The sequence below is a fragment of the Variovorax sp. OV329 genome (assembly GCF_900114785.1).
Taxonomy (GTDB): Bacteria; Pseudomonadota; Gammaproteobacteria; order Burkholderiales; family Burkholderiaceae_C; genus Variovorax.
In genome coordinates this window covers 336,986-429,175 of sequence record NZ_FOUG01000005.1, presented here as the reverse complement: position 1 = coordinate 429,175, position 92,190 = coordinate 336,986, and the positions used below count along the sequence as shown (strand labels likewise).

The 92,190-nt window shown below is 68.1% G+C and carries 83 protein-coding genes, 4 tRNA genes and 1 riboswitch (1 of these 88 running past the window's edge); of the genes, 54 read left to right on the top strand and 33 right to left on the bottom strand.

The features are described from left to right. Positions 1 to 313: 313 nt before the first annotated feature. From BM345_RS11540 to BM345_RS11525, 4 genes are all read right to left on the bottom strand, one after another. Positions 314 to 1,087 carry a hypothetical protein gene (locus BM345_RS11540; RefSeq protein WP_139237502.1) on the bottom strand — a complete coding sequence of 258 codons (774 nt, stop codon included), beginning with the start codon at positions 1,085 to 1,087 and terminating at the stop codon, positions 314 to 316. Between the two features lie 91 nt (positions 1,088 to 1,178). Then, positions 1,179 to 1,679, bottom strand: coding sequence for a hypothetical protein (locus tag BM345_RS11535; RefSeq protein ID WP_093379399.1), 501 nt, complete (start codon positions 1,677 to 1,679; stop codon positions 1,179 to 1,181). A 246-nt stretch (positions 1,680 to 1,925) separates the two neighbouring features. Next, positions 1,926 to 3,506 (bottom strand): DUF3037 domain-containing protein, encoded by a 1,581-nt coding sequence (locus BM345_RS11530; RefSeq protein ID WP_139237501.1) that lies wholly within the window; start codon positions 3,504 to 3,506, stop codon positions 1,926 to 1,928. A gap of 359 nt (positions 3,507 to 3,865) precedes the next feature. Continuing rightward, positions 3,866 to 4,114: a helix-turn-helix domain-containing protein gene (locus tag BM345_RS11525; protein WP_302847526.1), complete on the bottom strand. Its 249-nt coding sequence runs from the start codon at positions 4,112 to 4,114 to the stop codon at positions 3,866 to 3,868. A gap of 80 nt (positions 4,115 to 4,194) precedes the next feature. On the opposite strand from BM345_RS11525, the gene BM345_RS11520 reads away from it, so the two are divergent. Then, on the top strand, positions 4,195 to 4,602 hold the full coding sequence (locus BM345_RS11520) for a hypothetical protein (protein WP_093379391.1): 408 nt from the start codon (positions 4,195 to 4,197) through the stop codon (positions 4,600 to 4,602). 40 nt (positions 4,603 to 4,642) lie between these two features. On the opposite strand, the gene BM345_RS11515 is transcribed toward BM345_RS11520, so the two are convergent. From BM345_RS11515 to BM345_RS11505, 3 genes are read right to left on the bottom strand one after another with little or no spacing between them, the layout of a single operon-like run. After that, a complete protein-coding gene (locus tag BM345_RS11515) occupies positions 4,643 to 7,759 on the bottom strand; it encodes an efflux RND transporter permease subunit (RefSeq protein WP_093379389.1) in 3,117 nt (1,038 codons plus the stop codon). A 22-nt stretch (positions 7,760 to 7,781) separates the two neighbouring features. Further along, positions 7,782 to 8,954, bottom strand: a complete 1,173-nt coding sequence (locus tag BM345_RS11510; protein WP_093379386.1) for an efflux RND transporter periplasmic adaptor subunit — start codon at positions 8,952 to 8,954, stop codon at positions 7,782 to 7,784. Further along, positions 8,951 to 10,405 (bottom strand): efflux transporter outer membrane subunit, encoded by a 1,455-nt coding sequence (locus tag BM345_RS11505; RefSeq protein WP_093379514.1) that lies wholly within the window; start codon positions 10,403 to 10,405, stop codon positions 8,951 to 8,953. Before BM345_RS11505 ends, BM345_RS11510 begins: the two co-directional genes overlap by 4 nt. 232 nt (positions 10,406 to 10,637) lie before the next feature. Here BM345_RS11505 and BM345_RS11500 point away from each other — a divergent pair, with 232 nt between their 5' ends. The 10 genes from BM345_RS11500 to BM345_RS11455 all read left to right on the top strand — a co-directional run bounded on the left by BM345_RS11500 (position 10,638) and on the right by BM345_RS11455 (position 21,530). Beyond that, positions 10,638 to 12,170 (top strand): sigma-54 interaction domain-containing protein, encoded by a 1,533-nt coding sequence (locus BM345_RS11500; protein WP_093379384.1) that lies wholly within the window; start codon positions 10,638 to 10,640, stop codon positions 12,168 to 12,170. Between the two features lie 153 nt (positions 12,171 to 12,323). Then, positions 12,324 to 13,511 carry a substrate-binding domain-containing protein gene (locus BM345_RS11495; RefSeq protein WP_093379381.1) on the top strand — a complete coding sequence of 396 codons (1,188 nt, stop codon included), beginning with the start codon at positions 12,324 to 12,326 and terminating at the stop codon, positions 13,509 to 13,511. A gap of 256 nt (positions 13,512 to 13,767) precedes the next feature. Further along, positions 13,768 to 15,291: an extracellular catalytic domain type 2 short-chain-length polyhydroxyalkanoate depolymerase gene (locus BM345_RS11490; protein WP_093379379.1), complete on the top strand. Its 1,524-nt coding sequence runs from the start codon at positions 13,768 to 13,770 to the stop codon at positions 15,289 to 15,291. 25 nt (positions 15,292 to 15,316) lie between these two features. After that, positions 15,317 to 16,081, top strand: a complete 765-nt coding sequence (locus BM345_RS11485) for an ABC transporter ATP-binding protein (protein ID WP_093379376.1) — start codon at positions 15,317 to 15,319, stop codon at positions 16,079 to 16,081. Next, positions 16,078 to 16,803, top strand: a complete 726-nt coding sequence (locus BM345_RS11480; RefSeq protein ID WP_093379374.1) for an ABC transporter ATP-binding protein — start codon at positions 16,078 to 16,080, stop codon at positions 16,801 to 16,803. The genes BM345_RS11485 and BM345_RS11480 overlap by 4 nt, the downstream gene beginning before the upstream one ends. Then, positions 16,800 to 17,780 carry a branched-chain amino acid ABC transporter permease gene (locus BM345_RS11475; protein WP_093379372.1) on the top strand — a complete coding sequence of 327 codons (981 nt, stop codon included), beginning with the start codon at positions 16,800 to 16,802 and terminating at the stop codon, positions 17,778 to 17,780. The genes BM345_RS11480 and BM345_RS11475 overlap by 4 nt, the downstream gene beginning before the upstream one ends. Positions 17,781 to 17,792: 12 nt before the next feature. Next, positions 17,793 to 18,869, top strand: a complete 1,077-nt coding sequence (locus BM345_RS11470) for a branched-chain amino acid ABC transporter permease (RefSeq protein WP_093379369.1) — start codon at positions 17,793 to 17,795, stop codon at positions 18,867 to 18,869. Between the two features lie 107 nt (positions 18,870 to 18,976). Further along, on the top strand, positions 18,977 to 20,083 hold the full coding sequence (locus tag BM345_RS11465) for an ABC transporter substrate-binding protein (RefSeq protein WP_093379511.1): 1,107 nt from the start codon (positions 18,977 to 18,979) through the stop codon (positions 20,081 to 20,083). A 27-nt stretch (positions 20,084 to 20,110) separates the two neighbouring features. Then, positions 20,111 to 20,995 carry an alpha/beta fold hydrolase gene (locus tag BM345_RS11460; protein WP_093379366.1) on the top strand — a complete coding sequence of 295 codons (885 nt, stop codon included), beginning with the start codon at positions 20,111 to 20,113 and terminating at the stop codon, positions 20,993 to 20,995. Between the two features lie 28 nt (positions 20,996 to 21,023). After that, the gene (locus BM345_RS11455; RefSeq protein WP_093379508.1) at positions 21,024 to 21,530 is read left to right on the top strand and encodes a DUF1993 domain-containing protein; all 507 of its coding nucleotides are present in this window, start codon (positions 21,024 to 21,026) and stop codon (positions 21,528 to 21,530) included. A gap of 134 nt (positions 21,531 to 21,664) precedes the next feature. Here BM345_RS11455 and hemH read toward each other — a convergent pair whose 3' ends face one another. After that, positions 21,665 to 22,711: a ferrochelatase gene (hemH, locus tag BM345_RS11450; RefSeq protein WP_093379363.1), complete on the bottom strand. Its 1,047-nt coding sequence runs from the start codon at positions 22,709 to 22,711 to the stop codon at positions 21,665 to 21,667. 15 nt (positions 22,712 to 22,726) lie between these two features. On the opposite strand from hemH, the gene BM345_RS11445 reads away from it, so the two are divergent. After that, the gene (locus BM345_RS11445) at positions 22,727 to 23,452 is read left to right on the top strand and encodes an HAD family hydrolase (protein ID WP_254789688.1); all 726 of its coding nucleotides are present in this window, start codon (positions 22,727 to 22,729) and stop codon (positions 23,450 to 23,452) included. Positions 23,453 to 23,456: 4 nt separating this feature from the next. Here the strand turns inward: BM345_RS11445 and BM345_RS11440 are convergent, their stop codons facing one another. From BM345_RS11440 to BM345_RS30095, 5 genes are all read right to left on the bottom strand, one after another. After that, positions 23,457 to 24,227: a hypothetical protein gene (locus tag BM345_RS11440; protein ID WP_139237500.1), complete on the bottom strand. Its 771-nt coding sequence runs from the start codon at positions 24,225 to 24,227 to the stop codon at positions 23,457 to 23,459. A 63-nt stretch (positions 24,228 to 24,290) separates the two neighbouring features. Continuing rightward, on the bottom strand, positions 24,291 to 24,803 hold the full coding sequence (locus BM345_RS11435; protein ID WP_093379356.1) for a hypothetical protein: 513 nt from the start codon (positions 24,801 to 24,803) through the stop codon (positions 24,291 to 24,293). After that, positions 24,803 to 25,498, bottom strand: a complete 696-nt coding sequence (locus BM345_RS11430; protein ID WP_254789687.1) for a C39 family peptidase — start codon at positions 25,496 to 25,498, stop codon at positions 24,803 to 24,805. The genes BM345_RS11435 and BM345_RS11430 overlap by 1 nt, the downstream gene beginning before the upstream one ends. Beyond that, positions 25,495 to 25,866 carry a hypothetical protein gene (locus BM345_RS11425; RefSeq protein ID WP_093379351.1) on the bottom strand — a complete coding sequence of 124 codons (372 nt, stop codon included), beginning with the start codon at positions 25,864 to 25,866 and terminating at the stop codon, positions 25,495 to 25,497. The genes BM345_RS11430 and BM345_RS11425 overlap by 4 nt, the downstream gene beginning before the upstream one ends. A gap of 106 nt (positions 25,867 to 25,972) precedes the next feature. Continuing rightward, positions 25,973 to 27,562, bottom strand: a complete 1,590-nt coding sequence (locus BM345_RS30095) for a hypothetical protein (RefSeq protein WP_093379348.1) — start codon at positions 27,560 to 27,562, stop codon at positions 25,973 to 25,975. A gap of 576 nt (positions 27,563 to 28,138) precedes the next feature. Here BM345_RS30095 and BM345_RS11415 point away from each other — a divergent pair. Further along, positions 28,139 to 29,524: a transporter gene (locus tag BM345_RS11415; protein WP_093379346.1), complete on the top strand. Its 1,386-nt coding sequence runs from the start codon at positions 28,139 to 28,141 to the stop codon at positions 29,522 to 29,524. Between the two features lie 12 nt (positions 29,525 to 29,536). Further along, on the top strand, positions 29,537 to 30,973 hold the full coding sequence (locus BM345_RS11410) for a sigma-54 interaction domain-containing protein (RefSeq protein WP_254789686.1): 1,437 nt from the start codon (positions 29,537 to 29,539) through the stop codon (positions 30,971 to 30,973). Here the strand turns inward: BM345_RS11410 and hpnE are convergent. The 3 genes from hpnE to hpnC all read right to left on the bottom strand — a co-directional run bounded on the left by hpnE (position 30,904) and on the right by hpnC (position 34,009). After that, positions 30,904 to 32,157, bottom strand: coding sequence for a hydroxysqualene dehydroxylase HpnE (gene hpnE / locus BM345_RS11405; protein ID WP_093379340.1), 1,254 nt, complete (start codon positions 32,155 to 32,157; stop codon positions 30,904 to 30,906). The genes BM345_RS11410 and hpnE overlap by 70 nt on opposite strands. A gap of 19 nt (positions 32,158 to 32,176) precedes the next feature. After that, positions 32,177 to 33,028 (bottom strand): presqualene diphosphate synthase HpnD, encoded by an 852-nt coding sequence (gene hpnD, locus BM345_RS11400; RefSeq protein WP_093379338.1) that lies wholly within the window; start codon positions 33,026 to 33,028, stop codon positions 32,177 to 32,179. A 72-nt stretch (positions 33,029 to 33,100) separates the two neighbouring features. Next, the gene (hpnC, locus tag BM345_RS11395; protein WP_093379335.1) at positions 33,101 to 34,009 is read right to left on the bottom strand and encodes a squalene synthase HpnC; all 909 of its coding nucleotides are present in this window, start codon (positions 34,007 to 34,009) and stop codon (positions 33,101 to 33,103) included. 117 nt (positions 34,010 to 34,126) lie between these two features. Here hpnC and BM345_RS11390 point away from each other — a divergent pair, with 117 nt between their 5' ends. From BM345_RS11390 to BM345_RS11335, 12 genes are all read left to right on the top strand, one after another. Continuing rightward, positions 34,127 to 35,305, top strand: a complete 1,179-nt coding sequence (locus tag BM345_RS11390; RefSeq protein ID WP_093379333.1) for an efflux RND transporter periplasmic adaptor subunit — start codon at positions 34,127 to 34,129, stop codon at positions 35,303 to 35,305. Between the two features lie 13 nt (positions 35,306 to 35,318). Further along, positions 35,319 to 38,513: an efflux RND transporter permease subunit gene (locus BM345_RS11385; RefSeq protein ID WP_093379330.1), complete on the top strand. Its 3,195-nt coding sequence runs from the start codon at positions 35,319 to 35,321 to the stop codon at positions 38,511 to 38,513. Positions 38,514 to 38,649: 136 nt separating this feature from the next. Further along, a tRNA-Leu gene (locus BM345_RS11380) sits at positions 38,650 to 38,736 on the top strand. A gap of 31 nt (positions 38,737 to 38,767) precedes the next feature. Then, on the top strand, positions 38,768 to 40,081 hold the full coding sequence (gene tig / locus BM345_RS11375) for a trigger factor (protein ID WP_093379328.1): 1,314 nt from the start codon (positions 38,768 to 38,770) through the stop codon (positions 40,079 to 40,081). 100 nt (positions 40,082 to 40,181) lie between these two features. Beyond that, the gene (gene clpP / locus BM345_RS11370; protein ID WP_093379325.1) at positions 40,182 to 40,790 is read left to right on the top strand and encodes an ATP-dependent Clp endopeptidase proteolytic subunit ClpP; all 609 of its coding nucleotides are present in this window, start codon (positions 40,182 to 40,184) and stop codon (positions 40,788 to 40,790) included. 200 nt (positions 40,791 to 40,990) lie between these two features. Continuing rightward, positions 40,991 to 42,256 carry an ATP-dependent Clp protease ATP-binding subunit ClpX gene (clpX, locus tag BM345_RS11365; protein ID WP_093379321.1) on the top strand — a complete coding sequence of 422 codons (1,266 nt, stop codon included), beginning with the start codon at positions 40,991 to 40,993 and terminating at the stop codon, positions 42,254 to 42,256. A gap of 127 nt (positions 42,257 to 42,383) precedes the next feature. Next, positions 42,384 to 44,822 carry an endopeptidase La gene (gene lon, locus BM345_RS11360; RefSeq protein ID WP_093379318.1) on the top strand — a complete coding sequence of 813 codons (2,439 nt, stop codon included), beginning with the start codon at positions 42,384 to 42,386 and terminating at the stop codon, positions 44,820 to 44,822. 75 nt (positions 44,823 to 44,897) lie between these two features. Then, positions 44,898 to 44,973: transfer RNA gene (locus BM345_RS11355), tRNA-Gly, on the top strand. A 60-nt stretch (positions 44,974 to 45,033) separates the two neighbouring features. Continuing rightward, a tRNA-Cys gene (locus BM345_RS11350) sits at positions 45,034 to 45,107 on the top strand. Positions 45,108 to 45,196: 89 nt separating this feature from the next. Beyond that, positions 45,197 to 45,287, top strand: a tRNA-Leu gene (locus tag BM345_RS11345). 23 nt (positions 45,288 to 45,310) lie between these two features. Beyond that, positions 45,311 to 45,943 (top strand): DUF6806 family protein, encoded by a 633-nt coding sequence (locus BM345_RS11340; RefSeq protein WP_093379314.1) that lies wholly within the window; start codon positions 45,311 to 45,313, stop codon positions 45,941 to 45,943. A 123-nt stretch (positions 45,944 to 46,066) separates the two neighbouring features. Further along, the gene (locus tag BM345_RS11335) at positions 46,067 to 47,368 is read left to right on the top strand and encodes an MFS transporter (RefSeq protein ID WP_093379506.1); all 1,302 of its coding nucleotides are present in this window, start codon (positions 46,067 to 46,069) and stop codon (positions 47,366 to 47,368) included. Between the two features lie 10 nt (positions 47,369 to 47,378). On the opposite strand, the gene BM345_RS11330 is transcribed toward BM345_RS11335, so the two are convergent. The 6 genes from BM345_RS11330 to proV all read right to left on the bottom strand — a co-directional run bounded on the left by BM345_RS11330 (position 47,379) and on the right by proV (position 54,152). Continuing rightward, positions 47,379 to 48,119: a PA3715 family protein gene (locus tag BM345_RS11330; protein ID WP_093379311.1), complete on the bottom strand. Its 741-nt coding sequence runs from the start codon at positions 48,117 to 48,119 to the stop codon at positions 47,379 to 47,381. 7 nt (positions 48,120 to 48,126) lie between these two features. Continuing rightward, a complete protein-coding gene (murI, locus tag BM345_RS11325) occupies positions 48,127 to 48,975 on the bottom strand; it encodes a glutamate racemase (protein WP_254789685.1) in 849 nt (282 codons plus the stop codon). Then, positions 48,972 to 50,525, bottom strand: a complete 1,554-nt coding sequence (locus BM345_RS11320) for a fumarate hydratase (protein ID WP_093379308.1) — start codon at positions 50,523 to 50,525, stop codon at positions 48,972 to 48,974. Before BM345_RS11320 ends, murI begins: the two co-directional genes overlap by 4 nt. A gap of 92 nt (positions 50,526 to 50,617) precedes the next feature. Next, a complete protein-coding gene (proX, locus tag BM345_RS11315; protein ID WP_093379305.1) occupies positions 50,618 to 51,658 on the bottom strand; it encodes a glycine betaine/L-proline ABC transporter substrate-binding protein ProX in 1,041 nt (346 codons plus the stop codon). A 22-nt stretch (positions 51,659 to 51,680) separates the two neighbouring features. Beyond that, the gene (gene proW, locus BM345_RS11310) at positions 51,681 to 52,862 is read right to left on the bottom strand and encodes a glycine betaine/L-proline ABC transporter permease ProW (RefSeq protein ID WP_093379302.1); all 1,182 of its coding nucleotides are present in this window, start codon (positions 52,860 to 52,862) and stop codon (positions 51,681 to 51,683) included. 27 nt (positions 52,863 to 52,889) lie between these two features. Next, positions 52,890 to 54,152 carry a glycine betaine/L-proline ABC transporter ATP-binding protein ProV gene (proV, locus tag BM345_RS11305; protein WP_093379299.1) on the bottom strand — a complete coding sequence of 421 codons (1,263 nt, stop codon included), beginning with the start codon at positions 54,150 to 54,152 and terminating at the stop codon, positions 52,890 to 52,892. Positions 54,153 to 54,713: 561 nt separating this feature from the next. Between proV and fumC the strand changes: the two genes are divergently transcribed. Further along, entirely contained in the window at positions 54,714 to 56,111 is a 1,398-nt protein-coding gene (gene fumC, locus BM345_RS11300; protein WP_093379296.1) for a class II fumarate hydratase, read from the top strand. Between the two features lie 59 nt (positions 56,112 to 56,170). Here fumC and BM345_RS11295 read toward each other — a convergent pair whose 3' ends face one another. Continuing rightward, the gene (locus tag BM345_RS11295; RefSeq protein ID WP_093379294.1) at positions 56,171 to 56,791 is read right to left on the bottom strand and encodes a TIGR00645 family protein; all 621 of its coding nucleotides are present in this window, start codon (positions 56,789 to 56,791) and stop codon (positions 56,171 to 56,173) included. A 186-nt stretch (positions 56,792 to 56,977) separates the two neighbouring features. On the opposite strand from BM345_RS11295, the gene acs reads away from it, so the two are divergent. Beyond that, entirely contained in the window at positions 56,978 to 58,984 is a 2,007-nt protein-coding gene (gene acs, locus BM345_RS11290) for an acetate--CoA ligase (RefSeq protein WP_093379291.1), read from the top strand. 91 nt (positions 58,985 to 59,075) lie between these two features. Continuing rightward, positions 59,076 to 59,576, top strand: coding sequence for a Signal transduction histidine kinase (locus BM345_RS11285; protein ID WP_093379288.1), 501 nt, complete (start codon positions 59,076 to 59,078; stop codon positions 59,574 to 59,576). A 21-nt stretch (positions 59,577 to 59,597) separates the two neighbouring features. Here the strand turns inward: BM345_RS11285 and BM345_RS11280 are convergent, their stop codons facing one another. Next, entirely contained in the window at positions 59,598 to 59,903 is a 306-nt protein-coding gene (locus BM345_RS11280; protein ID WP_093379285.1) for a c-type cytochrome, read from the bottom strand. Positions 59,904 to 60,012: 109 nt separating this feature from the next. Here BM345_RS11280 and BM345_RS11275 point away from each other — a divergent pair, with 109 nt between their 5' ends. After that, positions 60,013 to 60,264, top strand: a complete 252-nt coding sequence (locus BM345_RS11275) for a TIGR04438 family Trp-rich protein (RefSeq protein WP_093379283.1) — start codon at positions 60,013 to 60,015, stop codon at positions 60,262 to 60,264. A 9-nt stretch (positions 60,265 to 60,273) separates the two neighbouring features. Here BM345_RS11275 and BM345_RS11270 read toward each other — a convergent pair whose 3' ends face one another. Beyond that, positions 60,274 to 61,275: a LysR family transcriptional regulator gene (locus tag BM345_RS11270; RefSeq protein ID WP_093379280.1), complete on the bottom strand. Its 1,002-nt coding sequence runs from the start codon at positions 61,273 to 61,275 to the stop codon at positions 60,274 to 60,276. Positions 61,276 to 61,368: 93 nt separating this feature from the next. On the opposite strand from BM345_RS11270, the gene BM345_RS11265 reads away from it, so the two are divergent. Both BM345_RS11265 and BM345_RS11260 read left to right on the top strand, forming a co-directional pair. Then, positions 61,369 to 62,583, top strand: a complete 1,215-nt coding sequence (locus tag BM345_RS11265; protein ID WP_093379277.1) for a M20 aminoacylase family protein — start codon at positions 61,369 to 61,371, stop codon at positions 62,581 to 62,583. Positions 62,584 to 62,618: 35 nt separating this feature from the next. Further along, positions 62,619 to 63,605: a Bug family tripartite tricarboxylate transporter substrate binding protein gene (locus BM345_RS11260; protein WP_093379275.1), complete on the top strand. Its 987-nt coding sequence runs from the start codon at positions 62,619 to 62,621 to the stop codon at positions 63,603 to 63,605. Positions 63,606 to 63,632: 27 nt separating this feature from the next. Here the strand turns inward: BM345_RS11260 and ilvD are convergent, their stop codons facing one another. Further along, positions 63,633 to 65,327 (bottom strand): dihydroxy-acid dehydratase, encoded by a 1,695-nt coding sequence (gene ilvD / locus BM345_RS11255; protein ID WP_093379272.1) that lies wholly within the window; start codon positions 65,325 to 65,327, stop codon positions 63,633 to 63,635. A gap of 104 nt (positions 65,328 to 65,431) precedes the next feature. On the opposite strand from ilvD, the gene BM345_RS11250 reads away from it, so the two are divergent. Together BM345_RS11250 and lgt are read left to right on the top strand one after the other, a co-directional pair. Continuing rightward, positions 65,432 to 66,373, top strand: coding sequence for a LysR family transcriptional regulator (locus BM345_RS11250; protein ID WP_093379269.1), 942 nt, complete (start codon positions 65,432 to 65,434; stop codon positions 66,371 to 66,373). A 4-nt stretch (positions 66,374 to 66,377) separates the two neighbouring features. Further along, positions 66,378 to 67,208 carry a prolipoprotein diacylglyceryl transferase gene (gene lgt / locus BM345_RS11245; protein ID WP_093379266.1) on the top strand — a complete coding sequence of 277 codons (831 nt, stop codon included), beginning with the start codon at positions 66,378 to 66,380 and terminating at the stop codon, positions 67,206 to 67,208. Positions 67,209 to 67,211: 3 nt separating this feature from the next. Here lgt and BM345_RS11240 read toward each other — a convergent pair whose 3' ends face one another. Continuing rightward, on the bottom strand, positions 67,212 to 68,186 hold the full coding sequence (locus BM345_RS11240; protein ID WP_093379263.1) for a pseudouridine synthase: 975 nt from the start codon (positions 68,184 to 68,186) through the stop codon (positions 67,212 to 67,214). A gap of 86 nt (positions 68,187 to 68,272) precedes the next feature. Here BM345_RS11240 and BM345_RS11235 point away from each other — a divergent pair, with 86 nt between their 5' ends. The 5 genes from BM345_RS11235 to BM345_RS11215 are packed head-to-tail and all read left to right on the top strand — an operon-like array spanning position 68,273 to position 73,767. After that, positions 68,273 to 68,941 carry a GntR family transcriptional regulator gene (locus BM345_RS11235; RefSeq protein WP_093379260.1) on the top strand — a complete coding sequence of 223 codons (669 nt, stop codon included), beginning with the start codon at positions 68,273 to 68,275 and terminating at the stop codon, positions 68,939 to 68,941. A 23-nt stretch (positions 68,942 to 68,964) separates the two neighbouring features. Next, positions 68,965 to 70,359, top strand: a complete 1,395-nt coding sequence (locus BM345_RS11230; protein ID WP_254789698.1) for a malonyl-CoA decarboxylase — start codon at positions 68,965 to 68,967, stop codon at positions 70,357 to 70,359. Between the two features lie 46 nt (positions 70,360 to 70,405). Further along, positions 70,406 to 71,413, top strand: a complete 1,008-nt coding sequence (locus BM345_RS11225; protein WP_093379255.1) for a Bug family tripartite tricarboxylate transporter substrate binding protein — start codon at positions 70,406 to 70,408, stop codon at positions 71,411 to 71,413. Then, the gene (locus tag BM345_RS11220) at positions 71,410 to 72,186 is read left to right on the top strand and encodes an enoyl-CoA hydratase/isomerase family protein (RefSeq protein ID WP_175544969.1); all 777 of its coding nucleotides are present in this window, start codon (positions 71,410 to 71,412) and stop codon (positions 72,184 to 72,186) included. Before BM345_RS11225 ends, BM345_RS11220 begins: the two co-directional genes overlap by 4 nt. Before the next feature lie 36 nt (positions 72,187 to 72,222). Next, positions 72,223 to 73,767: a malonate--CoA ligase gene (locus BM345_RS11215; protein ID WP_093379252.1), complete on the top strand. Its 1,545-nt coding sequence runs from the start codon at positions 72,223 to 72,225 to the stop codon at positions 73,765 to 73,767. 33 nt (positions 73,768 to 73,800) lie between these two features. Here the strand turns inward: BM345_RS11215 and BM345_RS11210 are convergent, their stop codons facing one another. The 4 genes from BM345_RS11210 to BM345_RS11195 all read right to left on the bottom strand — a co-directional run bounded on the left by BM345_RS11210 (position 73,801) and on the right by BM345_RS11195 (position 76,098). Continuing rightward, positions 73,801 to 74,226: a universal stress protein gene (locus tag BM345_RS11210; protein ID WP_093379249.1), complete on the bottom strand. Its 426-nt coding sequence runs from the start codon at positions 74,224 to 74,226 to the stop codon at positions 73,801 to 73,803. Between the two features lie 58 nt (positions 74,227 to 74,284). Next, positions 74,285 to 75,103 (bottom strand): sulfite exporter TauE/SafE family protein, encoded by an 819-nt coding sequence (locus BM345_RS11205; RefSeq protein WP_175544968.1) that lies wholly within the window; start codon positions 75,101 to 75,103, stop codon positions 74,285 to 74,287. A 432-nt stretch (positions 75,104 to 75,535) separates the two neighbouring features. Continuing rightward, the gene (locus BM345_RS11200) at positions 75,536 to 75,871 is read right to left on the bottom strand and encodes a cell division protein ZapA (protein WP_093379247.1); all 336 of its coding nucleotides are present in this window, start codon (positions 75,869 to 75,871) and stop codon (positions 75,536 to 75,538) included. Continuing rightward, positions 75,868 to 76,098: a DUF904 domain-containing protein gene (locus BM345_RS11195; RefSeq protein ID WP_093379244.1), complete on the bottom strand. Its 231-nt coding sequence runs from the start codon at positions 76,096 to 76,098 to the stop codon at positions 75,868 to 75,870. The genes BM345_RS11200 and BM345_RS11195 overlap by 4 nt, the downstream gene beginning before the upstream one ends. 53 nt (positions 76,099 to 76,151) lie before the next feature. After that, positions 76,152 to 76,411, top strand: a riboswitch (cobalamin riboswitch). A gap of 91 nt (positions 76,412 to 76,502) precedes the next feature. Here BM345_RS11195 and BM345_RS11190 point away from each other — a divergent pair. Genes BM345_RS11190 through BM345_RS11140 form a run of 11 tightly spaced genes read left to right on the top strand, consistent with a single transcriptional unit; the run spans position 76,503 to position 87,489 of the window. Next, the gene (locus tag BM345_RS11190) at positions 76,503 to 78,410 is read left to right on the top strand and encodes a TonB-dependent receptor domain-containing protein (protein WP_093379241.1); all 1,908 of its coding nucleotides are present in this window, start codon (positions 76,503 to 76,505) and stop codon (positions 78,408 to 78,410) included. Then, a complete protein-coding gene (locus BM345_RS11185) occupies positions 78,392 to 79,009 on the top strand; it encodes a bifunctional adenosylcobinamide kinase/adenosylcobinamide-phosphate guanylyltransferase (protein ID WP_254789684.1) in 618 nt (205 codons plus the stop codon). Before BM345_RS11190 ends, BM345_RS11185 begins: the two co-directional genes overlap by 19 nt. Further along, positions 79,006 to 79,893 (top strand): ABC transporter substrate-binding protein, encoded by an 888-nt coding sequence (locus BM345_RS11180; RefSeq protein ID WP_093379239.1) that lies wholly within the window; start codon positions 79,006 to 79,008, stop codon positions 79,891 to 79,893. The genes BM345_RS11185 and BM345_RS11180 overlap by 4 nt, the downstream gene beginning before the upstream one ends. Beyond that, positions 79,890 to 80,879 (top strand): FecCD family ABC transporter permease, encoded by a 990-nt coding sequence (locus BM345_RS11175; protein WP_093379236.1) that lies wholly within the window; start codon positions 79,890 to 79,892, stop codon positions 80,877 to 80,879. The genes BM345_RS11180 and BM345_RS11175 overlap by 4 nt, the downstream gene beginning before the upstream one ends. Then, positions 80,876 to 81,652 (top strand): ABC transporter ATP-binding protein, encoded by a 777-nt coding sequence (locus tag BM345_RS11170; protein WP_139237498.1) that lies wholly within the window; start codon positions 80,876 to 80,878, stop codon positions 81,650 to 81,652. The genes BM345_RS11175 and BM345_RS11170 overlap by 4 nt, the downstream gene beginning before the upstream one ends. Then, positions 81,631 to 82,605, top strand: a complete 975-nt coding sequence (cbiB, locus tag BM345_RS11165; RefSeq protein WP_254789683.1) for an adenosylcobinamide-phosphate synthase CbiB — start codon at positions 81,631 to 81,633, stop codon at positions 82,603 to 82,605. The genes BM345_RS11170 and cbiB overlap by 22 nt, the downstream gene beginning before the upstream one ends. Continuing rightward, a complete protein-coding gene (locus BM345_RS11160; RefSeq protein WP_093379487.1) occupies positions 82,605 to 83,588 on the top strand; it encodes an aminotransferase class I/II-fold pyridoxal phosphate-dependent enzyme in 984 nt (327 codons plus the stop codon). Before cbiB ends, BM345_RS11160 begins: the two co-directional genes overlap by 1 nt. A 34-nt stretch (positions 83,589 to 83,622) precedes the next feature. Next, a complete protein-coding gene (locus tag BM345_RS11155; protein ID WP_093379233.1) occupies positions 83,623 to 85,080 on the top strand; it encodes a cobyric acid synthase in 1,458 nt (485 codons plus the stop codon). Beyond that, positions 85,077 to 86,147 carry a nicotinate-nucleotide--dimethylbenzimidazole phosphoribosyltransferase gene (cobT, locus tag BM345_RS11150; RefSeq protein ID WP_093379230.1) on the top strand — a complete coding sequence of 357 codons (1,071 nt, stop codon included), beginning with the start codon at positions 85,077 to 85,079 and terminating at the stop codon, positions 86,145 to 86,147. The genes BM345_RS11155 and cobT overlap by 4 nt, the downstream gene beginning before the upstream one ends. Continuing rightward, positions 86,144 to 86,938: an adenosylcobinamide-GDP ribazoletransferase gene (locus BM345_RS11145; protein ID WP_093379227.1), complete on the top strand. Its 795-nt coding sequence runs from the start codon at positions 86,144 to 86,146 to the stop codon at positions 86,936 to 86,938. Before cobT ends, BM345_RS11145 begins: the two co-directional genes overlap by 4 nt. Further along, complete coding sequence (locus tag BM345_RS11140) at positions 86,935 to 87,489, top strand: histidine phosphatase family protein (protein ID WP_093379224.1); 555 nt, start codon at positions 86,935 to 86,937, stop codon at positions 87,487 to 87,489. Before BM345_RS11145 ends, BM345_RS11140 begins: the two co-directional genes overlap by 4 nt. Before the next feature lie 13 nt (positions 87,490 to 87,502). Here the strand turns inward: BM345_RS11140 and nth are convergent, their stop codons facing one another. Beyond that, positions 87,503 to 88,168 carry an endonuclease III gene (nth, locus tag BM345_RS11135; RefSeq protein WP_093379222.1) on the bottom strand — a complete coding sequence of 222 codons (666 nt, stop codon included), beginning with the start codon at positions 88,166 to 88,168 and terminating at the stop codon, positions 87,503 to 87,505. Positions 88,169 to 88,387: 219 nt separating this feature from the next. Here nth and BM345_RS11130 point away from each other — a divergent pair, with 219 nt between their 5' ends. Genes BM345_RS11130 through BM345_RS11120 form a run of 3 tightly spaced genes read left to right on the top strand, consistent with a single transcriptional unit; the run spans position 88,388 to position 91,323 of the window. Beyond that, entirely contained in the window at positions 88,388 to 89,323 is a 936-nt protein-coding gene (locus tag BM345_RS11130) for a tripartite tricarboxylate transporter substrate binding protein (protein WP_254789697.1), read from the top strand. Positions 89,324 to 89,330: 7 nt separating this feature from the next. Continuing rightward, positions 89,331 to 89,804, top strand: a complete 474-nt coding sequence (locus tag BM345_RS11125; protein WP_093379216.1) for a tripartite tricarboxylate transporter TctB family protein — start codon at positions 89,331 to 89,333, stop codon at positions 89,802 to 89,804. A 22-nt stretch (positions 89,805 to 89,826) separates the two neighbouring features. Then, positions 89,827 to 91,323 (top strand): tripartite tricarboxylate transporter permease, encoded by a 1,497-nt coding sequence (locus tag BM345_RS11120; protein ID WP_093379213.1) that lies wholly within the window; start codon positions 89,827 to 89,829, stop codon positions 91,321 to 91,323. Positions 91,324 to 91,328: 5 nt separating this feature from the next. On the opposite strand, the gene BM345_RS11115 is transcribed toward BM345_RS11120, so the two are convergent. After that, entirely contained in the window at positions 91,329 to 91,745 is a 417-nt protein-coding gene (locus BM345_RS11115; RefSeq protein WP_093379210.1) for a VOC family protein, read from the bottom strand. A 123-nt stretch (positions 91,746 to 91,868) separates the two neighbouring features. Here BM345_RS11115 and BM345_RS11110 point away from each other — a divergent pair, with 123 nt between their 5' ends. After that, positions 91,869 to 92,190: the beginning of an aminotransferase-like domain-containing protein gene (locus tag BM345_RS11110; protein WP_093379207.1), read on the top strand. Its footprint extends 863 nt past the window's final position; 322 of the gene's 1,185 nt are visible here — the first part of the coding sequence; the start codon lies at positions 91,869 to 91,871; its stop codon lies beyond the right edge, outside the window.

The window sequence follows — 92,190 nt, the reverse complement described above, 5'->3', positions numbered from 1 at the left end:
TCGGATTGACGTCCATAGATGTCCAGCTAACTTAGGTGGACAGCATGGTCTCCGGCTTGGCCTCTGATCTCAAGGTGGGGAGACTGGCCGCTTACGGTGCCGCAGCCATCGGCAGCCGCACGCTGAAGCCTTCATATTGCTTAGGATGACTCTTTGCGGGACGCATTGATTGAACGGCCAAGAAGCGTTGCCAACGTTCGGCTAACACAACTCTGTGACCGCAAGCTCTTCCTCTTCGGCCGATTCCGAGTAGAGGATTTCCGCCATCGTGCTGTTGCGTGCCGCGAGATTGCGCAACGATCACTCCAGAAACTCACCTCGGTGACGAATAGATGGACGAATGCCGGACCTTGTCATCGCCAAAGCCAGCACGGGCGAGGAAGGATCGAATGCGCTGCTCGTCGACCGCTTTCATTGACGGCGCCAGCATCACGTTAGTAATCAACTTCGTTGGCTCGAAGTCAACCAACCGATGATCTTGCTTATTCTCAGGTTCGATAATGGTCGCCCTAATTTCAGACTCGAATCGGAACGCGGTACGCTTCAGCATTAGTGCGTGAGCGACGTTGCGAGAGAGCTGCGCGCCTGCACCCAAGTCCCGAAGTCTCAGCGCCTCCTTCCGAAGCCCTACCGAAGGATGGTAGGCCACCCTTCCAATGTACGCCTTCGCCTTTCTAGGAGCCACATACTCCCTGAGCACTCCCACTAGTCGCCGGACTGTGGTCGTGAAGCGGACGACTGGCACGGTACCCGAGTGGTCATACATGCGCCAATACGGCTCGTCTCCGAACGCTGTCGTGGTACACCATCCGTATGCGTTAACGTCGGCCAGCTTGCTTCCGTCTCTGAACAGTTGTTCACACCACCAGTTTTCATAGGGGTCCGTCCACTTGTAGGGTGCGCAAAAGAAGAGCTTTCTCTGCTCAAGCATCTTTTGACCAAAGGGCTCCCATTGCATATAGCGATAGAGGACCTGAGATTCGACAAGATCTTCATCAACCCATACGCCTGACTTGCTCTTGGGACTTGCGAACACTTGGTCCCATTCCTTCGCTACGATGGGAATTGCCTTGACGGATGCTTTCACTTCTTGTTGTAGCTTTGTACGGTTGCAGACGGAGATGCGCTCAGCTTCCTTCTCGTAGACAGCTAACCGGTCACGATATTTGAACCCCGCCTCAAGTGGAGACGGCCGGCCCAGGCCCCATGGCGTCCCACTCCTTCTGCCGAGCGATCAGCCGAAGCTCATCGCGAGCCTTCCATGCGTCGTAAGCCACGCGGGCGGCCTCTTGGGTCCGACGAGACTCTTCTACCTCCGACCTAACAAGAGCTGTATTGCCTTGGTCGGACCCCAATGTGTCGCGCAGTTCCTTCATGATCTCGATGACCTTTACGGCCATGTCGCCGTACCAGCGCCGACGGTGGGCAAACCATGCGACGTTCCACGGGATAGGATCATCATGATCCCGATACCGCACCAACCGCCGTTCAAGTTCGTCCAGTTCAATCGGCAGGTCCAGAATTCGAGTCATGAGTCCGGGGTCTAGCGAAGTCCAACTAACCTTCCCCAACTCAAGCGGGCTGAATGCCGGCACGACGGTAACCGGCTCGAGAAACCTATCACCGTTGTCATAGCCAGCAGGCTGACCGTATTCATCAGTTCCGTCGTCTGAAGCCACGTTGCGACATTCCTGTGCCAGCCGACGAAGGTGAGAACTAACGAGTACAGCTAAGTACTTTGCCTCGCCTATGCGTGTCGCCTTTGCACTGCGCCACTGCGACAGACCGGTCAAAGCGCTACCGAAGAGGACGCCGATTAGGCCGACCCATCCGTCGCTGAGCTTGCTAAGTGATTCAAGGAGGCTGTTCATTGCTCACGGAGCTGAAAACATCGTTTGCGGCTGAGAGGGGAACCGAGGGCAGTTCTATTGCAGCGCACTTTCACCGGGATAGGCAGCCCGATGCATTGCCTCCACGTATCGGTGCCAGTCCTGCGCGCTCTCTCGAACAATGAAATCATCGGCATGACGTTCCAGGAGGTTCATGCTTGCTTGCACCTGAGCAGAAGCACCGGTGACTACGACGTAGCGCTTTAGATCGTTTGACCCCATGCGCTCCAGAGCTTGCACAAGGAGCAACGTCTTTGCTTGTGCCTCCTGTCGCTTGGATGATGGAGTGCTTAGCCGGAAATCAACGGTCTCCGTAATGTGGAGGCGCCCGTTCCTAAGGGCAAACTCTGCAAAAAGGCCAACGTCCGCATCGATCGGGAAGTTCGGAACGACAAGATGCTTCTCAATGTCACCGGGACTTGATCCCAGTATCTTCGCCTGTCGAAAGACCTGTCGAAGCTCGCTGTGCAAACGGCTTACCCGGGGATCTCTCAATCGCTTTTTGGTCGGGGCGGATACGAGGTCACGAAGAAGTTCGTCGAGCAGCGCTTCACATGCTTGCCCCTGTGCATCAATCATTCCGGCAGGGCTCAATGAAAGCCCCCCCCCTACGCTGAACATCCGAATTTGCTCTTCAATGGGTACCCGGGCCTCGTGAAGCCCCTTCAACGCTTCATTTAGGTTGTGGGCTTGGTCAAAGAGCCGATTGAGTCGGAAGTTCGGATCGAGCGCTAGCAACTTGCCCTGGTTCGAGGCAAACGAAACATGCGACCCATTGGGTGTGAACAGGACGACGCCAACATTCACAACCTCCTGGCGATGCAGATCAGGTTGGTACCTAACCAGCGAGAAGAAGAAGGTGTCGGAGTTCATAGCTGAGTCTTGATCCATGAGATGTGTGTGCCATTGGGGGGACCACCACCAGTTCACCAAGTCAACCACCTCCTGCGGCGACATCCAGCCCTCCGGAACAGAGTAAATGATGCCACGCCATGCGTTCTTAGACAGCATGCGGAGGCATTCCCAGGTATCAATTGCCTCCTGGGTCAGCACGACGCCGTGCCGCTTTGCCATAACGTAGTAGCCGTGGCTCTTGTCGTGGCTTGATTGCAAGTTGCTGCCTGGCCCGAACGATGGAGTTGGCAACGGCCAGCGAAAGAACCAAGCCCGAGAGAAGTCAATCGGTCGCAGAAGTTTTCCACCGCCTGCTTCAGTGAGCAGCCATTGGCCTTTGTGACGGTCCCCGTTGCCGATGAACAGGTCTAATACGAATGTGCCACTCACCACTTCTGGGTTGTCCGCCGATGCGCGCGACGTGGGAATGAACTCGCGCTCCAACACGTCGCCTTCGAGCCGCGAGCCAATCGCGTCCCGCCCGTCGGGCATGATGCAGTGCTCCCAATGGGGTATTGCGAGCTCCAAACATCTGGCTAAGCCGTGGCAGATCCACTCACTGGCCGGCATCAGTTTGTGCCAGCCGATACTGGCCTTCAACACGTAACGCTGCCCGCTCATTGCGATCCCTAGCCCCTGCGCGTCGGCGGTCGTAGGCAAGATTGCGGGATCGATCCGACGGATGCGCACGGGCAATAGACTGTTCTGAATCGTCGCCTCCACGAAATTTCCCCGACCTGTGAGGAGCACGGGTACCCCGGTCGGGTGTTGCAACTTGTATCATGGTACTCGACACGCGACCGGCCGGTTCTTGCCGTTTCGAGAGTGAATCTTGGTCGATCTCTGGGATTACTTCTGGGACCTCACCCAGGGATGGGCATCGAATCCCTCGCGTTGACCCACTAGATCCGGCGTCTGCAAGAACTCCTAAGGTCGCGATCTCTCTGATGCTGGTCCGCTATTCCGAGCGAAGCGGCTCTTAAAGTTGGTGACATCGAAGGACAGCAATCAGTCTAGATCGGTCCTCAGCCTCTGAATCCGCATACGGCCAAGGTCCACGCCCGCCGCCCAGCGCGCGCCTCTCATCCCCGAGAAGCAGCCCGCCCCGACCCCTTCGCCGGTGCCGGCTTCATCCGATCAAACAACTCGTAGATCGTCAGGCCCAGCCCATTGGCAATGACCTCCATGGCGTTGAGCGTCGGGTTGGCGCGCCCGTTCTCGATTCGGCTCAGGTAGGTCTGATAGAAGCCGCACTTCTCGCCAAACGCGGTCTGGCTCATGCCGGCCTCCTCGCGGAGGTTTCGCACGCATTCTCCGAACCGTTTTGTCACGCTTGATGCCACGGCCTCAACTGTCGGTGCTATGCTTTTATTCGCATAAACACTAATTCATATAGTGAAGGGAGGAAGCCATGGGATTGCTGAACATCCTGCGAAGAGAGCGCCTCGTCCGTCGAGCATCTGCACTCATCGAAAACAACCTGCCGATCGAGAACGGCCGGCGCTGGCAAGGGGCTGCGCGGAACGTCGGGCGGGCGACGGTCCTCGACCTATGGCGCAACAAGCCAGAACTGGCGAGGGCATTCGCATTGGCTACCCCTGCGCTGCTCGCGGCCGGGGCCCTCGCCGAGGCCTACCTGAACGCAGAGCGCGACGGCGATCCGCGAGCGGCCAGTGCGCTGCATGGCACGTTGCTGCAGCTCTGGCTTGCACACCGCGATCGCTTTTATCCGCTGCAGTGCCTCTCCGCGATTGACCGCCGCCTTTTCCACCAAGCTCGCTCTGTCTTGCGAGCTAGCTGGATCGTCGATACCGACTAGGCTGCCTGCAGCGATGTTTGTCGCCGTGGCGATGGAGAAATCACCCCGCCGACGGCAGCCGCGATTCCTCTTCATCCACCGCCGCGGGCTCCCCACGGTGCCCGCGCAACTTGCGCGACACGCGCAGCGTCCAGTTCTTCAGGTCGTCGATGTAGGTGAACACGGCCGGCACCACCAGCAGGCTGAGCACCGTGGAAGTGATCAGGCCGCCGATCACCGCCACCGCCATCGGCGAGCGGAAGCTCGAATCCGCCGCGCCCCAGCCCACCGCAATGGGCAGCATGCCCGCGCCCATGGCCAGCGTGGTCATGATGATGGGCCGCGCACGCTTGTGGCAGGCATCGCGCAGGGCTTCCATGCGCGTCATGCCGTGGTCGCGCCGCGCCACGATGGCGTACTCCACCAGCAGGATGGAGTTCTTGGTGGCGATGCCCATGAGCATGATCAGGCCGATCAGCGAAGGCATGGAGAAGGCCTTGTCGGCGATCAGTAAGCCCACGAAGGCACCGCCCAGCGCCAGCGGCAGCGCGGCCAGGATGGTGACGGGGTGCAGGAAGTCCTTGAACAGCAGCACCAGCACGATGTAGATGCACAGCACGCCAGTGAGCATGGCCAGGCCGAAGCTGGCGAACAGCTCGGTCATCATCTCCGCGTCGCCCACCTCGGCCACGCGCACGCCCGGCGGCAGGTTGCGGATGGAGGGCAGGGCGTCCACGGCGGTCTTCGCATCGCCCAGGCCCACGCCCGACAGCTCGATCTCGAAGTTGACGTTGCGCGAGCGGTCGTAGCGGTCGATGACGGCCGGGCCGCCCTCGTTGGTGAGCGTGGCCACCTGGTCGAGCATGACCGGGCCGCGCGCGCCGGGCACGGCGAGGCGGCCCAGCAGCGACAGGTCCTGCCGCGCCGAGTCCTCCAGCTTCACCACGATGGGCACCTGGCGCTGCGCCAGGTTGAGCTTGGGCAGGTTCTGGTCGTAGTCGCCCAGCGTGGCCACGCGCAGCGTCTCGGCGATGGCGGCGCTGGTCACGCCCAGGTCGGCGGCGCGGGCGAAGTCGGGCCGCACCGCGATCTCCGGGCGGATCAGGCTGGCGGTGGAGGTGATGTTGCCCAGGCCGGGAATGGTGCGCAGGTCCTTCTCCACCGCGCGGGCCGCGGTGTAGAGGTTGTGCGGATCGTCGCCGGTGAGCACCAGGATGTACTTCTCGCCCGAGCCGCCCAGGCCCACCGTGCTGCGCACGCCGGGCATGCTCTGCATGGCCGCGCGGATCTCGTTCTCGATCACCTGCTTGCGCGGCCGCTCGCCGCGCGGGTCGATCTGGATGGTGAGCGTGGCCTTGCGCGTCTCGGGCGTGCCGAAGCTGGCGAAGGGGTCGCCGCCGGCGCTGCCGCCGCCGATGGTGGTGTAGACGCTCTTCACGTGCTGCACGGCCATCACGCGCTTGCGGGTCTCCTCGGCCGCGGCCTGCGTCTGCGCCAGCGTGGCGCCCGGTGCGAGCGAGATGTAGACCTGCGTCTGCGAGTTGTCGTCCGGCGGGATGAAGCCGGTCTTGAGCAGCGGGATCATCGCCACCGAGCCGATGAAGAAGAGCGTGGCCATGACCATGGTGAGGAGCCGGTGCCGCACGCACCAGTCGCTCATGCGCATGTAGATGCGCAGCCATCCGGGCTCGTGCTCGGCCGTGACGATGGGCTTGAGCATGTAGGCCGCCATCATCGGCGTGAGCATCCGCGCCACCACAAGCGAGGCGAACACCGCCAGCGAGGCGGTCCAGCCGAACTGCTTGAAGAACTTGCCGGCCACGCCGCTCATGAAGGCGGTGGGCAGGAACACGGCGATGAGCGTGAAGGTGGTGGCGATCACCGCCAGCCCGATCTCGTCGGCCGCTTCCATGGCTGCCTGGTAGGGCGACTTGCCCATGCGCAGGTGGCGCACGATGTTCTCCACCTCCACGATGGCGTCGTCCACCAGGATGCCGATGACCAGCGAGAGCGCCAGCAGCGTCACCACGTTGATGGAGAAGCCCAGCTGGTGCATGCCGATGAAGGCGGGGATCACCGACATGGGCAGCGCCACCGCCGAGACGAAGGTGGCGCGCCAGTCGCGAAGGAAGAGCCACACCACCAGCACGGCGAGGATGGCCCCTTCGTACAGCAGGTGCAGCGAACCCACGTACTCTTCCTCGGCCGGGTCGACGAAGTTGAAGGCTTCGGTCAGCTGGATGTCGGGACGCTGCGCGCGCAGCTCGTCCAGGCGCTTCTGGATGGCGCGGCCCACTTCCACCTCGCTGGCGCCGCGGGCGCGGGCCACCTCGAAGCCCACCACCGGCTTGCCGTCGAGCAGGGCGGCGGCGCGCGGCTCGGCGATGGTGTCGCTGATGCGTGCGACCTGGTCGAGGCGAATGCGGCGGCCGTCCGTCAGCGGCACCTGGATGTTGCGCAGCTCGTCGGCCGAGGCCACGGTGGCCATGGTGCGCACCGGCTGCTCGCTGCCGCCCAGGTCGGTGCGGCCGCCGGCGCTTTCCACCTGCATCAGGCGCAGCTGGCGCGAGATGTCGGCGGCGGTGGCGCCCAGGGCCTGCAGCTTCTCGGGGTCCAGGTCGATGTGCACCTGGCGCGTGACGCCGCCCACGCGGTTGACTGCGCCCACGCCGGGAATGGCCAGCAGCATCTTGCTGATGTCGTTGTCCACGAACCAGGACAGCCCCTCGGCATCCATGCGCGAGGAGGCGATGGTGAAGGCCAGCACCGGCTGCGCCGCGAAGTCCAGCTTGGTGACCACCGGGTCGCGCAGGTCGGCCGGCAGGTCGGCACGCACGCGCTGCACGGCCGAGCGCACGTCGTCCACAGCTTCCTGCACCGGCTTTTCCAGGCGGAACTCGACGATGAGGTTGGCGGCGCCGTCCTGCACCTTGGTCGTGACGTGCTTGAGGCCCTGGATGGTCGCGATCGAGTTCTCGATCTTGCGCGCCACGTCGTTCTCCAGCTGCGAGGGCGCGGCACCGGGCAGCGCCGCCGTCACGGTGACGGTGGGCAGGTCGATGTCCGGGAAGTTCTGCACCTTCATCGCCTTGAACGAGAAGATACCGCCGAAGCTCAGCAGCACGAAGAGCATCAGCGCGGGAATCGGGTTGCGTATGGACCAGGCCGAGACGTTCATGGCGCGCTTTCTGGCTGGGTGTTCACTTGGCGGCCGTGGCCGTCGTGTTGGCGGCGGCCGCGGGCGCTTCGACCACGCGAACCAGGTCGCCGTCGTTCAGGAAGCCCGCGCCCTGCACGACCACCTTGGCGTCGGCCGGCAGCTCGGTCCGGATCTCCACGCGGTCGCCCACGCGGCGGCCGGTCTCGACCTTGATGGCGCGCACCCGCTGGTCGGGCTGCAGCACCAGCACGTGGTTGAAGCCGTCGCGCGGCACGATGGAGGCCTGCGGCACGGTGCGGGCCTGGTTGCGGCCCAGCTCGAAGTCGCCGCTGGCGAACATGCCGGCCTTCAGGGACGACTTGCCGTCCATGGCGCCGGGCAGGTCGACGTAGATCAGCGCGTTGCGCGTCTGCGGGTCCACCGTGGGCGCCATGCTGCGCACGGTGCCGCGCACCTGCGCGCCGCTGGCGCCGGTGACCACGGCCGGCGTGCCCACCGCGATGCGGCCCAGCTCGCTGGCGGTGACCTCGGCGCGCCATTCCAGGCGGCCCTGGCGGATCAGGCGGAACAGCTCGGTGCCCGCGTTGACCACGCTGCCCACCGTGGCGGTGCGCGAGGACACCACGCCGTCGTCCGGAGACAGCACGCGGGTGTTGCCGATGCGCACCTGCTGCGCCGCGAGCATGGCCTTGGCCGCCTCGACCTTGGCCTTGGCGGTCTGCTCGGCAGTGATGTACTGGTTGATCTGCTGCTGGCTCAATGCGCCCGTGGTCTGCAGGGTGCGCGCGCGGCTCGCGTTGCCGGCGGCGTCGGCGGCGGTGGCCTGCGCTTCGGCCAGCGAGGCCTTGGCCTGCGCCATGTCGGCCTGCACCGACTCAGGTGCGAACACGGCCAGCACCTGGCCCTTCCTGACCACGTCGCCCACGTTCACCCGCACCTCGGCCAGGCGCAGGTTGGCCGCCTCGGAGCCGACACTGGCTTCCTGCCAGGCGGCGATGTTGCCGTTGGCCGGCAGCTTCACCACCAGCTCGGTATCTTCCGGCTGGGCCACCGTCACCGTGAGGGCAGGGCGGGCCGGCACGTCGGACCTGGCGGCCTCCTTGGGCTTTTCCTCGCCCTTGGGCCGCAACGCGAAGACCGCGGCCACGGCCACCAGCAGCAGGACGGCCAGCGCGATGAAGAGATGCGAGCGTTTGATGTTCTTGAAGTTCATGGCGAGGTCGATGCGGAAGAGACGGCGGTGTCGGCATCCGGCCGTTGCCAGCCGCCGCCCATGGCGCGATAGAGGGTGACGAAGGCCTCGGCGCGGGCGCGCTGCAGGCCGACCAGCGTGGTCTGCGAGACGAAGAGCGCGCGGCGCGAATCCTCCAGCTCGAACAGGCTGGCCAGGCCGGTGTCGTAGCGGGCCTGCGTGGCGGTGAAGGAGGTCTGGAAGTCGCGCACCGCGGAGGTGGCGTCGTCGAAGCGGTCGTTGGTGCTCTGCAGCGTGACCAGGGCCGACTCGACCTCGCGCACGGCCTGGCGCACGGTGGCGCGGTACTGGCTCGCAGCCTCGTCGTAGCGCACGCGTGCGGCCTCGGCGTTGGCGGCGCGGGTGCCGCCGTCGAAGATGGGCACGTCCAGCGCCAGCGGGCCGATGCTCCAGGTGTTGATGTTTTCCGTGAAGCCGCCCATGCGGAACTGCAGTGCGGCGATGGAGCCGGTGAGCGTCAGGCGCGGATAGCGCCGTGCCTCGGCCGCGCCGGCCTCGGCGCTGGCCGCGGCCACCGATTTCTCGGCCGCGAACACGTCGGGCCGCTGCGCCAGCGCGGCGGCGGGCACTGCGCCGATGCTGTTCACCGTGGGCAGCGAGGGCTCGATGGGCGCGGCGTCCAGCTTCGCATCCACCAGTCCGGCATCCAGGCCGGTGAGCGCCACCAGCGCCTTGCGCAGCAGGGTGCACTGCGCGCGCTGCTGCGTCACGCGCGACGCGGCGTCGGAGGCGCCGGCGCGAGCGCGGGCGGCATCGGCCGGTGCCTGGAAGCCGGCCTTGGCGGCCAGGTCCGTGAGGCGCGCGGTGTCGGCGCGCGACTGCGCATCGTTGATCGTCACGGCCAGTTCGCGCTGGCAGGCGCGCTCGTCGAAGTAGTTCAGCGCGGTGTCCGCCGCCACCGCCACGCGCGCACCGTACAGCCGCGCATCCGCGCTTTCGAGCTGCGCCTGGGACGCGTCGCGGGTGGCCCGCAGGCCGCCGAACAGGTCGATCTCCCAGCTCGACTGCAGGCCGGCCTGCAGCGTGGTGATGGGCGTCACGGCCTGGCCCGGTGCGCTGGCCGCTAGCGAGTTGCCGCGGCTGGCCTGCAGGTTGCCGTTGAGGTTGGGCACCAGCGCCGCGCCTGCGGCGGTGCGGTTGGCGCGCGCATCGGCCAGGCGCGCGGCGGCGCTGGCGATGTCGGGGCTGACCTGCTGCGACGCGTCGATCAGCTCGACCAGCAGCGGCTCGTCCAGGTGCCGCCACCACTCAGCCATCAGCGTGGGTGCGCCGCTGGACGGCAGCGGCACGTGCCACTGGGCGGGCGTCGGGTCGTCCACCCGGTCGGGCGGCCGGGTGGCGCAGGCCGTCGTCAGCAGCAACAGCAGCGGGGCGCTCAGGCAGGCGAGCGCGTGCAGGCGTCGATTCCTCATGGTGTCCAGGTCGTCTTCCGCTCGTGGCGGGATGTGCGAGACCGGCAAGTCAGCGGGCGAAGGCCGGTCCGGGTCGGGATGCGCCAGTCGAGCTGGGTAAGCCTGGCTCGCGCGCAAGAGGCGGAGCATAGCAAGTTGGGCGGCCCATTTCGGGTAGGCCTGCGCCTCGCAGGGATGAGAGTTTCGGCAACCATTGATGCTCGATTCGCACGCGTTCTTAGAATGCGTCGCCATGCCAGCTGCCTCTCCCGCGCTCCCCCTCGATGCCGACGGCATCCTCGCGCTTGCCGCGCGCTCGATGTTCAAACTCTTTTCCAGCGTCAGCCAGGGCATGTTCCTGGTGGACCGCAGCGGGCGCATCGTCTGGATGAACGAGGGCTACAAGCGCTTCCTGCCGGCGCTGGGCTTCAGCTCGCAGGACCAGTTCCTGGGCCACATGGTGGAGGACGTGATCCCGAACACGCTGATGCGGCAGGTGCTCGAGAGCGGCGAGCCGGTGCTGATCGACCTGCTGACCAACAAGGCCGGCACCTTCGTCGTCAGCCGCATCCCGCTGCACGAGGGCGAGGACAGCGAGAGCGGCAAGCTGGGCCCGGTGATCGGCGCCATCGGCATCGTGCTCTTCGACCAGCCGCAGACCACGCTGGCGCCGCTGATCAACAAGTTCGCGCTGCTGCAGCGCGACCTGGACGATGCGCGGCGCGAGCTGGCCAGCCAGCGCAACAACCCGCTCTTCAAGCACGCGGCCGACGGGCTGCGGCGCTCCAAGTACACCTTTGCCAGCTTCGTGGGCAGCAGCCCGGCCGCGGTGGAGGTCAAGCGCCACGCGCGCCGCGCGGCGCAGTCCAACAGCCCGGTGCTGCTGCTGGGAGAGACCGGCACCGGCAAGGAACTGCTGGCCCATGCGGTCCACGCCGCGTCCTCGCGGGCCGACGGCCAGTTCGTCAGCGTCAACATCGCGGCCGTGCCCGACACGCTGCTGGAGGCCGAGTTCTTCGGCGTGGCCCCCGGCGCCTTCACCGGCGCCGACCGCAAGGGCCGACAGGGCAAGTTCAAGCTGGCCGACGGCGGCACGCTCTTCCTCGATGAGATCGGCGACATGCCTCTCGGCCTGCAGGCCAAGCTGCTGCGCGCGCTGCAGGAAGGCGAGATCGAGCCGCTGGGCTCCAACAAGCTCGTGCCCTTCGACGCGCGGCTGATCGCCGCCACCTCGCGCGACCTGCCAGCGCTGGTGCGCGACGGGCGCTTTCGCGAAGACCTCTACTACCGCCTCAACGTGCTGCCGCTGCGCGTGCCGCCGTTGCGCGAGCGGCGCGCCGACATTCCGGCGCTGGTGGAAGTGCTGGGCGAGGACATGGCCCTGCGCAGCGGCGAGGCGCCGCCCGAGCTGACGCCCGACGCCCTGGCGCTGCTGGCCGGTCAGCGCTGGCGCGGCAACATCCGCGAGCTGCGCAACGTGCTGGAGCAGGTGACCATGCGCAGCGACTCGCAGCGCATCGACGCCGCCATGCTCGAGGCCATCATGCGCGAGTCGGGCGTGGAGCAGATAGATGCCGCCGCACCGGCGCACGAGAGCGCCGTGGAGCTGGACGAGGCCACGCGCAACGCGGCCCTTCTGCGCCCCCTGGAAGCGCAGGTGGCCGAGCTGGAGCAGCGTGCCATCGCCGCCGCCATGGCTGCCACGGGCGGCAACAAGCTGGCGGCCTCGCGCATGCTGGGCATCTCGCGCGCGACGCTCTACGACCGTCTGGTAAACCCTGTATAGAAATCAGTCATTCGCCTGGAATCCAGGCAATGACGCTGTGCAATCTTTGCGCCTTCCCAGCGAAGAAGCCTGGAAAGTACGCGTTAACACGTGCTGTTACGGCTGGCACGAACTGTGCAACATTCAGCCATCAACGAAAAAGGAGACTCCGCAATGCATCGTCGCAACCTGGTGGCCATCGCCACCTTCGCCGCCATCGGCTTCGGCTCGCCCGCCTGGGCCCAGTCCGACACCATCAAGGTCGCGCACGTCTACAGCAAGACCGGCCCGCTGGAGGCCTACGGCAAGCAGACCCAGGTGGGCCTGATGATGGGCCTGGACTACGCCACCGGCGGCACGATGACGGTGAACGGCAAGAAGATCGAGATCATCGAGAAGGACGACCAGGGCAAGCCCGACCTGGGCAAGTCGCTGCTGGCCGCCGCGTATGCGGACGACAAGGCCGCCATCGCCATCGGCCCCTCGTCGTCCGGCGTGGCGCTGGCGATGCTTCCGGTGGCCGAGGAATACAAGAAGGTCCTGATCGTGGAGCCCGCGGTGGCCGATTCGATCACTGGCGACAAGTGGAACAAGTACATCTTCCGCACCGGCCGCAATTCCAGCCAGGACGCCATCAGCAACGCCGTGGCGCTGGACAAGGAGGGCGTGAGCGTCGCCACCCTGGCCCAGGACTACGCCTTTGGCCGCGACGGCGTGAAGGCCTTCAAGGACGCGTTGAAGAAGGCCAAGATCGTTCATGAGGAATACCTGCCGGTCAACACCACCGACTTCACCGCCGGTGCGCAGCGCCTCATCGACTCGCTCAAGGACAAGCCGGGCCGCAAGGTGATCTTCGTGATCTGGGCCGGCGCGGGCAATCCGTTCAAGATCGCCGACCTGGACCTCAAGCGCTACAACATCGAGATCGCCACCGGCGGCAACATCCTGCCGGCCATGGCCAGCTACAAGCAGTTCCCGGGCATGGAAGGCGCCACCTACTACTACTTCGGCATCCCGAAGAACCCGGTGAACGAGGCAATGGTGTCCATGCACTACAAGCAGTTCAAGACGCCGCCGGACTTCTTCACGGCCGGCGGTTTCTCCGCCGCGATGGCCCTGGTCACCGCGCTGAAGAAAACGGGCGGCGACACCAACACCAACAAGCTCATCACCGCCATGGAAGGCATGAGCTTCGACACGCCCAAGGGCAAGATGACCTTCCGCAAGGAAGACCACCAGGCCATGCAGAGCATGTACCACTTCAAGATCAAGGCCGACCCGGCCTTCACCTGGGGCGTGCCCGAGCTGGTGCACGAGATCAAGCCCGAGGAAATGAACATCCCGATCAAGAACAAGCGATAACGGGCCCACCCCCGACCCTCGCTCACTTCCTGTAGCTCGCATCCCCCTTTGGGGGCAACACCAAGCGGCCCGGCATGGCCGGTTCCGCGGTGTTCCTGAACTGTCGCGGCTGGCGCCGCTGACCTTGGACGTCATCGAGAAGACGCTGGCCGCGCTGCATGCGCGTCGCCGGCTTGGCCGCCGCATGCGCGAAAGCGCAGCGGCATTCCCCGCGGCCCCAGGCCGTCCGAGCAAAGCAAACGATAAGGAGACAACAATGAGAATTCCGTCAATGCTTCTGGGTCTTGCCCTGGCCGTGTCGGTCATGGCGGCCGCGGCGCCCGCGAAGGCGGTCGTGGCGCTGCCCGCGCTCAACGTCGACACCAGCAAGACCACCGTGTCCGGCCTGTCTGGCGGCGCCTTCATGGCCACGCAGCTGGGCTATGCCTTCTCGGGCACCTTCAAGGGCGTGGGCGTCTTCGCCGGCGGCCCCTACATGTGCGCGGGGCACAGCAACTACACGGCCTGCATGTACAACGCGACCATCAGCGCGAGCATGCTCAGCACCATGCAGGCCGACCTGAACAACTGGAACGGCACCAGCATCGATTCGCTGGCCAATGTCGCCGGCCAGAAGGTCTACATGTTCGTGGGCAACAGCGACTACACCGTCGGGCCCAACCCGATGAGCGCGCTGAAGACCCAGTACACCAACAACGGCGTGCCGGCCGCCAACCTGGAGTACGTGGCGCGCGCCAGCACCGCGCACGTGTTTCCCACCGACTTCGATGCCACCGGCAACAACAGCTGCTCCAGCACGGCCTCGCCCTACATCGCCAACTGCGGCTACGACGGCGCCAAGGCGCTGTTCACCAGGCTCTACGGCACGCTGAACCCCCGCAACGACGCGCCGGCCGCGGGCAACTACATCGAGTTCGACCAGGCGGCCTTCACCACCAACGCGGGCGTGTCGCCCACGGGCTGGGCGTACGTGCCCGCGAGCTGCACGGCCGGTGCGGTCTGCAAGATCCACGTGGCGCTGCATGGCTGCGTGCAGAACTACGCCACCATCGGCGACAAGTTCATCAAGAACACCGGCTACACCCGCTGGGCCGACACCAACAACATCATCGTGCTGTTCCCGCAGGCCCGGGTGGACAGCACCAGCCGCTCGACCGCGGCCAGTGGCTCGCTGGCCAACCCGAACGGCTGCTGGGACTGGATCGGCTGGTACGGCGCCAGCTTCGCGCAGCGCGCCGGCACGCAGGTGGCGGCCATCAAGGCGATGGTGGATCGCCTGGCCTCGGGCAGCGGCAGCACCGGCGGAGGAGGCGATGGCGGCGGCAGCACGCCATTGCCGGCCCCCGCGAGCGTTTCCACCTCCGGCGCCACCAGCAGCAGCATGACGGTGAGCTGGACCGCGGTGTCCGGCGCCGCCGGCTACAACGTGTACCGCAGCGGCACCAAGCTCACCGCTGCGCCGGTTGCCGGCACCAGCTACAGCGACACCGGCCTGGCGGCCTCGACCTCCTACAGCTGGACGGTGGCCGCCGTCGACACCGCGGGCGCCGAAGGCGCGATGTCCTCTGCGGCCACGGGCACGACCACCGGTGGCGGCACCACGGCCCAATGCTTCACGTCGTCGAACTATGCTCATACGACGGCCGGCCGCGCGCACCAGAGCGGCGGCTACGAGCTGGCCAACGGCTCGAACCAGAACATGGGCCTGTGGAACACCTTCGTCACCACCACGCTGAAGATGACGGGCACCAACTACTACGTGATCGGCACCTGTCCCTGACGCGGAACTGCAACCCAAGAAAGACATGCTGGAAACCCGGGATCTCACCATCCGCTTCGGAGGCCATGTGGCCGTGAATGCGGTGTCCTGCGCCTTCGCGCCGGGCACGCTCACGGCCATCGTGGGCCCCAATGGAGCGGGCAAGACGACTTACTTCAACCTGATCTCGGGGCAGCTCAAGGCCACGAGCGGCACGGTGTCGCTCGACGGCCGCCTGCTCAGCGGGCTCTCGCCCTCGGCACGTACGCACGCGGGCCTGGGCCGGGCCTTCCAGCTCACCAACCTGTTCCCCAACCTCACAGTGCTGGAGAACGTCCGGCTCGCGGTGCAGGCGACACGCGAAGGCGCGCACCGGCGCGGCCTGAACCTGTGGAGCATCTGGAGCGATCACAAGGCGCTCAGCACACGCGCCGACGAGATCCTGGCGCAGGTCGCGCTGAAGGCGCGCGAGCACGACACCGTGGCCAGCCTGCCGCACGGCGACCAGCGCAAGCTGGAGGTGGCGCTGCTCATCGCGCTGGAACCGAAGGTCTTCATGTTCGACGAACCCACGGCCGGAATGAATGCCGCCGAGGCGCCGGTCATCCTCGACCTGATCCGGCAGCTTAAAGCGGACAAGAGCAAGACCATCCTGCTGGTGGAGCACAAGATGGACGTGGTGCGCGAGCTGGCCGACCGCATCATCGTGCTGCACAACGGCACGCTGGTGGCCGACGGCGAACCGGCCGAGGTCATCGCTTCGCCGGTGGTTCAAGAGGCCTACCTGGGCGTCGCGAAGGAGGCCGCATGAGCGAGAACCTGCTGGCGCTCCAGGGTGTGCAAACGCACATCGGCGCCTATCACATCCTCCACGGCGTGGACCTGGCCGTGCCCCAGGGGCAGCTGACCATGCTGCTGGGCCGCAACGGCGCGGGCAAGACCACGACGCTGCGGACCATCATGGGCCTGTGGCATGCGTCGCAGGGGTCGGTGAGCTTCGGCGGCGCCGACATCACGGCAATGAGCACGCCGCAGATCGCCGACCTCGGCATCGCCTACGTGCCCGAGAACATGGGCATCTTCTCCGACCTGACGGTCAAGGAGAACATGCTGCTGGCCGCGCGCGGCGCACGCCGCGCCGCCGACATGGACGACAAGCGACTGGCCTGGATCTTCAAGCTGTTCCCCGCGGTGGAGAAGTTCTGGAACCACCCCGCGGGCAAGCTCTCGGGCGGGCAGAAGCAGATGCTGGCGGTGGCGCGTGCCATCGTGGAGCCGCGCCGGCTGCTCATCATCGACGAGCCCAGCAAGGGCCTGGCGCCGGCCATCATCAACAACATGATCGACGCCTTCGCCGAACTCAAGGCGAGCGGCGTGACCATCCTGCTGGTGGAGCAGAACCTCAACTTCGCGCAGCGCCTGGGCGACACCGTGGCCGTGATGGACAACGGCCAGGTGGTGCATGCCGGCGGCATGGCCGCGTTCTCGCAAGACGCCGAACTGCAGCAGCGTCTGCTGGGACTCGCACTATGAAAACGGATATCGACTGGAAGCCCCTCCTGCTGGCGCCCGTGCTGGCCCTGATCGCCTTGCCGCTGACCGGCTCCTTCTCGACCTGGCTCACGCTCACCGTGGCGGGCCTGGCGATGGGCATGATCATCTTTGTCATCGCCTCGGGCCTCACGCTGGTCTTTGGGCTGATGGACGTGCTCAACTTCGGCCACGGCGTGTTCATCGCGCTGGGCGCCTTCGTGGCCAGCAGCGTGCTGGGCCTCATGAGCGACTGGACCGGCTCGCAGGAACTGTGGCGCAACCTGGTGGCGGTGTTCCCGGCGATGCTGGTGGCGATGCTGGTGGCCGGCGCCCTGGGCCTGGTGTTCGAGCGACTGATCGTGCGGCCGGTGTACGGCCAGCACCTCAAGCAGATCCTCATCACCATGGGCGGCATGATCATCGGCGAGGAGCTGATCAAGGTGATCTGGGGCCCCGGCCAGCTCCCGCTGCCGCTGCCCGAGGCGCTGCGCGGCTCGCTCTTTGTCGCCGACGCGGCCATCAGCAAGTACCGCCTGCTGGCGGTGGCGGTGGGCCTGGCGGTGTTCGGCCTGCTGGCCTGGACGCTCAGCCGCACCAAGATCGGCCTCTTGATCCGCGCCGGCGTGCAGGACCGTGAGATGGTCGAGGCGCTGGGCTATCGCATCGGCCTGCTGTTCATCGGCATCTTCGTGGCCGGCAGCGCGCTGGCCGGCCTGGGCGGGACCATGTGGGGCCTGTTCCAGCAGAACCTCATTCCGCAGATGGGCGCGCAGGTCAACGTGCTGATCTTCATCGTCATCATCATCGGCGGCCTGGGCTCGACCACCGGCGCGCTCATCGGCGCGCTGCTGGTGGGGCTGATGAACAACTACATCGGCTTCCTGCTGCCGGCGGCCACGCAGTTCTCCACCATCGCGCTGATGGTGGCGGTGCTGCTGTGGCGTCCGCAGGGCGTCTATGCCGTGGCCAACCGCTGAAGGAGGCCACGCATGTTCATGAAAAGAATCCTCTCCAACGACCTGCCGGGCAGCCGCGTGCTGGCGCTGATCCTGGTGGCCGTCGTGCTGGCGCTGGCCTTCGCGCCCTTCGTCTTCCCGGGCGTCAAGGCGCTGAGCGTGGCGGCCAAGATCCTGGTGTTCATCGTGCTCGTGGCCAGCTTCGACCTGCTGCTGGGCTACACCGGCATCGTGAGCTTCGCCCACACCATGTTCTTCGGCATCGGGGCCTACGGCATCGCGATCGCCGCGTCGAACATGGGACCCACCTGGGGCGCCATCGCGGTCGGGCTGGTGGCTTCGCTGCTGCTCTCGCTGCTGCTGTCGCTGGCCATCGGGCTGTTCTCGCTGCGGGTGCGGGCGATCTTCTTCGCCATGATCACGCTGGCGGTGGCCTCGGCCTTCCAGACGCTGGCCTCGCAGCTCTCGGCCTTCACCGGCGGCGAGGACGGCCTGACCTTCAAGCTGCCCGAGATCATCTCGCCGAGCTTCGAGTTCGCCGAGGAACCCTTCCTGGGTGCCTCGCTCGACGGCCGCCTGCTGTGCTACTACCTCCTGTTCGTGACGGCGGTGGTGCTGGTGCTGGCCATGCTGCGCATCGTCAACTCGCCCTTCGGCCGTGTGCTGCAGGCCATCCGCGAGAACGAGTTCCGCGCCGAGGCCATCGGCTACCGGGTGGTGGTGTACCGCACCGTGTCCTCCATGCTGTCGGCGCTGTTCGCCACGCTGGCGGGTGCGATGCTGGCCATCTGGCTGCGCTACAACGGGCCCGAGACCTCGCTGTCCTTCGAGATCATGGTGGACGTGCTGCTCATCGTGGTGATCGGCGGCATGGGCACCATCTACGGCGCGGTCATCGGCGCCGCCATCTTCGTCATCGCCCAGAGCTACCTGCAGGACCTGCTGCGCATCGCGGGCGAGCAGGCCAGCGCCTTGCCCTGGCTTGCGGCATTGCTCTCGCCGGACCGCTGGTTGCTGTGGCTGGGCCTGCTGTTCGTGCTCTCTGTCTATTTCTTCCCCACCGGCGTGGTGGGCAAGCTGCGCGCGGCTCGCAGGAAGGCCGTCCGCTAGGGCCCCAAGAGGCCGCCAAGAACAACAACGAGGAGACGACCATGAGAAGAGTAGGCGAGCCCTGGAAAACCTGGCGCGCCGGGTGCGCTGCGGCCTTGTGGGGCGTGATGGCGGCATCCGGCGCATGGGCCCAGCAGCCGGCGACAGGCGGCGCAGAGGTGGTGATCGGCCAGGTGGCGCCGCTGTCGGGGGTGCTCGCGAGCACCGGCGAACAGATGGTGCTGGGCGGCCGCATCTACTTCGATGCGGTCAACGACCAGGGCGGCGTGAACGGCGCTCGCATCCGCCACAAGGTGGTGGACGACGGCTACAAGGTCGACGAGACGGTGCGCCTCACCAAGGAGTTGCTGGCCAGGTCCGACACGGTGGCGCTGTTCGGCTTTGCCGGCACCGCCAACGTCGCGAGGCTGCTCGACGAAGGCGTGCTCGAGCGTGGTGGCGCGGCGCTGGTGGCGCCCTACACGGGCGGCGAGCCGCTGCGCAACCCCTTCAATCCGTGGATCTTCCACGTGCGTGCCGGCTACGGCGACGAGACCGAGCACATGGTGCAGCAGGTCACGACCTTGGGCCTCAAGCGCATCGCCGTCATGTACCAGGACGACGCCTTCGGCAAGGCCGGCCTGGCCGGCGTGGGCGCGGCGCTGCAGAAGCGCAACCTGCCGATGGCCGCCGCCGCGAGCTACGAGCGCAACACCGACAAGGTGGACGACGCCGTGAAGGCCATCAAGGCCTCGGACGCGCAGGCGGTGATCATGATCGCCATCAACAAGCCGGCGGCCGCCTTCATCAAGCGCTACCGCGAGTCGGGCGGCGGCGCGCAGCTGTTCAACATCTCGGTGGTCGACCCGGCCGAGCTGGTGAAGTCCGCGGGGCTGGCCAACGCGCGCGGCCTGGGTATCAGCCAGGTGGTGCCATACCCGTACCGGCCCGACCTGCCGGCGGTGCGCGAGTACCACCAACTCCTGAAGAAATACGCACCCGGGCAGGAGCCCAATTACACCAGCTTCGAGGAATTCCTCGGCGCCAAGGTGCTGGTCGAGGCCCTGCGCCGCGCCGGCGCCGCGCCGAGCCGCGCACGCGTCTTGCGAGCGCTGGAGTCGATGAGCAACTACGACCTGGGTGGCGTCTTCGTCAATTTCTCGAACGCGAACCGCATCGGCTCGCGCTACGTGGAAGTCACCGTCATCGGCAGCAGCGGAAAGCTGCTGAAGTAACCAGAAAGCCAAGGAGAGGCCCCCGCCATGTCACCCACCTCGCACTACATCCGCTGTGCCGGACACGAGATCCACTACGTGGAGTGGGGCGCCGAGCATGCGCAAACCGTGATCGCCTGGCACGGCCTGGCGCGCACCTGCCGCGACATGGACGAGCTGGCGGCCGACCTGTGCTCGCGCGGCTGGCGCGTGATCTGCCCCGACACCATCGGCCGCGGACTGAGCCAGTGGAGCCGCGAGCCCGATGCGCACTACCAGCTGTCCTTCTACGCGCAGATCGCGGCCGAGCTGTGCGAGCAACTGGACCTGCGGCGCGTGCACTGGGTGGGCACCTCGATGGGCGGGGCCATCGGCATGGTCTGCGCCTCGGGACTGTTCCAGCCGGCGATGAAGGGGCGCATTGCCAGTCTCACGCTCAACGACAACGCGCCCGAGCTGGCTGCGCCCGCCATCGATCGCATCCGCTCCTATGCCGGCGAGCCGCCGGCCTTCGACACGGTGGTGGAACTGGAGGCCTTCTTCCGCCAGGTCTACGCGCCTTACGGCTGGCTCAGCGACGCGCAGTGGCGCCGGCTGGCGGAGACCTCGACGCGCCGCCTGCCCGACGGCCGCGTCACGCCGCACTACGACCCGGCGATGGCGCGGCAGTTCACCGTCCATCCGGAGGACTACCTGATCTGGAACCACTACGACGCGATCGAGGTGCCGGTGCTGCTGCTGCGCGGCGAGGCCTCGGACCTGGTGTTGCGCGAGACGGTGGCGCAGATGCACAGGCGCGGGCCGGCGACCCGCGGACGCTTCAAGGCGATCGAAGTGCCCGGCTGCGGCCACGCGCCGGCGCTGAACGTGCCGGCGCAGGTGGATGCCGTGGCGGACTTCCTGGCCGCCAGCGAGAAATCCCACGCCGCGTGACAATGCGCTCCCTTTCCAAGGAGACATGATGGCGCTTTCGATGTACGAGATTTCGGTTCCGGTGATCCTCCGTGGCCTGGGCCAACTGGAGCACGTGCTGGGCAAGGGCCTGGCCCACGCGAAGGAACAGGGCATCGAGCCCGGCCGCCTGGTGGAGGCGCGCCTGGCGCCCGACATGCTGACGCTGGCCGGCCAGGTGCAGCGTGCCAGCGACACGGCCAAGGCCACCATCGCCCGCATCACCGGCGCCGAGGCGCCGCCGATGCCCGACGACGAGACCACCATCGAGCAGCTCATCGCCCGCAGTGAGAAGACCCGTGCCTTCGTGCAGGGCGTGGACCGCGCGCTGTTCGACACCGCGGCCGAGCGCGTGGTGGAGATGAAACTGGGCGGCAACGTGATGCAGTTCAGCGGCCAGCAGTACCTGCTGGGTTTCGGCCTGCCCAACTTCTACTTCCACATCACCACGGCCTACGACGTGCTGCGCAACCAGGGCGTCCCTCTCGGCAAGCGCGACTACCTCGGCAAAATTTAGGCCCCCCGGCTTTTCACTTCGCTTCGCTGCGTGTAATTCGCCACCCCCCGAGGGGGAGACTCCACCAGCGGCCCGGCGAAGCCGGTTCCGCGGTGAGGGCTGTCTTCGGGTTCTTCTTCGTGCGGCCTAAGGTTTCAAGGGACGGCCGCGGTCGGCCAGCCGGCCAGGTGCCGCATCGCGATGCCGCCCAGGGCCTCGATCCACGCCGGGTCGTCGTTGAGGCAGGGAATGTAGTGGAAGGCCTTTCCACCTGATCCGAGGAAGGCGTCGCGGCCTTCCATGGCGATTTCCTCCAGCGTCTCCAGGCAGTCGCTGGTGAAGCCGGGGCACATCACGTCCACCCGCGCCAGGCCCTGCGCGCCGAAGCCGCGCAGCGTGGCGTCGGTGGAAGGCTCCAGCCACTTGGCGCGGCCGAAGCGCGATTGGAAGCTCACGCGAAACTGCGATGCCGGCAGGCGCAGGCACTCGGCCAGCAGGCGTGCCGTCTCCTGGCACTGCGCCGAATAGGGGTCGCCCAGCAGCGCGGTGCGCTCAGGCACGCCGTGGAAGCTCATCAGCAGCATCTCGCCCTGCCCATGGGCCCGCCAGTGGCGCTGCACGCTGCGCGCCAGCGCTTCGATGTAGCCGGGATCGTCGTGGTAGCTGTTCACGAAGCGCAGCTCGGGCAGGCGGCGCACCTTCCGGCTCCAGTCGTTCACTGCGTCGACCACGCTGGCGGTGGTGGTGCCCGAGTACTGCGGGTAGGCCGGGAGCACCAGCACGCGCTCCACGCCCTCGGCCTTGAGCGCGTCGAGCTGCGCGCCGATGGCGGGCTGGCCGTAGCGCATCGCGTCGAGCACGCGAAGCGCGTGGCCGTGCTCCGAGAACAGGCTGCGCAGCATCTGCGCCTGCTTCGCGGTCCACACCTTCAGTGGCGAGCCTTCGGGGGTCCAGATGCTGGCGTACTTGGCGGCCGACTTCGCCGGCCGCGTGCGCAGGATGATGCCGTGCAGGAGCAGCCACCAGATCGGCGCCGGAATCTCGACCACGCGCGGGTCGGCCAGGAACTGCGCCAGGTAGCGGCGGACCGCGCCGGCCGTGGGCGCGTCGGGCGAGCCGAGGTTGCACCAGAGGATGGCGGTGGCGGGGGCGGTGCGGGTGTTGGGGGCAGGGGGAGCCAGCGGCTCGGGGCGAAAGCGCATGCGATATTCTCCCGCATGACCTTGGAAGCAATGCCGGCGCCCCGGCTGGACGTCTCGCGCATCCGCGGGATCACCCTGGACCTGGACGACACCCTGTGGCCCATCTGGCCGACCATCGAGCGCGCCGAGGCGGTGCTGCACGGCTGGCTGGTGCGCGAGGCACCGCGCACCGCCGAACTGCTCGTCACGCCTGGCGTGCTGCGCGAGCTGCGCGAAGCCACCGAGCGCGAGCGCTCCGACCTGGCGCACGACCTGAGCGCGCTGCGCCGTGAATCGATACGCGCCGCCCTTCGCAAGGCCGGCGAAGACCCGGCACTGGCCGACCCGGCCTTCGATGCCTTCTTCGCCGAACGCCAGCGCGTGGAGCTCTACGAGGACGCATTGCCCGCGCTGCAGTGGCTCAGCGCGCGCTATCCGCTGGTGGCGGTGTCCAACGGCAATGCCGACGTGCACCTGACGGGCGTGGGACAGTGGTTCAAGGGCGCTTTCAGCGCGCGGGGCTTCGGCAGCGGCAAGCCGCAGGCGCCGATCTTCCATGCGGCCGCGGCCTCGCTGGGCCTGGCACCGGAGCAGGTGCTGCACGTGGGCGACGATGCGGCGCTGGACGTGCTGGGCGCCATCGATGCCGGCATGCAGGCTGCCTGGCTGGTGCGCGACGAGCGGCCGTGGGAGCACGACACGCAGCCGCACATCACCGTGCGCGACCTGCAGGCCCTTTGTCAGGCCTTGCAGCCGAAGTAGCGCTTCAGCCGCAATTGAGCATCAGCCACACCTCCAGCGGCGAGGGCTTGCCCGGCACCAGCCGTGCGCGCAGCGGCGGGCTCTTGCAGTTGTTGCCTTCCAGGTAGATGTCCACCAGCCGCGCCACGGCCTCGGCGCGCTCCTTCTCGGCCGGCGTGTCGCTGAAGTAGCGCACTTCGTTGCTCTGGCCGCGGTTGATGCGCTCGGCCGCCGGCGCGTTGAAGCCGCCTTCGCGCAGCGATTCGCGCAGCCCGTCGATGAAGGGCCGCTGCACGCTGCCGGCGAACTGAACGTACACCGGTGGACGCACCGCCTGGTTCACCGCGGCGCGGGTGTCGGCCGGCAGGTAGCTGGCACTGCGGTCGGCCTGCTGCACCTGCGCGAGCGTGCTGCGGTACTGCGAGATGGTGAGCTTGAATTCGTCCGAGGTCTTGCGCAGGTCTTCCACTTCCTGGCGGGCCTGGCCCACGTCGCGCTTTGCCTGCTCGAACTCGGTCTTGGCCGTTTCCAGCTCCTTCTTCGCCGCGTCGAGCCGGCCGGTGCTGGACGCCAGGTCCACCTGTGCCTTGGCCAGGTCGCTCTGCGCGCGGGGCAGGCCGATGTAGAAGGTCCACGCAGCGAGGGCCACGGCAAGCGAGGCCACCACCACCTTGGAGATGGAGTCGAAGCCCCAGCCCGAGAGGTTGCGGACCTCGTGGTTCAGCTTGGCAAGCTGGGCGCGCTTGATCTGCTCGTCCAGGCTGGGTTCGGGTGTTGCGGTCGGATCGGCCGGCATGCGCGCATCCTGCGGCCAAGGATGGCTGCCGTCCATAGGCCGGTCGGCCAGCCGCCTTGCGGTTCAGCGCCCGCCGACGGCGCGGGCGATGCCTTCGTTCAGGGTGGCTGCGGTGTTCAGGTCCTTCATCAGGCTCAGGCCGTTGGTCTCGACGTTGATGACCGTGTGGTTGGCGATGCGCTGGTTGTTCAGGGTGTTCTGGATCACGGTGCCGCCCACGCTGCCCAGCGACCCTTCCACGGTGTTGCCCGGCCCGTTCTGCACCAGGTTCAGCGCATTCAGCTGGCGGCTCAGCGCCATCGCCTGGCCGGCCGTGATCTTGTCGAGCTGGCCGAAGTTCAGCGTGGTCTGTGTCATTAACTCGCCGTTGATGTAGACGGCCCGCGTGATGCCGAAGCTCACCACCAGGCCGGCGCCGATGTCGAAGCCGCCGCGCTGCGACTCGAGCGTGTCGTCGCTCACCGCCATCCAGGTTTCGTCGTGGCGTTGCAGCGGCGGGCCGGCCAGGGTTCCCCCGGCCAGCAGCAGGCAGGCGAGGGTGGCGAGGCGTCGGATGGCCGTGCCGCGTCGCGTCATCAGAAATCTCCCGGTCCCATCTTGGGCAGGGTGTAGTCCATCATGCTGCTGCGCGGAATGCCGTCGCCCAGCGGCGCGCGCGGCGTCACCTTCCATTCGGCGGCGACGTTGAATTTCGCGCGGTCCATCTGGTTGTGGATCACGAACAGCAGGTTGTTCTGCCAGCGCGCCTCGAAGTCCTGGCGCGACATGGTGCGGGTGCCGCGTGCCGGGTCGCCGATCAGGATGCGCTGGGCGTCCAGGCCCTTGACCACCACGAAGTGGTGGTAGCCGCTTTCGTTGATGAGCACGATGGCCGGCACGCGGGCCTCGTTGAGCTTGTCCAGCGGCAGCTGGAAGCCGTCGGCGTCGAAGCCGTTGTCGGCCAGGAAGCGCTTCATGTCCAGCAGCGAGAAGCCCTCGCGCTGGATCTTCTGCTGGTCGCCGGTGTTGTACATGCCCTGGAACACCGTTTCTTCGGTGACCGGGTAGCCGTAGTGGTGGGTCAGCAGCGTGGCGATGGCCGCCGAGCCGCAGCTGAAGTCGTACTTCTGGATCAGCGTCGTGCGGGTGCGCGACTGCTTCATGCTCGTGATGGGCAGGGTGTAGTCGCCCCCGCCCATGCTGGGCATGTAGGCCTGCTGCGCGCCCACCGAGGTGGCCGCGGCTGCAAGCAGTGCAAGGAAGAGCGGGCTGCGCATGGCCGGCCGCGTCATTCCATCTGCACGTTGAGGATCACCGCGTTCTGGATCAGCACGTTGGCCCCCGAGTTCTGGATCACGATCGGCAGCCCGCTCATGTTGGAGAAGGAGCCGGAGCCGATGGAGTTGGAACCCGTGTTGACCTGGTAGGCCGAGTTGTCCGCGGTGACGCCGTCCAGCGTCATGCTGTTGCGCACCTGTGCGCCGCCACGGAAGGAGGCAAGCGTGTCGCTGCCGACCGGCTGGGCGAACAGGGTGCTGCCAGGGTCCGCCACCGTGGACGGGTCGCTGGCAGCGGCGATCGACGTCTGGGCCTGCACGGGTGCTGCAGCCATCGCGACCAGCGCGAAGCAGGCGCTCGCTAGGGATATCCGGATCTTCATGACCGTTGTTCCTCGACGTTGGCGCTCTCGTTTTCGACGCCATGACGCCGCGCGCCCGCCCGGGCGGGGCGGCGCGCGCGGCATTCATGCCCTGCGGGCCTGGACCTCAGGGTCCGCCGACCGACAGGTTGGCCTGGACGTTCACGCTCTGCTGAACCAGCGAGGCAAGGCCGCTGTTCTGGCTGGCCAGCATCACGCCCGCGGCCGACTGGCCGACGCTCGTCATGGTGTTGGACATGTTGAACGTGCCGGCGTTGACGGAGACCGTCCCGCCCGCGCCGCCCGTGCCGCCGTTGCCGACGCCACCGGTACCGCCAGCGGCCGTCTGGGTTCCGCCGCTGCCCGCTCCGCCTGCGCCGCCGGTGCCGCTGCCACCGGACCCGCCTGAGCCAGCCGTGTTGTTGCCGTTGCTGGCGCTGCCATTGGTGGCACTGCCGTTCGTGCTCGTGCCGCCCGCACCGCCGGTGCCTGCGCCAGCCGTGCGTGTGCCGCCGGAGGTGCTGGTCGCCGCACCGCCGCCACCGCCTGAACCGCCCGCACCGCCTGCGCCGGTCGCGCCGCTCGCGCCGCCTGCACCAGCCGTGCTGGTTCCAGTGCCCGCGCCGCCCGCGCCGCTCGCGCCGCCTGCACCAGCCGTGCTGGTTCCAGTGCCCGCGCCGCCTGCACCGCTCGCACCGCCCGCACCAGCCGTGCTGGTTCCAGTGCCCGTGCCGCCCGTGCCGCTCGCGCCGCCTGCGCCTGCCGTGCCGCTGGCACCTGCTGCGCCTCCTGCACCGCCTGCGCCGCCGGCACTCAAGCCGCCGTCGCCACCATTGCCGCCATTGCCGCCGGAGGTCGAGCCGGAACTGCCGCCGCCACCACCGCCGCCGCTCCTGCCGCCCAGACCGGCCGACAGGCTGCCGCTGCTTCCGGCGCGGCCGCTATCGCCGCCGCCGCCCGCCGCGAGGCTGCCACTGCTTCCGCCGCGGCCGCTATCGCCGCCGCCGCCTGCCGCGAGGCTGCCACTGCTTCCGCCGCGACCGCTGTTGCCGCTGTCGCCGCCGGTTCCGCCGCCGCCGCCGCTCGAGGAGGCCCTTCCGCTTTCGCTCGAGCCACTGGCGCTGCCGCCCGTGCCGCGTCCGCCGTTGCCGGCATCACCGGAACTGCCATTGGTCGCGCTGCCATGCGTGATCGCACCGTTCGAGGCGTTTCCGCCTCCCGCGCCCACTGCACCGTTGCCCACGGCACCATTGCCGCCGGTACCCTGACCACTGGCTTGGCCGCCCTGGCCGGTGCCGCCGCGACCGCCGTAGCCACTGCCGCCATTGGCCGAACCCCCGTTGGAGGCCGTGTTCCCGATGCCGGAAATGGTGTTGCCCGTCACCGTGCCTTCGAGCTTGCTCAGCGCGACGACATGCGTGGTGTTGAACGCATTGCTGAACGTGCCGGTCGAGCCGTTGTTCAGTGCGGCCGAGCGGGCGGCATTGGCATTCGCGGCGCCCGTGCGGGTGTGCGTGCTGCTGTCGGCGCGGCTGTTGTTGCTGCTGTCGCTGCGGCTGTTGTTGCTGCTGTCAGGGGCAGTCACCGTCACTGTCGTCGTATCCGTCGATGTGTTCGTCCCTCCGTCGCCGCTTGTCTGGTCATTGGCCGTGGCAAAAGCCGAGCCGCAGACCCCGAATGCCAAGGCGATCGCAGACGCTAAGAGTGTCTTTTTCATGAAGGCTCCAGGTTAGGTTGATGAAACGCAAGGACAAGCGATCGACCTGCACGGACGCAAGTCGACCGTCGCGCTCTGCAACTTCGGGGCCAGTACGTATCGGCAGCGTCTTAGAAGCCTTTGCTATCGAGGAGGCATGCGGGTTTGGCGCGTGCTGCATGCAATTGAGTAGGTAGTGAGCGCTGGCGAATTCGACGCGTGGAGGAGGCGCATGTGTCACGCTGCGTTGACGCAGGTGATGGCCCACACACGGCAAGCGCAAGGCTGTCCTGTTGCACATGGGCGCAAAGCCGGCTTCGTTACGCCGACGTGACTGTCACGGCAGTGAGACGGCCCTTGGATGTAGGCGCCGCGGCCTCGTGCATCGCCGCAGAGCGTGCACCATGCCCGCGACGCACGCGAGTCCGAGGTGCAATGCTCGACGGGCATTGACTCGGCGATGTGACAGTCGCTCCTTTTCAAGCCATTTGTTGTTGAAAGTTGATTACTTTTGTTTGCACATTGCGTCTTCTGGACTTCATAGGGAAGGCTTACGCTGCCTCCTCGAGCATTCAATAACAATTGCCGAGGGGGCTCATGGAGACATCCGACCGGCGCCAATGGCGCTTGCTTGTGCTGTGCTCTTCACTGGCATGCGCAGGCATGGGCGCGCACGCGCAGCAGCAGGCCCAGGCGGGCAGGAACACGGGTCGCAATGCCGTGCCAACCGCCCAGCGCGTCGATGCCCTGCAGCAGCAGGTCGAGGTGCAGGGCCAGCAGATCGAGCAGCTGCGCAGCCAGCTTGCCGAGCAGGCGCAGCGCTACAAGGAACTGCAGGACCGCCTCGGTGCGCCGCAGGAAGCCCGCCAGGAGGCGCGCAAGCCCGCGGTCCGTCCGCCCGGCACGCCGGTGCCTGACGGCAGCGGCACCGCTGCGAGTGCCGCGGTTGCGGCCGAGGCCGGCGCGCAGGCCGCAAGCCAGGGCCAGCGGCCGGTGCAGGTGGGTGTGGCGCCGGCCGAGGAGGCCAAGGCGCCCCCCATGGCGCAGATCTTCGACGAGCCCAGCATCCTCACGCCGAAGGGCCACTTCGTGCTGGAGCCTTCGCTGCAATACAACTACTCGTCCAACGACCGTGTGGCCCTGGTGGGCTACACGGTGATCCCGGCCGTGCTCATCGGCCTGATCGACGTGCGCGAGGTCAAGCGCAACACCTTCATCCCGACGCTCACCGGCCGCTGGGGCGTCACCAACAAGGCCGAGCTGGAGCTGAAGGTGCCCTATGTGATCCGCGACGACCAGACCGTGAGCCGCGAGATATTCACCGGCTCGGCGCTGGACAACGTCTTCTCCACCCGCGGAAACGGCATCGGCGACGTCGAGTTGGCCATGCGCTACCAGCTCTTCAGCGCCAAGGAGAACTGGCCCTACCTGGTGGGCGGGCTGCGCTTCAAGTCGCGCACCGGCACCGATCCCTTCGAAGTCATCACCGACTGCGTGACCCGCTGCCTGGGCAACACCACCGGCACCGGCTTGCCGCTGGAGGCGGCCACCGGCTCGGGCTTCTATTCGCTGCAGCCCAGCCTCACCTGGCTCTACCCGACCGACCCGGCTGTGTTCTTCGGTGGCCTGAGCTACACCTACAACTTCTCGCGCGACAACATCAGCCGCCTGGTGCTCGACAACCAGCGCGAGCAGCTGGGCAGCATCAAGCCGGGAGACGTGTGGGGCCTGAACTTCGGCATGGGCCTGTCGATCAACGAGCGCTCTTCCTTCAGCATGGGCGTGGAGCTGTACTCGATCGGCCCGACCGAGCAGAACGGACAGACGGTGCGCGGCTCGGTGCGCACCCAGCTGGCATCGCTGCTGCTTGGCTACTCCTTCCGCCTGACGGACAAGACCAACATCAACGTCTCGGTGGGGGCGGGCCTGACCAAGGACACGCCCGACCTGAGCCTGACCGTGCGCGTCCCCATGTCCTTCTGAGAGCCAGACCCTGTGCGCCAATTGACTTGCACGATGCCGCCGCCCGAGGTTCTCTGCCTGACGCTGGATGGCGATGCGAGCGAGGCTGCGGCCCAGCTCGTGGCGCACGACTGGGCGGTCACTCATGCCCACAGCGTGGCCGCCGCCCAGCGCATGCTGGCACATGGCAGCTTCAACGTGGGCCTGCTGATCGTCGGGACGGGGCCGGGCGTGCCGCTCGCATCCATCGAGGCGCTGGTGCATTCCTCGGATACCACCGAGTGGATCGCGCTGTGCGAGGCGCCGGCTCTGGAAGTGCCCGAGTTCCGCGACCTGGTGCTCGACGGCTTCTTCGACCAGCAGGTCCTGCCAGTGGAGTGGCACGCGCTGTCGGTGATGCTGCTGCATGCGCAGCAGCGCGCGCTGCTGCGCCAGGGCCGGCGCAACGAGGCGCGCGGGCACGACGCGCTGGGCATGGTGGGGCAGAGCGCGGTGATCGGGCGGCTGCGCGCCGAGATCCGCAAGGTGTCTGCCACGGATGCGCCGGTGCTCATCGGCGGCGAGAGCGGCAGCGGCAAGGAACTGGCTGCACGCGCCATCCACCAGTGCTCGCAGCGCGCGGCCGGGCCCTTCGTGGTGGTCAACTGCGGCGCCATCGCGCCGACGCTGATCCATTCGGAGCTGTTCGGGCATGAGCGCGGCGCCTTCACCGGTGCCTCGTCGGAGCGGCACGGGCTGATCGAGGCGGCCAACGGCGGCACCATCTTCCTGGACGAGATCGGCGACCTGCCGCTGGACCTGCAGACCAACCTGCTGCGCTTCCTGCAGGAAAAGACCATCATCCGCGTGGGCGCGGTGCGCAACCTGAAGGTGGATGTGCGCGTGGTGGCGGCGTCCCATGTGGACCTGGCCGAGGCGGTGGCGGTGGGGCGCTTTCGCGAAGACCTGTTCTATCGCCTGAACGTGCTGTCCATCGACGTGCAGCCGCTGCGCCGGCGCATGGAGGACGTGCGGGTGCTGGCCGAGCACTTCTTCCAGCGCTGCGCGTCCACCAGCCGCACGCGGGCCCGAGGCTTCAGCCGGCAGTCATTGGAAGCGATGCAGGCGCACGCCTGGCCGGGCAATGTGCGCGAGCTCTACAACCGGGTGCAGCGCGCGGTGGTCATGACCGACCGGCGCCTGATCGCGCCGGCCGACCTGGGCCTGTCGATGGCCGACAGCGCGGTGGGCGTGGCGCTCAACACCGCGCGGACCACCGCCGAGCGGGACGTGATCTGTCTCACGCTCAACCGGGTGGGCCGCAACATCACCCATGCGGCGCGCGAGCTGGGCGTGTCGCGCATGACGCTCTACCGCCTGATGGACAAGCACCGCATCTCGCTGGACGAGCAGATGGCGGCTCAGGCGCTGCCCAGCTGGAGCGCCGCACCCGCGCCGCTTCGCACCGCGCCTTCCAGGGTCGCGGGGTAGGGCCCCTCGATGTAGTCGCCGCAGGCCAGCAGGCCTGGTGCGATGCGCACGGGTGGGCGAACGAGGTCCGGCGTGCAGGCAAAGGTCGCACGCTTCTCGACCACCGTCTGCAGCACGCGCAGGCGCGTCTCCTGCAATTGCACCGCGGCCTGGGCCAGCACCTGCGATTGCAGCGCTTCCCGTTCGGTTGCACTGGCGCTCACCACGAAGGCCAGCAGGCCTTGCGGGCCACCGAGCTGGCCGCGGTCGAACACGAACTGCGCCGGCGCGCCAGGGCCGCTTCGAAGCGAGACCATCGGCGCCGCGAGCGGCCGCAGCGCGCCCTGGGTGTAGACGGTGGCAATGGCCTCATAGCGCAGCGCCTCGGCGGTCGCGGCCCAGTGCGGGTTGGCTTCGCGCGCCAGCCGTGCGGCCTCCCAGGGCGGGCCGGCCAGCACCACCTGGTCGTAGGCCTCGCCGTCGATATGCCAGCGGTCTCCGTCGGCCTGCAGCGACTGCACGCGGCGGCCCAGTCGCAGTGGCGCGCCATGCTGCGAGAGCCAGGCGGCGGCAGCGTCGGGCAGCAGGCGGCCCAGGTCGACGCGAGGCAGCAGCAGGTCGGCGCCACCGCGTCCTGAAAACAGCGCGTCGTGCAGCACGCGCAGGAAGACTTCGCCGCTGGACTGGTCCACCGGCGTGTTGAGGGCCGACACGCACAGCGGCTCGACCAGCTCCTTCATCACGCGCGGCGTGAGGCCGGCGCACAACTCGGCCACCGACGCCTGCGGTGCGCAGCGGAAGCCCGAGGCACGCCAGCCGAGGGCGGTGCGCAGAAGCGAAGCCTTGTCGCGCAGTGTCCAGCCGCGCGCGCCGAAGAGGATGCCTGCGAGCAGGTCCAGCGGCGCCGGCAGCCGGGGAAGGGCGAGGCCGCCGCCATCGGCGAAGCGAAGCTGCAGCGGCGTGCGCAGCAGGGCAGCGTCCGGATCGACGCCGAGTTCGCGCATCATGGCCAGGGTGGCGCTGTAGGCGCCGATCAGGATGTGCTGGCCGTTGTCCAGGGCCAGGCCCTCGTCGCCGTCCACGCGGCGGGCGCGGCCGCCTAGCGTGCGGGCGGCCTCGAAGACGACCACCTGGTGCCCGGCGCGCGTGGCGTGCACGGCGCAGGCCAGGCCGGCCCAGCCGGCGCCCACCACGGCCAGCTTCATGGGCGGGCGTCCTCGGTGCTCACAGGCGCCCCAGGGCCTGCACCTTCCAGGCCAGCCAGAGCTTGCGCAGCGGCGTGAGGCTGACGCGCTGGTTGAGCACCTGGAAGTCGTCGCGCTCGATCTCGCGCAGCAGGGTGCGGTAGATGCTGGCCATCATCAGGCCCGGCTTCTGCGCGCGGCGGTCGGCCGCGGGCAGCAAGGCCAGCGCCTCGTCGTAGCAGCGGTGCGCGCGCTCGGCCTGGAAGCGCATCAGCTTCACGAAGCGTTCGGAATGCACGCGGTTGAGGATCTCGTGCGCCTTCACGTCGAACTGCTGCAGCTCGTTCACCGGCAGGTAGATGCGGCCGCGCAGCGCGTCTTCGCCCACGTCGCGGATCACGTTGGTGAGCTGCAGGGCCAGCCCCAGCTTGTGTGCGTACTCGGTGGTGGCGGGCTGGGTCTGCCCGAAGATGCCGGCCGCGACTTCGCCCACCACGCCGGCCACCAGGTGGCAGTAGCGCGCGAGGCCGGGAAAGTCCAGGTAGCGGGTCTGCTCCAGGTCCATCTGGCAGCCGCGGATCACGTCCTGCAGCTGGCGCTCCTGGATGCCGAAGGCCTTCACGTGCGGTATCAGCGCCAGCATCACCGGATGGTGCGGCTGGCCGGCGAAGGCCTGCGCCACTTCGCTTTGCCACCAGGCCAGCTTGGTGGCGGCCACGCCGGGGTCGCTGACCTCGTCCACCACGTCGTCCACCTCGCGGCAGAAGGCATAGAAGGCCGTGATCGCGGCGCGGCGCTCCTTGGGCAGGAAGAGGAAGGCGTAATAGAAGCTGCTGCCCGAAGCCGCGGCCTTGTCCTGGACGTATTGCTCGGGAGTACTGGTGGAAGACATCGACGGTCGCGGGCTTTTTCTTTTGGACCGGCGATTGTCGGGGATAGCGCGTGCCTCATTCGCACGGCCCCCTCAGCCGCGCATCCACAGGGCCTTCCACGCCATGCGCGGCAGGTCGCCCTTGCCGACACTGGGTCGGCGCGAGAAGCTGTCGAAGCCCTGGGCCTCGATCTTGTCGAGGATGGCCAGGCCGCCCTGCACGACGAAGCGCAGCTCCCAGCCCATGCGCCCAGGCAGGCGGTGGACCAGCGGTGCGCCTTCCATCATGAGCGCGCGGGCCCAGCGCACCAGTTCCCGGACCATCTGCAGGGCCATGGCTGGCGGCGGGGCCTCGCCCAGCGGGCGGAAGGCCTGGAGCTGCTCGCGGGCCAGGCCGTGCGCCTCCAGGTCCGCATCGGGCAGGTAGTGGCGGTGGCGCGGCAGGTCCACGCTGATGTCCTGCCAGAAGTTGATCAGCTGCAGGGCGGAACAGATGGCGTCGCTTTGTCGCCTGGCCTTGTCATCGCGCACCTCGTACAGGTGCAGCAGAAGCCGGCCGATCGGGTTGGCGGAACGGCGGCAGTAGTCCAGCAGTTCGGTGCGGCCGGGGTAGCTGGCGCCATCGCGCGTCATCTCGATGTCCTGCGAGAAGGCCGACAGCAGGTCGGCCATAGGCTCTTCGGGCAGGGCGTGGTTCGCCATCGCCCAGGCCACCGGTCCGAACACCTTGGGCCATTGGTCGGAGAAGGCCTCGCCACGTGCCGCCGACGCGAGGTCGGCGCGGTAGGCGCGCAGCTGTTCCAGTCGCTCGTCCGGGCTGGCGTCGCCCTCGTCGGCGATGTCGTCCGCCGTGCGCGCGAAGGCATAGATGACGCCGATGGGCGCGCGCAGGTGCGGCGGGCACAGCCAGGACGCGACCGGGAAGTTCTCGTAGTGCTGCCCGGCAACGGCGGGCTGCGAAGCGGAAGGGTTGGGGGGTGGGGAGGCCGGCACGCCGCGCATTGTGGGGCAGGGCGCACTTGCCTTTCGCGTTCGCGTTGACACGAATTCGTGTTTACCCTAGATTACTAACCCGTTGGTCATTAATGACCCTTTTCCATCCCCGCTTCAGGTGCCTACATGACCGAGCCGACCACCTTCGTCCACCTTGTCCGCACCGCAGGCGCCGTGCTCCTCGTGGCCGGCAGCCTCGCCGCCTGCAAGCAGGCGCCGCCGCCGCCCGAACCCATCCGCGCGGTGAAGGTGATGGAGGTGGGCAGCGGCTCCTTCGGGTCGGCCGTCGAGTACGCGGGCGAGGTCAAGGCCCGCGTCGAAAGCCGGCTGGGATTCCGCGTGGCCGGCAAGATCACGCACCGCCAGGCCGAGGTGGGCCAGCATGTGCAGCCGGGCGCGGTGCTCGCCCAGCTCGACCCCAAGGACTACCAGCTCGCCGCCGAGGCTGCCCGCGCGCAATCCAATGCCGCGCTGACCAACCGCGACCTCGCGGCGGCCGACCTCAAGCGCTACCAGGGCCTGCGCGCCCAGAACTTCATCAGCGAGGCCGAGCTGCAGCGCCGCGAGAGCACCTTCAAGTCCGCGCAGGCGCAGTTCGAGCAGGCGCAGGCGCAGGTGGCCTCGCAGGGCAACCAGGCCCGCTACACCAACCTGGTGGCCGACGTGGCGGGCATCGTCACCGCTGTCGAAGCCGAGCCCGGCCAGGTGGTGAGCGCCGGCACGCCGGTGGTCCGCATCGCCAACGACGGCGCGCGCGACGTGGTGTTCGCGGTGCCCGAGGACCGCGCCTCGCTGGTCAAGCCCGGCTCGCCGGTGAGCATCCGCAGCTGGGCGGACAACGGGCAGCCCATGGAAGGCACGGTGCGTGAAGTGGCCGCCGCGGCCGATGCCGTGACCCGCACCTACACCGTGAAGGTGGCCGTCGACGCTGCCAGTGCGCCGCCCCTGGGTGCCACCGTGTATGCGCAGCCGAAGGCGCTCTCGCACGTGGGCACGCCCGTGATCAAGCTGCCCACCAGCGCCTTGCGGCGCGAAGGGCAGGGCACGGCGGTCTGGGTGCTCGACAAGACCAGCATGACGGTGCGTTCGCAGCCCGTGCAGGTGGCCACAGCCGACGGCAACGAGGCGGTGATCGCCGCGGGCGTCACGCCCGGCATGCTGGTGGTGTCGGCCGGGGTGCACGTGCTCTCGCCGGGGCAGAAGGTGAGCATCTACCACGACAAGTACAGCAAGCCCGAGCCGGCCACCGCGGCAACGCCGCAGGCCGCGCCCGCCGGCACCGCCTCCGCCGCCACCCAACGCTGAAGAGGCCGCCACGATGACGTCCGAAAACGCCACCGCGACCGAGCCGCAGAAGAAGGGCTTCAATCTCTCCCGCTGGGCGCTCGAGCACGAGCCGCTGACGCGCTACCTCATGGTGGTGCTGATGCTGCTGGGCTTCGCCTCGTACTTCCAGCTGGGGCAGGACGAGGACCCGCCCTTCACCTTCCGCGCCATGGTGGTCCGCACCTACTGGCCCGGCGCCACCGCGCAGCAGGTGGCCGAGCAGGTCACCGACAAGATCGAGCGCACGCTCCAGGAAGTGCCCTACGCCGACATCATCCGCAGCTACTCCAAGCCGGGCGAGTCGCAGATCATCTTCCAGATCAAGGACTACTCGCGGCCCAGCGAGGTGCCCGACGTCTGGTATGCGGTGCGCAAGAAGATCGGCGACATGCGCTTCACGCTGCCCTCGGGCATCCAGGGGCCTTTCTTCAACGACGAGTTCGGCGACGTCTACGGCGTCATCTACGCGCTGGAGGCCGACGGCTTCTCGCCCGCCGAGGTGAAGGCGGTAGCCGACGACGTGCGCCAGCAGCTGCTGCGCGTGAAGTACGTGGCCAAGGTCGAGCAGTTCGGCGTGCAGGACGAGAAGGTCTACATCGAGATCTCGCAGAAGCGCCTGGCGCAGCTGGGCCTGGATTTCAACGCCGTGCTGCAGCAGCTGGGCATGCAGAACGCGGTGGAAAGCGCCGGCACCATCCAGTCGCCGCAGGACGTGGTGCAGGTGCGCGTGGCCGGCCAGTTCTCCGACGTGGAGCAATTGCGCGCCATGCCCATCCGCGGCAGCTCGGGCAACCAGCTGCGCCTGGGCGACATCGCCGAGGTTCACCGCGGCTACGTCGATCCGCCCAGCGTCAAGGTGCGCCACCAGGGCCACGACGTGATCGGGCTGGGCGTGTCCATGACCAAGGGAGGCGACATCATCGCCCTGGGCAAGTCGCTGCGCGCGGCCACCGACGAGATCGGCCGCCACCTGCCGGCGGGAATGCGCCTGGCGCAGGTGCAGGACCAGCCGGTGGCGGTGGCCACCTCGGTCAACGAGTTCGTGCGCGTGCTGATCGAGGCGGTGGTGATCGTGCTGGCCGTCAGCTTCATCGCGCTGGGCCTGCACAAGGGCGGGCGCTTCGGCTGGTACGTGGACGTGCGCCCAGGCCTGGTGGTGGCCATCACCATTCCGCTGGTGCTGGCCGTGACCTTCCTGGCCATGAACTACTTCGGCATCGGCCTGCACAAGATATCGCTGGGCTCGCTGATCATCGCACTGGGCCTGCTGGTGGACGACGCCATCATCGCCGTGGAGATGATGGTGCGGAAGATGGAGGAGGGCTACGACAAGGTGCGTGCCGCCACCTTCGCCTACGACGTGACGGCCAAGCCCATGCTCACGGGCACGCTCATCACCGCCGCGGGCTTCCTGCCCATCGGCCTGGCCAAGTCCACGGTGGGCGAATACACCTTCGCGATCTTCTTCGTGACGGTGATCGCGCTGGTGCTGTCCTGGCTGGTGTCGGTGTACTTCGTGCCCTACCTGGGCACGCTGCTGCTCAAGGTCAAGCCGCACGACCCCGATGCGCCGCCGCACGAGCTGTTCGACACGCCCTTCTACAACGGCTTCAGGGCCACGGTGAACTGGTGCGTGCAGCATCGCTGGATCACCATCGCGGCCACCATCTTGATCTTCGCGCTGGGCGTCGTGGGCATGGGCAAGGTGCAGCAGCAGTTCTTCCCCGACTCCAGCCGCAACGAGATCCTGGTGGACGTGTGGTTCCCCGAGGGCACCTCCTTCGCCGCGAACGAAGAGGTGACCCGCCGCATCGAGCAGCGCCTGATGAAGGAGCCCGGCGTGAAGACGGTGAGCACCTGGGTGGGCTCGGGCGTGCCGCGCTTCTACCTGCCGCTGGACCAGGTGTTCCCGCAGACGAACGTGTCGCAGTTCATCGTGCTGAGCGAAAGCGTGCGTGAGCGCGAGCGGCTGCGGGTGCTGTTCCCCGGCTTGCTGGCCGAGGAGTTTCCGGAAGTCCGCGGCCGCGTGAAGCTGCTGCCCAACGGCCCGCCGGTGCCCTATCCGGTGCAGTTCCGCGTGCTGGGCAGCGACCCGGTGCAGTTGCGCGCCTACGCCGACGAGGTGAAGGAGAAGATGCGCGCCAACCCGAACATGCGCGGCGTCAACGACAACTGGAACGAGTCGGTCAAGGTGATCCGCCTGGAAGTCGACCAGGCCAAGGCACGCGCCCTGGGCGTGAGCAGCCAGGCCATCGCGCAGGCCTCGCGCACCATGTTCACCGGCACCAACGTGGGCCAGTTCCGCGAGAACGACAAGCTGATCGACATCGTGCTGCGCCAGTCGCCGGACGAGCGCGAAGCCATCTCGGACCTGGGCAACGCCTACCTGCCCACGACCTCGGGCCGCTCCATTCCGCTGTCGCAGATCGCCAAGCCGGTGTTCAGCTGGGAGCCGGGCGTGATGTGGCGCGAGGGCCGAAACTACGCCATCACCGTGCAGGGCGACATCGTCGAGGGGCTGCAGGGCGCCACCGTCACGCAGCAGCTGCTGCCCGGCCTGCGCGACCTGGAGGCCAAGTGGCAGGACGACGGCGGCGCCGGCTACCGCATCCAGGTGGCGGGCGCGGTGGAGGAAAGCAGCAAGGGCTCGTCCTCCATCGTGACGGGGGTGCCGGTGATGCTCTTCATCATCTTCACGCTGCTCATGCTGCAGCTGCACAGCTTCAGCCGTGCCATGCTGGTGTTCATCACCGGCCCGCTGGGGATCGCCGGCGTGGCGGCTGCGCTGATGCTCTCGAACCGGCCCTTCGGCTTCGTGGCGCTGCTGGGCGTGATCGCCCTGGGCGGCATGATCCAGCGCAACTCGGTGATCCTGATCGACCAGATCGAGATGGATCGCGCCGCCGGCGTGCCGGCCTGGGACGCGATCGTCGAGTCGGCGGTGCGGCGTCTGCGGCCGATCGTGCTGACCGCCGCGGCTGCGGTGCTGGCCATGGTGCCGCTGTCACGCAGCGTGTTCTGGGGCCCCATGGCGGTGTCCATCATGGGCGGCCTGGTCGTGGCCACCGTGCTGACGCTGTTGGCGCTGCCGGCCATGTACGCCGCCTGGTTCCGCGTCAAGCGCGACACGCCCGGAATTCCAAAGGGCAAGGCCCATCCGGACGAGGGCCATCCAGCGCACGCGTGACGCATTCAACGCCGACCTGAGGCAACCCCAAAAGAATCGGCCCCAAAGCCGATTAAAATAGGCGGTTGCCAATTTCGCGGGCGGCTTTTCCCAGGGAAGTCGCTCGCACCTGAAGAATTTCTGTACTTGCAGACAAGCGCGGGTGGCGAAATTGGTAGACGCACCAGGTTTAGGTCCTGACGCTCGCAAGAGCGTGCCGGTTCGAGTCCGGCCCCGCGCACCAGTACAGAACACCCCTCACAAGGAAAAGCCAAATGACCGTGAACGTTGAAACCCTCGAGAAGCTCGAACGCAAGATCACGCTGACCTTGCCCGTCGGCGTCATCCAGTCCGAAGTGGACTCGCGCCTCAAGAAGCTGGCGCGCACCGTGAAGATGGACGGTTTCCGTCCCGGCAAGGTGCCGATGACCGTCGTGGCCCAGCGCTACGGCTACTCGGTGCACTACGAGGTCATGAACGACAAGGTCGGCCAGGCTTTCTCCCAGGCCGCCAACGAGGCCAAGCTGCGCGTGGCAGGCCAGCCCCGCATCACCGAGAAGGAAAACGCGCCCGAGGGCGAGATGGCCTTCGACGCCGTGTTCGAGGTGTTCCCCGAGGTCAAGATCAACGACCTGTCCGGCGCTTCGGTCGAGAAGCTGACCGCCGACGTGACCGACGAGGCCATCGACAAGACCGTCGACATCCTGCGCAAGCAGCGCCGTACCTTCGCGCAGCGCCCGGCTGATGCGCAAGCGCAGGACGGCGACCGCGTCACCGTCGACTTCGAAGGCAAGATCGACGGCGAGCCCTTCCAGGGCGGCAAGGCCGACGACTTCCAGTTCATCGTCGGCGAAGGCCAGATGCTCAAGGAATTTGAGGACGCCGTGCGCGGCCTGAAAGTGGGCGACAGCCGCACCTTCCCGTTGTCCTTCCCGGCCGACTACCACGGCAAGGACGTGGCCGGCAAGCAGGCCGACTTCATGGTCACCGTGAAGAAACTGGAAGCCGGCAACCTGCCCGAAGTGAACGAGGCCCTGGCCAAGTCGCTGGGCATCGCCGACGCCACGGTCGAAGGCCTGCGCGCCGACATCAAGAAGAACCTGGAGCGCGAAGTCAAGTTCCGCCTGCTGGCGCGCAACAAGAACGCCGTCATGGACGCGCTGGTGGCCAACGCCGAACTCGACCTGCCCAACGCCAGCGTGCAGTCCGAAGTGGACCGCATGGTGGAAGGCGCCCGCGCCGAGCTCAAGCAGCGCGGCATCAAGGACGCCGACAAGGCCCCGATCCCCGACGAGGTGTTCCGCCCGCAAGCCGAGCGCCGCGTGCGCCTGGGCCTGGTGGTGGCCGAGCTGGTGCGTGCCAACGAACTGCAGGCCAAGCCCGAGCAGATCAAGGCCCACGTGGACGAATTGGCCGCCAGCTACGAGAAGCCGGCCGACGTGGTGCGCTGGTACTTCAGCGACGCCAACCGCCTGGCCGAAGTCGAGGCCGTCGTCATCGAGAACAACGTGACCGACTTCGTGCTGTCCAAGGCCAAGGTGGAAGAGAAGGCCGTTTCCTTCGACGAACTGATGGCGCAGCAGGGCTGATCGCCCGTTACTGTCCCTCATTCGAAAATGGGGCTTGTGCTTCGGCGCACGGGCCCCATTTTGTTTTGAGTACAGTAGGAACCTCTTTCGGAGCAATCACATGAGCGCACTAGACACCAAGGCCCTGGGCATGGTCCCGATGGTCATCGAGCAGTCGGGCCGCGGCGAGCGGTCGTACGACATCTACTCGCGCCTCCTCAAGGAGCGCGTGATCTTCCTGGTCGGCGAGGTCAACGACCAGACCGCCAACCTGGTGGTGGCTCAGCTGCTCTTCCTGGAGAGCGAGAACCCGGACAAGGACGTCCACTTCTACATCAATTCCCCGGGCGGCAGCGTCAGCGCCGGCATGGCCATCTTCGACACCATGCAGTTCATCAAGCCGGACGTGTCCACCCTGTGCATCGGCTTCGCGGCCAGCATGGGCGCCTTCCTGCTGGCGGCTGGTGAAAAGGGCAAGCGTTACTCGCTACCCAACTCCAAGATCATGATCCACCAGGTGCTGGGCGGCACCCGCGGCCAGGCCACGGACATCGAAATCCATGCCCGCGACATCCTGAAGACGCGCGAGCAGATGAACCGCATCCTGGCCGAACGCACCGGCCAACCGCTGGAAAAGATCGCCCGCGACACCGAGCGCGACTACTTCCTGAACGCCGACGAAGCCAAGGACTACGGCCTGGTCGACCAGGTCATCTCCAAGCGCGGTTGAATACTGCCCCCACGCTCCCCCGCTGCGCGAGGTCCGCTGGCCCCCGCGGGGGCGCTTTTCATCTTGGGGCGGCCCGGCGATGAAAAGGGCCCTGATGGGCCCCGCAGCGGGCGCCACGGCAAAGGCGGCGTTTTCCACACGGAGAACGCCGTTTTTGTTTCGTTATCATTGAGTTCAAACCTGTTACGAGGCATTCGTCCATGGCCGACAAAAAAGGCTCTTCCAGCGAGAAAACGCTCTACTGCTCCTTCTGCGGCAAGAGCCAGCACGAGGTGAAGAAGCTCATCGCCGGGCCGTCGGTCTTCATCTGCGACGAGTGCATCGACCTGTGCAACGAAATCATCCGTGACGAGTTGCCCGCCGGCGAGGAGGGCCGCGAGGCCAAGAGCGACCTGCCCACGCCCTCGGAGATCAAGCTCAACCTCGACAACTACGTCATCGGCCAGGAAGCGGCCAAGCGCATGCTGTCCGTGGCGGTGTACAACCACTACAAGCGCCTGAAGCACAAGGACAAGGCCAAGGGCGACGACGTCGAGCTCAGCAAGAGCAACATCCTGCTGATCGGCCCGACCGGCTCGGGCAAGACCCTGCTGGCCCAGACCCTGGCACGCCAGCTCGACGTGCCCTTCGTCATGGCCGACGCCACCACGCTGACCGAAGCCGGCTACGTCGGCGAGGACGTCGAGAACATCATCCAGAAGCTGCTGCAAAGCTGCAACTACGAGGTGGAGCGGGCGCAGCGCGGCATCGTCTACATCGACGAGATCGACAAGATCTCCCGCAAGTCCGACAACCCCAGCATCACCCGCGACGTGTCGGGCGAGGGCGTGCAGCAGGCGCTGCTCAAGCTCATCGAGGGGACCATGGCCAGCGTGCCGCCGCAGGGCGGGCGCAAGCACCCCAACCAGGACTTCCTTCAGATCGACACGACCAACATCCTGTTCATCTGCGGCGGCGCCTTCGCCGGCCTGGAAAAGGTCATCGAGAACCGAACCGAGGCCTCCGGCATCGGCTTCGGCGCGGCGGTGCGCAGCAAGAAGCAGCGCAGCCTGACCGAGGTGTTCCGCGAGGTGGAGCCCGAGGACCTGATCAAGTTCGGCCTGATCCCCGAACTGGTGGGCCGCATGCCCGTGGTGGCGTCGCTGGCCGAGCTGAGCGAGGACGCCCTGGTGCAGATCCTCACCGAGCCCAAGAATGCCGTCGTGAAGCAGTTCATCAAGCTGCTGCAGATGGAAGGGGTGGACCTGGAGATCCGGCCGGCCGCGCTCAAGGCCATCGCCCGCAAGGCGCTGGCGCGAAAGACCGGGGCCCGCGGCCTGCGGTCCATTCTCGAACAGTCCCTGATCGACACCATGTTCGAGCTGCCGAACATGAACAACGTCGAGAAGGTCGTCGTGGACGAATCCACCATCGACGAGAACAAGGCACCGCTGCTCGTGTATCGCGAGGCGGCGAAGAAGGCCTAGTGGCCGTCCTGTTCCACGCTTTTGGCCACGCGCATCGCGCGCGTTTTCCGATGGGCTTGCCGCGCGCACTTGAAAAGCGCGGGTATCCGACCATCTTTGTCAGACAACCCCTTTGAGAAGGATCGCCATGTCCGGCCATACCCCCTTGCCCCCCGAGCCGATCGAACTGCCGCTGCTGCCGCTGCGTGACGTGGTCGTGTTCCCCCACATGGTCATCCCGCTGTTCGTGGGCCGCCCCAAGAGCATCAAGGCGCTGGAGCTGGCCATGGAGGCCGAGCGCCGCATCATGCTGGTGGCCCAGAAGACCGCGGCCAAGGACGAGCCCTCGGTGGACGACATGTTCGAGGTCGGCTGCGTCTCCACCATCCTGCAGATGCTCAAGCTGCCCGACGGCACCGTGAAGGTGCTGGTGGAAGGCCAGCAGCGCGCCCAGGTCGACAAGATCCAGGACCACGAGAGCCACTTCACCGCCACCGTCACGCCCGCCGAGGTGGCCGACGAGGCCGCCCAGAAGGGCACCGAGGTCGAGGCCCTGCGCCGCGCGGTGATGCAGCAGTTCGACCAGTACGTCAAGCTCAACAAGAAGATCCCGCCGGAGATCCTCACCTCGATCTCCAGCATCGACGACGCCGGCCGCCTGGCCGACACCATCGCAGCGCACCTGCCGCTCAAGCTCGAGAACAAGCAGTCGGTGCTCGACCTGGGCGAGGTCAAGGCCCGCCTGGAGAACCTGTTCGCCCAGCTGGAGCGCGAGGTCGACATCCTCAACGTCGACAAGAAGATCCGCGGCCGCGTGAAGCGCCAGATGGAGAAGAACCAGCGCGACTTCTACCTCAACGAGCAGGTCAAGGCCATCCAGAAGGAACTGGGCGAGGGCGAGGACGGCGCGGACATCGAGGAGATCGAGAAGAAGATCAAGCTCGCCAAGATGCCCAAGGAAGCCCTGAAGAAGGCCGAGGGCGAGCTCAAGAAGCTCAAGCTGATGTCGCCCATGTCGGCCGAGGCCACCGTGGTGCGCAACTACATCGACGTGCTCATCGGCCTGCCGTGGAGCAAGAAGACCAAGATCAAGCACGACCTGGGTCATGCCGAGGACGTGCTCAACGAGGACCACTACGGCCTGGACAAGGTCAAGGACCGCATCCTCGAGTACCTCGCGGTGCAGCAGCGCGTGGACAAGGTCAAGGCGCCGATCCTGTGCCTGGTCGGCCCTCCGGGCGTGGGCAAGACCTCGCTCGGCCAGTCGGTGGCCAAGGCCACCGGGCGCAAGTACGTTCGCATGGCCCTGGGCGGCATGCGTGACGAGGCCGAGATCCGCGGCCACCGCCGCACCTACATCGGCGCGCTGCCGGGCAAGGTGCTGCAGAGCCTGAACAAGGTGGGCACGCGCAATCCGCTGTTCCTGCTGGACGAGATCGACAAGCTGGGTACCGACTTCCGCGGCGACCCGTCGAGCGCGCTGCTGGAAGTGCTGGACCCCGAGCAGAACCACACCTTCGGCGACCACTACGTCGAGGTCGACTTCGACCTGTCGGACGTGATGTTCGTGGCCACCTCGAACTCGATGAACATCCCGCCGGCCCTGCTGGACCGGATGGAAGTGATCCGACTGTCGGGCTACACCGAGGACGAGAAGACGCACATCGCGCTGAAGTACCTGCTGCCCAAGCAGCTGAAGAACAACGGCGTGAAGGATGGCGAACTGCTGGTCACCGAGGAAGCGGTGCGCGACATCGTGCGCTACTACACCCGCGAAGCCGGCGTGCGTTCGCTCGAGCGCGAGCTGTCCAAGATCTGCCGCAAGGTGGTCAAGGGCATCCAGCTCAAGAAGATGACGCCGCTGGTTACCGTGACCGGCGAGAACCTCAACGACTTCCTGGGCGTGCGCAAGTTCAGCTTCGGGCGTGCCGAGCAGCAGAACCAGGTGGGCCAGGTGGTCGGCCTGGCATGGACCGAGGTGGGCGGCGACCTGCTGACCATCGAGGCCGTGACCATGCCCGGCAAGGGCATCATCGCGCGCACCGGCTCGCTGGGCGACGTGATGAAGGAATCGGTGGAAGCCGCGCGCACCGTGGTGCGCAGCCGTGCCCACCGCCTGGGCATCAAGGACGAGGTGTTCGAGAAGCGCGACATCCACATCCACGTGCCCGACGGCGCCACGCCCAAGGACGGCCCGAGCGCGGGTGCGGCCATGACCACGGCCTTCGTGTCGGCCCTGACCGGCATCCCGGTTCGCAGCGACGTCGCCATGACCGGCGAGATCACGCTGCGCGGCGAGGTGACCGCCATCGGCGGCCTGAAGGAAAAGCTGCTGGCGGCCCTGCGCGGCGGCATCAAGACGGTGCTGATCCCCGAAGAGAACGCCAAGGACCTGCAGGAGATTCCCGAGAACGTGAAGAACGGCCTGGAGATCATCCCGGTGAAGTGGATCGACAAGGTGCTGGAAGTGGCGCTGGAGCGCCAGCCCACGCCGCTGTCCGAGGAAGAGGTCGCGGCCTCGCAGGCGGCGGTGGCCGAGATCGCCAAGCAGCGTGCGCAGGCCAGCGAGGGCTCGATCAAGCACTGAGGCCCGAGCGGCGAAGTTTTTCGCGCCTGCTTGAGTAGGTGCGAAAAACTAAGCTATAATCGAGGGCTTCCGAATGCGGGAATAGCTCAGTTGGTAGAGCGCAACCTTGCCAAGGTTGAGGTCGCGAGTTCGAGTCTCGTTTCCCGCTCCAGGTTTTGAAAAAGAAGGGAAGCCATTCGCTTCCCTTTCTTTTTGTAAAGAGGGTCCACGCGGCGCGATAGCAAAGCGGTTATGCAACGGATTGCAAATCCGTCTAGTCCGGTTCGACTCCGGATCGCGCCTCCAACAATCTCTCGTCAAAGCAGCCCCGCAACCCAGGTCGCGGGGCTGTTTTGTTTTGGGGTATCTTCGAAGCAGCATCCTTCCGACCCGGCGCCCGGATGGTGAAATTGGTAGACACATCGGACTTAAAATCCGCCGCTTCCTAATCGGGGCATACGGGTTCGATTCCCGTTCCGGGCACCACAAACATATAAAGGGAGCATCCCATGTCCCGCTATAACGCTCCATTCGAAATCCATGTGCACGGCGATGTGCCGATGCGCTCCGACGTCAACTTCTCGCAGATCCAGGAAGCGCTGAAACCGCTGTGGAGCTACGCCGGTGCCAAGTCGCTGGCCGACGGCGCCGCCAGCAGCTACGAGGAAGAGCCCGGCATCCGCTTCGACCAGAAGGAGCGCATGCTGCAGATCTGCTGGACCGTGGCCGGCGACGAGGACTTCCGCCATGCCCTGGACGAGATGTGCATGGCCATCAACGAGTTGACCGAGCAGGGCGCGGCCATCGAGGTCACCTTCTACGACACCGACTACGACGAGGAGGAGGGCGACCCGAACGAGGAGTCGCGCGACGACTTCCTCATGCTCTTCGTGGGCCCGAACCCCGCAGCCATCATGCAGGTGCAGCGCGACCTGCTGGTGGAAGACGTGGTCAACCTCATGGAGCGCCACTTCGAGGGCGCCGAGCTGGGCGGCGTGGTGGCCGAGATCGACAAGCTCTTCTCCGACCGCTTCGACGCGCTGGTGAACTCGCTGGAGATCGGCAAGCCGCCGCGCGGCAACGGCGGCGGCCCGGGTGGCGGCAGCCACGGCGGTGGCCGCCGGCCGCGACACCTGCACTGAAGACGACGCAGTCCTGGCCTCAAGGCCCGCGAACTGGCTGAGCCGGTCGCGGGCCTTTGCGTTTGAAGAATGGCGACACAGGCCTCGGCTATGCTCGCGCCCAGTTCCGACCTGGAGGCGCCCTTGGCCCTGTTCCCCGACTCTGCATTGCAACCCGGCGTGCGCAAGCGCGAAGTCTTCGGCTGGGCGATGTACGACTTTGCCAACTCCGGCTACACCACGGTGGTCATCACCGCGGTGTTCGCCGCGTACTTCGTGGGCGGGCTGGCCCAGGGCGCGGCATGGGGGCCGCTGGCTTGGACGGTGGCGCTGAGCATCTCCTACGCCATCGTCATGTTCACCATGCCGGCCATCGGTGCCTGGGCCGACCTGCATGCCGCCAAGAAGCGCTTGTTGATGGGCGTGACCGCCGGCTGCGTGGTCGGCACGGCGGCGCTCGCGCTCACGCCCGGCATGGCCGGCACCGCGGGAGGCATCGCGCTGGCGATGGGGCTGGTCGTCATCTCCAACACCTTTTACTCTTACGGCGAGTCGCTCACCGGCGCCTTCCTGCCGGAGCTGGCCACGGCCGAGGGCATGGGCAAGGTCAGCGGGTGGGGCTGGGGCTTCGGCTACATCGGCGGCATGCTGGCGCTGGGCATCTGCCTGGCCTACGTGCTGTGGGCGCAGGGCAAGGGGCTGCCAGCCTCGAATTTCGTGCCGGTGACCATGCTGATCACGGCTGTCATCTACGGCCTGGCCGCGTGCGTCACCTTCGCCTTGCTGCCCGAGCGCGCCAAGCCGCAGGCCGGGCGGCGCGGGGGCGGCGCCTGGCGCCAGCTTCGCAAGACCTTCGGCGAAGCGCGGGCGCACCGCGACTTCATGTGGCTGCTGGCCTGCACCGTGTGCTACCAGGGCGGGGTGGCGGTGGCCATCACGCTGGCGGCCATCTATGCCGAGCAGGTGATCGGCTTCGTGCCGCACGAGACCATGATGCTGATCTTCGTGCTCAACATCGCGGCGGCGCTGGGCGCCTTCGGCTTCGGCTACGTGCAGGACCGCGTGGGCCACCGGCTGTCGCTGGCCGTGACGCTGGTGGCGTGGATCGTGGTGTGCGTGGTGGCGGGCACCGCCGGCAGCAAGGGCCAGTTCTGGGTGGCCGCCACGATCGCAGGGCTGGCGATGGGCTCCAGCCAGTCGGCCGGCCGTGCCATGGCGGGCGTCCTGGCGCCGCCCAGGCAACTGGCGGAGTTCTTCGGGCTGTGGAGCTTTTCGACGCGCCTGGCGAGCATCGTGGGCCCGCTGGGCTACGGCCTGATCACCTGGGCCACCGGCGGCAATCAGCGCGTGGCCATCCTGGCGACCTCGGGGCTGTTCGTCGCGGGCATTGCGCTGTTGATGCCCATCGACATGCGGCGCGGCCGGGAGGCGGCACTGGCCGCCTGATCCGCTCGCGTCAATCGGCCGACCGGTACTGGCTGCCGTCGAAGCGCAGCAGGCTTTCGCTGTACCGCGGCCGCTCGCTGCTCTCCACGCAGTCCTCGCCCTGAAGCTCGTTGACCGACTGCCAATCGCTGCGGCTCACCCGCAGGTCGGCCAGGCCCTTGCTCACTGACGAGCGCGACACGGCGACCTGGCTTTCGTGCTTCTCGAAACGGCCGGCGCAGCCGGCGGTCCACTGCCCGCGCTCCTTGCGGATCGCCAGTTCGTCCAGCAGCAGCTCCAGGTGGTTGTGCGGCGCCAATGCAAACAGCGACAGCGTCTCGCTGGATGCAGGCTGCTGCATCGCGGTGCTGCGCCGCGTGATGCGCAGGCCGAAGCTGCGCAGGTCCGTCGACAGGCGGTAGCGCGCGCCGTCCAGCTCGATGTCGGTCACGACGAGGTCGTCGGCACCGCCGCTGGGCACCGTCTGCCGGGCCTGCGCGAGCACGGTGGCGCGCTCGCTGTTGCCGTTGTCGGGCTGCTGCACCACCAGCACTTCCAGGTCCAGTGTGTCCGGCGCGCGGCCGGGCAGGGGCAGCACGACGATGCTGCGGCCCAGGTGCACCCGCCAGGGTTCGCACACGCTCAACTCGTGAAGCAGGGCGCGCTGAAGATTCAGCTTGGCGTGAAGCCGTTCGGCCAGGCCGGTCTGGCAGGCCGCCAGCGCCGTGGAATGAAGCGCAGCCAGGCAGAGGAGCAGGCCCACACTGCGCATGATGGGGTCAGTGAAGGGCGACGACCGGCCGCGCCGGCAGCCAGCGCGCGACGGCGGCTTCCAATGCCGCGTCCTCGCCACTGGTGAGCAGCCGCAGCGAACCCTCGGCAGCTTCGCCGGCCAGCTGGCCCTTGGCCGCGAGAAGGCGGCGCGTCTGCTGCGCCACCGGCTGCCCGGTTTCGATCAGGCGCGCCGAAGGTCCTGCCAGGCGCTGCAGTTCGTCGGCGATGAAGGGGTAGTGCGTGCAGCCCAGCACCAGCGTGTCGATCTCTCCAGCGCCTTGCCCGATCGGACCGAGCGCAGCAAGGTACTGCTTCGACAAAGACGCGATGGCGGACGCATCCGAACGCTCGATGGCGCCCGCCAGCCCATCGCAAGGCATCAGGCTGAAGCGCACCTGCCCGCCGCCCTGCAGGGTGTCGTGCAGCGTCCTGAACTTGCGGCTGGCGAGCGTGCCGCGCGTGGCGAGCACGCCCACGTGGCCAGTTAGCGTGGCCGCGGCCGCCGGCTTGAGGGCGGGCTCCACGCCGATGATCGGCAGCCCGGGGTAGGCCGCGCGCAGCAGCTCGATGCCGGCCGCGGTCGCGGTGTTGCAGGCCACCACGAGTGCCTTGATGCCGTGATCCTCGACGAAGCGCCGGGCGATGCCCAGCGTGCGCTCGATGACGAAGGCATCGTCGCGCTCGCCGTAGGGCGCATGCGCGGCGTCGGAGAAGTAGACGAAGTCCTCGCCAGGCAATTCCGCGCGCAACGCGGCCAGCACGCTGAGGCCGCCGACGCCGCTGTCGAAGACGCCGATGGGCCGCCGGCTCACCGGCAGGCCCTCGTCATCGACGCTGCGCGGCGCAAGGCTCAAGCCGTCTCCAGCGCGATGCCCTTGAACTCGCCGCTGGCGATTCGCTTGCTCCACTCGGCCGGGCCGGTGATGTGCGCGCTGGTACCGCCGGCGTCCACCGCCACCGTCACCGGCATGTCGACCACGTCGAACTCGTAGATGGCTTCCATGCCCAGGTCCTCGAAGCCGACCACCTTGGCCGTCTTGATGGCCTTGCTCACCAGGTAGGCGGCGCCGCCCACGGCCATGAGGTAGGCGCTCTTGTGCTTCTTGATGGCCTCGATGGCGACCGGGCCGCGCTCGGCCTTGCCGATCATGGCGATCAGGCCGGTCTGGGCCAGCATCATCTCGGTGAAGCCGTCCATGCGCGTGGCGGTGGTGGGGCCGGCAGGGCCCACGGCCTCGTTGCCGATCGGGTCGACCGGGCCGACGTAGTAGATGACGCGGTTGGTGAAGTCCACCGGCAGCTTCTCGCCCTTGGCCAACATGCCCTGGATGCGCTTGTGCGCGGCGTCGCGGCCGGTGAGCATCTTGCCGTTGAGCAGCAGGGTCTGGCCCGGCTTCCAGCTGGCGACCACCTCGGGCGTGAGCTTGTCGAGGTCGACGCGGGTGCTCTTCTGCGTGTCGGGCGCCCACTCCACCTTCGGCCACAGGTCCAGCGAGGGTGCCTCGAGGTACACCGGGCCGGAGCCGTCGAGCACGAAGTGCGCATGGCGGGTGGCCGCGCAGTTGGGGATCATCGCCACCGGCTTGCTGGCCGCGTGGGTGGGGTACATCTTGATCTTGATGTCCAGCACGGTGGCCAGGCCGCCCAGGCCCTGCGCGCCGATGCCCAGGGCGTTGACCTTCTCGTACAGCTCCAGGCGCAGCTTCTCGACATCGGACAGCTCTGCCTTGCTGGCGGCCTTGGCCTGCAACTCGTGCATGTCCAGGTCGTCCATCAGGCTTTCCTTGGCCATCAGCGCGGCTTTCTCGGCGGTGCCGCCGATGCCAATGCCCAGCATGCCCGGCGGGCACCAGCCGGCGCCCATGGTGGGTACGGTCTTGAGCACCCAGTCGACCACGCTGTCGCCGGGGTTGAGCATGACCATCTTGCTCTTGTTCTCGCTGCCGCCGCCCTTGGCCGCCACCGTCACCTCGAGGGTGTTGCCGGGCACGATCTCGGTGAAGATCACCGCGGGCGTGTTGTCCTTGGTGTTCTTGCGCGCGAACTGCGGGTCGGCCACGACCGAGGCGCGCAGCGTGTTGTCGGGGTGGTTGTAGGCCCGGCGCACGCCTTCGTTGATGGCATCGTCCAGGCTGCCGGTAAAGCCGCCCCAGCGCACGTCCATGCCCACCTTGAGGAACACGTTGACGATGCCCGTGTCCTGGCAGATCGGCCGGTGGCCGATCGCGCTCATCTTGCTGTTGGTGAGGATCTGGGCCATCGCGTCCTTGGCCGCGGGGCTCTGTTCGCGCTCGTAGGCCTTGGCCAGGTGGGCGATGTAGTCGGTGGGGTGGTAGTAGCTGATGTACTGCAGCGCGGCGCTGATCGATTCGATCAGGTCGGCCTGCTGGATCGTGGTCGTCATGGTGGGGGTGTTCTTTGGTGTGAAACGCCCCCCGATTATCTCAGCCGCGCCGCCCCCGGCCCCCCGGCGGCAGCCAATGGCCGACCTCCGCGCTATTGCGCCGCCGCCAGCGCCTGGGCGATCCAGCCGTCGAAGAGCTGCTGGTGCGCCCGGATCCAGCCGTCGGCGTGGCGGGCCACGTCCTGCTGGCTGTTGGCGCCTTCGCTCATGCGCAGGTTCTGGGCATTGATGTCGCCGATGGGCAGCTTCATCAGTTCGAACAGCTTGGCCGCGGCAGGATTCTTCTCGATGAAGGCGCGGTTCGCCACGATCTGCTCCTGGTTGGCCAGGAAGCCGTAGTTCTTGCCGTTGGCCTGCTTCGTGTCGACGTTGTCGCCGCCCTGCGAGGAGGAGAAGGGCACCTGCAGCCACACCACGTCGGCGCCCGGGCGCAGCACGGCGCTGACCCAGTAGGGTGTCCACGTGTAGTAGAGCACCGGCTTGCCCTGCTTGAAGCGGGCGATGGTGTCGGCCATCAGCGCGGCATAGCTGCCCTGGCGGTGCGTGACGGTGTCGCGCAGCCCGTAGGCGCCCAGGTGGTTCTCGATCGCCAGCTCGCAGCCCCAGCCGGGGTTGCATCCGGTGAGGTCGGCCTTGCCGTCGCCGTCCGTGTCGAAGAGCTTGGCGATCGACGGGTCCTTCAGCTGCGCGATGTTGGTGATGTGGTACTGCTCGGCCGTCTTGCGGTCGATCAGGTAGCCCTGCACCGCGCCGTCCGAATACACGCCCTGGCGCCACAGCTTCGCGTCGCCGCCGCTGTTCCTGTAGAAGTCGGCGTGCAGCAGGCTCCAGTGGTGCGCCATGAAGGTGGCGTCGCCGTTGGCGATGGCCAGGTGCTCGGTGGCGGGCTCCAGGTCCTTCATGGGCTCGACCGTGTAGCCCAGCTTTTCGAGGCCGCGCATCACCAGCAGTGTCTGGAAGGCCTCCTCGGCCAGCGAGCTCTTCAGCGGCTTGACCGTGATGCCCTTGCCGGGCAGCTCGGTGGCGGCGTGCGCGGGCAGGCTGGCGGTGGCGAGTGCGGCGAAGGCCAGCACCAGCAGGCCGAGGCCGCGAGAAACCACGTTCGATGCCGGCTTCAGGAGTGTCTTCTTCATGCTTCGTGTTCCTCCGGTGTGGTCAGCGGGCTTGCGTCGAAAGCGCGGGAGCGGTGTGCTCCGCGCCACGCGTTTCGCGCGGGGAAGAGGGCGCCAGCGCACGCTGCAGTGCCCGCAGCGCCAGGCCCACCGGGCCGCCGTGCCACCAGCGGTGGCCGCCGCGGCGCGGCTGGCCCATGGCCTGCGTCAGCCGGTCCAGCGTGATGGCCAGCAGCACGATGCCCAGGCCGCCCACGGTCGCCAGGCCCATGTCGAGCCGGCCGATGCCGCGCAGCACCATCTGGCCCAGGCCGCCCACGGCGATCATCGAGGCGATCACCACCATCGACAGCGAGAGCATCAGCGCCTGGTTGATGCCGGCCATGATCGAGGGCATGGCCAGCGGCAGCTTCACCTTCGTGAGCATCTGCCAGGGCGAGGCGCCGTAGGCGCGCGCCGCCTCGACCAGGTCGGGGCGCACCTGGCGAAGGCCCAGGTTGGTCAGGCGCACCAGCGGCGCCAGCGCGAAGACGATGGTCACGATCACGCCCGGCACGTTGCCGATGCCGAAGAGCATCACCACCGGCACCAGGTAGACGAAGGCCGGCGTGGTCTGCATTGCATCGAGCAACGGGCGCATGACGCGCTGCGCCCGGTCGCTGCTGGCCAGCAGCACGCCCAGCGGCAGGCCGACACCCAAGCAGAACACCAGCGAGGTCAGCACCAGCGACAGCGTCACCATGGCCTCGGGCCAGATGCCCAGCAGGGCGACCAGCAGCAGCGCGACGGTGGTGCCGATGGCGATCGCGCGGCCCGCGAACTGCCAGGCCAGCAGGCCGATGAGCACGATCATCGCGAGCGTGGGCAGCGCGGTCAGCATGCCCTGCACCCAGTTCAGGGTGCCGTCGATGGGCAGGCGCACCGTCTGGAAGAAGGGGCGGAAGTGCTCCACCACCCAGCCCAGGCCTTGGTTGATCCACGATTCGATGGGCATCGAGCCGTCCCACAGGCGGTGCAGCTGGAAGCCGCCGGTGGCGGCGTCGGCCTGGCCGGCCACCTGGTGCGCGGGCGCGTCGAGCCAGGCGCTGGTCGATGCAGGATCGGGCGCGGCGGACAGTGCCTCCCACGGATCGAGCGCGGCGCTTGCAGGTGCGACGGGTTGCGCCATCGCTGCAGCAGCGTCGGGCGTGGTGGCGAGTTCGGAGGGGAATGCGGTGTCGTTCATCTCGTTGTTTCCTTCCAAGCCATGGGATCAGGCGAGAACATGGGGGGCCGGGGCCAGCGCGGCGGGCGCGGGCGGCAGCGCGGGGTCCAGGGGCGGCGTGTCGCGGTCCAGGAACTTCAGCAGCGTGGTCTTGCTGATCGCGCCGCAGAAGCGGCCGTCGGCCGCGACCACCGGCACCGCGCAGGGCGCTTGGCCCACCTGGCCGATGAGGCCGGCCACTGGCGCGTCGGCGTCGATGGTGCCGAGGTCGGCCAGGAAGGCGTGGCGCAGCCCCAGCGGGCCCGAATGGCCGTCCAGCGCCGCGCGCAGGGTGTCGGCCGACACGGTGCCCAGGTAGCGGCGGTCGGGGCTGGTGACGTAGGCGAAGTCGCGGTCCTGGTCCTCCAGCAGCTTCAGCGCCGCGCGGGCGCCGCGCTCGGGCTGCTCGCAGACCACGGTGAGCGGCCGGCGCGCGATGTCCGCGGCCTTGAACACGGCCGCCGCGTCCACGCCACGCACGAAGCTGCGCACCCAGTCGTTGGCCGGGCTGCGCAGGATCTCGTCGGGCGTGCCGACCTGGATGACCTGGCCGTCCTTCATGATCGCGATGCGGTCGCCGATGCGCATGGCTTCGTCCAGGTCGTGCGAGATGAAGACGATGGTGCGGCGCTGCTGCTGCTGCAGGCGCAGCAGCTCCGACTGCATCTCGGTGCGGATGATCGGGTCCAGCGCCGAGAAGGCCTCGTCCATCAGCAGGATCGACGGATCGGATGCCAGCGCGCGCGCCAGGCCCACGCGCTGCTGCATGCCGCCCGAGAGCTCGTCGGGGTAGCTGTCGCCCCAGCCGGCCAGGCCGACCTGCGCCAGTGCCTGGTCGGCCTGCGCCAGCCGCTCCTTCCGGCCGGTGCCCGACAACTCCAGGCCGAAGGCCGTGTTCTCGCGCACCGTCATGTGCGGCATCAGCGCGAAGGACTGGAACACCATGCTGATGTCCTTGCGGCGCAGCGCGCGCAGCCGGGCGTCCGAGTGCCCGTTGATGTCGGCGCCGTCGATCACGATGCGGCCGGCGCTCGGCTCGATCAGGCGGTTGAGCAGTCGCACCAGCGTCGACTTGCCCGAGCCCGAGAGGCCCATGATCACGAAGATCTCGCCGGCCTGGATCTCGAAGCTGGCGTCGAACACGCCGATGGACTGCCCCGTCTTCGCCAGGATCTCCTCCTTGGAGCAGCCTTGGCGCACGAGCGCCAGCGCCTCTTCGGGATCGTCCCCGAACACCTTGAAGACATGGTCGATGAGAATTGCTTTGGCCATTTGCCGGGCTCCTTGATGAGAAGTTGGGTCACAGCACCGCCCGCGAAGGCGGCAACGGCCACGCCATCAGCCCCGATGGGATTGCCGGTCAGGGACGCGTGGATGTGGCGCGCGCAATGGCTTGGCAAGCCCTGGAGGCTGCCGGCAGGCACCGAAGACGACGTGGCGACGAAACCAGTGCCCGCCGATGCTTTCTCGCAGTGCAACGGGGCCTGGTCGAGGGGCGCCGCCTGGAGAAGCGTGACGTGGCAGTGGGGCCGGAAAATCCGGCCGGTTTGCCGGGCAGGGCCCGGCGCGAAGAACCTGCACCGCGACGGGATTCGAAGATCCGCGAGTAATGCAGGCGGGACGGCAGCCTCACCCGGATGCTTTCATCCAAATGACGTGCGAGTCCTCAAAAGCCTTCGATTATAACTTTTGAGCATGAAGTGTGTCAATCCGCGAGACCCTTCGGATTGGAAAGTCCGCGTCAGATGAGAGCCATTCCTATCCGGACATACTGGCGACCTCGCCCGCCAGCCGGACGTCTCGATTTCTTCCCAAGACCGCGGAGCCTTTCTCATGACGACTTCAATCAAGACCCGCGCCGAGCGCGACACTTTCGGCCCGATCGACGTGCCGGCCGACAAGCTCTGGGGCGCGCAGACCCAGCGCTCGCTGCAGAACTTCGACATCTCCGGCGAGCGCCAGCCGAAGGAAATCATCAAGGCCCTGGCGCAGGTCAAGCGCGCCTCGGCGGTGGTCAACCACAAGCTGGGCCTGCAGGACGAGAAGAAGACCCAGGCCATCGTGGCCGCCGCCGACGAGGTGATCGCCGGCCAGCACGAGGATGAATTCCCGCTGGTGGTGTGGCAGACCGGCTCGGGCACGCAGACCAACATGAACGTCAACGAGGTGCTGGCCAACCGTGCCAGCGAACTCATGGGCGGCGAGCGCGGGGAAGGGCGCCTGGTGCACCCCAACGACGACGTGAACCGCAGTCAGTCGAGCAACGACGTGTTCCCCACCGCCATGCACGTGGCGGCGGTCGACTCGATCACGCACCGCCTGCTGCCGGCCGTTGCGAAGCTGCGCGCCACGCTGGAGCAGAAGGCCAGGGACTTCGACGGCATCGTGAAGATCGGCCGAACCCACCTGCAGGACGCCACGCCGCTCACGCTGGGCCAGGAGTTCTCGGGCTATGCCGCGCAGCTGGCGCACGGCGAGGCGCACGTGCGGGCCGCCCTGCCGCACCTGCGCGAACTGGCACTGGGCGGCACCGCGGTGGGCACCGGCCTGAATGCGCCCAAGGGCTACGCGGTGGCGGTGGCCGAGGAGATCTCGAAGGTGACGGGCCTGGAGTTCGTGACCGCGCCCAGCAAGTTCGAGGCGATGGCCAGCGTCGACGCGCTCGTGCACGCGCATGGCGCGCTGAAGACACTGGCCGCCAGCATGAACAAGATCGCCAACGACGTGCGCTGGCTGGCCAGCGGCCCGCGCAGCGGTATCGGCGAGCTGAGCATCCCGGAGAACGAGCCGGGCTCGTCCATCATGCCCGGCAAGGTGAACCCCACGCAGAGCGAGGCGGTGACAATGCTCGCGGCCCAGGTCTTCGGCAACGACGTGGCCATCAACATCGGCGGCGCATCGGGCAACTTCGAGCTCAACGTGTTCCGCCCGATGGTGGCGCACAACTTCCTGCAGAGCGTGCGCCTGCTGGCCGACGGCATGGTGAGCTTCAACGACCACTGCGCCGTGGGCATCGAGCCCAATCGCGAGCGCATCGCCGAGCTGGTGCAGCGCTCGCTCATGCTCGTGACGGCGCTCAACACGCACATCGGCTACGACAAGTCGGCCTACATCGCGAAGAAGGCCCACAAGGAAGGCACCAGCCTGCGCGAGGCGGCGATCGCCTCGGGGCACCTGACCGCCGAGCAGTTCGATGCCTGGGTGGTGCCGGAGAACATGATCGGCCGCTGACCAGCCACAGTCCACCCAAAAGAAGGACGGGGCGCCCTAGGCGCCCCGTTATCTTCTGTTCAATGCTTGTTGTTGCCCGAGCCGCTCATCATGATCTTGTCGGTGTAGGCAATGGCCATGGCCGACAGCAGGAAGGTGATGTGGATCGCGGTCTGCGCGATCAGTGCCTTCTCCGAATAGTTGTCGGCGTTGATGAAGGTCTTGAGCAGGTGGATGGAGCTGATGCCGATGATCGACATCGCCAGCTTCACCTTCAGCACCGAGGCGTTCACGTGGCTCAGCCACTCGGGCTGGTCGGGGTGGCCGCGCAGGTCCATGCGGCTGACGAAGGTCTCGTAGCCGCCCACGATCACCATGATCAGCAGGTTGGAGATCATCACCACGTCGATGAGTGCCAGCACGACCAGCATGATCACCGTCTCGTTCAGCGAGGTGATCTCCACATCGGTCTTGTAGCCGATGCTGCTGACGAGCATCTGCAGCGCCGTCTGGCTGCCGAAGGCGGCCTCGACCAGGTGCAGCAGCTCGACCAGGAAGTGCATCACGTACACGCCCTGTGCCACGATGAGCCCCAGGTACAGGGGCAGTTGCAGCCAGCGGCTGGCGAAGATGATCTTGGGCAGGGGGCGCATCGGCGACGAGCGGCTCACTGGGGTGTCGGTGGGGTCGGGGCGTGCCATGGGATTGGAAACTGGGAGACGGCAGCGCCCCGGGGTCGGGGCGCAACAGCCCGGGATTCTAAGGTGGCGCTGGCGCCGCTTCCCGATGACCCTTTGGCTGCGGCTACCATGCAGCGTCAGTGGCCCGTAAGACCCGGCCGCCATATTCCGGTCGCAATCCCACACAAAGAACTGGAGGCAAGCGCAATGAGCACTGCATCGAATTCCGCGAGCAAGATCGAATCCGTGCTGGTCGAGAACCGCGTGTTCCCGCCCGACCAACGCGCCACCAAGGGCGCCCGCATCTCGGGCATGGCCGCCTACGAGGCCCTGTGCAAGGAAGCCGAAACCGATCTGGAAGGCTTCTGGGCCGGCCGCGCCCGCGACGGCCTGCAGTGGACCAAGCCCTTCACCCGCGTGCTGGACGAATCCAACGCGCCTTTCTACCGCTGGTTCGACGACGGCGAGCTCAATGCCTCCGCCAACTGCCTGGACCGGCACATGGGCACGCCGGTCGAGAACAAGACGGCGATCATCTTCGAGGCCGACGACGGCAGCGTCACGAAGATCAGCTACCGCGACCTGCTCACGCGCGTGTGCCAGTTCGCCAACGCGCTCAAGCAGCAGGGCATCGGCAAGGGCGACCGCGTGATCGTCTACATGCCCATGACCATCGAGGGCGTGATCGCCATGCAGGCCTGCGCGCGCATCGGCGCCACGCACAGCGTGGTGTTCGGCGGCTTCTCGGCCAAGGCGCTGCAAGAGCGCATCATCGACGCCGGCGCGGTGGCGGTGATCACCGCCAACTACCAGTTGCGCGGCGGCAAGGAACTGCCGCTCAAGGCCATCGTCGACGACGGCATCGCGCTGGGCGGCACCGAGAGCGTGAAGACCGTGCTGGTCTACGAGCGCACGCTCAGCGAGTGGAAGCGCGTCGAGGGCCGCGACAAATCCTTCTCCGAAGTGCTGGAAGGGCAGAACACGCACTGCGAGCCGACGCCCGTGGGTGCCGAGCATCCGCTGTTCATCCTCTACACCTCCGGCTCCACTGGCAAGCCCAAGGGCGTGCAGCACGCCACCGGCGGCTACCTGCTGTGGGCGAAGATGACGATGGAGTGGACCTTCGATGTCCGCCCCGAGGACGTCTTCTGGTGCACCGCCGACATCGGCTGGATCACCGGCCACACCTACGTCGCCTACGGCCCGCTCGCCGCCGGCGCCACGCAGGTGGTGTTCGAAGGCATTCCCACCTTCCCGCACGCCGGCCGTTTCTGGCAGATGATCGAGAAGCACAAGGTCTCGATCTTCTACACGGCGCCCACGGCCATCCGCTCGCTCATCAAGGCGGCCGACAGCGACGAGAAGGTGCACCCGAAGAACTGGAACCTGGACAGCCTGCGCATCCTGGGTTCGGTGGGCGAGCCAATCAACCCCGAAGCCTGGATGTGGTACCACCGGAACGTGGGCCACGAGGAGTGCCCCATCGTCGACACCTTCTGGCAGACCGAGACCGGCGGCCACGTGATCACGCCGCTGCCCGGCGCCACGCCGCTGGTGCCCGGCTCGTGCACGCTGCCGCTGCCCGGCATCATGGCCGCGGTGGTGGATGAAACCGGCAAGGACATGCCCAACGGCAGTGGCGGCATGCTGGTCATCAAGCGGCCCTGGCCCTCGATGATCCGCACCATCTGGAACGACCCGGAGCGCTTCAAGAAGAGCTACTTCCCCGAGGAGATGGGCGGCACCATCTACCTGGCCGGCGACGGCGCGGTGCGCGACGCCAAGACGGCCAACTTCCGCATCACCGGGCGCATCGACGACGTGCTCAACGTGTCGGGCCACCGGCTGGGCACGATGGAGATCGAGTCGGCCCTGGTCGCCAAGACCGACATGGTGGCCGAGGCGGCGGTGGTGGGGCGCCCCGACGACGTGACCGGCGAGGCGGTGTGCGCCTTCGTCGTGCTCAAGCGCTCACGCCCCACCGGCGACGAGGCCAAGCAGATCGCCGCGCAGCTGCGCGACTGGGTGGCCAAGGAGATCGGCCCCATCGCCAAGCCCAAGGACATCCGCTTCGGCGACAACCTGCCCAAGACGCGCAGCGGCAAGATCATGCGTCGACTGCTGCGCAGCATCGCCAAGGGCGAGGCGATCACGCAGGACACCTCCACGCTGGAGAACCCGGCCATCCTGGAGCAGCTGGCGCAGTCCAACTGAGCGGCCGCGCAGCGGGCCCGTGTCCGACACGGGCCCGTGCCGAAGTGCGTTACAAACGGCACTCCAGAAACTAGAAATCAGGAGGTGACGAATGAGCCTGCGCACTGGATTCATGCTCGTCGTCGTGCTGCTCATCGCTGCGCTGGCTGCGTTGAACTGGGGGCTGCTCGTGCAGCCCACCGTCATGTCCCTGGGCTTCATGCAGGTGACGGCACCGCTCGGGCTGGTGATGCTGGGCCTGACGGCCCTGCTGGCCGTGGCCAGCCTGGCCTACGTGTTCTACCTGCAGGGCAGCGTCATGCTGGAAACCCGCCGGCACAGCAAGGAAATGCAGGTCCAGCGCGACCTCGCCGACAAGGCCGAGGCCTCGCGCTTCACCGAACTGCGCACCTACCTCGATGCCCAGGAGCAGGCCCGCTCCGCCCGCAACGCAGAGCTGCTGTCGCGGCTGTCCGCGCGCATCGAGCAGCTGGAGGCCAGCGTCAAGGCGCGTGTGGACCAGTCCGACAACAGCGTGGCCGCGCACATCGGCCAGCTGGAAGACCGCATCGAGCGCCGCGGCGCGCCGGCGGACATCAACCCTCAGCTTTGAACAAGAGGGGCGCTCGCGCCCTTACTTGATCGTCAGCACCCAGGCGGCCAGCTTCTTGGCTTCCGCCTCGCTGACCTGGGTGTTGGCCGGCATGGGGATCGGGCCCCACACGCCGGAGCCGCCCTTGAGGATCTTGCCGGCGAGCATGTCGGCCGCTGCCTTGTCGTCCTTGTACTTGGCGGCCACGTCCTTGAAGGAGGGGCCGATCACCTTCTTGTCGACCGCATGGCAAGCCATGCAGTTCTTCGAGGTGGCCAGTTGCAGATCGGCCATGGCGGGAGCAGCCAGGCCGGCGGAAAGTGACAAAAACAACAGTGCGTTCTTCATGGGGGTTCTCTCGGCTCGGGGCTGCGCTACAGTTGGCAACAACCGTTTTCGCGCATTTTAGGCAGGGCCGCGCGGTGGCGTCGATACACAAATCCCGGAGGGTAGAGCGATGTGGTTCCTGGGCCTGGGCATTCTGGCCATTGCGCTGAAGTTGCTGGAGATCGGTCCGGTGGCCAACTGGTCCTGGCTCGTCGTGCTGGCGCCTTTCGGGCTGGCCATGGCCTGGTGGGCCTGGGCCGACTGGTCGGGCTACACGAAGCGCAAGGCGGTGCAGCGCGAGGACGAGCGCAAGCAGGACCGCATCGAGCGCCAGCGCAGCCAGCTGGGCATGCTCAACGCCCGGTCGCGCAAGCGGCGTTGATTCGGGACTTCAGTTGATGGGCGGCGCGCTGCCGCCATCCTCGCGCCAGACGGCGGCATCCAGGATGTCGACCGAATGCAGCACGCGCCGCATCTCCAGTTGCCCCGAGGAAAGCCAGGCGCGCACCTGATCGAGGAACAGCGAGACGAAGCAGCGTGCCGCCGGCGTTGGCGTTTCACCCGAGCGCCGGACCACGCCCACGGTGTTGTTCTGGAAGCGCTCCTTGAGCTGCAGCGCCGAGATGCGCGCGCGCAGGGCCTCGGTCTCCACCAGCGGCCAGGGGCAGAAGCTCAGCATGTCGGTCTGCTGCACCAGCGTCATGATCACGGCCGCCGAATGCGCCAGGTGCACCCGTTGGCGCGGCGGCTGTAGGCCGTGCTGGCAGAAAAGGATGTCCATCAGCACATCTTCCTCGGCGGGGCCGTAGTTGAGGATCCAGTCGTCTTCCAGCAGCTCTGCCATCGAGCGGGCGCCGCTGCGCGGATGGCCGCGGCGGGCCACCACCGTCATCTCGTAGCTGAAGATGGGCGCGGCCTGCAGGCTCTGCATGGCCGCATCGTTCGCGATGCGGCCGATCATCAGGTCCAGGCTGCCGTCACGCAGCTTGGGGTAGGCCACGGCGGCGACGCCGTCGTAAAGCTCCAGGCGCACATGCGGCATCTGCCGGCGGAACACCGGCACCACCGAGGACAGCAGCGTCTGCGCGATCCAGGGCGTGACGCCCACCGACAGCCGCTGCGGCGCCTTGGCGTCGCGGTGGCGGGCCAGGCTGTCTTCGGCCTCGCGCAGCTGGGTCGCAACGCGCTGCGCATGCCCCAGCAGGTCCTGCCCCGCCGGCGTGAAGCCCACGCCTTGCCCATGCCGGGTGAGAAGGGCCACGCCCGCATGCGCCTCGAGCTCGCGCAGGGCCTGCGTCACGGTGGCCTGGCTCACGCCCAGTGCGCGTGCCGCGGCGCGAATGCTGCCTTCGGAAGCCACGGTGGCAAGGTAGCGCAGCTGCTGGAGTTTCATGTGCCGATTATTCGGCGAAAGACAGGCAATATTGAACGGTGACGGGCGCGGCCTGTCTGACCTGCGCCGATGGGTCTTCCTAGACTGCGGCGCATGACTTTTCGAATCCAGGACGCCGCCGGCGCGGAGCACGTGCTCCCCAGCGTGCGTGACATTGCTGCCGAGATGGTGTCGGTGCGGCACCAGATCCATGCCAACCCCGAGCTTGCCTTCGAGGAATTCGACACCAGCGCGCTGGTCGCCGAGCGCTTGAGAAGCTGGGGCTACGAGGTGCACCAGGGCCTCGCCGGCACCGGCGTGGTGGGCAGCCTGAAGCTCGGCCAGGGCACCCGGCGACTGGGCATCCGCGCCGACATGGACGCGCTGCCCATCCACGAGGCCACCGGCGTGCCCTACGCCAGCCGCGTGCCCGGCAAGATGCACGCCTGCGGCCACGACGGCCACACGGCCATCCTGCTGGCCGCCGCGCGCTGCATCGCGCAGGAGCGCAGCTTCGACGGCACGCTCAATCTCATCTTCCAGCCGGCCGAGGAGGGCCTGGGCGGCGGCCGGCGAATGGTGGAGGAGGGACTGTTCGACCGCTTCCCCTGCGACGCCGTCTTTGCGCTGCACAACATGCCGGGCTTCCCGGTGGGCAAGTTCGGCTTCAAGTCCGGCTCGTTCATGGCGTCGTCCGACTCGGTGACCGTCACAGTGAAGGGCAAGGGCGGCCACGGCTCGGCGCCGCACCAGTCCTGCGACCCGGTGGTGGCGGCGGCGCACATCGTCATCGCGCTGCAGACCATCGTCTCGCGCAACGTCGACCCGCGCGACATGGCGGTGGTCTCGGTCGGTGCCATCCGCGGCGGCGATGCGCCCAACGTGATTCCCGACAGCGTGCTGATGCGCCTGACGGTAAGGGCCTACCGCCCCGAGGTGCGCGCGATGCTGCGCGAGCGCATCACCGAGCTGGTGAAGGCGCAGGCCGTCACGCTGGGCGTGCAGGCGGAGGTGGACTACCACTGGCGCTACCCCGCGCTGGTCAACGACGAGGCTCCCACCCGCTTTGCCCGCGAGGTGGCGCTGGACTGGCTGGGCGAGGACGGCCTGCTTCCCGAGCTGGCGCCGCTGACAGGGAGCGAGGACTTCTCCTTCATGCTCGAGAAATGCCCGGGCAGCTACCTCATCGTCGGCAACGGCACCGGCGAGCACCACGCCACCGGCGGCTGCATGGTCCACAACCCTGGCTACGACTTCAACGACGCCATGCTGCCCATCGCGGCGAGCTACTGGGTGCAGCTGGTGCGGCGCTTCCTGCAGTCCGCCTGACGACTTCCTTTCTTTTACCTACGCCCTCCTGCTCCATGCCCACTCCTGTCGTCTCGCGCCGCGCTGCGCTGGCTTTGATCGCCTTGTCCGGCCCCCTGGCGAGCGTGCCTGCCTTGGCCCAGAAGGGCTATCCCGCCAAGCCGATCAAGATCCTGATCGGCTATGCGCCCGGCGGCTCGGTGGACATGGTGGGCCGCGTGGCGGCCGACATCCTCTCGGCAAAGCTCGGCGCGACGGTGGTGGTTGAGAACGCGCCAGGCGCGGCGGGCTCGCTGGCGGCGCAGCGGCTGGTCAACAGCCCGGCCGACGGCTACACGCTGCTGGCGGGCTCCAGCAACGAACTGATCGGCACGGGCCTGGTCAACCCGGCGCAGAAGTACGACGGGATCCGGGACATGACGCCCGTCGGCATGCTCGGCAGCTCTGCGGTCGTGCTCGTGGCCAGCCCCAAGGTGCCGGTGAAGAACATCGACGAGTTCATCGCGCTGGTCAAGCGCAATCCGGGCAAGTACAGCTACGGCAGCTCGGGCGTGGGCTCGACGCTGCACCTGGCGGCGGAACTGCTCAAGGAGCGCGCGGGCCTGTTCATGACCCACATCCCGTACCGCGGCACGGCTTCGCTCAGCAGCGACCTGGTGGGCGGCACGCTGGACTTCGCCGTCATGTCGCCCACCGGCGCAGCGCCCTTCATCGCGAGCGGTCGCATCACGCCGCTGGCCGTCACCTCGCAGAAGCGCTTTCCCACGCTGGGGCAGGTGCCGGCCTTGGCCGAAACGCCTCAGCTCAAGGGCTTCGACCTCTCCGGCTGGTACGCAATGATGGCGCCGCGCGGCCTGCCGCCCGAGATTGCGAAGCAGCTGGCCGATGCCCTGCGTACGGGCTTGGCCGAGCCCGCGTTCCGCAACCGGATGGAGGGCAGCGGCGTGCTGGCGCCCTCGGGCAATGAAGACCTGGCCAAGATGCTGCGCGACGACCAGCGCAAGTACGCCGACATCGTCAAGTTCGCCAACATCCGGGAGTGAGCGGGGTCACTCCCGGCACGGCTCGGCTCAGTAGTTGTCGAGCACCGCGCCCGAACTGGCGCTGGAAGCGTTGAAGGCGAACTTGGCCTGCACGCCACGGGTGTAGCGCGGCGCCGGCGGCGTCCAGCCTTCGCGGCGCTTGGCCAGCTCGGCTTCGGGCACGTTCAGTTCCAGCTTGAGTTGCAGCGCGTCGATGGTGATCGAGTCGCCTTCGTTCACGAAGGCGATGTTGCCGCCGGCCGCCGCTTCGGGCGCCACGTGGCCCACCACCATGCCCCAGGTGCCGCCGGAGAAGCGGCCGTCGGTGATGAGGCCCACGCTTTCGCCCAGGCCGGCACCGATCAGTGCGCCCGTGGGCGCCAGCATCTCGGGCATGCCCGGGCCGCCCTTGGGGCCGAGGTAGCGCAGCACCATCACGTCGCCGGCCTTGATCCTGCCGTCCAGGATGGCCTTCAGGGCCGACTGCTCGTCGTCGAACACGCGCGCCGGGCCGGTGATGACGGGGTTCTTCAGGCCGGTGATCTTGGCCACGGCGCCTTCGGGCGAGAGGTTGCCTTTGAGGATCGCCAGGTGGCCTTGCGCGTACATGGGCTTGTCGATGGGACGGATCACGTCCTGGTCGGCGCGCGGCGCATCCGGCACGTCGGCCAGCGTCTCGGCGATGGTCTTGCCGGTGATGGTGAGGCAGTCGCCATGCAGCAGGCCCGCGTTCAGCAGGATCTTCATCACCTGCGGAATGCCACCCGCCACGTGCAGGTCGACGGCCAGGTACTTGCCGCTGGGCTTGAGGTCGCAGATCACCGGCACCTTCTTGCGCATGCGCTCGAAGTCGTCGATGGTCCATTCCACGCCGGCCGCGTGCGCGATGGCCAGGAAGTGCAGCACCGCGTTGGTCGAGCCGCCGGTGGCCATGATCACCGCCACCGCGTTCTCGATCGCCTTCCGGGTGACGATGTCGCGCGGCTTGATGTCCTTCTTGATCGCCTCGATCAGCACCTTGGCCGATTCCTTGGCCGAGTTCTGCTTCTCGTCGTGCGGGTTGGCCATGGTCGAGGAATAGGGCAGGGACATGCCCAGGGCCTCGAAGGCGCTGGACATGGTGTTGGCGGTGTACATGCCGCCACACGAGCCGGTGCCGGGGATGGCGTGCTGCTCGATGTCCTTGAGTTCCTGGTCGCTGATCTTGCCGGCGGCGTTCTCGCCCACGGCCTCGAACACGCTCACGATGTTCAGGTCCTGGCCCTTCCACTTGCCCGGCAGGATGGTGCCGCCGTAGACGTAGATGGCCGGCACGTTGGCGCGCAGCATGCCCATCATGCCGCCCGGCATGTTCTTGTCGCAGCCGCCGACCACCACCACGCCGTCCATCCACTGGCCGCCCACGCAGGTCTCGATGCAGTCGGAGATGACCTCGCGGCTGACCAGCGAGTACTTCATGCCCTCGGTGCCCATGGCCATGCCGTCGGAGATGGTGGGCGTGCCGAACACCTGGGCGTTGCCGCCCGATTCCTCGATGCCCTCGATGGCCGCGTCGGCCAGCTTCTGCAGGCCCGAGTTGCAGGGGGTGATGGTGCTGTGGCCGTTGGCCACGCCCACCATGGGCTTCTTGAAGTCGCCCTCCTGGTAGCCCATGGCATAGAACATGGAGCGGTTGGCGGCGCGCGCCTTGCCTTCGGTGATGTTGGCGCTGCGGCGGTTGATCTGGATCGGTTTGGTTTCCATCGTGGTCTCTCTATGTCTGGGCTGTCTGGGCGGGGCCCCAAGTATCGGCGCGTTCATTGATTGCTTCCAATCCATTTTCAAGGCGCCACTGATATGCTTGGCGAATGAGTGAGCCCAGCATCGACCTGCGGGTGTGGCGGCAGTTCCTGGCGGTGGCCGAGGAGCTGCATTTCGGCCGCGCCGCCGCCCGCCTGCACATGACGCAGCCGCCGGTGACGCAGGCCATCGCGCAGCTGGAGAAGTCGCTGGGCGTGCTGCTCTTCGACCGCAACCGCCGCCGGGTGGCGCTCACGCCGGCGGGCGAGGCGCTGCTGCCCGAGGTGCGCGAGTTGCTGGCGCGCGCCAGCGCGCTGCCGGGGCGGGCGAGGGCGGCTGCCGCGGGCGAGCTGGGCCGGGTGCGGTTGGCCTTCGTCTCCACCATCGGCTTCGAGCGGCTTCCCGCCTGGGTGCGCGACTTCCGCGCCAGCAGCCCGCAGGTCGCGCTGGAGCTGGTCGAAGCCACCGGCGACGTGCAACTCGAAGCCTTCGCGCGCGGCGAGATCGATGCGGGCCTGATGCTTCATTCACCCGGCTTCGCGCCGCCGGGCCTGCAGCGCATGTCGGTCGCCAGCGAGCCGCTCGTGCTGGCGCTGCCGGCCGCGCATCCGCTGGCCCGGGCCGACAAGCCCGAGCTGGCCGAGGTGCTGGCCGAGCCGCTGGTGATCTTCCCGCGGCGCATCGTGCCTTCGCTGCACGACGCAATTTTCAGCCTCTACCATGCGGCGGGCCTGGTGCCGCGCGTGGCGCAGGAAGCGATCCAGATGCAGACCATCGTCAACCTCGTGTGGGGCGGCCTGGGCGTGGCCTGGGTGCCCGAGAGCGTCACGCAGTTCCGCCGCGAGGGTGTGGTCTACAGGCGCGCCGCCGAGTTCGCGGCCGGCCGGCGGAGCAAGGGCGTGCAGCTTCCGGCCTGCGAGACCAGCCTGGTGTGGCCGGTGGAAGGCGAGCAGCCCGCGCTGCAGCGCTTCGTCGCCTTCGTGAAGGGTCAGATGGGCTTGGCACAATAGCCCGATGCTGATGTACCCCCAGATCAACCCGATTGCCCTGCAACTCGGGCCGATCGCCATCCACTGGTATGGCCTGACCTATCTCGCGGCCTTCGGGCTCTTCTTCTTCCTGGCCACGCGGCGCCTGCGGCACGAGCCCTTCCGCTCGGTCACGCTGCCCACGCCCTGGACGCGCAAGGACGTGGAGGACATCCTCTTCCTGGGCGTGATGGGCGTGGTCGTGGGCGGCCGGCTGGGCTATTGCCTTTTCTACAAGCCGGGCTACTACCTCACGCACCCGCTGGAGATCTTCTTCGTCTGGCAAGGCGGCATGAGCTTCCACGGCGGCTTGCTGGGCGTGATCGGCTCGATGGTCTGGTATGCCCATTCGCGCGGCCGTCCCTTCTGGCAGGTGATGGATTTCGTCGCGCCTTGCGTGCCTACCGGTCTGGCGGCCGGGCGCGTCGGCAACTTCATCAATGGCGAGCTCTGGGGGCGCTTCTCCAGCCCGGACCTGCCCTGGGGCATGGTCTTTCCGCAAAGCGGCTCGATGCTGGCGCGCCACCCCTCGCAGGTGTACCAGTTCCTCCTGGAAGGCCTGCTGCTCTTCGTGCTGCTGTGGCTCTACGCGCGCAAGCCGCGCCTGGAGCGACGCGTGTCGGCGGTGTTCCTGATGGGCTACGGGCTGTTCCGCTTCATCGCCGAGTACTTCCGCGAGCCGGATGACTTCCTGGGCCTGCTGGCGCTTAACATGAGCATGGGCCAGTGGCTGTGCGTGCCCATGCTGGCCTTCGGTGCCTGGCTGTACTGGAGCGCGGGCCGCAACGCATCGGCGCTGGCCCCGGCCGGCCGCTGAGGCTCAGTCCGCAGACTGCGGGAAATCCAGGCGCCGCTCGCTTTCGAAGCGGCGCGCCTGGCCGGTCACCGGGTCGGTGAATTCCAGCGACTGGGCAAGCAGCTGCAGCGGACGCGTGAAGTCGTCCGGACCTTCGGGTCGCAGCACCGGGTAGTAGTCGTCGTTGAGGATCGGCATGCCCATGGCCGCGCAATGCACCCGCAGCTGGTGCTTGCGGCCGGTGACGGGCGAGAGCCGCAGCCGTGCATGGCCCGCCTGCACCTCGACCAGTTCCATGTGCGTCTCCGAGTTGGGCTCGCCCGGCGCCTCGCGGGTGCGCAGAAAGGAGGCGTCGTCCATCAGGTGGCTGCGCCGCACCGGCGGCAGCTCGACGCCCTCCGACCAGGGCACGATGGCCTCGTAGACCTTGCCCACCGAGCGATCCCTGAAGAGCGCCTGGTAGCGGTCGCGGGTTTGCTGATGCAGGGAGAAGACCACCAGTCCCGCGGTGCCGCGGTCGATGCGATGCACCGGCGAGAGCTCCTCGATGCCCAGCCTGCGCTTGAGCCGCACCAGCAGGCTGTGTTGCAGGTAGCGGCCGGTGGGCACCACCGGCAGGAAATGCGGCTTGTCGGCGACCAGCAGGTGCTCGTCGTGGAAGAGGATCTTCTCCTCGAAGGGAATGTCGTCCTCGCATTCGAGCGCGCGGTAGTACCAGAGTCGCAGGTGAGGGCGGTAGTGGCCCTGCGGGTCCACGGGCCCGCCGGCACTGTCGACCACCTCGCCCAGGCTCATGCGGGCGCGCCAGTCCGCGCGGGGCACCAATGGAAAACGCTCGACGAAGAAATCCTCGAAGCGGGCCCACGGCCCTGCCGGCAATGCCACCCAGCTGGCGCTCACGCCGTCGCGCATGGGCAGCGGCGACACCGCGCGAACGCGTCGGCGCGGTTTGGGCGGCAAGGGCGGCAAGGGCTTGCCGGAGGCGTCGGTTCTTCTCATAATTACGCGTAATTATCAGAAATTCTCTGTGGGCGGCGCCTGACGGAGCGCACTTGCAAGGAGCGGGCTCCCATCCGGATTTCAACATGCGCGTGGTCCACAATTCCCTTCACGACGAGGTCGCCGCCACGTTGCGCGAAGAGATCTTCTCCGGGCGCCTGGCGCCCGGCAGCTTCGTCGACGAGGGCGCCCTGTGCACCCGGCTGGAAATCTCGCGCACCCCGCTGCGCGAGGCGCTCAAGGTGCTCACCGCCGAGGGCCTGCTGCGCCACGAGCCACGCCGCGGCTGCTTCGTGAGCGAAGTGACCCAGCGCGACCTGGACGAGATCTTCCCCGTCATCGCGCTGCTGGAAGGCCGCTGCGCCTACGAGGCCGCCAGCAAGGCCAACGACGCCGACATCGCGGCCCTGACGGTGCTGCACGACAAGCTGGAGCGCCATGCCAAGGCGCACCGCATCAACGAGTACTACGCCGCCAACTTCGCGATTCACGAAGCCATCATCCTGCTGGCGGATAACCGTTGGCTGGCCCAGGTCATCGGCGATCTGCGCAAGATCCTCAAGCTGGCGCGGCTGCAACAGTTGCGCGCGCCCGGCCGGCTCGAGCAGAGCCTGTCGGAGCACCTGGCGGTGTTCGCTGCGCTGAAGGCCCGCGACAGCGAAGGCGCGGAAGCGGCAATGCGCACCCATCTCCATCGACAACGCGAGGCGCTGCGTGCCGTGGCGCTCCTGCAGACCACGAGGATCGCAACGTGATGAGCAGCACCACCCTCCTGAACATGGCCCCGGGGCTTCGCGCCGTGGCCGCCTCCGCGCCTTCTTCCAAGGCGGCGCCGCGCTCGCTCGACGATCGCCTGGGCGCCACCCTGCGCCGCTTCGGCGAGGGCCTGTCGCCCCGTGCCCTGCGCCGTGCGCTGGCCGACCTGCAGGCGGTGGTCGACCCGCGCCTGAGCGAGGTGGAGGCGGGCCGCCGCGCCGCCGACCTGGCGCAGTGGTATGGCACGCTCGATGCCGATTCGCGGCGCGACGTGTGGCTCTTGATGAGCGAGCGCTTCGCCTCCGACGCGAAGAAGATCGAGGCAGCGCGCGCGCATTTCGACGCGGCCGTGGAGGGCGCCGATGCCGGCCACGCCGAGGTGCGCCTGCGCCGCGCGCTGGTCTCGCCGCGTGCCCGGCTGCTGCAGCGCTTCGCGGTGGCCGAGCCGGGGCTGCGCTTCCTGGTCGACCTGCGTGCCGAGCTGCTGCCGCACCTCAAGGGCGATGCGCGCCTGCTGGCGCTGGAGGCGGAGCTGGAGCACCTCTTTGCCACGTGGTTCGACGTCGCCTTCCTCGACCTTCGGCGCATCAGCTGGGACTCGCCCGCCTCGCTCATCGAGAAGCTGATCCGCTACGAGGCGGTGCACGACATCCGCAGCTGGGCCGACGTGAAGAACCGGCTGGACAGCGACCGCCGCTGCTACGGCTTCTTCCACCCGCGCATGCCGGGCGAGCCGCTCATCTTCGTGGAGGTGGCGCTGGTGGACCACATCAGCGACGGCATCACGCCGCTGCTGGACGAGGCGGCCGCGGTGGGCGACCTCTCGCGCGCCACCACTGCCATCTTCTATTCGATCAGCAACACGCAGACCGGCCTGCGCGGCGTGAGCTTCGGCGACTCGCTCATCAAGCGGGTGGTGGAGACGCTCAGCGAGGAGTTTCCCAAGCTCAAGGTCTTCGCCACGCTTTCGCCGATCCCGGGCTTCCGCAGCTGGCTGGGCAAGCATGCGGGCGGGCTGATCGACGGGCTGGACGACAAGCGCCGCGCCGAACTTGCACGCGCGCTCAATGTCGAGAAGCCCGGTGCGAGCGACCTGATGAATGCGGCCGAGCAGGCCCTGGCGCTGGACGCGAAGTCCCCGGTGCGCCAGTTCATGCTCAAGGCCGCGGCCCGCTACCTGGGGCGAGAATTGCCCGATGGTCAGCCGGCCGATCCGGTGGCACGCTTCCACCTGGGCAACGGAGCGCGGGTCGAACGGCTGAACTGGGCCGGCGACCCTTCGGCCAAGGGGCTCAAGCAGTCCTTCGGCCTCATGGTGAACTACCTCTACGACCTCAAGCGGCTCGACAAGCACCGTGCGCTGCTGGCGCAGGGCCGCGTGCCGGCGTCGAGGGAAGTGGATTCGCTGCGCAGCTGACCTCAAGACGAAAGATTCAACCTAGAACGACTGGAGACAACAAGCAATGAGCAACAACTTCCAAATTCGCCGCCGTGACCTGCTGCTGCGCGCCTCGGGCGCTGCAGCCGTTTCCGGACTCGGCGCCTGGCCGCTGGCCTCGCTGGCCCAATCGGGCTGGCCCACCAAGCCGGTGACCATGATCGTGCCCTTCCCGGCGGGCGGTGGCACCGATGCCTTCGCGCGACCGCTGTCGGCGCAGTTCGCCAAGGTCGTGGGCAAGACGCTGGTGATCGACAACCGCGGCGGTGCCGGCGGCACGCTGGGCGCCAGCATCGCCGCCAAGGCGCAGCCGGACGGCTACACCCTGTTCATGGGGGCGGTGCACCATGCCATCGCGCCATCCATCTACCCCAAGCTGGACTACGACATCGAGAAGGACTTCATCCCGCTGGCGCTGATGGCCAACGTGCCGCAGGTGGTGGTGGTGAACCCCAAGCGGGTGACGGCCAGCAACTTCAAGGAGTTCCTCGCCTACGTCAAGGCCAACCCCGGCAAGCTCAACTACGCCTCGGCAGGCTCGGGCACTTCGCACCACCTGGCGGGCGAGCTGTTCAAGCAGCAGACCGGCACCTTCATCACGCACATCCCCTACCGTGGCGCCGGCCCGGCGCTGGCGGACCTGATCTCCGGCAACGTGGACTGCATGTTCGACGGCCTGGGTTCTTCCGCGCAGCACATCAAGTCCGGGCGCATCAAGGCGCTGATGGTCTCGGGCAAGACGCGCAACCCCGCCTTCCCCGACGTGCCTTGCGCCGCCGAGGTGGGCCTGCCGGACTACACCGTCACCACCTGGTACGGCCTGTGGACGCCCAAGGGCACGCCGGCCGAGGTGCAGGCACGCATCATCGAGGACATGAAGAAATCGCTCAGCGGTGACGAGATCAAGGGCATCTGGGCCAGCAACGGCGCGGAGATCCCCACGCTCACGCAGGCGCAGTTCGGCGCCTTCGTCAGCGCCGAGGTCAAGCGCTGGGCCGCGGTGGTGAAGGCAGCAGGGGTCACGCTCGAGTGACGGCTGCTTCCCCCGAGGTCCGCGTGGAGCGCGAGGGCCCGCTGGCCCTCGTGACCCTGTCCAATCCCGCGCGCCTGAACGCGATGACGCGCGGCATGTGGCTCTCGCTGCGTGCCGCCTTCGAGGCCTTGAACGCCGACGATGCGCTTCGCTGCGTGATCGTGCGCGGGGAGGGCGGTGCGTTCTGCGCGGGCGGCGACATCTCCGAGTACCCGTCCTTCCGCTTCGACGAGGCGCAGCTCGCGCACTTCCACGAGAACGAGGTGTGGGGCGCGCTGCAGGCCCTGCTCGACTGCCCGGTGCCGCTGGTCGCGCAGATCGAGGGTGCCTGCATGGGCGCCGGCCTGGAGATCGCCAGCTGCTGCGATATCCGGCTGGCCGGTAGCGCCTGCCGCTTCGGCGCACCCATCGCCAAGCTGGGCTTTCCCATGGCGCCGCGCGAAGCCGCGCTGGTGCGCGGCGCGGTCGGCGACGTGCTCACGCGAGACATGCTTTTCTGTGCCGGCGTGCATTCCGCGCAGCGCCTGTACGACGCAGGCTTCCTGCTGCGCGTGCTGCCCGACGGCGACGTGCCGGGCGAGGCACTGGCCAGTGCGCAGCGCATCCTCGAACTCGCACCGCTGGCCGCGCGCGCCAACAAGCGCAGCTTCGCACTGCTTCAGGCTGCGCAGCTGCCGTCCGAACTCCTGGCCGAGGCCTACCGCTATGCCGGTGTTCTCGAGCACCGCGAGGGCGTGACGGCCTTCCTTGAAAAGCGCACCCCCGACTTCTGAGCGCCGCACACATCGCGCTTTCCGATCCGCACCAACATGACCGCCCAACCGCAAGCCAACGCCAATCTCTACGCGGCCCTGCGCGCCGCCTTTCCCGCCGACCTGGACAGCATGGCGGTCGAGACCGACAACGGGCTTCACTATTCCTGGCGCGACCTGGACCGCGCCAGCGCGATGATCGCCAACCTGCTCGATGCGCTGTCGCTGGAGCCCGGCGCCCGCATCGCGGTGCAGGTGGAGAAGTCGGTCGAGGCCATGATGCTGTACCTGGCCACGCTGCGCGCGGGCTACGTCTTCCTGCCGCTCAACACCGCCTACCAGCAGGCGGAGATCGAGTACTTCGTCGGCAACGCCGAGCCGGCGGTGGTCGTGTGCAGCAGCCGCAACGCGCACTGGGTTGGCCCCATCGCGGCGGCGGCCGGCACGCCGCACGTGTTCACGCTCGACGACGACCGCAGCGGCACGCTGCTGGAGGTGGCCGCAAGCTGCAGCGACGTGCACGAGGTGGCGCACAAGGAGGCCGACGACATGGCGGCCATCCTCTACACCAGCGGCACCACGGGCCGCAGCAAGGGCGCGATGCTCACGCACGGGAACCTGCTGTCCAACGCGCAGGTGCTCAAGGACTATTGGGGCTGGCAGGAGGGCGACGTGCTCATCCATGCGCTGCCCATCTTCCATGTGCACGGGCTCTTCGTGGCCATCCATGGCGCGCTGCTCAATGGCAGCAGGATGATCTGGTTCTCGAAGTTCGACCCCCAGCGCACGGTCGCTCGGCTGCCCGATGCCACCGTGTTCATGGGCGTGCCCACGCTCTACGTGCGCATGCTGGCCGAGCGCGGGCTGAACAAGAAGGCGGTGCGCAACATGCGCCTGTTCATCTCCGGCTCGGCGCCACTGCTCATCGAGACCTTCAACGAATGGCGCGAGCGCACCGGCCACACCATCCTGGAGCGCTACGGCATGAGCGAGACGGTGATGCTCACCTCCAACCCCTACAACCCGGTGCAGGGCGAGCGGCGCGGCGGCACGGTCGGCTTCCCGCTGCCGGGCGTGCAGCTGCGCGTGCGCTCGGAAGACGAGCGCGACTGCACCACCGACGAGATCGGCGCCATCGAGGTGAGCGGCCCCAACGTGTTTGCCGGCTACTGGCGCATGCCCGAGAAGACCCGCGAGGAATTTACCCACGACGGCTTCTTCAAGACCGGCGACGTGGGCAAGATCGACGGCCTGGGCTACGTGAGCATCGTGGGACGCAGCAAGGACCTGATCATCAGCGGCGGCTACAACGTGTACCCGGCCGAGATCGAGGGCTACATCAACGAGATGGAGGGCGTGGCCGAGAGCGCCCTGGTGGGTGCGCCGCACCCGGACTTCGGCGAGGTGGGCGTGGTGCTGGTCACGCTCAAGGCCGGCGCCGCGCTGGCGCCCGATGCGATCCTGGGGGAACTCAAGGCCAGGCTGGCCAACTTCAAGATTCCCAAGCGCTGCTTCGTCGTCGAGGAACTGCCGCGCAACACCATGGGCAAGGTGCAGAAGGCCCTGCTGCGCGAGCAGTACAAGGGGCTCTTCGCGAAGTAGGCCGCGGCCCGTTTGGCGGGCCGCATTCCGCGTTTACTTGACGAGCAGGACGGCGGTCTTGCTCTCGGCCACCACCTTGGTGGCCACCGAGCCCATCAGCGCGCGGCCGAACAGGCCATGGCCGTGCGTGCCCATCACGATCAGGCCGGCGCCGTGGTCATGGGCGGCCTTGATGATTTCCTCGGGCGCGTGGCCGTGGCGCGAATCGACCTTGAAGTTGGCGATGCTGCGTTCTGCCAGCTGCGCCTTGATCGGATCGAGCACCTTGCCCTGTTCTTCGGAGTAGTAGTCCTGCACGACTTCCTTGCTGACGTGGCGCGCGACGTGGCCGGGAATGCCCGGGCACACATGCACCAGGATCAACTCATGGCCGTCCACGAACATGCCGCGATTGGCGGCGACGTAGTCCAGGGCCTTGGTCGTGTAGGCGCTGCCGTCCACAGCAAGAAGAATCTTCATTGAGTACCTCTCTCGTTCTCGGTTGCGGAGCTTCGTTGCCCCGTGCGCCCGATGGTACTCAGTGCCCTGTCAAACCGCGCCAAAGCATATAGGCGCCAAGGACATACAGGATGCTGGCGAAGACGCGCTTGAGGCGCTTGACGGGCAGGCTGTGCGCGGCCTTGGCGCCCAGCGGCGCGGTGAAGACGCTGCAGGCGGCGATCACCACCAGGGCCGGCAGCCAGATGTAGCCGTAGGCGCCCTCGGGCAGGCCGGTGAGGCCGCGGCCGCCGGCGATGTAGCCCGCCACGTTGGCCACCGCGATCGGAAAACCCAGCGCCGCGCTGGTGGCCACGGCGTTGTGGATGGCCACGTTGCACCAGGCCATGAAAGGCACGCTGACGAAGCCGCCGCCCGCGCCCACCAGGCCCGAAAGAAAGCCGATGGCGCCTCCGGCCGCCAGCTGGCCGCCGGTGCCGGGCATCTGGCGCGTGGGCGCGGGCTTCTTGTCAAGGAACATCTGCGTTGCCGAGAAGGCGACGAAGAGCGCGAAGAAGATCGCCAGCCATGCGCCCTTGAGCAGCGAGAACACGCCCATGCTGGCCGCCAGGCTGCCGATCACGATGCCGGGCGCCAGGTGCCGCGCGATGTCCCAGCGCACCGCGCCGCGCTTGTGGTGCGCGCGCACGCTGGAGATGGAGGTGAAGATGATGGTGGCCATGGAAGTGGCGATGGCCATCTTCACCGCCAGGCCCGGCGCCACGCCGCGCTCGCCCAGGATGATGGTGAGGAAGGGCACCATCACCATCCCGCCGCCGATGCCCAGCAGTCCCGCCAGGAAGCCGGTGCCAATGCCCAGGCCGGCAAGTTCGAGGACGAGAAGCGGATCGATCGACATCAACAGGACTTTCAGCAGACAAAAGAAACGGCCCCGAAGGGCGGGGCCGTTGTCGGACAAGGTGCGGCGCCGGGGTGCTTCGCCCGGCACGGCTGCAGGCTGCCGACGTGGGCGGCAACACCCGGGTATTTTACTCGGGATGCTCAGGGTTTGCCCTGAGCTGCACAAGACATGAAAAAGCCTCCGCGAAGGGAGGCTTTTTGATGAAAAAGGTGTCTGCGAATGCCGCTGGACCGTCATCCTGAACGCAGGGTTCAGGTGGGCGAGGGCAGCAGGGCTTCGGGTTCATCTGACGCGAGATGATCACGCCCGCCAAGCAATTTACCAAGCCCGGGCTCCATAGAGCATTGGTTCAAGGAAATATAAAGCCCAACGCGCACCGCAGACGCCTCGATTTTATCGCGTCGGCACCATCGGCGCCGATGAAAAAAATCAAAGAAGGAGGCCGTCTCCGGTCAATGCCTGGTCCAGGCGCTGCACCAGTTGCGCCACGCGCGGGTCGGCCGCTTCCTGCGCAGCGGCCGTGGTGGCTGCAGCCGGCGCCGGTTCGGCAGGGGCCTTGGGTTTTTCCAGCTGTGCCAGGTCGAAGGCCAGGTTGAGTGCAGCCAGCACCGCGATGCGGTCGCGCGCCTTCACCTTGCCGGAGTCGCGGATCTTGGTCATGGCGGCATCCACCCGTTCCACCGCCTCGCGCAACTGCGGCTCACCGCCTTCGGGACAGCCGAGTACGTAACTCTGGCCCATGATCTGTACGTCGATGTGCTTCATGCTTGCGCGTCATTCGGGGAAGAGGGCTCGTCCAGCGGCAGCTTCTCGAGCACCGCGTCCAGCCGCGCCCGCGCCGCGGCCAGCCGCGACTTGAGGGCGTCACGCTCGCGCGTGAGCACCTCGACCTGTTCCTGCAACAGCGCATTGGTGCGTTGCACCTCTTCGTGGCGAACCAGGAGGCGCTCGACTCGCTCGGCGATCTGGTCGATGGGGCTGGCGGCGGACATGGACGTGCATTGTATGGGTGCCCCGGCGGCGGTCGCATGAGGGAAGAGCCGCAGCTAGAATCCCCGCCGTTGGTGCTCGCGCCGCGGTTCACGCGGCGCAGTTCAACGGGAAGCAGGAGCCCACCGCCGTCCACACGGCGCGGCCAGCCTGCGCTGCCCCCGCAACGGTCAACAGCCGGAGCCGCGAGTCATGTCCGATGCCTTCGCGATCCACTTTCATCAATCAGCCACTGGGCGCCCTGAAACAGGCACCTGGGAAGGCGATGAAGGCGTGCTGCCAGCCCGGATACCGGCCAACAAGGCGAGTGCCGCCACGCCCCACGATCACGTGCGGGGCTGCACTCATGACGCCCACACGTCCGGCGGGGAAGCCGGACAGGGTATTTGCTTCGAGTCTCTCCTTCATGAACTTCGTTCATCGTTCCACCGCCGCTGGACTGCAGCGCCGCCGTGTCCGCGCGCTCGCCGCCATTCCCGTTGCCATCGGCGGCCTGTCGGCCGCCACGCTTGCCCTGGCCCAGCCCAACACCGGCAGCCTGCCTGAGACCGTGGTGACAGCCACCCGCACCCAGCAGCGCCTGTCGGACGCCGTGGCTGACATCTCGGTGATCGACCGCGCCACGATCGAGCGCAGCGGCGCCGAGGGCGTGGCCGACGTGCTCGCCAAGGTGCAGGGCATCCAGATCGCACGCACCGGCGGCCAGGGCAACACCACTTCGGTGTACCTTCGCGGCGCCGAGTCCCGCTTCACCGCCGTCTTCATCGACGGCGTGCGGGTGGATTCGCAGGCCACCGGCGGCGCCACCTGGGAATCCATCCCGCTGTCGCAGATCGACCGCATCGAGATCGTGCGCGGCCCGGCTGCCGCGGTGTACGGCTCGGACGCCATGGGCGGCGTGATCCAGCTGTTCACCCGCAAGGGCGAGGGTGTTGCCGCGCCCTACGTGGGCGTGGGCGTGGGCAGCCGCAGCACCTACAAGGCCGAGGCCGGGGTGAGCGGCGCCAGCGGCGGCTTCGACTACTCGCTGGGCGTGTCGCGCGACCAGAGCGACGGCTTCGACGTGCGTACCCCCAACGTGGTCCACAACCCCGACAAGGACGACTACCGCAACACCGCCGGCAACGTGCGCCTGGGCTTCCAGATCAATCCGAACCAGCGCATCGAGGGAACCCTGCTGCAGAGCAACCTCAATTCGGGCTACGACGACTTCGGCTACGACCCCAGCGCGCCGGTGGACGACCGCAACAAGTACCGCCTGCGCACCGGCGGCCTGAACTGGACCTCGCAGTGGACCGACATCTGGCGCACCAAGCTGGCCGTGACCGATTCCAGCAGCCGCTACGAGACCGAGCCCAACTTCTACAAGACCGAGACGCAGACGCGCGGCTACCTGTTCCAGAACGAGTTCCGCATGGGCCCGCACCTGATCACCGCCGACCTGGAGCGGCGCGAGGACCAGCTGCAGAACGCACCCGGCGTGGGCTTCTTCGCCAGCCCGGGCATCGACCGCGAGCGTTCGCAGAACGCACTGGCACTGGGCTACGGCTTCAGCCAGGGCGCCCACACGCTGCAGCTCAATGCGCGGCATGACGACGACAGCGAGTTCGGCGGCAAGAACACCGGCAGCGCGGCCTACGGCTACGCCTTCTCGCCCGCCTGGCGCGCCACGGCATCGGCCGGCACCTCGTTCCGCGCGCCCACGCTCTACCAGCGCTTCAGCGAATACGGCGTGTCGGGCCTGGAACCCGAGGAGGGCACCAACTACGAGGCCAGCCTGCGCTGGACGCCCCAGCCTTCCAGCAGCCTGAGCCTCACGGCCTATCACAACAAGGTCAAGAACCTCATCAACTTCGACACCACGTCCACGGCCTGCCAGTCCTTCTTCGGCTGCTATGCCAACGTGGGCCGCGCCGTGTACGAGGGCGTGACGCTGGCCGGCACGCAGCGCATCGGCGACTGGTCCCTGCGCGGCTCCATCGACTGGCAGGACCCGCGCGATGTGGACACCGACAAGCTGCTGGTGCAGCGCGCGCGTGTCTACAGCAGCGTGGGCGCCGACGTGCGCGTGGGCACCTGGGTGCTGGGCGCCGAGGTGGTTGCCTCGGGCAAGCGCTACGCCGATCCGGCCAACACGCAGGTGCTGGCCGGCTATGGCCTGCTCAACCTCACGGCCAGCACGCCGCTCGCCGATGGCCTGACCCTGCTCGCGCGCATCGACAATGCCACCGACAAGGACTACCACCTGGTGCGCAACTATGCGACGGCTGGACGCAGCTTCTACGTGGGATTGAAGTGGGCACCCAAGCTCTGACGACAACCGTCGATGCAGCTTCTGCTCGCGCCCTGGCAGTGGCCAGGCGCGAGCTGATCCTGGGCGGGCAGAAGAGCGGCAAGTCGCGCCGCGCCGAGCAGTTGGCCGCTGCCTGGCTGGCGCAGGACGCCGGCCACGGCGCCTTGCTGGTGGCCACCGCGCAGGCCCACGACGCGGAGATGCGCGCGCGCATCGAGCGCCACCAGGCCGACCGCTTGGCGCGCGTGCCGGCCTTGCGCTGCGTGGAGGAGCCGCTGGACCTGGCCGGCGCGATCGCGGCGCACAGCACGCCGCGCGACCTGCTCGTGGTCGATTGCCTCACGCTGTGGCTCACCAACTGGCTGATGCCCATGAGTCCACCTGCCTCGCCGGCGCAGATTGCCGCCGAGCAGGATGGGTTGATTTCGGCGCTGCAGGCGGCACCCGGCCCCGTGGTGGTCGTGAGCAACGAGATCGGCCTGGGGGTCATTCCGTTGGGCGGCGAGGTGCGCGGCTTCGTCGATGCGCTGGGCCTGCTCAACCAGCGCGTGGCGGCGGCCTGCGATCGCGTGTGCTTCGTGGCGGCCGGGCTGCCGATGCTGCTGAAGGGCGCGGCATGAGGCGGCTGCTTTCCTGTCTTGCACTGCTGATCTGGCTTGCCGGGCATGCGGCGGCGGCCGAAACCCAGGTGGTGGACGACCGCGGCCAGCGCACGCAGTGGGCGCAGCCGCCGCAGCGCATCGTGTCGCTGCTGCCCTCGGTCACCGAGTCGGTGTGCGCCCTGGGTGCCTGCGACCGGCTGGTGGGCGTGGACGACTATTCGAACTGGCCGGCGCAGGCCAAGGCGCTGCCGCATGTCGGCGGGCTGGAAGACGCCAACGTGGAACGCATTGTGGCCCTGCGGCCCGACGTGGTCCTGCTTTCGCGCTCGGCGCGGGTCACGGGGCGCCTGGAGGCCCTGGGCCTTCGCGTGCTGGCCTTCGAGCCCGATTCGCTGGCCGACCTTCAGCGCGTGCTGGGCCAGGTGGGCGCGCTGCTGGGGCGCGAGGCGCAGGCCCAGGCGCTGTGGCGCGACACGAACGCGGGCGTGGACCAGGTGGCGGCCTCGCTGCCGGCGCAGGCCCGCGGCCAGCGCATCTATTTCGAGGTGAGCAGCGGGCCGTACGCGGCCAGCGAGTCCTCCTTCATCGGCCAGGTGCTGGCGCGGCTGGGCGCAGCCAATGTGGTGCCCGGCTCGATGGGGCCTTTCCCCAAACTGAATCCGGAATTCGTGGTCAAGGCCAATCCGCAGGTGATCATGCTGGGCGACCGCAACACGGTGCCGCTGTCGACGCGGCCCGGCTGGCAGGGCATCGAGGCCGTCCGGCGCGGGCGCATCTGCGTGTTCACGAATGCGCAGGGCGACGTGCTGGTGCGGCCGGGGCCCCGCGTGGCGGAAGCGGCGCAGATCATGGCGGACTGCCTGGCCTCCAAGCCTGCCGCTGGCGAAGGCGGCGCCAGGTGAATCCCAATGCGCGCACCGCGTCGGTCGCCGCAGGCCTCGTCGCCGTCAGTGTGCTGCTGTTGCTGCTGGGCCTGGCCATCGGCAGCACCGGGCTGGAGCCGTTGCGCATGGGCAGCCAGGACCCGGTGGCCTGGCAGATCGTCTGGGACATCCGCCTGCCGCGCACGCTGGGCGCCTGGGTGGCGGGCATGCTGCTAGGCCTGGGCGGTGCGCTGGCGCAGGGCCTGTTCCGCAACCCGCTGGCCGATCCCTACCTGCTCGGCAGCGCCTCCGGCGCCAGCCTGGGCGTGGCGCTGCTGCTCACGCTGCTGGGCATTGCGCCAGCGGCGGGCGGCTTCGGTGCGCGCCTGGGCATGACCGGCGCCGCCTTCGTGGGTGCGGTGCTGGCCGTGCTGCTGACGCTGGGCCTGGCGCGCGGGGTGCAGCAGACGCTGCGCCTGCTGCTGGCCGGCGTGGTGGTGGGCATGGTGCTGGGCGCCGCCAGCTCGCTGGTGATGCTGTGGGTGCCCGAGATCATGCGGGCCATGCAGGCCTTCATGCTCGGCAGCACCGGCTTCCTCGGCTGGCCCGCGGTCGCGGTGATGGCTTGCGCGCTGCTGCTGTGCCTGGTGCCGGCGGTGACGCTCTCGCGCGCACTCGACGCGCTGACGCTGGGCGAGGCCAGCGCCGCCAGCCTGGGCGTCTCGCTGCCGTGGGTGCGCGCCGCGCTGATCGCGGCGCTGGCGCTGTCCACCGGCGCTGCGGTGGCGCAGGTGGGGCTGGTGGCCTTCATCGGCCTGGTGTCGCCGCACCTGGTGCGCGCCCTGGTCAAGACGACGCACGGTGCCCTGGTGCTGCTGGCCACCCTGATGGGCGGCGTGCTGCTGCTGGCGGCCGACGTGCTCGCGCGCTGGGTGCTGGCGCCGCAGGAACTGCCGGTGGGCGTGCTCACTGCCTTGCTGGGCGGCGGCTACCTCTTGTGGCTGATGAACCGGAGCGGCCGATGACGCACGATGGCGCCATGCCCGCGCTTTCTGCCCGCCAGCTGCGTGTGCGCCTGGGTGGGCGCGAGATCGTGCACGTCGATGGCTTGCAGATCGCGGCCGGCCAGTGGACCGCGGTGGTCGGCCCCAACGGCGCCGGCAAGACGACGCTTCTCAAGGCGCTGGCCCACCTGCTGCCGCATGAAGGGCAGGTGCAGCTGCTGGGCCGCGACATGCGCGAATGGCGGCCCCGGCCCCGCGCCCGCGCGCTGGCCTGGATGGGCCAGGACGAGCACGGCACGCAAGACCTGCTCGCCTGGGACGTCGTCATGCTGGGCCGCCTGCCGCATCGCTCCTGGATCGGCGCGCCCGGCGCTGCCGATGTCGCCGCCGTGGATGCGGCCATGCGCCGCACCCAGTCCTGGGAGTGGCGCGCGCGGCCGCTCGGCCAGCTCTCCGGCGGCGAGCGGCAGCGCGTGCTCCTGGCGCGGGCGCTGGCCGTGCAGTCGCAGGTGCTGCTCATGGACGAGCCGCTGGCCAACCTCGACGCGCCGCACCAGGCCGACTGGCTGCTGACGGTGCGCGAGCTGGTGACCGCCGGCAAGACGGTGCTGAGCGTGCTGCACGAGCTGGGCATGGCGCTGCATGCCGACCAGTTGCTGGTGCTCAAGGCAGGGCGCCTGGCGCACCTGGGCGCCACCAGCGAACGCGCCACGCATGCCGCGCTGCGCGAAGTGTTCGAGCAGCGCATCAGCCTGCACGAAGTGGACAGCCAATGGGTGGTCCTGCCGCGCTGATGGCCGGCAGCGCCGGCCTGGCCGTTGCCGCCTTGTGGCTGGCGCTGGTCGTCGACCGCCTGCTGGGCGAGCCGCCGGCGCGCTGGCATCCGGTCGTGTGGATGGGGCACTACCTGGGCTTTACCGGCCGGCGCATCGCGCCGCAGGCGGAGTCGCCGCTGGGCGCCGACTTCGGGCGGCTGGTGGCGGGCGCGCTGGCCTGGGGCTTTGGCGCAGCGGTGGTGACCGGGCTGGCCTTCGCGTTGCAATACGCCGCTTGGCAGATGCCATGGTGGGCCAGCGTGCCTTTCACGGCCCTGCTGCTCAAGCCGCTGCTGGCCTGGCGCATGCTGCGGATGGAGGTGCTGTCGGTGGAGCGCGCGCTGGCCGAGTCCCTCGATGCCGGCCGCGAGCAGCTGAGCTACCTGGTCAGCCGCGACGTCACCCGCCTGGACGAAAGCCAGGTGCGCGAGAGCGCCATCGAGTCGCTCGCCGAGAATCTCAACGATTCGCTGGTGGCGCCGCTCTTCTGGTTCGCCGTGGCCGGCCTCCCGGGCGCGGCGCTCTACCGCTTCGCCAACACCGCCGATGCGATGTGGGGCTACCACGGCGTGCGCAACGGCAGGGTCTGGGAATGGGCCGGCAAGTTCGCCGCGCGGGCGGACGACCTGCTGTCGTGGATTCCGGCGCGCATCAGCGCGTTGCTGCTGGCGCTGGCGGCCATGGAGTGGCCGACCGGACTGCGCATGGAAGCCAGGCGCACGCCTTCGCCGAACAGCGGCTGGCCGATGGCCGCCATGGCGCTGCTGCTGGACGTGCGGCTGGGCAAGCCCGACTTCTACGTGCTGCACCGTGTGGGCCGCAATGTGCGGGCAGACGACACGCGCCGTGCCTTGCAGCTGGGCGGCCGGTCGGTCGTGTGGGCGGGCCTGCTGGCGAGCGTCGCCATGCTCGGCGTGGCGCGGTGGGCCTGATGGCGCCGCCGCACTTCGCTGCCATGCACGGCGGCCCCGACGCGGCGGGCCGGGCGGCGCACGACTTCTCGACCAACGCCAATGCCTGCGGGCCCTGTCCTGAAGCCCTCGCGGCCGTGGCGCAGGCCGATGCGCGGTACTACTGCGACCCGGCCTACACCGATCTGCGCGGGCGTCTCGGCGCATTCCACGGCGTGAGCCCGTCGCGCATCCACATGGCAGCCAGCGGCAGTGAATTCATCATGCGCATGACGGCGGCCGTCAATCGGCTGGGCGGGCTGGGCGTGCATGCGCCCGTGCCCGGCTACGGCGACTACCTGCGGTCCGCGCTGGCACTCGGCATGTCGCTGGTGCCGGCGAACGAGGCGCGGCTGCTGTGGCATGGCGATCCGGCCAGCCCGACAGGACAGACGACCGAAGCGCCGCCTTTGCCGGAGGGTGCCGTTGGCGTCCTCGACATGGCCTATGCGCCGCTGCGCCTGTCGGGCCGACCCTGCGCGGCCGAGGGCTACTGGCAGCTGTGGACACCCAACAAGGCGCTGGGCCTCACCGGCGTGCGCGCTGCCTACGCACTGGCGCCGCCGGATGCGGACGAAGCACTGCTGCGTGTACTCGATGCGCTCATGCCCTCCTGGCCCATCGGCGCGCATGGCGTGGCCATGCTGCATGCCTGGGCCGAGCCGGCGGTGCAGCGGTGGATCGGCGAATGCCTGCCGGTTCTGAGCGAATGGAAGTCCCTGCAGCTTCGCCTTTGCGAGTCGCTGGGCTGGCATTGCCTCCCCAGCGACAGCAACTTCTTCTGCGCACAGCCGCCGACTGATCCGCGCGAGCAGTCGGCGCTACTGCAGCAACTTCGCGAGCTGCATGGCATCCAGCTGCGCGACACCGCCTCCATGGGCCTGCCAGGCTTCGTGCGCATGGCCGTGCTGCCGCCTGCTTCACAGGCCGCCCTGGGCCGCGCAATCTCAACGTCCACGACATGAAAATCAAGCGCACGGTCGTGCACACTTGCCGTCGATGAAGTCCCCCTGCGTCATGGTCCTGGGCACCACCAGCGGTGCCGGCAAGAGCTGGCTGGGCACGGCCCTTTGCCGCTGGTATGCGCGCCGCGGACTGAAGGTGGCGCCCTTCAAGGCGCAGAACATGAGCAACAACGCCCGCGTGGTGGAGGGCGGCGAGATCGGCAGCGCCCAGTACTTCCAGGCGCTGGCTGCTCGCGCGGTGCCCGACGTGCGCATGAACCCCGTGCTGCTCAAGCCCGAGCGCGACACCCACAGCCAGGTGGTGCTGCTCGGCCAGGTCGACGAGGCGCTCACCGCCATGCCCTGGCGCGGCCGAAGCGAGCACGTGTGGCCGCACATCTCGCAGGCGCTCGATGAATTGCGCGCCGACAACGACCTGGTGGTGATCGAAGGCGCGGGCTCGCCGGCCGAGATCAACCTGATGGCCTCCGACATCGTCAACCTGCGCGTCGCGCGCCATGCCGATGCACGCTGCCTGCTGGTGACCGACATCGACCGCGGCGGCGCCTTCGCGCATCTCTACGGCACCTGGGCCCTGATGCCGGCCGAGGACCGCGCGCTGCTGCGCGGCTTCGTGCTCAACCGGTTCCGAGGCGATGCCTCGCTGCTGGCGCCCGCGCCGCAGGACCTGGCGCGCCTCACTGGCGTGCCCACCGTGGCCACGCTGCCCATGTGGTGGGGCCACGGCCTGCCGGAAGAGGACGGCATCCACGACGAGGGGCGCGGTGCTCCCGCGCATGGCAGCGATGCACGCACCGTCGCGGTCATCGCCTATCCGCGCATCAGCAACCTCGACGAATTCCAGCCGCTGGCGAAGTTGCCGGGCATCCGCTTGCGTTGGGCGCGCCATCCGGCCGAACTGGAAGGCGCACACACGGTGGTGCTGCCCGGCTCCAAGGCCACCAGCGCCGACCTGGCCTGGCTGCGCGCCCAGGGGCTGGACCGTGCCATCGCCGCGCATGCCGGCCGGGGCGGGGCGGTGCTGGGCGTCTGCGGCGGCCTTCAGATGCTGGGCGAGGCGCTGATCGATCCGCACGGCATCGACGGCAACGCACCGGGACTGGGCCTGCTGCCGCTGGTGACGGTGTTCGAGCGCGACAAGACGGTGCAGCGGCGCAGCGCCGCCTTCGGCGAGCTGCCGCCGGGCCCGTGGTCCGCGCTGTCCGGCGTCGAGGTGCAAGGCTACGAGATCCACCATGGCCAGACGGCGCAGCATCCGGCGCTGGCGGCGGCCGGCGATGTGGCACGGCCCGTGCTGGCCGATGGCCTGGGCTGGTGCAACACGCAGGGCAACGTGCTGGGCTGCTACCTGCACGGCCTGTTCGAGGACGCGCGGGTGCTGCAGGCACTGTTTGGCGCCGACGTGCCCACGCTGGACAGCGTGTTCGAGGGCCTTGCCGATTTCATCGACCGACATTTCGAGGCCGGCTTCCTGCCAGGCCTGATCGCATGACAACTACGACTGCCCACAACAGGAAGATCACCCCGGCCGTGCCGGACCTGCACGACACGGTGCTCACGGCCGCACTCCTGCGCGTGCTGGACAACAAGACCAAGCCGGTGGGCGCGCTCGGCCGGCTGGAGGCGCTGGCACTGCGCATCGGCCAGGTGCTGGGCAGCACCGAGCCGCGCCTGGAATCGCCGCAGGTGCTGGTGTGCGCCGGCGACCATGGGCTGGCGGCGCGCGGCGTGTCGGCCTATCCCAGCGACGTCACCTGGCAGATGGTGCTCAACTTCCTGCAGGGCGGCGCGGCGGTGAGCGTACTGGCGCGCCAGCACGGGCTGGCGCTCACGGTGGTGGACTGCGGCGTGCGCCACGACTTCGAGCCGCAACCGGGCCTGCTGATCCGCAAGGTGGCGCCCGGCACGGCCGATGCATCCGCCGGTCCGGCGATGAGCCACGAACAGTGCGAGCAAGCCATCGAGAACGGCCGCGAGATCGTGCGCGGCCTGCCGGGCAATGCGCTGCTGCTGGGCGAGATGGGCATCGGCAACACCTCGGCGGCTTCGCTGCTGCTGTCGCGGCTGTGCGCCATTCCGCTGGCCTCCTGCGTGGGCGCGGGCACGGGGCTGGACGCCATGGGCCTGGCACGCAAGCAGGCGGTGCTGGAGGAAGTGCTCCTGCGCCATGAAGACGCGCGTTCGCCGCTCGACGCCCTGGCTGCCTTCGGTGGCTTCGAAATCGCAACGCTGGTGGGCGCGGTGCTGGAGGCCGCACTGCAGCGCCGGGTGATCGTGGTCGACGGCTTCATCACCGGCGCCGCCGTGCTGGTGGCGCAGGCGCTGCAACCCCACGTCGTGCAGCGCTGCGTGGCCTCGCACGAATCGGCCGAGCCGGGCCATTCGCTGCTGCTGCGCCAGCTCGGGCTGGTGCCGCTGCTGCGGCTGGAGCTGCGCCTGGGCGAAGGCTCGGGCGCGGTGCTGGCCTGGCCGCTGATCGAATCGGCCACGCGCATCCTGCGCGAGATGGCCAGCTTCGATTCGGCCGGCGTCTCGCGCAAGGGCGAGGGCGGGCTGTGAACGCGGTGCGTCATTTCCTGCTGGCGCTGCAATTCTTCACCCGCATCCCGGTCACCGGGGCGCTGGCGCAGTGGGTGGGCTTCACGCCGGCCATGCTGCGCGAGAGCGCGGGGCACTTCCCCGGCGTGGGCTGGGTGGTCGGTGCCGTGGGCGGCGCGGTGTTCGCGCTGGCGCTGTACCTGCTGCCGGGCGAGGCCGGAGCGCTGGCGGCGGCCCTGCTGTGCGCGGTCGCCACCGTGTGGCTCACCGGTGCCTTCCACGAGGACGGCCTGGCCGACGTGGCCGACGGCCTGGGCGGCTCGCGCGAGCGAAGCCGGGCGCTGGAGATCATGAAGGACTCGCGCGTCGGCGCCTTCGGTGCCGTCGCCCTGGTACTGGCCCTGGGCCTGAAGGTGGCGCTGCTCGCCACGGTGGCAGGGCAGGACGAGGTGGCTGCCGTGGCGGCAGTGCTGGCGGCGCATGTGCTGTCGCGCTTTGCACCGCTCTTCGTCATCCGCAGCCTTCCTTACGTGGGCGGCGAGGGCGGCAAGGCCAAGCCGCTGGCCGATGCCATCGGCACGCGCTCGATGCTCACCGCCGCCATCTGGTCGCTGCCGGCCGCCTGGGTGCTGTGGGCCAGCCAGCCGCTGGCCAATGCGTTGGCGGCCGGGGTGCTGCTGGTGGCGGTGGCCGCCTGGCTCATCCGCCATTTCCGCCAGCGCCTGGACGGCTTCACCGGCGACTGCCTGGGCGCCACGCAGCAGGCGTGCGAAATCGCCATCTACCTGGCGCTGGCGGTGCAGCCCTCATGACGCGGCTCTGGCTGCTGCGGCACGGGCCGGTCGAATGCGCCGAAGGCCTTTGCTATGGCGCTTCGGACGTGAAGGCCTCGGAGCCGGCCATGCAGGAGATTGCCGAGCGCGCCGCCGCGCAACTGCCGCCGGGCGTCGACTTCCACGCCTCGCCGCTGGCGCGCTGCGCCCAACTGGCTTTTGCGCTGGAGGCCCGTCGGCCCGACCTGAAGGCGCAGTTCGACACGCGCATCGCCGAGATGAGCTTCGGCCGCTGGGAGGGCTCGCCGTGGAACGACATCCCGCGCGCCGAGTTCGACGGCTGGCTGCAGGACTTCGCGGCCGCCCCCGCTGGCGGCAGCGGCGAGAGTACCAATGCCTTCATGGGCCGCGTGGGCGACGCCTACGACGCCTGGCAGGCCAGCGGGCAGGACGCCGCCTGGGTGACCCATGCCGGCGTGATGCGTGCGGTGCTGCTGCTGCACCAGGGCCTGCGCAAGGTGGATCGCGCGGACCAGTGGCCAGTGCGGACCATCGGGCTGGGCGAGCTGATGCTGATCGAGGCGGCCTGAGCGCCCGGTTGCCTCAGGTCTGGCGCACGAACTTGCTTCCCGCAGGGGCCGGCGTCTTGGGCTTGTAGGCGCAGAAGGCCTTCACCGCGCATTCGTAGCACTTGGGCTTGCGCGCCACGCACACGTAGCGGCCCAGCAGGATCAGCCAGTGGTGCGCGTGCAGCCGGTAGTCGGGCGGCACGCGCTTTTCCAGCTTGAGTTCCACCGCCAGCGGCGTCTTGCCGGGCGCCAGGCCGGTGCGGTTGCTCACGCGGAAGATGTGCGTGTCCACCGCGATGGTGGGCTCGCCGAAGGCCACGTTGAGCACCACGTTGGCGGTCTTGCGGCCCACGCCGGGCAGGGCCTCCAGGTCCTCGCGGCTGCGGGGCACCTCGCCGCCGTGCAGTTCCACCAGCATGCGGCTGGCTTCCACGAGGTGCTTGGCCTTGCTGCGGTACAGGCCGATGGTCTTGATGTACTCCGTCAGGCCTTCCTCGCCCAGGTCCACGATGGCCTGCGGCGTGTTGGCCACCGGGAAGAGCTTGCGCGTGGCCTTGTTGACGCCCACGTCGGTGGCCTGCGCCGACAGCAGCACGGCGGCCAGCAGCTCGAAGGGGGTGCCGTATTCCAGTTCCGTTTCGGGCGTGGGGTTCGCCGCCTGCAGGGTGGCGAAGAAGGGGACGATGTTTTCTTTCTTCATGGGTGGCGGCGATGCTAGCGCCGCTCAGACGGCCGTGTGCGCGCCGAAACCGATTTCACGAAAGCATATTGAAAGCCTGGCCGCAAGACGTGATTGGCCTAGTGCCGGTGCCGGCGATGCGTGCGACAAACGCCGCTTCACCTCTGGCAGGAGACACGTATGCACCCGCGCTCACGTCGTATTTTCTTGTCCCGCGTCGCAGGCGCGGCCCTGGGCGGCATGGCCCTGATGGCGGCCACGGCGCCCGCCCAGGCGCAGGGCTACCCGACCCGGCCCATCACCCTGATCGTGCCCTGGGGCGCCGGCGGCGGCACCGACGCCACCGCACGCATCATCGGCAGCCTGCTTGAGAAGGAACTGGGCCAGCCGGTCACGGTGGTCAACCGCACCGGCGGCAGCGGCGTGGTGGGCCATGCGGCCATTGCCGCAGCCGCGCCCGACGGCTACACCATCGGCATGGCCACGGTGGAGATCGGCATGATGCACTGGCAGGGCCTGACCGAGCTGACCGGTGCTTCGTACGCGCCCATCGGCCTGGTCAACGCCGACCCGGCCGGCGTGCAGGTGCGCGCCGATGCGCCCTACAAGACCGTGCAGGACCTGTTGGCCGCCGTCAAGGCCAACCCGGGCAAGTTCAAGGCCTCGGGCACGGGGCAGGGCGGCATCTGGCACCTGGCCATCGCCGGCCTGCTGCGCGACCAGAAGATCGACCCCGCGGCCGTGCCCTGGGTGCCCAGCAACGGCGCGGCGCCGGGGTTGCAGGACATGGTGGCCGGCGGCGTGGAGATCGCGCCGGTGTCGCTGCCCGAGGCGCGCTCGCTGATCGACGCCGGCAAGGTCAAGAGCCTGGCGGTGATGAGCGACAAGCCGGCGTCCCTCTACCCGAACGTGCCTACGCTGAAGTCGGCCATCGGCAGCGACTGGACCATGGCTGCCTGGCGCGGCATCGTGGCGCCCAAGGGCATTCCCAAGGAAGCCAGCGACAAGCTGGTCGCCAGCATCCAGAAGGTGGCGGCGAGCAAGGACTACACCGAGTTCATGCAATCGCGCGGCTTCGGCGTCATCTACGCGGGGCCGGACGAGTTCGCCAGGTTCATGGCCAAGTCCGACGCCGAACTGGGTGCCACCATGAAGGCCGTGGGCATCGCGAAGTAGGGCTTGCATGAAGCTCAACGACGCGATCTTCGGCGCCCTGCTGCTGGCGCTGGGCATTGCCGTGCTGGTGGTGGTGCAGGCCTACCCGAAGATCCCGGGCCAGCAGGTGGGCCCGGCGCTCTTTCCGGGGCTGATTGCCTGCGGCCTGTGCGTGGGCGGTGCGGCCCTGGTGCTGCGCGGCTGGCGCGACCGGGCGCTGGCGCCCTGGTTCCAGGGTGCGCCCTGGATGCGCTCGCCTCGGCACCTGCTAGCCGTGCTGGTCATCGTGGGCGGCGTGGTCTTCTACATGCTGGCGGCCGAGCGCCTCGGCTTCCTGCCCTGCGCCACGCTGCTGCTGTGGGTGCTGATGGTGGTGCTGCGCGTGCCGCCATTGCGTGCGCTGGTCATCGCCGTGATCGCCGCGCTGGTCATCCACTTCGCCTTCTACAAGCTGCTGCGCGTGCCGCTGCCCTGGGGCGTGCTCGGCGGCATCGCCTGGTAGGTCTTCCGAAGAAAGAGCACCGATGACCCATGCACTGATGCAGGCCTTCGCCATGGTGTTCGAGCCGCACACCATCCTGGTGATGGTGCTCGCCTCCCTGTTCGGCCTTTTCGTCGGCGCGGTGCCGGGGCTCACCGCCACCATGGCGGTGGCGCTGCTGGTGCCCGTCACCTTCTTCATGGAGCCGATCCCCGCCATTGCCGCCATGGTCACGGCCACCGCGATGGCGATCTTCTCCGGCGACATTCCCGGCTGCCTGCTGCGCATCCCGGGCACGCCGGCCTCGGCCGCGTACACCGACGAGGCCTTCGCGCTCACGCGCAAGGGGCAGGCCGAGCTGGCACTGGGCGCGGGGCTGGTGTTCTCGGCCGTGGGCGGGCTCTTCGGCACGGCGGTGCTGATCGTGGCCTCGCCGGCGCTGGCGGAATTCGCGCTCAACTTCAGCTCCTTCGAGTATTTCTGGCTGGTGCTGCTGGGCCTGACCTGCGCGGTGTTCATCACTTCCGACCGGCCGCTCAAGGGGCTCATCACGCTGATGCTGGGCCTGCTGGTGGCCTGCGTGGGGCTGGGCAACCCGGCGGGCTTTCCGCGCTTCACCTTCGGCAACACCGAGATGACCGGCGGCATCGGCATGATCCCGATGATGATCGGCATGTTCGCCATCTCCGAGGTCATCCGCTACGTGGTCGACACGGCGCCGCCGGGTGAGGTGGTGGTGGACAAGGTGGGCAGCGTGCTGCGCGGCCAGTGGGCGCTGGCGAAGAAGTACCCGGTGCAGATCCTGCGCGGCAGTGCGCTGGGCACGGCGGTGGGCGCGCTGCCGGGTGCGGGCGCGGACATCGCGGCCTGGATGTCCTACGCCATGAGCAAGAAGTTCTCGAAGGAGCCGGAGAAGTTCGGCACCGGCCACGTCGAAGGCATCGTGGAATCGGGCTCGGCCAACAACAGCGCGCTGGCGGGTGCGTGGATTCCGGCGCTGGTGTTCGGCATTCCGGGCGACTCGATCACGGCCATCGTGATCGGCGTGCTCTACATGAAGAACATGAACCCGGGGCCCACGCTTTTCACCACCAACCCGCAGAACATCTACGCGGTGTTCATGCTCTTCGTCATCGCCAACATCATCATGGTGCCGCTGGGCATCCTGTGCATCAAGGCGGCCAAGCGCATCCTGAAGGTGCCGCGCAATGTGCTGATGCCGCTGATCCTGATCTTCTGCATCGTGGGCACCTTCGCCATCAACAACTCGGTGTTCGACGTCGGCGTGATGCTGGTGGCCGGCCTGGTGGCGTACGTGCTGGAAGAGAACGGCTTTCCAATCGCGCCGGCCATCCTGGGCGTGGTGCTGGGCGGCATGCTGGAGGAGAACTTCATCACTTCCATGATCAAGTCAGACGGCAACCTGCTCGCCTTCTTCTCGCGGCCGATCGCGGCGGGGCTGGCGGTGTTGACGCTGCTGGTGTGGGGCCTACCGATCCTGCGGGCGCTACTGGGCCGCCGGCGCGTGGCCGCGGCCTGATCGGCTCACCCGGTCCATTGCGGGTTGAAGGCTATTTCCCAGACGTGCCCGTCCGGGTCCTGGAAGTAGCCGGCATAGCCGCCGTAGAAGGTGTCGTGCGCCGCCTTGACGACGGTGGCGCCGGCCTGGCGGGCCTGCGACATCAGGGCATCGACTTCTGTCCTGGACGAGACGTTGTGTGCCAGCGTGAAAGCAGTGGGGCTGGCCGGCCTCGGCGGCAGGCCGGTGTCGTGCGCGATGCTCTTGCGCGGCCACAGGGCCAGCTTCAGGCCGCCTTCGAGCTGGAAGAAGGCGACGGCGCCGTGTTCGAACTCCTGGCCGACGATGCCCTCGGTGGCCAGGCCCAGGCCGTCGCGGTAGAAGCGCAAGGAGCGCTCCAGGTCGTCCACGCCCAGGGTGACGAGGGTGATGCGAGGCTTCATGGTGCTGAGCGGGAGGAAGGCGGGCGGCCATCGTAGCGCCCGGCGAATAGCCCACCCTGTCGGCCAAGGCGCCGCTTCGTTGGACAATGGGGGGTTGCCAACCCGAGCCAGTGAGACCGCCAAATGCAATTCGCATCCCGCCTCGACAACGTCGAAACCTCCGCCATCCGCGAACTGTTCAAGCTGCTGGGCACGCCCGGCATCATCAGCTTTGCCGGCGGCTTTCCCGACAGCGCCATGTTCGACGTCGAGGGCCTGCGCGAGGCCAGCCGCCTGGCGCTGGAAGAACCCGGCGGGGCGCTGCAATACGGCGCCACCGAGGGCTACGACCCGCTGCGTGCCCAGCTGTCGGCCTTCATGAAGGCCAAGGGCGTGGCGGTGGACCCCAGCGGCCTGATCGTGACCACGGGCAGCCAGCAGGCGCTGGACCTGCTGGGCAAGACGC

Bases quoted from the DNA above. Each gene is read 5' to 3' on its own strand.
- cbiB (WP_254789683.1), top strand. From the start codon at position 81,631: ATGGGTGGTCCTGCCGCGCTGATGGCCGGCAGCGCCGGCCTGGCCGTT.
- BM345_RS11160 (WP_093379487.1), top strand. From the start codon at position 82,605: ATGGCGCCGCCGCACTTCGCTGCCATGCACGGCGGCCCCGACGCGGCG.
- BM345_RS11120 (WP_093379213.1), top strand. From the start codon at position 89,827: ATGACCCATGCACTGATGCAGGCCTTCGCCATGGTGTTCGAGCCGCAC.
- BM345_RS11320 (WP_093379308.1), bottom strand. From the start codon at position 50,525: ATGACGACCACGATCCAGCAGGCCGACCTGATCGAATCGATCAGCGCC.
- BM345_RS11510 (WP_093379386.1), bottom strand. From the start codon at position 8,954: ATGAACTTCAAGAACATCAAACGCTCGCATCTCTTCATCGCGCTGGCC.
- BM345_RS11460 (WP_093379366.1), top strand. From the start codon at position 20,111: ATGTCACCCACCTCGCACTACATCCGCTGTGCCGGACACGAGATCCAC.
- BM345_RS11260 (WP_093379275.1), top strand. From the start codon at position 62,619: ATGCCCACTCCTGTCGTCTCGCGCCGCGCTGCGCTGGCTTTGATCGCC.
- BM345_RS11445 (WP_254789688.1), top strand. From the start codon at position 22,727: ATGACCTTGGAAGCAATGCCGGCGCCCCGGCTGGACGTCTCGCGCATC.
- hpnC (WP_093379335.1), bottom strand. From the start codon at position 34,009: ATGCGCGGCGTGCCGGCCTCCCCACCCCCCAACCCTTCCGCTTCGCAG.
- BM345_RS11210 (WP_093379249.1), bottom strand. From the start codon at position 74,226: ATGAAGATTCTTCTTGCTGTGGACGGCAGCGCCTACACGACCAAGGCC.
- cobT (WP_093379230.1), top strand. From the start codon at position 85,077: ATGACAACTACGACTGCCCACAACAGGAAGATCACCCCGGCCGTGCCG.
- BM345_RS11475 (WP_093379372.1), top strand. From the start codon at position 16,800: ATGAAAACGGATATCGACTGGAAGCCCCTCCTGCTGGCGCCCGTGCTG.
- BM345_RS11270 (WP_093379280.1), bottom strand. From the start codon at position 61,275: ATGAAACTCCAGCAGCTGCGCTACCTTGCCACCGTGGCTTCCGAAGGC.
- BM345_RS11225 (WP_093379255.1), top strand. From the start codon at position 70,406: ATGAGCAACAACTTCCAAATTCGCCGCCGTGACCTGCTGCTGCGCGCC.
- BM345_RS11275 (WP_093379283.1), top strand. From the start codon at position 60,013: ATGTGGTTCCTGGGCCTGGGCATTCTGGCCATTGCGCTGAAGTTGCTG.
- BM345_RS11470 (WP_093379369.1), top strand. From the start codon at position 17,793: ATGTTCATGAAAAGAATCCTCTCCAACGACCTGCCGGGCAGCCGCGTG.
- hemH (WP_093379363.1), bottom strand. From the start codon at position 22,711: ATGCGCTTTCGCCCCGAGCCGCTGGCTCCCCCTGCCCCCAACACCCGC.
- BM345_RS11385 (WP_093379330.1), top strand. From the start codon at position 35,319: ATGACGTCCGAAAACGCCACCGCGACCGAGCCGCAGAAGAAGGGCTTC.
- BM345_RS11155 (WP_093379233.1), top strand. From the start codon at position 83,623: ATGAAGTCCCCCTGCGTCATGGTCCTGGGCACCACCAGCGGTGCCGGC.
- BM345_RS11390 (WP_093379333.1), top strand. From the start codon at position 34,127: ATGACCGAGCCGACCACCTTCGTCCACCTTGTCCGCACCGCAGGCGCC.
- BM345_RS11215 (WP_093379252.1), top strand. From the start codon at position 72,223: ATGACCGCCCAACCGCAAGCCAACGCCAATCTCTACGCGGCCCTGCGC.
- BM345_RS11490 (WP_093379379.1), top strand. From the start codon at position 13,768: ATGAGAATTCCGTCAATGCTTCTGGGTCTTGCCCTGGCCGTGTCGGTC.
- BM345_RS11285 (WP_093379288.1), top strand. From the start codon at position 59,076: ATGAGCCTGCGCACTGGATTCATGCTCGTCGTCGTGCTGCTCATCGCT.
- BM345_RS11465 (WP_093379511.1), top strand. From the start codon at position 18,977: ATGGCGGCATCCGGCGCATGGGCCCAGCAGCCGGCGACAGGCGGCGCA.
- BM345_RS11170 (WP_139237498.1), top strand. From the start codon at position 80,876: ATGACGCACGATGGCGCCATGCCCGCGCTTTCTGCCCGCCAGCTGCGT.
- BM345_RS11495 (WP_093379381.1), top strand. From the start codon at position 12,324: ATGCATCGTCGCAACCTGGTGGCCATCGCCACCTTCGCCGCCATCGGC.
- fumC (WP_093379296.1), top strand. From the start codon at position 54,714: ATGACGACTTCAATCAAGACCCGCGCCGAGCGCGACACTTTCGGCCCG.
- proX (WP_093379305.1), bottom strand. From the start codon at position 51,658: ATGAAGAAGACACTCCTGAAGCCGGCATCGAACGTGGTTTCTCGCGGC.
- BM345_RS11190 (WP_093379241.1), top strand. From the start codon at position 76,503: ATGAACTTCGTTCATCGTTCCACCGCCGCTGGACTGCAGCGCCGCCGT.
- BM345_RS11415 (WP_093379346.1), top strand. From the start codon at position 28,139: ATGGAGACATCCGACCGGCGCCAATGGCGCTTGCTTGTGCTGTGCTCT.
- hpnE (WP_093379340.1), bottom strand. From the start codon at position 32,157: ATGAAGCTGGCCGTGGTGGGCGCCGGCTGGGCCGGCCTGGCCTGCGCC.
- BM345_RS11295 (WP_093379294.1), bottom strand. From the start codon at position 56,791: ATGGCACGCCCCGACCCCACCGACACCCCAGTGAGCCGCTCGTCGCCG.
- BM345_RS11425 (WP_093379351.1), bottom strand. From the start codon at position 25,866: ATGAAGATCCGGATATCCCTAGCGAGCGCCTGCTTCGCGCTGGTCGCG.
- BM345_RS11195 (WP_093379244.1), bottom strand. From the start codon at position 76,098: ATGTCCGCCGCCAGCCCCATCGACCAGATCGCCGAGCGAGTCGAGCGC.
- proW (WP_093379302.1), bottom strand. From the start codon at position 52,862: ATGAACGACACCGCATTCCCCTCCGAACTCGCCACCACGCCCGACGCT.
- lon (WP_093379318.1), top strand. From the start codon at position 42,384: ATGTCCGGCCATACCCCCTTGCCCCCCGAGCCGATCGAACTGCCGCTG.
- clpP (WP_093379325.1), top strand. From the start codon at position 40,182: ATGAGCGCACTAGACACCAAGGCCCTGGGCATGGTCCCGATGGTCATC.
- hpnD (WP_093379338.1), bottom strand. From the start codon at position 33,028: ATGTCTTCCACCAGTACTCCCGAGCAATACGTCCAGGACAAGGCCGCG.
- BM345_RS11235 (WP_093379260.1), top strand. From the start codon at position 68,273: ATGCGCGTGGTCCACAATTCCCTTCACGACGAGGTCGCCGCCACGTTG.
- BM345_RS11265 (WP_093379277.1), top strand. From the start codon at position 61,369: ATGACTTTTCGAATCCAGGACGCCGCCGGCGCGGAGCACGTGCTCCCC.
- BM345_RS11515 (WP_093379389.1), bottom strand. From the start codon at position 7,759: ATGAACGTCTCGGCCTGGTCCATACGCAACCCGATTCCCGCGCTGATG.
- BM345_RS11455 (WP_093379508.1), top strand. From the start codon at position 21,024: ATGGCGCTTTCGATGTACGAGATTTCGGTTCCGGTGATCCTCCGTGGC.
- BM345_RS11130 (WP_254789697.1), top strand. From the start codon at position 88,388: ATGGCCCTGATGGCGGCCACGGCGCCCGCCCAGGCGCAGGGCTACCCG.
- nth (WP_093379222.1), bottom strand. From the start codon at position 88,168: ATGAAGAAAGAAAACATCGTCCCCTTCTTCGCCACCCTGCAGGCGGCG.
- BM345_RS30095 (WP_093379348.1), bottom strand. From the start codon at position 27,562: ATGAAAAAGACACTCTTAGCGTCTGCGATCGCCTTGGCATTCGGGGTC.
- BM345_RS11140 (WP_093379224.1), top strand. From the start codon at position 86,935: ATGACGCGGCTCTGGCTGCTGCGGCACGGGCCGGTCGAATGCGCCGAA.
- BM345_RS11250 (WP_093379269.1), top strand. From the start codon at position 65,432: ATGAGTGAGCCCAGCATCGACCTGCGGGTGTGGCGGCAGTTCCTGGCG.
- clpX (WP_093379321.1), top strand. From the start codon at position 40,991: ATGGCCGACAAAAAAGGCTCTTCCAGCGAGAAAACGCTCTACTGCTCC.
- proV (WP_093379299.1), bottom strand. From the start codon at position 54,152: ATGGCCAAAGCAATTCTCATCGACCATGTCTTCAAGGTGTTCGGGGAC.
- ilvD (WP_093379272.1), bottom strand. From the start codon at position 65,327: ATGGAAACCAAACCGATCCAGATCAACCGCCGCAGCGCCAACATCACC.
- BM345_RS11205 (WP_175544968.1), bottom strand. From the start codon at position 75,103: ATGTCGATCGATCCGCTTCTCGTCCTCGAACTTGCCGGCCTGGGCATT.
- BM345_RS11480 (WP_093379374.1), top strand. From the start codon at position 16,078: ATGAGCGAGAACCTGCTGGCGCTCCAGGGTGTGCAAACGCACATCGGC.
- acs (WP_093379291.1), top strand. From the start codon at position 56,978: ATGAGCACTGCATCGAATTCCGCGAGCAAGATCGAATCCGTGCTGGTC.
- BM345_RS11340 (WP_093379314.1), top strand. From the start codon at position 45,311: ATGTCCCGCTATAACGCTCCATTCGAAATCCATGTGCACGGCGATGTG.
- BM345_RS11280 (WP_093379285.1), bottom strand. From the start codon at position 59,903: ATGAAGAACGCACTGTTGTTTTTGTCACTTTCCGCCGGCCTGGCTGCT.
- BM345_RS11485 (WP_093379376.1), top strand. From the start codon at position 15,317: ATGCTGGAAACCCGGGATCTCACCATCCGCTTCGGAGGCCATGTGGCC.
- BM345_RS11430 (WP_254789687.1), bottom strand. From the start codon at position 25,498: ATGACGCGGCCGGCCATGCGCAGCCCGCTCTTCCTTGCACTGCTTGCA.
- BM345_RS11125 (WP_093379216.1), top strand. From the start codon at position 89,331: ATGAAGCTCAACGACGCGATCTTCGGCGCCCTGCTGCTGGCGCTGGGC.
- BM345_RS11330 (WP_093379311.1), bottom strand. From the start codon at position 48,119: ATGCGCAGTGTGGGCCTGCTCCTCTGCCTGGCTGCGCTTCATTCCACG.
- BM345_RS11435 (WP_093379356.1), bottom strand. From the start codon at position 24,803: ATGACGCGACGCGGCACGGCCATCCGACGCCTCGCCACCCTCGCCTGC.
- BM345_RS11115 (WP_093379210.1), bottom strand. From the start codon at position 91,745: ATGAAGCCTCGCATCACCCTCGTCACCCTGGGCGTGGACGACCTGGAG.
- BM345_RS11440 (WP_139237500.1), bottom strand. From the start codon at position 24,227: ATGCCGGCCGATCCGACCGCAACACCCGAACCCAGCCTGGACGAGCAG.
- BM345_RS11505 (WP_093379514.1), bottom strand. From the start codon at position 10,405: ATGAGGAATCGACGCCTGCACGCGCTCGCCTGCCTGAGCGCCCCGCTG.
- BM345_RS11240 (WP_093379263.1), bottom strand. From the start codon at position 68,186: ATGAGAAGAACCGACGCCTCCGGCAAGCCCTTGCCGCCCTTGCCGCCC.
- tig (WP_093379328.1), top strand. From the start codon at position 38,768: ATGACCGTGAACGTTGAAACCCTCGAGAAGCTCGAACGCAAGATCACG.
- BM345_RS11180 (WP_093379239.1), top strand. From the start codon at position 79,006: ATGAGGCGGCTGCTTTCCTGTCTTGCACTGCTGATCTGGCTTGCCGGG.
- BM345_RS11500 (WP_093379384.1), top strand. From the start codon at position 10,638: ATGCCAGCTGCCTCTCCCGCGCTCCCCCTCGATGCCGACGGCATCCTC.
- BM345_RS11520 (WP_093379391.1), top strand. From the start codon at position 4,195: ATGGGATTGCTGAACATCCTGCGAAGAGAGCGCCTCGTCCGTCGAGCA.
- BM345_RS11230 (WP_254789698.1), top strand. From the start codon at position 68,965: ATGGCCCCGGGGCTTCGCGCCGTGGCCGCCTCCGCGCCTTCTTCCAAG.
- BM345_RS11200 (WP_093379247.1), bottom strand. From the start codon at position 75,871: ATGAAGCACATCGACGTACAGATCATGGGCCAGAGTTACGTACTCGGC.
- lgt (WP_093379266.1), top strand. From the start codon at position 66,378: ATGCTGATGTACCCCCAGATCAACCCGATTGCCCTGCAACTCGGGCCG.